The 82,464-nt window shown below is 68.6% G+C and carries 54 protein-coding genes and 1 pseudogene (1 of these 55 running past the window's edge); 41 read left to right on the top strand and 14 right to left on the bottom strand.

Going from position 1 to position 82,464, the window contains the following annotated elements:
- Positions 1 to 378 precede the first annotated feature (378 nt).
- The 6 genes from ACLJOU_RS39415 to ACLJOU_RS39390 form a co-directional block, all read right to left on the bottom strand.
- Positions 379 to 603: a CocE/NonD family hydrolase C-terminal non-catalytic domain-containing protein gene (locus tag ACLJOU_RS39415; RefSeq protein ID WP_410574370.1), complete on the bottom strand. Its 225-nt coding sequence runs from the start codon at positions 601 to 603 to the stop codon at positions 379 to 381.
- A gap of 318 nt (positions 604 to 921) precedes the next feature.
- Positions 922 to 3,786, bottom strand: coding sequence for a carbohydrate-binding protein (locus ACLJOU_RS39410; protein ID WP_410574369.1), 2,865 nt, complete (start codon positions 3,784 to 3,786; stop codon positions 922 to 924).
- Positions 3,787 to 3,845: 59 nt separating this feature from the next.
- Positions 3,846 to 4,706, bottom strand: a complete 861-nt coding sequence (locus tag ACLJOU_RS39405; protein ID WP_410574368.1) for a carbohydrate ABC transporter permease — start codon at positions 4,704 to 4,706, stop codon at positions 3,846 to 3,848.
- On the bottom strand, positions 4,703 to 5,653 hold the full coding sequence (locus tag ACLJOU_RS39400) for a carbohydrate ABC transporter permease (protein WP_410574367.1): 951 nt from the start codon (positions 5,651 to 5,653) through the stop codon (positions 4,703 to 4,705). The genes ACLJOU_RS39405 and ACLJOU_RS39400 overlap by 4 nt, the downstream gene beginning before the upstream one ends.
- The gene (locus ACLJOU_RS39395; RefSeq protein ID WP_410574366.1) at positions 5,650 to 7,005 is read right to left on the bottom strand and encodes an ABC transporter substrate-binding protein; all 1,356 of its coding nucleotides are present in this window, start codon (positions 7,003 to 7,005) and stop codon (positions 5,650 to 5,652) included. The genes ACLJOU_RS39400 and ACLJOU_RS39395 overlap by 4 nt, the downstream gene beginning before the upstream one ends.
- 19 nt (positions 7,006 to 7,024) lie before the next feature.
- Positions 7,025 to 8,680, bottom strand: coding sequence for a glycoside hydrolase family 13 protein (locus tag ACLJOU_RS39390; RefSeq protein WP_410574365.1), 1,656 nt, complete (start codon positions 8,678 to 8,680; stop codon positions 7,025 to 7,027).
- 175 nt (positions 8,681 to 8,855) lie between these two features.
- Here ACLJOU_RS39390 and ACLJOU_RS39385 point away from each other — a divergent pair, with 175 nt between their 5' ends.
- The 3 genes from ACLJOU_RS39385 (at position 8,856) to ACLJOU_RS39375 (ending at position 11,144) form a co-directional block, all read left to right on the top strand.
- Positions 8,856 to 9,884, top strand: coding sequence for a LacI family DNA-binding transcriptional regulator (locus tag ACLJOU_RS39385; protein WP_410574364.1), 1,029 nt, complete (start codon positions 8,856 to 8,858; stop codon positions 9,882 to 9,884).
- 257 nt (positions 9,885 to 10,141) lie between these two features.
- Entirely contained in the window at positions 10,142 to 10,483 is a 342-nt protein-coding gene (locus ACLJOU_RS39380) for a hypothetical protein (protein ID WP_410574363.1), read from the top strand.
- 103 nt (positions 10,484 to 10,586) lie between these two features.
- Positions 10,587 to 11,144, top strand: a complete 558-nt coding sequence (locus ACLJOU_RS39375) for a hypothetical protein (RefSeq protein WP_410574362.1) — start codon at positions 10,587 to 10,589, stop codon at positions 11,142 to 11,144.
- A gap of 123 nt (positions 11,145 to 11,267) precedes the next feature.
- Here the strand turns inward: ACLJOU_RS39375 and ACLJOU_RS39370 are convergent, their stop codons facing one another.
- Both ACLJOU_RS39370 and ACLJOU_RS39365 read right to left on the bottom strand, forming a co-directional pair.
- On the bottom strand, positions 11,268 to 11,555 hold the full coding sequence (locus tag ACLJOU_RS39370) for a hypothetical protein (RefSeq protein ID WP_410574361.1): 288 nt from the start codon (positions 11,553 to 11,555) through the stop codon (positions 11,268 to 11,270).
- A 371-nt stretch (positions 11,556 to 11,926) separates the two neighbouring features.
- Positions 11,927 to 12,706 (bottom strand): transposase family protein, encoded by a 780-nt coding sequence (locus ACLJOU_RS39365; RefSeq protein WP_410574360.1) that lies wholly within the window; start codon positions 12,704 to 12,706, stop codon positions 11,927 to 11,929.
- Between the two features lie 285 nt (positions 12,707 to 12,991).
- Here ACLJOU_RS39365 and ACLJOU_RS39360 point away from each other — a divergent pair, with 285 nt between their 5' ends.
- The gene (locus ACLJOU_RS39360; RefSeq protein WP_410574359.1) at positions 12,992 to 16,219 is read left to right on the top strand and encodes an NACHT domain-containing protein; all 3,228 of its coding nucleotides are present in this window, start codon (positions 12,992 to 12,994) and stop codon (positions 16,217 to 16,219) included.
- A 36-nt stretch (positions 16,220 to 16,255) separates the two neighbouring features.
- Here ACLJOU_RS39360 and ACLJOU_RS39355 read toward each other — a convergent pair whose 3' ends face one another.
- Positions 16,256 to 16,414, bottom strand: a complete 159-nt coding sequence (locus ACLJOU_RS39355) for a hypothetical protein (protein ID WP_410574358.1) — start codon at positions 16,412 to 16,414, stop codon at positions 16,256 to 16,258.
- Positions 16,415 to 16,789: 375 nt separating this feature from the next.
- On the bottom strand, positions 16,790 to 18,265 hold the full coding sequence (locus tag ACLJOU_RS39350; protein ID WP_410574357.1) for a recombinase family protein: 1,476 nt from the start codon (positions 18,263 to 18,265) through the stop codon (positions 16,790 to 16,792).
- A 757-nt stretch (positions 18,266 to 19,022) separates the two neighbouring features.
- On the opposite strand from ACLJOU_RS39350, the gene ACLJOU_RS39345 reads away from it, so the two are divergent.
- The 21 genes and pseudogenes from ACLJOU_RS39345 to ACLJOU_RS39245 all read left to right on the top strand — a co-directional run bounded on the left by ACLJOU_RS39345 (position 19,023) and on the right by ACLJOU_RS39245 (position 57,237).
- Positions 19,023 to 24,329 (top strand): DEAD/DEAH box helicase, encoded by a 5,307-nt coding sequence (locus ACLJOU_RS39345; RefSeq protein WP_410574356.1) that lies wholly within the window; start codon positions 19,023 to 19,025, stop codon positions 24,327 to 24,329.
- Positions 24,326 to 26,377: a hypothetical protein gene (locus tag ACLJOU_RS39340; protein ID WP_410574355.1), complete on the top strand. Its 2,052-nt coding sequence runs from the start codon at positions 24,326 to 24,328 to the stop codon at positions 26,375 to 26,377. Before ACLJOU_RS39345 ends, ACLJOU_RS39340 begins: the two co-directional genes overlap by 4 nt.
- Before the next feature lie 69 nt (positions 26,378 to 26,446).
- Complete coding sequence (locus ACLJOU_RS39335; protein ID WP_410574354.1) at positions 26,447 to 32,143, top strand: hypothetical protein; 5,697 nt, start codon at positions 26,447 to 26,449, stop codon at positions 32,141 to 32,143.
- Positions 32,144 to 32,223: 80 nt separating this feature from the next.
- Positions 32,224 to 33,483: a DUF2397 family protein gene (locus ACLJOU_RS39330; RefSeq protein WP_410574353.1), complete on the top strand. Its 1,260-nt coding sequence runs from the start codon at positions 32,224 to 32,226 to the stop codon at positions 33,481 to 33,483.
- A 41-nt stretch (positions 33,484 to 33,524) separates the two neighbouring features.
- Complete coding sequence (locus ACLJOU_RS39325) at positions 33,525 to 35,069, top strand: hypothetical protein (protein WP_410574352.1); 1,545 nt, start codon at positions 33,525 to 33,527, stop codon at positions 35,067 to 35,069.
- A complete protein-coding gene (locus ACLJOU_RS39320; RefSeq protein ID WP_410574351.1) occupies positions 35,066 to 35,806 on the top strand; it encodes a hypothetical protein in 741 nt (246 codons plus the stop codon). The genes ACLJOU_RS39325 and ACLJOU_RS39320 overlap by 4 nt, the downstream gene beginning before the upstream one ends.
- Positions 35,803 to 40,197: a hypothetical protein gene (locus ACLJOU_RS39315; RefSeq protein WP_410574350.1), complete on the top strand. Its 4,395-nt coding sequence runs from the start codon at positions 35,803 to 35,805 to the stop codon at positions 40,195 to 40,197. Before ACLJOU_RS39320 ends, ACLJOU_RS39315 begins: the two co-directional genes overlap by 4 nt.
- Positions 40,194 to 41,243 carry a Wadjet anti-phage system protein JetD domain-containing protein gene (locus tag ACLJOU_RS39310; RefSeq protein ID WP_410574349.1) on the top strand — a complete coding sequence of 350 codons (1,050 nt, stop codon included), beginning with the start codon at positions 40,194 to 40,196 and terminating at the stop codon, positions 41,241 to 41,243. Before ACLJOU_RS39315 ends, ACLJOU_RS39310 begins: the two co-directional genes overlap by 4 nt.
- 233 nt (positions 41,244 to 41,476) lie before the next feature.
- Complete coding sequence (locus ACLJOU_RS39305) at positions 41,477 to 41,953, top strand: AbrB/MazE/SpoVT family DNA-binding domain-containing protein (protein WP_410574348.1); 477 nt, start codon at positions 41,477 to 41,479, stop codon at positions 41,951 to 41,953.
- Positions 41,943 to 42,977 (top strand): tyrosine-type recombinase/integrase, encoded by a 1,035-nt coding sequence (locus ACLJOU_RS39300; protein ID WP_410574347.1) that lies wholly within the window; start codon positions 41,943 to 41,945, stop codon positions 42,975 to 42,977. The genes ACLJOU_RS39305 and ACLJOU_RS39300 overlap by 11 nt, the downstream gene beginning before the upstream one ends.
- Entirely contained in the window at positions 42,974 to 43,672 is a 699-nt protein-coding gene (locus tag ACLJOU_RS39295) for a DUF2637 domain-containing protein (RefSeq protein WP_410574346.1), read from the top strand. The genes ACLJOU_RS39300 and ACLJOU_RS39295 overlap by 4 nt, the downstream gene beginning before the upstream one ends.
- Positions 43,673 to 44,694: 1,022 nt before the next feature.
- A complete protein-coding gene (locus tag ACLJOU_RS39290) occupies positions 44,695 to 46,218 on the top strand; it encodes a pentapeptide repeat-containing protein (RefSeq protein ID WP_410574345.1) in 1,524 nt (507 codons plus the stop codon).
- Positions 46,219 to 46,344: 126 nt separating this feature from the next.
- A pseudogene (locus tag ACLJOU_RS39285) lies at positions 46,345 to 46,461 on the top strand (DUF2637 domain-containing protein); the annotation flags it as partial.
- Positions 46,462 to 46,607: 146 nt separating this feature from the next.
- Entirely contained in the window at positions 46,608 to 48,644 is a 2,037-nt protein-coding gene (locus ACLJOU_RS39280) for a hypothetical protein (RefSeq protein WP_410574372.1), read from the top strand.
- 448 nt (positions 48,645 to 49,092) lie between these two features.
- The gene (locus ACLJOU_RS39275; RefSeq protein WP_410574371.1) at positions 49,093 to 50,445 is read left to right on the top strand and encodes a hypothetical protein; all 1,353 of its coding nucleotides are present in this window, start codon (positions 49,093 to 49,095) and stop codon (positions 50,443 to 50,445) included.
- 902 nt (positions 50,446 to 51,347) lie between these two features.
- Positions 51,348 to 52,211 (top strand): hypothetical protein, encoded by an 864-nt coding sequence (locus tag ACLJOU_RS39270; protein WP_410574344.1) that lies wholly within the window; start codon positions 51,348 to 51,350, stop codon positions 52,209 to 52,211.
- Positions 52,212 to 52,308: 97 nt separating this feature from the next.
- Positions 52,309 to 53,268, top strand: a complete 960-nt coding sequence (locus ACLJOU_RS39265; protein WP_410574343.1) for a hypothetical protein — start codon at positions 52,309 to 52,311, stop codon at positions 53,266 to 53,268.
- A complete protein-coding gene (locus tag ACLJOU_RS39260; RefSeq protein ID WP_410574342.1) occupies positions 53,268 to 54,293 on the top strand; it encodes an ImmA/IrrE family metallo-endopeptidase in 1,026 nt (341 codons plus the stop codon). Before ACLJOU_RS39265 ends, ACLJOU_RS39260 begins: the two co-directional genes overlap by 1 nt.
- 130 nt (positions 54,294 to 54,423) lie before the next feature.
- Positions 54,424 to 55,686: an SAVED domain-containing protein gene (locus ACLJOU_RS39255; RefSeq protein WP_410574341.1), complete on the top strand. Its 1,263-nt coding sequence runs from the start codon at positions 54,424 to 54,426 to the stop codon at positions 55,684 to 55,686.
- Complete coding sequence (locus tag ACLJOU_RS39250) at positions 55,686 to 56,855, top strand: cyclic GMP-AMP synthase DncV-like nucleotidyltransferase (protein ID WP_410574340.1); 1,170 nt, start codon at positions 55,686 to 55,688, stop codon at positions 56,853 to 56,855. The genes ACLJOU_RS39255 and ACLJOU_RS39250 overlap by 1 nt, the downstream gene beginning before the upstream one ends.
- Complete coding sequence (locus tag ACLJOU_RS39245) at positions 56,842 to 57,237, top strand: hypothetical protein (protein ID WP_410574339.1); 396 nt, start codon at positions 56,842 to 56,844, stop codon at positions 57,235 to 57,237. The genes ACLJOU_RS39250 and ACLJOU_RS39245 overlap by 14 nt, the downstream gene beginning before the upstream one ends.
- A 147-nt stretch (positions 57,238 to 57,384) precedes the next feature.
- Here ACLJOU_RS39245 and ACLJOU_RS39240 read toward each other — a convergent pair whose 3' ends face one another.
- The 3 genes from ACLJOU_RS39240 to ACLJOU_RS39230 form a co-directional block, all read right to left on the bottom strand.
- A complete protein-coding gene (locus tag ACLJOU_RS39240; protein ID WP_410574338.1) occupies positions 57,385 to 58,917 on the bottom strand; it encodes a hypothetical protein in 1,533 nt (510 codons plus the stop codon).
- 148 nt (positions 58,918 to 59,065) lie between these two features.
- Positions 59,066 to 59,836 carry a hypothetical protein gene (locus ACLJOU_RS39235; protein WP_410574337.1) on the bottom strand — a complete coding sequence of 257 codons (771 nt, stop codon included), beginning with the start codon at positions 59,834 to 59,836 and terminating at the stop codon, positions 59,066 to 59,068.
- A 230-nt stretch (positions 59,837 to 60,066) separates the two neighbouring features.
- The gene (locus ACLJOU_RS39230) at positions 60,067 to 61,227 is read right to left on the bottom strand and encodes a hypothetical protein (RefSeq protein ID WP_410574336.1); all 1,161 of its coding nucleotides are present in this window, start codon (positions 61,225 to 61,227) and stop codon (positions 60,067 to 60,069) included.
- Between the two features lie 355 nt (positions 61,228 to 61,582).
- Here ACLJOU_RS39230 and ACLJOU_RS39225 point away from each other — a divergent pair, with 355 nt between their 5' ends.
- From ACLJOU_RS39225 to ACLJOU_RS39180, 10 genes are all read left to right on the top strand, one after another.
- Positions 61,583 to 62,446 (top strand): hypothetical protein, encoded by an 864-nt coding sequence (locus ACLJOU_RS39225; RefSeq protein ID WP_410574335.1) that lies wholly within the window; start codon positions 61,583 to 61,585, stop codon positions 62,444 to 62,446.
- 111 nt (positions 62,447 to 62,557) lie between these two features.
- Positions 62,558 to 63,451 carry a conjugal transfer protein gene (locus tag ACLJOU_RS39220; protein WP_410574334.1) on the top strand — a complete coding sequence of 298 codons (894 nt, stop codon included), beginning with the start codon at positions 62,558 to 62,560 and terminating at the stop codon, positions 63,449 to 63,451.
- A gap of 16 nt (positions 63,452 to 63,467) precedes the next feature.
- Positions 63,468 to 63,707: a hypothetical protein gene (locus ACLJOU_RS39215; RefSeq protein ID WP_013229063.1), complete on the top strand. Its 240-nt coding sequence runs from the start codon at positions 63,468 to 63,470 to the stop codon at positions 63,705 to 63,707.
- An 80-nt stretch (positions 63,708 to 63,787) separates the two neighbouring features.
- The gene (locus ACLJOU_RS39210) at positions 63,788 to 64,168 is read left to right on the top strand and encodes a hypothetical protein (RefSeq protein WP_410574333.1); all 381 of its coding nucleotides are present in this window, start codon (positions 63,788 to 63,790) and stop codon (positions 64,166 to 64,168) included.
- Positions 64,168 to 66,747, top strand: a complete 2,580-nt coding sequence (locus tag ACLJOU_RS39205; protein ID WP_410574332.1) for an ATP-binding protein — start codon at positions 64,168 to 64,170, stop codon at positions 66,745 to 66,747. Before ACLJOU_RS39210 ends, ACLJOU_RS39205 begins: the two co-directional genes overlap by 1 nt.
- A 57-nt stretch (positions 66,748 to 66,804) precedes the next feature.
- Complete coding sequence (locus ACLJOU_RS39200) at positions 66,805 to 68,865, top strand: hypothetical protein (protein ID WP_410574331.1); 2,061 nt, start codon at positions 66,805 to 66,807, stop codon at positions 68,863 to 68,865.
- Positions 68,862 to 69,854 carry a C40 family peptidase gene (locus ACLJOU_RS39195; RefSeq protein WP_410574330.1) on the top strand — a complete coding sequence of 331 codons (993 nt, stop codon included), beginning with the start codon at positions 68,862 to 68,864 and terminating at the stop codon, positions 69,852 to 69,854. The genes ACLJOU_RS39200 and ACLJOU_RS39195 overlap by 4 nt, the downstream gene beginning before the upstream one ends.
- 99 nt (positions 69,855 to 69,953) lie before the next feature.
- Positions 69,954 to 70,280, top strand: coding sequence for a trypco2 family protein (locus ACLJOU_RS39190; RefSeq protein WP_410574329.1), 327 nt, complete (start codon positions 69,954 to 69,956; stop codon positions 70,278 to 70,280).
- Positions 70,281 to 70,597: 317 nt separating this feature from the next.
- Positions 70,598 to 73,711 (top strand): tetratricopeptide repeat protein, encoded by a 3,114-nt coding sequence (locus tag ACLJOU_RS39185; protein WP_410574328.1) that lies wholly within the window; start codon positions 70,598 to 70,600, stop codon positions 73,709 to 73,711.
- 95 nt (positions 73,712 to 73,806) lie between these two features.
- Positions 73,807 to 74,436: a hypothetical protein gene (locus ACLJOU_RS39180; RefSeq protein WP_410574327.1), complete on the top strand. Its 630-nt coding sequence runs from the start codon at positions 73,807 to 73,809 to the stop codon at positions 74,434 to 74,436.
- Between the two features lie 31 nt (positions 74,437 to 74,467).
- Here the strand turns inward: ACLJOU_RS39180 and ACLJOU_RS39175 are convergent, their stop codons facing one another.
- Positions 74,468 to 74,866 (bottom strand): histone-like nucleoid-structuring protein Lsr2, encoded by a 399-nt coding sequence (locus tag ACLJOU_RS39175; RefSeq protein WP_410574326.1) that lies wholly within the window; start codon positions 74,864 to 74,866, stop codon positions 74,468 to 74,470.
- Positions 74,867 to 75,427: 561 nt separating this feature from the next.
- On the opposite strand from ACLJOU_RS39175, the gene ACLJOU_RS39170 reads away from it, so the two are divergent.
- The 6 genes in view from ACLJOU_RS39170 to ACLJOU_RS39145 are tightly spaced (at most 15 nt apart) and all read left to right on the top strand, a layout consistent with a single transcriptional unit that may run on beyond the window.
- Positions 75,428 to 77,230, top strand: coding sequence for an ATP-binding protein (locus ACLJOU_RS39170; RefSeq protein ID WP_410574325.1), 1,803 nt, complete (start codon positions 75,428 to 75,430; stop codon positions 77,228 to 77,230).
- A complete protein-coding gene (locus ACLJOU_RS39165) occupies positions 77,227 to 78,090 on the top strand; it encodes a replication-relaxation family protein (RefSeq protein WP_410574324.1) in 864 nt (287 codons plus the stop codon). The genes ACLJOU_RS39170 and ACLJOU_RS39165 overlap by 4 nt, the downstream gene beginning before the upstream one ends.
- Positions 78,087 to 79,199, top strand: a complete 1,113-nt coding sequence (locus tag ACLJOU_RS39160; RefSeq protein ID WP_410574323.1) for a ParB/RepB/Spo0J family partition protein — start codon at positions 78,087 to 78,089, stop codon at positions 79,197 to 79,199. Before ACLJOU_RS39165 ends, ACLJOU_RS39160 begins: the two co-directional genes overlap by 4 nt.
- A 14-nt stretch (positions 79,200 to 79,213) precedes the next feature.
- Complete coding sequence (locus tag ACLJOU_RS39155; RefSeq protein WP_410574322.1) at positions 79,214 to 80,287, top strand: hypothetical protein; 1,074 nt, start codon at positions 79,214 to 79,216, stop codon at positions 80,285 to 80,287.
- A complete protein-coding gene (locus ACLJOU_RS39150) occupies positions 80,287 to 80,589 on the top strand; it encodes a hypothetical protein (protein ID WP_410574321.1) in 303 nt (100 codons plus the stop codon). The genes ACLJOU_RS39155 and ACLJOU_RS39150 overlap by 1 nt, the downstream gene beginning before the upstream one ends.
- 15 nt (positions 80,590 to 80,604) lie before the next feature.
- Positions 80,605 to 82,464: the 5' portion of a hypothetical protein gene (locus ACLJOU_RS39145; RefSeq protein WP_410574320.1), read on the top strand. 540 nt of this gene lie beyond the right edge of the window; only the first 1,860 of its 2,400 coding nucleotides appear in the window; it begins with the start codon at positions 80,605 to 80,607; its stop codon lies beyond the right edge, outside the window.

Here is an 82,464-nt window from a genome sequence, read left to right as displayed (position 1 = left end):
GCCCTGCTGCGGCGGCAGCAACGGCGCGATCACCGCCCACGCCTTATCTGTCAACTCACCGCGACCAACCACCGGACACGACTACCAGAGGTCCAGCTCCACCACTTACAGGACACGCCCTAGCCGCGGCTGGACGCCAACGGCTGGAAGTACCGCTACCGCGCCACCGGGGATCACGACGACCTCGGCGTGCACTTCGATGACCCCGAGGCGAACGCGCGGGGTCTGACCTGGATCGGTGACGGGCCGTACCGCGTCATGGTGAAGAGACTTCCGCTGGCACGGAGCCTGGGTGCCGCCCGACGACTGCGCGGCGACAGGCTGCCGTTGAGGCGATGTGGCTGCATCGCCTCAACGGCATCGCGCCGAAAGCACTCCTTATCGCTTCTGTACGGGTAATTGCAGGTAGGAGGCGTGCTCACCGCCGGTGTGGATGACGTGCTGTCCGGCGTTGGCCGGGTTGTACTCGACCAGCCTCGGCATCATCGGGCCCAAGAGGTGCCGGCCGCTGATGACGAAGCGGAGCTGTTCGCCGGGGTGGAAAGCGAGGCCGATCGGGAGCAGGTCGATCTCGATCTCGGCGATCTCGCCCGGTGCGAGCACGCTCGCCGAGGCCGCAGCGGCGCACGTCGACAGCCATGCCGGTCACACGCGCGGGCGCCGGGTCATAATCGTCTGAAAGCCCGCTGCGCGTCGCCCTCAAGCAAAAAGCGCAGGCGACGCGCAGCGGCGGATCCCGTTGATCAGGCGAGCAAGTCCGTCACCGGGATGACGTCAGGCTTGGGCGACGGCGCGCAGGTGAGCGCATCCGGCGCGGGTGTTCAGGCCTGAGCCATGCATCGGCGACCGGCCGGGCCACTGGGCTGACTCGCGCTCATCGTTATTCGGGAGGCACGCCTGGTTCGTCGCGCTGACCCGCGTTCAGAACCCGGAGTCGCCGGTGCCCCGCACCAGTGTGTAGCCACCGTCGTTCAGCAGACCGCCGGCTGCCGCGCCCGTCACTGTCGTGTGTGCGATCGAGGCGCTGCCCGTGGCGTTCGTTTCGATGCCGTACGTGCCGGCTCCGGCAATCATGACGCGGTCGAAGCTCAGCTGGGTGATCGACTTCTGGAAACTCAGCAGGACACCTTGGTACGTGCTGTCCGACACAGTCAGATCCTCCACGACGATCGGCGCCGCGATGGGTGCCGAGTCGGCGTAGATCCAGAGGGCGCCGATCGCCGAGTTCCAGTTGTCCTCGAAGCTGCCGGTGCGCAGGAGCGTGTTGCGCCGGATCGACGTCGTGCCGGACAGCGGCACCGGGTTGAAGCGGGTGCCGACCGTGATGCCCGAGCCCGCGGTCACGATGTCCGCGACGATGTTGTCCTCGACGCGGTTGCCGGTACCGCCGAAGATGCCGATGCCGTTTGCCAGCGCCGGTGACTGGACCGTGTTGAACGTGTACGCGCTGCCGGTGACGGCACTGCCTTCGGAGAACATTGCCAGCCCGTCATCACCGGTGTTGCGGACCATGGACTGGTCGATCCGCACATTGGCCACGTTGGCGTGGATGTTGACGCCGTCGGCGAAGGTGTCGCGGATCCGGGTGCCGACCACGTAGAGGCCGTTGGTGCCGGAGTCGGCCCACAGCCCGACCTTGGTGTGTTCGATCCACAGGTTCTGGATCAGCGAGCCGGCCCCGAAGTTGCCGTCCAGCGCGCCGTCCGAGCCGTTGTCGTCGCGGACCCGGACGTCACCGAAGATCGCGAAGTCGGCCAGCGTGACGTTGCTGCCCGTGCCGAAGAAGCCCCCTCGGGGACCAGTGCCCTGGATCACCGAGTAGCACGGCCCGGCGCCGTAGACCTCGACGCCCGCGACGTTAATCTTCGCCGTGATCCGGAATGTCCCAGCCGGGATCCACACCGGTTTGTTCTGGGCCGCGCCCGCCGCGATCGCGGCGTTGATGGCCGCGGTCGCGTCCGAGCCGTTGTTCGGGACTGCGCCGTAAGCAGTGATCGACAGTGCCCCCGCGGGAGCCGTCGCCGCGGCCGGCGCCTGTTCGGCGTCGAGCAGGTCGATGTCGTAGTACGCGGCCGTGCTCGACGTGTCCTTCTGCAGCTTGAGCACGGTGCCCGCGGGCCAGTCGCCGATCAGCGCGCGCGTCTCGTCGTAGAACCGGTGCGGGCTGCCCTGTGACGGCACGTTCGTGTACGGGTACGCGCCGTAGACCCAGCTGTAGTTCGAGGTCAGCGTCAGGTCCCGGATCTTGGTGCCGTTCGCGTAGAGCGCCAGCGGCGCCGTCTGCCCGGCGCCGTCCGCGGTGTCCGGAATGGAGAACCGCACGGTGACGGCGTTCGCAGGCTTGGTCAGGGCGAAGCTCACGGACTGCCCGGTGGCGCTCAGCCGCACCGCGCGGCGTCCACTCGATTCGGCCTGGACCGTGTGGAACGTGCGGCCGGCCGCGAGCGCGGTCCCGGTGGTGGTCCCGGCTTCGGCCTCGTACTCGGTGTACGGCGTCGTCGCGCCGCGCGCCGCCAGAGCGGTCTCGTTCGCGAGGACGACGCTGTCGACCAGCACGTCGCTGCCGGTGCCGGCCAGCTGCAGCGTGTTGACGCCGGCGCGGACCGGCACCGCCACCGTGGCCGTCCGCCAGCCGGTGCCCGACGGCAAGGACGCGATGCCGGCGTCACGGCCGTTCGCGGCCACCGCGAGGGTGCCCGAGTTCGCGAACCGGATCGTCGCGGTCGTCGTGCCGGGCGCGGCCACCGCATAAGTCCGGATCACGCGCGCGCCCGGCGTTGCGAACCCGGTCACGTATCCCGGCCCGGTGTAGCCCGCGGTGGCGGTGCCGACGGTCGCGCCGCCGGAGAGGAACGCCGCCTCCGCCTCGCCCGGACCTGCTGGCACCGAAGGTGTCACGGTGAGGTTGTCCAGGTTCACGTTGCCGGAGTCGTTGCTGTCGAAAGCGTACGCCACCGTGTGGTCGCCCGCGGTCAGCGTCGCAAGCTCGGTCGTCGATGTCCAGGTGTCCCAGTTCGCCGACGTGGGCAGTGATACCTGCCGCTGGCGGACGTTGTCGACGTAGAGCGAGAGCGTCATGGCGCTCCCGGTGCCGTTGGCGTACCGGAGGGCGAGCGACTGCGGCCCGGCGGTCGTCACCTTGACGGCGAACGACGTCCGTGCGGCACCCTTGTTCCCGTCGGTGTAACCGCCGACGAACCCGCTTCCGCTGTAGCCCGCGTGGTCGGCGGCAACGACGGCGCCGCCGGAAAGCGTCGCGTTTTCGGCTTCGTACAGCGGGCCCGCCTGCCCGGTCGCGGACGGCGTGACGTCGAGGCGGTCCAGATTGACATTGCCGCTGTCTGCCGAGCCGAAGGTGTAGGACACGTTGTGCGAGCCTGAGCCGAGGGTGACGGTCACGCTCGCCGATCCCCAGCTGTCCCAGTTCGCCGTGGGGGGCAGTGGAACCTGCTGTGCTGCCCCGGAGTCCACAGCGAGTGTGAGGGTCCGCGCCGACCCGGTGCCGTTCGCGTAGCCGAGGGCGAACGTGTACGAACCCGCCGAGGCGGCCGTGACGGCGAACGTCGTCCGCGCGGTGCCACGGTGGCTGTCGGTGTAACCGCCGACGAACCCGGTACCGCTGTAGCCGGGGTGGTCGGTCTCAACAGCAGCACCGCCGGAGAGCGTGGCGTTCTCGGCTTCCAGGCGGGTGGTCGCGGCGTGCGCCGGGACCGTGGGCAGGAGAGCGGTGAAGGTGAGCACCGCGACGGCCAGGACGCGGCCGCGGTGAGGTGGGGACGGGGACATCTGATTTCTCCCAACCGGAACTCCGGACGCGTCATTGCGTCCGTGGGACTTCGCGGCGGTCAGCCTTTGACGGCTCCGCCGAGCGCGTTTCCGCGCAGGAACATCCGCTGGAACACGAGGAACAGCACGACGGGGATGACCGTCGAAATAGCCAAGGCGGCGAGGAAGACGTCCAGCTCGACGAACTTCTGCAACGCCGGCAGCCGGACCGAAAGGGGCTGGACCGCCGGGTCGGGCAGCACCAGCATCGGCCACAGGAAGTCCTTCCAGGCGGCCACGATTGCGAACACCGAGACGACGCCGAGGATCGGGCGCGACATCGGCAGCACGACCGACCAGAACAACCTCAGTGGCCCGGCGCCGTCGACCCGGGCGGCTTCGAACACCTCACGGGGAAGGTTGTCGAAGAACCGTTGCACCAGGAGGATGTTGAACGCGCTGGCGCCCGAGGGCAGCCAGACCGCCCAGAACGAGTTGATCAGCGAGAAGTCCACCATTGACAGGTAAAGCGGCACCAGCAGCACGATCGCCGGCACGAACAGCGTCGTCAGGACGACCCCGGTGAGCACCTGCCGGTAGCGCGGTCGCAGTACCGACAGCGCGAACCCGGCCGTCGTCGCGACGATCAGCTGCACCAGCCACGACCCGGCGGCGACCCACACCGTGTTGAGGAAGTACTTGTCGATCTGCACCCGCGTCCACGCCGTCGAGAGGTTGGCGAAGTCGATCCCGTGCGGCCACAACGCGAGCGGATCGCGAAGCGTGTCCTGGGTCGGCGTGACCGCGGCCTTCGCCAGCCACAGCATCGGGCCGAGCCCGGCCAGGAACAACGCCGCGAGCAGGGCCGCGTGCAGCGTGCGGGCCGTGCGGCGGACGACCGGCCGCCGCCAGTCCGACGGCGAGAGCAGGGCGCGGGTCATGACTTGCTCCAGGAGCGGGTGAGGCGGAAGTACACCGCGGAGAACAGGCCCAGCACCACGGCGAGCAGCACGCTCAACGCGGTCGCCGCGCCGTAGTCGCCGCCGAGGCTGTCGGCGAAGGCGTAGTTGTAGACGAGCAGCAGGATCGTGGTCGTCGAGTGCGCCGGGCCGCCGCCGGTGAACAGGAACGGCTCGAGGAACACCTGCGCCGTGCCGACGATCTGCAGGATGAACGTGATCAGCAGGACCCCGCGCAGGTGCGGCAGCGTGACGTGCCAGACCTTGCCCCAGACCGACGCGCCGTCGATCTCGGCCGCCTCGTACTGCTCGGGCGGGACGCTGGTCAGCGCGGCCAGGTAGATGATGATCGTCGCGCCCGCCGCGGCCCACGTCGCCTCCGCGACCAGCGAAAACATCGCCGTCGACGCCGACTGCAGCCACGGCGCCGGGCTAATCCCGACGGCGCCGAGCACGGTGTTGAACACGCCGTTCGGGCTCGCGTCGTAGAAGAATTTCCACAGCAGCACGGCCACCACCGGCGGGATCACCACCGGCAGGTAGGCCAGCGCGCTGTAGAGGCCCTTTGCCCGCCGGACCTCGCTCATCAGCACCGCTGCGACCAGCGGGATCGGGTAGCCGAGCAGCAGCGCGAGCACGGCGAACCAGAGTGTGTTGCCGACGGCGTTCCACAGTTGCGGGTCGCTGAGCACGGCCTGGTAGTTGTCCAGCCCGACAAACACCGGGTCGGAGACGAGGTTGGTCTGCTGGAAGCTCATCACGACGGCCTGGCCGATCGGCCGCCACGAGAACAGCCCGAACACCACGACCATCGGCAGGAGGAACAGCACCGCGCCGAGGCCGCCGCCGCGCACCCAGGTCATGGGGGTGCGGCGGCGGGTCCGGGCCGGGCGCGGGGTGACAGCCGGCCGGGCCGCGGTGAGCGTCACGGCCGGTCCAGCAACGCCTGGGCCTGTGTCTGCGCGTCGGCGAGCAGGGCCGGGATGTCGGCGTCGCGGTCGGTCAGGACCTTCTGCGCGACCGGGTCGAGCAGGCCGTAGACCTGCTGGGTGGACCGGGTCGGCTCGGGGATCAGCGGCTGGCCGAACATCTTGTCCGTGTACGGCGTCATCTGCTTCACCGGCACGTTGACGTACTGCGCGATCCAGCCCATCCGCTGGTCGTAGGTCGCCTTGTCGAACACCGGCAGCTCGGGCGAGCCGACGGCTTCACCCGAGTCGGCCGTCGTCTTCGCGTCGGCGACCGCGGCGGCCTGGTCGGCCTGCTTCTGCAGGTAGTAGAAGTCGATCCACTTCACGGCCGCGGCCTTCACCGCGTCGTTCGCCTTCGCGTTGACGCCCGCGAGCGTGCCGCCGCCGAGGACACCGGCGTTCGCGCCATCCAGGGGGAGGGCCGTCACGCCGTAGTCGTCGGCCTTGATCGCGTTCTGCGCCTTGAGGGAGCCGTAGTTGCCGCCGCCGGAGACGTACATCCCGATCCGGCCGGCGGCGAAGTCCTGGTTGATGCCGTTCCAGTCGTAGAGGAAGTTGGCGCCCATGCTGTTGTCGTCCCACCGCATGGTGTGGATGGTCTGCAGCGCGCGGGCCATCTGCGGGGTGTTCAGCGTCGCCGTCGCCTTGTCCCCGGCCAGCTGTTCGGTGCGGCCGCCGAAGGCGTAGTCGAGCGTGGTGAGGATCCAGCCGCCGGTGTTGTCGGTGGTCAGCTGGGCGTACCCGGCCTGGCCGGTCTTCTGCGCGATCTGCTTCGCGTCCGCGCGGACCTCGTCCCAGGTGGACGGCGGCTTGTCCGGGTCGAGGCCGGCCTGCTTGAACAGCGTCCGGTTGTAGTGCAGGGCCTGGCCGTGCGCGGCGATCGGGACGGCCCACATCTTCCCGTCGGCGGCCGAGCCAGCCTTCGCGACCTCGGGGTTGAACTTCTTCGCGTACGGCAGCCCGTCGACCAGGGCGCTGATGTCGGCGAGCTGACGGCGTTCGATCAGGCCGCGGCCGTCGGTGAACGGCATCGTCAGGACGTCGGGGAGCGTGCCGCCCGCCAGCTGCGCGGTGAACGTCGTCGCGTCCCACTTGAACTCCTGCGGGGCCAGGTCGATCTTCGGGTTCGCGGTCTCGAACTGCGTCACCCGGGCGTTGAACGCGGCGACCGCGCCCTGGTCGAGGCCCGGTTCGATGGACACCTTCACGACGGTCTTGCCGTCGACGGTCGTGGTGTCGTCGGTGCTGGAACAGGCGGTCAGCGCGGCGACGGCGCACAGGCAGACCGCGGCAATCTTCGAGGACTTCATCGTCACTCCTGGCGGGGTTTCAGACTCGCAGCCAGACGGCTGTGTCGGTGGGCAACTGGGAGCCGGCCAGCTCGCCGCTGGCGAGCAGGACTTCGAGGTGGGCGGGAAGGTCGATCGGGGTGTCGCCGAAGTTGACCAGGCAGAGCAGGTCGTCTCCACGGCGGAAGGCGAGGACCTCGGCGCCATCCTCGGCTGCCCAGGCGAACTCCTCACCCCGCAGCGCGGGTTCGAAGCGGCGCAGCGCGATCATGGTGCGGTAGAGCGTCAACATCGATCGCGGATCGCCGTCCTGCCGTTCGACCGAGTAGTCACCCCAGTTCGCGGGCTGGGGCAGCCATGGTGTCGCCGGACTCGCGCTGAAGCCGTACGCGCTGCTCGTGTCGGCAGTCCAGGGCAGCGGGACACGGCAGCCGTCACGGCCGGGGTCGGTGCCGCCGGAACGAAAGTGCATCGGGTCCTGCAGCACTTCCAGAGGGAGATCTTCGACCTCGGGCAGACCCAGCTCGTCGCCCTGGTAGACATACAGCGAACCGGGCAGGGCCGCCGACAGCAGCGCAGCCGCGCGGGCCCGGCGTTGCGCCTTCGCCAGGTCGGTGGTGATTCCGAAGGCGCGGGCGACGAACCCGAACGAGCTGTCTTCACGGCCGTAGCGGGTGGCCGCGCGGGTGACGTCGTGGTTGGACAGTACCCATGTCGGCGGGGCGCCGACCGGGCCATGGGCATCCAGAGTGGACACGATCGCGGTGCGCAGCTCGGCCGCGTCCCATGGTCGCATCATGAAGTCGAAGTTGAACGCCGTGTGCATCTCGTCCGGCCGCAGGTAGCGGGCGAACCGGTGCGGGTCGGCCAGCCAGACCTCGCCGACCAGGACGCGCGGCTCGTTGTAGGAGTCGGCGACGGCCCGCCAGCTGCGGTAGATGTCGTGGATTTCGTCGCGGTCGACGAACGGGTGCGCCTCCGGCGTCACCTCGTTCGGCAGCTCGGGGTCCTTGATCGGCATCGTCGCGGAGTCGATGCGGATGCCCGCGACGCCCCGGTCGAACCAGAACCGCAGCACCTGCTCGTGCTCGCGGCGGACGTCCGGGTGGTTCCAGTTGAGGTCCGGCTGCTCGGGCGCGAACAGGTGCAGGTACCACTCCCCGGGGGTGCCGTCCGGGTTCGTGGTGCGGGTCCAGGTGCCGCCTGAGAAACTGGACTCCCAGTCCGTCGGCGGTCGTTCACCGTGCTCGCCGCGGCCCTCGCGGAACCAGAACCGTTGCCGCTCGGGCGATCCGGGCCCGGCGGCGAGCGCGGCGCGGAACCACTCGTGCTGATCGGAGACGTGGTTGGGGACGATGTCCACGATGGTCCGGATGCCCAGTTCGGTGGCCGCGGCGATCAGCTGTTCGGCCTCTTCGAGCGTGCCGAAGGCCGGGTCGATCGCGCGATAGTCGGCGACGTCGTAACCACCGTCGGCCAGCGGCGAGGAGTACCACGGCGTGAACCAGATGGCGTCCACGCCGAGGCTCTTCAGGTAGGGCAGGCGAGCGCGGATGCCGGCGAGGTCACCGGTGCCGTCGCCGTTGCCATCGGCGAAGCTGCGGGGGTAGATCTGGTAGATGACCGCGCCGCGCCACCACGACGCCGCCTGGACAGGCGGTGTGGTCAGCGGGCTGGTCGAGAGGTCGGTGGTCACAGGACTCCTGTTTGACTCGACAGCTTCCGGAGTGCGGCGAAACAAGCGACTCGGCCTCATCATCATGGATAAGGTTTAGCGCTACACTTCGCTAGACGGTAAGGTCGTCTCCAGGGTCCTGTCAACGGCCGGTCCCGTAGCCTCGGCGGGCGGGATAAGCGAGAGGAGTTCGAGGGTGCGCGTCACGCTGCGGGAGGTCGCCGAGCAGGCGGGCGTGAGCATGATGACCGTGTCGAACGTGATGAACGGCAACCGCGCGCGCGTCTCGCACCGAACCATCGAGAAGGTCCAGCGCATCGCGGACGAGCTCGGATACGTCCCGAGCGCGTCGGCCCGCAGCCTCGCGACGAAGGCCTCCCGGCTGGTCGGGCTGCTGGTGCCGGCCGCGGACGAGGACAGTCTGATGATCAGCCCGCACACCATGGCGATCGCCGGTCTGATCGAACGCGAGCTGCGCAAGTACGGCTACCACCTGCTGTTGCGCGGCGTCGCGCATCCGGACGAAGTGGCCGAAGCGCTACGCTCCTGGAGCCTCGACGGCGCGATCCTGCTCGGCTTCCTCGACGAGGAGGTCGGCAAGCTGACCAAGAAGACCATCGGCGCGGTCCACGTCGTCGCGATCGACAGCTATTCGAAGAACCCCCTGACAACGGGTACGCGCTCCGACGACTTCACCGGTGCCCGGCTGGCGGCTCGGCATCTGCTGGAGCTCGGCCACCGCCGGATCGTGTTCGCCGGCCCGGCGTTCAGCGGCGTCGGCGTGGTCCACGAACGTTTCGAGGGGTTCGGCCAGGCCTTCGCGGACGTCGGCGCCGAGCGTCCCGGCCTGGTCGAGGCGGTCAACACGACGTATGCTGAAGGCCGTGAACTGGGGCTCGTCCTGCCAGCGCGCCACCCGGATGTGACAGCGGTGTTCGCCACGGCGGACATCCTCGCGGTCGGCATCGTCCACGGCCTGACAGAAGCGGGCACGCGCGTCCCGGAGGACGTTTCGGTGGTCGGCTTCGACAACCTGGATCTGTGCGACTACGTCACCCCGAAGCTGACCACGGTGTCGCAGGACATCGTGCGGAAGGCATCGACGGCGGTGTCGATCCTGCTGGGCTCGATCGAGCAGGGCGAGCGGCCGAAGCAACCAGTGACGGTTGACGTTTCCCTCGTCGAGCGCGAGTCGACTGCACCGGTTGCGCCGCCACGGAAGTGAGCAGCTGTCTTCCCTCGAGAAGATTCCCTGTTTCCTGTTGGACGGCAGCTTCCCGACTTCAATCGCTCATCACGGTAGACCGGGCCGGTGCATCGGCCCGCGTAACGGCGCGAGGCGTGCGCCAACCTGACCAGACAGCACGGACTGTGCTGCTGAAACAGCTAGGACATAGTGCAGAGTGGCGCAGCATCCGACTTGCTTTGCAAGCATCGCATCGGAAATAGGGCTCGTTCGCGGTGCACTACCCGAGGAGAAGGATGATCCACCGTAATGCGCTCGTGCCGCCCGGCGTGGCATTCTCGCCTCGCTTGATCTGCATCAGCGGAGACCGCCTGATCCATCCATCGGACAACCTCGGCGACGAAGCCCGGATCGTGGTGCGCTTGGCGCGTGGGTGGTTGCCTGAAACCTGGCGGGCGCACCGGCACTTCACCGACCGTGGTGCCGCAGGCCGAGAGAAACGTTGCTATTCCGACGATGATGTCACCGGCTGGTTGCTGCTGGATCCACGTCCGGGATCCCTTGCCTGGCAGGTCCGCATGGGAAAACTTGACATCACCACGGCGCTGACTGCCGAAGCCGAAATCTGGCCATGGTGATCCCACCCGGGCGCCGACGGCGATCAGTTCGCCATATTGCGCCGGTTGCACTTAACCCTGAACCGGTGGTGCTGGCGAACACCAACACCACCGGATGGTGGGTGTGCGGTTCGTTGACTCCCGGTCCGACGCCCGGGTGCAGGTCGCCGACTTCCTCGCCGGCGTGGCCAGGCGAATCGCCTACGACGACCTGAACGGCCGCGGCGACGTCCGGCTGACCGGGCTGCTCTGGCGGCCGCGGTCCGCGTTGTCGAACAGCGCGCTCCCCGACTGGGCTGGGCACATGGCTGAGCTCCTGAAGCACGCCGCCTCGTGGGACACGCTGCTGCTCGCCCTGCTGATCTACGGGTTCGCACCAGGGTTTGTATTGCGACTCCTGGTGAAGCTGTACCCGGAGGACGACCCCCGGCGGCGCGAGCTGGTCGCCGAACTGTACGCCGTGAAGCGGCTCTGGCGGCCGTTCTGGGTAGCTGACGCGCTCGGCGCCGTGCTGGTCGAAGGACTTCCCCGCCGACTCGCGGACCTCCGAGGGGTCCTTGTTAGGGCCACACTCCGGAAGGTCTTGGAGATGCGCCTTCACAAATTCCGCCGCGGCAACGGCGACGACCGCATCCTTGGCGATCCCGGCGACTTCGGCCCTCCCGGCGATGGTTGGCTCTAGGCGACAGCAGGCGGTCAGGCGAGTCAGGTGACGGCGAGGACGTCGACGCGCTCCTAGTCGTCCGGCACCAGGAAGTTCACCAGCCGCGCCCCTCGGCGAAGGCCAGCACGCGCATCGTGGACTTCAGCTTTGCGCGTGACTTGCAGCACGTGCGTCCATCGCAAGTCCGGACAGGTCGGTCACGTCGTCGGGACGGATCGGGCGGTCGTGTGCCAGTTCGAGCAAGGGCTGGAATATCTTCCTGACGGCGGGGGACACTCGCGGGAGCCGCGCCAGCGGGCTACCGCCCGCCTGCTGCAGCACTTCGAGTCGGGCCCGGCTGGTCGGTGCCGAAGGCAGGCTGTCGAGGAGCCAGTCGGACGCGGCGTCGGCCAGCGGCCCCAGTGTAAGTACCGGCACGGTGGCGTCCACCCGCGCCGGCCGGATCAGCCCCAGCGGCCCGGAATGCTGTCCGGCAGGGTGGCACCTTCCTCCGCGACGCGCTCCAGGGATCAGCTCCTCGTAACCCCGCGGTGCTCGCCAGGGCCGGGCCGACGGATTGCCGGGGTGAGTCAAAGCCAAGACGCACAGATGCCGAAAGGGGATGTGCAGTCATGGTGACTCTGCGCTACGATGTCTGCATGATCTCCCCAAACACGGGAGATATCCCACGCGTGGGGGTTCAAGTCCCTCGGACACAGTATTACCCCACGGATCGCGAAACGCGATCTTGAAGCTGGGGCGATCGTAGCCTAAGGGATGTCTCGTAACTCGTGTTGTGGTTGGTGGGCTGGTGTTGCCGGTCAGTCGGTGAGGAGGATGTTGTGCAGGTGCGCGATGCCGGACACGGTGTCGGCGAGTGTGCTCCCGGCTCGGCGGTAGTCGCGGAGGATTTTGAAGTTCTTCATCCGGGACAGGACATGCTCGACGCGGGCGCGGATTGTGCGGTGAGTCGCGTTGAGGTCCTCCTTCCAGGCCGGCAACTCGCTGCCGTCGCGGGGTTTGCGGTAAGGCATGACCAACCCGGGATTGCCTTGGTAACCACCATCGGCCATCACCTGTCGATCGGCGAGCTGGTCGGCGATGCCGGAGTCGCGGTAGACGGTGCAGTCGTTGCGGCTGCCCGGCTGCGGGTCGCCGGTGGCGATCACCAGTCTGGTCTCGGCATCGATCGCGACCTGCACGTTGGTCGAATATCGGTAGTTCTTCGACGGCGTCGCCAGCCGGTGATCCCGGGTCGGGACCAGGGTGCCGTCTACGATCGCCACGGAGTCGACCCGGCGTTTGCGGACCGGCGCAAGCGCCAGCAGCGGCCCGATCGTGTCGATCACCCGGTGCGCCGCGGAGTGCGACACCCCGAACAGTGGCCCGATCTGGCGCATCGTCAGGTTCGTCCGCCAGTAGGTCGCGACCAGCAGAACCCGGTCGGCCAGCGGCAACGCCCGCTGCCGGCCCGGGCGACCGTCGGCGATCTCGTCCCCGCCCCGCTTCGCCACGACTCGCACCAGCTTGCGGAACTGGCCCGGCTCCAGCCCGGTGAACGGGGCAATCCATTCCGGCCGCGACGCCGTGATCACCTGCACCACGACATGATCAACTATCACAACGTTCCACACGTCCCGACACTGGGGTTACGAGACATCCCTTAGTACTGCATTGGGTCTGAGTTGACTCCGGCCCGCGTGGGCGGATGAGGTGGGCGTCGCGGCGGGCTGTTGGATCTGGTATTTGAACCGGGCTGAATACCGGCGAAACGTCGCATTCCTCCCCGGGGGTTTACCCAGCATGAGCCACGTACGTCCGCGTCATCCGCGCCGCTCGTCCTGCCGTACCCTCGGTCCGTCAGCTCGTAGGCTGTAAGGAGGGGAATGGCCGACGACGTCGACGGCGCTGTGGAACCGGCGGCCGTCCGGAACCAGATCACCGGCTCGCCGGGGACCGCGATCCAGCTCCGCGACTTGAAGGGTGACCTGTACGTCAATTCGACGGTCTTCACGCACGGATACCCGGGTTCGCTGGTCGACGATCTTGCCGAGGCGGTCAGGAAACAGTGGGAAGGCGAAGCTGCCCGTCGTGACCTGAACGACCCGTACCCGTTGCCGATCCGGTGGTCGCCCGCGCCGCCCGAGTTGTTCTCGCCGTGGGCCGACCTCGTGCAGCTCGCCACCTGTGGGGTGGGCTGGCCTCCTTCAACCGGGGCAGCCAGCTGGGCACGAAGCGCCGAGGAGCTGGCCGGTCGCGACGGGGAGCTCGTCGATGCGTGGGCGAAGATCCCGACAGGGCGGCTGGTTGTCCTGGGCGAACCGGGCTCGGGCAAGACGATCCTGGTGGTGCGGCTGGTGCTCGACTTGCTTGCGCCGGGACGGCGGAAGGCGGGGGACCCGGTTCCTGTGCTGCTGTCGATGGCGTCGTGGCGTCCAGAGGCCGAGGGGCTGGCCTCCTGGCTCGAGGCGCGCCTGATTGTCGACTTCCCGGCCCTCGCACGCCGTGCGGCAAACACCCTCGACGCCGATCGGACCACCTTGGCCCGCACGTTGCTGGAGCGTGGGCAGATCATCCCGATCCTGGACGGCCTGGACGAGATGCCCGCCTCGGCACGGCGGGCGGCTGTCGCCGAAGTCAACCGGATGATCCAGCCGGGCCGACGCATCGTCCTGACAAGCCGTACCGACGCGTATCGCGATGTCGCGAACCCCGGCTTCGGCACCGGTGTCGCCCTGACCGCCGCGGCCGGCATCAGACTTGACCGCCTGCCGGGCGCGGACGCGGCCGCCTACCTGCGCAGGGCGGCCGGCGGTCCATCCGGCGCGCAGCGCTGGGACGATGTCGGTGCCGCACTGACCTCCGGGGCGGGGGACACGGCGGTGTCTCGCGGACTGGTGACGCCGTTGATGGTGGCGCTGGCCCGCGCGCTCTACGACCCGGGTCCGGGAATCACTGCCGACACTGCCCGGGAGCCGGGCGAGTTGCTGGGCTTCTCGCGGCCGGAGCAGATCGAGGAGCACCTGTTTCGTGGTTTCGTCGGGGCGGTGTATCGCCCTCGCCCCGGTGCCAAGCGACGGTGGACGGCGGGGCAGGCGGAAGAGTGGCTGGGCTTTCTTGCCCACCACCTCGAACGTGACCGGCGCGGTGCCCCCGGCTTCGGCTGGTGGCAGTTGCCTGGAGTGTTTCGGACCGGGTCACGAAGAGAGGCGGCACTGGTACTGCCGGTACTCCTCGTAGCTCTTTTCGCCGGCGGCACCACGGCCGTCCTGTACGGCATGGATGGTAATGGCGTGACGGCGGGAGCTCAGGTTGCGGCCACGGCCGTCGTGGTCGGGTGGGTGACGCAGCGTTTCACCGGCCGCACCGGGGCAGCCGCGGTTGCTGCGCTGCTCGGCTGGATGGCGGGCTGGTTCACCTCCGGGGAGATCAGCCCGCTCGGCGTGCCTGGTCCCGGCTCGGTGATGGTCTCACTCCTCGCGGGGCTTGCCGCGGGCTTGACTGCTTCGCCGACGGTGGTTCGTTCCGCCGGCTTCCCTGCTGTACTTGAGGTTGTCGTGGCGGCGCTGCCGGTCTACGGGCTGGCCGAAGTCGCTTCCTTTCGGTTCGACGCCCTCGGCATTAGCAGTCCGTTGACCTTCTCGACCCTCTTTGCCGCTGCGTATTTCAACGCACTGGCCTGCGCGCTTACGGCCGGGCTCCTCACCGGCATCACCCTGCGTATCGTGGCCATGCCGCACACGGCGTCTGGGTGCCTGGACCGGCACCCGGTTCTGGCCGGCGGCCTCGTGGCTGTCGTCTTCGGTGCGTCGAACGGTGCGGCGGCGGCCACGGCGCAGATGGTCAGCGACGGAATGATCACGGGGTGGCTGGGTGGCCCTAACCGATCGCCGTTGTCGATGGGGCTTGCCAATGGAGTGTCCGATGGGCTCGTGGCCGGGGTGGTTGTCATGCTGTGCCTGACGTTAACGGGGCCGCGGTCACCGGCTCGCGGCCGTCTGACGGCGCACCCGGTCGTCAACGGGCTCCTGGCAGGTGTGCTCTTCGGTGTGGTCGGACAGTGGGCAGGGCGGGCAAGCGATCTGAGTTCGGTGGCTGATTGCATCGCCCGGTTCCTGGTCATGGGGCTGCCCGTCGGTTGCGGCGTCGGCCTGGCCACCTGGCTTGCTGCAGGGATTCCGGTTGCCGGGCGGCAGTTCGGTAAGTCGGGAATTCTTGCCGGGCTGGTTGCCGGGGTTACTGTCGGTTTAGCGGAGCTGCGTGTTTCCTCGGTTGCATACGGGATGGTCGCTGGTGTGGCCGCAAGCGTGGCGGTGATGGCTTCGGTCGGACTGGCCATCCGTCTGAAAGCCGGGAGGCTGGGCGGTAGTGGGCATCGCCTGTCGGCATCGCTGTTCGGCTTGGCGGCGGGCTGGTTCTACGCCGTCAATTACGACTTCACGGCGGCGTGCGCGATCGGTGTCGTTGTCGCGTTTTCGGTCGATCTCGCCCGCAAGCTCGGCATGGCCGGGACACCGGTGTCAGTTCTGGGTTTCGACTGGCGGAAGTCGGTGCTCGGGCTCGTCGTGGGAGCACTGTCCGGAATCAGCTGGGGCAGTATCGTCGGTGTCCGGCCCGGGTTATTCGTCGGCGCGCCGATCGGAGTGGCAATGGGGCTGCTCTACGCAATGGAGGCACCGAAGCGTGTCGATGTCGTCCGATCTCCCCGGGAGTCATTGGCGCGGGATCGGGCGGTGTTCCTGGCCATCTCAGGAGTCGTCGGTATCTGCTTGGCGACGGTGGTGGGTTTCACCGAGAGCAGAGGCGATGCGTTCACGTCGGTTGCCGGATCACTTGCCGCGGCCTGTTCCGGGCTGGCGGCGGGTGTGCTGGTGGCCTCGGCGCACACCGTATGGGGTGGGTATTGCTGGCGGCTCTGCGTGCTCGCGCTTCGGAAGCGGATCCCGTGGTCGTTCGCGTCGTTCCTCGCGGACGCTCACACCCACCACGGGGTACTGCGGCAAGACGGGAGCTACTACCAGTTCCGCCATCTGGGATTGCAGCGGAGTCTGTCGCGCACCTACGCAGCGTGTACCGGTCATCCGGATGGCCCGCGTGACGACGGGCTCGCCTGAGCCTGACGTCGGATGGCCAGAGTGCTCTGGTCGTCATTAATGCGATCGCGCGGCTCCAGTCGATGCGTCGTCGGGGCGGTAGTGGCGGATCAGAACACATGCTCGGTCGATGTCGGGAAAGGCATCGCGACGGCGGGAGTGCAGGGCGCGCTGGTGCAGGTAGTCGGTGACCTGGTAGCCGGCGATGGTGCCCATACCGGCGGTCGTCGAGTGCGGCGGCGATGACCGCCTTGGCGTAGGTGGTTTCCTGGTTCCAGTGGCGGATCAGTTTGTGCCCGCGGCCGTCACCCGTGTGAAGCTGGCGTCGGGGGTGTCGAGCGCGACCCGGATCCGGGGATCGGTGCGGGAGAGGTGGCTGCGGCGGTCAGCGCGACATGTGCACGTCAGGCCGGGGCTGAGGTGGGGGCCAGTGCGCGGGGAGGTGTGCAGGCCGTGTGACTTTAAGCTACGATTGGTGGCATGATCTCCCCAAATACGGGAGATATCCCACGTGTGGGGGTTCAAGTCCCTCGGACACAGTATTACCCCACGGATCGCGGAACGCGATCTTGAAGCTGGGGCGATCGTAGCCTAGCTCGAATCAATCTTCTCCAGTCGCCATCCGGCGCCGTCGTAGACGACGAACCGTCCCGAGCCTCGTAGCGCAGTCGCGACGCGGCTGCTTCGTGTCCGAACTGACTCCAGCGTGGCGTGGCCGTCCCCGTCTTGAACGCCGAGCCGGACATGGATCTCGTCCACGAGGTGATCTTCGCGAATGTAGAGCGTCTTCGGCCGCGACTGGCCCGCGCGTTGAGTGCTGGTGTGGCCATGGCGGCAGCGGTACGTCGGTCGCCCGTGGTTCCAGTGCGAGTCCAGCCGTCGGTCGCAGACTCCGCAGTGGATCAGGCCAGCCAGCGCGAACCGACGAGTCCGGCCGTCGCTGGCTGGTCGGGCCGCCCGGATCTGCTGAGCGGCGATGAAGTCCTGCTCGGTGACGAGCGCACGATGTGCAGCCTTCGCCGACAGGGCCGGCGTTGCGGTTGGGCCGCTGGTGTCGGTAGCGCGGCGGTTCCAGGTCTGGCGGCCGGTGTAGCGCGGGTTCGCCAGGATCACGGCGACGGTACGCAGCGTCCAGGCTCCGCGGGTGCGGTGCCGGTTGCGGTCCGGGTCGGCGCTCGACGGACAGGGGACACCGCGTTCGTTGAGGTGTCGGGCGATGCTGGCGACGCTGTGCCCGGCCAGACGCTGCTGGAACATCCACGCTACGTGTGGCGCGGTTCGTGGGTCGGGCTCAAGCCGCTGGAGGCGTCGGCCCCAGCGAGCATCTGCCAGGTTGGGGTGCGGCCCGGCGTCGACGAGCTGGTAGCCGTAGGGTGGTCGGCCGCCGAGGTAGCGTCCTTGCTGGGTGACCTGGTTATGCATCGCCGCCAGCACCCGGTGGCGGGCGCGTAGCACTTCGCGCTGCGACTGGGTCGCGAGAAGCGACAACAGCGCCCGGTGATCGCGGTTCGCGAGGTCGACTGGACCTCCTGTCTCGGGCAGCCACAGCTGGATGCCGTGCCGCGTGCACCAGGCGTAGAGGGTCGCGAACTGGGTGCCGGTAAAGGCACGCTCGTACTCGCCGACCACGATCGCATCGATCACGGATTCAGGGCTCGAGGCCGCAGTCATGAGCTGGGCGGCCTGAGGGCGTTGTCGCCAGGGGATGCGGCGTGAGGTGCCGGCGTCGAAGTAGGTGGCGACGACTTGGCCGTGGCCCACGACCAACTCGTCGGCCATGTCGCGTTGCCAGCCCTGTGATGAGACGCGGTCTTGGTGGCGGGTGGTCGAGGTGCGGCCGTAGAAGGCGAACCGCAAATCACTGACATGGTCGGGGCGGTTAGAGGTGGTGGTTGCCGGCTTCTTGGCGTTCATCCACTGCGCCAGCAGGTCGGCCGTGCCAGCAGGTGGTGCGACCTGAGGCGAGGGCGGGTGCGGTGGGATCACGCTGGACGGATGTCGCGGCCGTTGGGTCATGACGGCGCGCTCCGAGCAGTTCATCCGATCAGCGCAGTCGCGAGGCGTCATTGAGGACTGTATAACGCCCTATGCGGCGACGATCTCCAGTAGTCCCACTGTCTGTTGGGTCCGCATGGCGCTCGACTGGCGAAACGTTATCGATTTCCTTCGAGAGGGTGTAACAGCGGATGGCCGGCCGCCGACCCATCAACCGTACGTAGCGGTGATCGTCGATCTTGCTGGGCGGAGCGGGATTTACTGGGCCGTCCCAGTGACTTGGTGTTGACGTTGCACCTCTCGTTCGGCAAACGTGAAAAGGGGCCACGATCCTGTGGTTGAGACGACTTCGTCGGAGGTTCCCATAGCCGCAGGAGTGAGCCAGGCCGAGGAAGTCGCTGAGATTCTTGCTCGTATCGGTCCGGTCGACGGAAGCGCGCTGTTGAGCGAAGCGCAGCGTCGTTGGCCGTCACTGACATTGCGACGTCTGCGTACGATCGTCATGTCGGCGATCCAGGCCGGCTTGGTGCTGGCTGACGGTGAAATACTCTCTGCTGTTGCAGAAGCGGCGCAACCTGACGACGGACGGCGCGATCTCTTGCGGGCTGTCATCGTGGATTTGGAATCCGTGGTTCGTCCCAGCTCGGAGAAACCGGACGGCGATCGCCAGGCGTATCAAATCTGTGCCGCTCGCCTGTCCGGTGACTCTGATTGGGTTGGCAAGGGCGAGCGGTTCACGGCCTGGGTAAGGCTGTCGGACGAAGGCTGGGAAGCGGAGATCAGATCGGAGCGCGTTCGCGCGTCATACGAAAGCCATGCAGTCAGTCCGGTGGAAGCGTTCGAAGCGCTGCGGCAATTCTGCGCCGACGCCGACACCCTGGTTGCCTACAACGGCATACAGGCCGACTTCCCTCTGCTCGACGAAGCAAGCGGCAACGCGGGCATCCAGGGTTTCGGCGGCCACCGCCGGGTCGATGCGCTCTACCTCGCCCACGCTATCTGGCCGACAGCTTCCTCCCACCGACTGGCCGAGCTGGCCACTGAGGTCGGGGTCGACCGCACGGAGCTGCGCTGGCATGACGCCGAGGCAGACGCAACACTGACGGCCCGCGTGGTCCAGCTCGCGGCGTCGACCGTGGCTGCGTGGCCTGAAGCAGAGCGTGTCCTGGCGTTGAGCGCGGGCACCGGTAGCGCGGCCTGGGACCTGCTGGCTTCCTTGCTTCCGTCTGATTTGGCCACCCACGAGCACGACGATGCGGAGGTTGAGCAGGTACTGTCCGACCTCATCCCGGCGCCGTCACCGAGCCGCCGGAACACCCCGCTGGTCGTGCCGGACGAGCTGCGCGACGACTCGGGGCGGGTCGATCCGCACCGCCTTGCCCAGGCGGCAGCCTCGGGGCGAGTGGAGCGTCGACCGGCGCAGCAGGAGATGTCCGCCCAGCTGGCCGCTCAGGTGACCGCCGGCCGGGATGCTCTGTGCGAAGCTCCCACCGGGACCGGCAAGAGCCTCGCCGTCCTCGCCACCGGTCTCGACTGGCTCGCCGGCGCGCCGGGCCGGCAGGTCGTCCTCTCGACCCACACTAAGCAGCTGCAGTCCCAGCTCGCCGGGGACATCGCCAAGCTGGCCGCGGTGGTGCCCGGTCTGGCGGACGTCGCCGCGCTGGTCAAGGGCAAGCGGAACCGGCTGTCTCTGCGGGCGCTGGTCACCGCGCTGGCCGACGCCACCGGCGCGGCCGCGAGCTCCCGGCCCGAGCAGCGCACCCGGTTCGCCACCGACCCGAGTTACCGGGAGCTGTTGATCTACCTGGTCCGGCGCTTGGGCGAGGCGAAGACACTCGATGACCGCTGGTCGTCCCGGAGCGTGGACCCCGCCGATCTTCCGGCCTTCGTTTCCGAGTACTTCGAATCGGGTGCCCGGGTCCCACTGGCGCTCTGGCTCATCGGCCTCAGCCAGGAGAACGGAGACTACCGGCGCAGCTCGTCGTCGCTCCTCGGCCGATTTTCCGAGACGGCGGCGGAAGCGTTCGCCGCGAGTCAGCTCATCGTCGCCAACCACGCGCTGCTCCTGAGCCAGCCGGACGTGGGTTCGGACTCGACGTTGCTCGTCATCGACGAGGCCCACTCGCTCGAGCAGGCCGCGACCGCCGCGGCGAGCGCCGAGGTCGACTACCGCGCCGTGGAGAACCTCGGCGGTGAGCTGCGCCGCTGGTGCACGCGCGGGCGTGACGTACCCGACCGGCTGGCGGAAGCCGTCGCCGACCTGGAGTCCCTGCTCGACACCGAGACACTGCCGCGAGCGGCCCAAGCCGTCTTCGACCGTTCCGGTGGCACGGTGGGCAGCCGCGTCGTCACCTTGGCCAGCCCGTTCGGCGGAGTCGGCGGTGAGGCGCCGTCCCGGCAGCTGCTCAGCCGGCTCGATCGGCTGGCCCGTTCGGCGAACGCCGTTTCCGGCGCTTTGGCCGCGTACCTGGGTGCTCGCGCCCGGGCCGATTCCTGGTGGGAGTACGAGCGCACAGCCTCGCTCGCCGCGCGGGCCGACGTGCTCGCGGACGCGGCGAGCCGGGTCACCGAAGACGCGCGGCAGATCCTGGACGGCACGTCGGACAATCCCCCGCCCGAGGAGGGCAACCGCGTCGTCTACGCCACCGAACTGGAGAGCGAGGGGATCAGCGTCGCGGCTCGCCGGTACGCGTTCGCGGTCGTGTCCGCCCCGATCGAGCTCAGCCGCGAGGTGACGTGGGCCGAGGTGCGTGCGCGGTTCGGCCGGGTCTTCTACGTCTCCGCCACACTCCGGGTGGCCGGCAGCTGGACGTACATCCGCTCGCGGCTCGGCCTCGGGGTGGACGTCGACGCGTTCGCTCTGTCCGGCCCGTTCGATCTGACCGGTCAGGCCCGGCTGGTCTGCCTGGCCGACTTCCCGAGCTGGGGTGAGCAAGCCGATGGCGCGGTGCGCACGACAGCACACCAGCTCGCCGGCTACGCGGAGGAGGTCATTCGCCGTGAGGGCGACGCGTTTCGCGGCGGCGGACTGGTCTTGACGACCGCGAAGAAGGCTGCGTCCGCCATCGCCGAACGCCTGATCGGTGAACTCTCCGGCCGGACGCCCGGAACGCCGGTCACGGTGGCGCCGCTGCTGGGCAACACACGCGCCGCTCGCGCGTTCGCCGAGACGGGCGGCTTCTGTGTCGCGACCCGGGGGATGTGGCAGGGCGTCGATTTCGCAGCCGACCGGGTTTCCCTCGTGTGGATCAACAAGCTGCCGTTCGCACCCTTCGCCGACCCGCTCGTCGCCGCCCGTCGCGCGGCAGCGGCGCGCCGAGCCGCCGACGCCGGCGATCCCGATCCGGAGCGTTCCGCGAACGAAAACTACTACTTGCCGCTGGCCGCGATGGATCTCCGGCAAGCCGTCGGCAGACTGGTGCGCTCGACCGACCACCGGGGCATCGTGGTGATCAGCGACCGTCGGCTGGCCGGCCGCACCGCGCAACGGCGGAGTTATCGCCGGGTGTTCCTCGAGTCGCTCGACCCGGGACTGCTGGTCCCGGATGAAGTGACTGGCGAACCCGCAGGCGGCAACGTGCTGACCATGGCCGAAGGCTGGCGGACAATCTGGCAGTTTCTCGGCGAGAACGGACTCATCGAACGGCAGCGAGCGGCCGAGCTGTGCGAGCCGGATGCCCTCCGGACCCACACCCTGCTGCCGGCTACTCGCGAGATCCTCGACGCGGTGATCAACCCGGTCGAGGAAGCGGCCGCGCGGGCCGCCGGGAAGCTGGGCGACCTTCTGGTGGAGCGGTGCAGCCGGATCGCAAGCCTGCTCCGCTTCTCGGAAGAACCGTTTCGGCTTCGCGCACAACAGGAATCGGTGATCCGTGCGGTCGCCGAGGATGCCGACGTGCTGGCTCTGCTGCCGACCGGTTTCGGCAAGTCGTACGCTTTCCAGCTGCCCGCACTGGCACTCTCCGGGGTGACTGTCGTCGTCTCGCCACTGGTCGCTTTGATGGCGGACCAGGCCCTCGAGCTGAACGCCACCGTCGGCGGGGCCGTGCGCGCGCTGGTCGGGCCGATGCCCGAGTCGAACAGCCGGCGCGGGAAGACCGAGGTCGCCGAACAGCTGACCGGGGTCGCGGACCACGGCATCCGGCTCGTTTACGTCTCGCCGGAACGGCTGGCGAACCGCCGGTTCCAGGAGCTGCTGCGCGAAGCGGCGGAGAAGGGCATCCTCCGCCGGATCGCGGTGGACGAGGCGCACACGTTCGTGCAGTGGGGCGACGACTTCCGGCCCAGCTTCCGCCGTGCCGAGCGGCTCATCACCGAGCTCAGGAACGACTACCGGTTGCGGGTGACCGCGGTGACAGCCACCGCGAACCGGTCGGTCCGCGCCGGACTGCGAGCGGGACTCTTCGGCGTGGCCGAGGAGCCCGTTGCGGGTGAGTCACTCGTCACGGTGACGGCCAGCCCGCTACGTCCCGAGCTGGCGTTGTACCGGCGGGTGATCCGCAACGCCGGACCGACCACCGTCGCCGGGCTCACCGAGGAGATCGCGACTGCGTGCGACGACCACGCCATCTTCTACTGCCTGACCGTGAAAGAGGTCGAGGCCCTGCACGCCCATCTCCGGCAGTTCCTCGGCGACACGGGCGTCCGGCAGGTCCGGCGCTTCCACGGCCGGCTGTCCGAAGCGGAGAAGGCGGCGGTGCTGACCGAATTCCGGGAAGCACCGGTCAAGGGCGATCCCGGATTCGTGCCGCTGATCATCGTGGCGACCAGCGCGTTCGGGCTCGGCGTCAACCGCGTCGACATCCGGTGCGTGTTCGTCGTGTCGCCGCCGCCGGACCTCGCCGCGCTCTACCAGCAGCTCGGCCGGGCCGGACGTGACCAGACCGGAAAGGCCGCCGCCGAGATCAGCGCGCCGTCCTACGGCCTGGCCCTCGGGACCGGCCGCGGCTTCCGAACCCTGCAGTGGATGCTCTCGCAAGGCCTGTCGCCCGCCACCGAGCGTCAAATCGGAAAGCTCCTTCTCGAAACCGCGGCCAAGAGCGGGGTGCTGGATCCCGACGAGCTTGCCGACAGCTGCCTTCGAGCCGAGGTCGCCGCGAGACGGCTGCGGCCCGCCGAAGTGCGGAATTCGTCCACAGTGGACGCCTTCCGGACCGCCGTCATCCGGTCGGTGGCCACCTTGGCGAACAGCGGCCTGCTCGACGACCGGGGCGACTTCCCGGCGACGGTCCTGCTGGCTCCCGTCGACGAACCTCTCGACCCCGGCGACGACGAGCTGACGGCAGTTGCCCAATGGCTGCAACAGATTGTTTCGGCGAGGTCAGGCCGATATGAGACGACCGAACTCCACGAGGAACTTGCCCGTGAGGTACCTCGATACGACCGGACAGCCGGTGACGCCGCCGGTACTTGGGCCGTCCTTTCGACGCTCCACGATCGAGGTTGCCTCGACGTCTCCCAGGCCGGCAACTACCGGACGCTGATCTCGGTCCGGCCGTCCGGGACGGCGCCGGGAGAGGTGGCGAGTCATACCGTCGGTCACCGCGCCCGGCGTGACCGTGAGCTTGCCGAACTTCTCGCTTGGTACAACGAAGACCGCGTCTGCGCCAACGCCGGTATGGCCGGGTACTTCGGAATGTCGGAGCACGCTCTGCCCGGCGATACGTGCACTACGTCCGCTTGCCGTTGTTCGACCTGCTGGCAACGCAACGCGGACCGGGACCCGCAGCCGGACCTGCTTCGCGCGTTCAACACGGCTCGCCCCCGGCCCTCGGTCCGGCGAGACGGCTTGCCGTACCGGACGGTGACGGATCGCAATGTCCGCAGCCTTCTGTGGGACAACTACCGCGGGCTCACCGACGTGATGATCAACCGGGTGCTCCGCGGCGACGAGACCTACCCGGATGCGGCCACGGGAAGGCAACGTCCGTTGTGGCCGAAGCTGCTGTACCACCGCCTTCGCGGATGTGATCCGGGCGCCCGGATCGATGACGTGCGCGCCGCGCTCGACCGGCTGAAAGCTGCGGACCAGGTCATCCGGACCGATCACGGACTTTGGCGGCTGCACAGGTACGCAGAAGCAGACGAACGCCGTGAGCGGACCACGGCCGGGCAAACCGCGGAGGTGGCGACATGACAGCGAGCGCGACCGAGATCTGGCGACCGTTCCACGACGATCCGCTGTTCACCGCGGAGCTTTTGGTCGAGCCGGACGCACCGCACGAACGGGTTCTCGCCTATTTGGAACGGGTGGCCCTGGCGCGACGGGCTCCGCTGCACGTCGCGACGGCGTTCAACGCCGTGCATTTCGGTTTCGGCCCGGACGGCTCGGGCTACCGCGGAGAGCTCCTCGATCCGGAGCTGTTCTTCCGCCTCGACGCCGAGACGGAGACGGTTCCCGAGGTGGGCATGTTCGTCCGCGTCGAACGAGGCGGACATACCCTATGGGCCGAAGTGGTCGGGCAGTTCGGAGCCCATCTCGGCGTCGACGTCGACGGCTGGGTCCCAGCCGAGCTCCCGGGCGCATACGGGTGGAACGATCCGGCGCCAGCCGGGGAAGCCCGCGCCATCCTCGACTTCGAGGCGTTCGGCATCGGCTTGAACCACCGCGACCGGGCGGAGCTCGAACGGCAGCGCCGCCGCGGCACGGTCCTCGACGCGCGAGGCCACGTGCTCGGTACCGCCCCGGTGGCGGCGCGGCCCCCGGACACCGGCCGGTACGCCGACTGGCTGCTGACGAGCGCGAAACCGCTACTGCTCAGCGGACCGTTGGGCGGCCTGCTGACCGAGCCCCACGACGACGGCGCGCTCGTCGCCGCATTGAAAGCGGCCCTGACAACGATCGACAGCCTCCTGACGCGGTCGGCGATCCTGTGCCGCTGGGGCCCGTACGCCGCCCCCGCTGACCGGTTCACCGAACGCCTCGCCTCGCCCGACGCCCTCGGCGGAGACGACCTGGGGGAAATCGTCAGGATCGTCACCCGGCCGGCAGGCGAACCCCGTTACACCGGCGTCTGGCCGTTGCTCGAGGCGAGGGCCCACCTCGGTGAGACGCCGGACCCGCTTTCCTACGCCGGCGCGGTCGAAGCCGTGGTGCACGCCAATCTCGCGATCGATGGCGAAGCCGCTCGGCTCGACGGGCTCGACGTGCGGATCGACGATCCGTGGCAGGCGGGCGGTGTGTGGCGCAGCGCGCCCTACCCCGCCCGGGGCGAAGAGCCCATCGAGGACGACGTCCTCCTGGAACACCTCGACAACACCCTCACCGTTTTCACGGTCGCGTTGCGCGCGACGCACATCGACAACGGCGTGCTCCCGCTGACATCGTCCGCCGTGGAGCTCTTCCCCCACCAGAACATGATCATCGACCTGTTCCACGAAGGCGAGCCGCTCGACGACGCGATGCGCGTCCAGGAGGTGGTCCTGAAGGACAACCGGCTGACCGGCATCGCCTGGCCGTTCGGCTTCTACCCCGGGATCAAAGTCACCGTCGCCGCCGCGCGTGGCGCCCGCCGGGTGGCGCTTTCGACGACACTCCTCGACGCGCCCCTGCCTTTCGGCGACGACTACCGGTGGGCGACCGACGAGAGGCTCCTTGCCGCCGCGCTCGGCCTGGCCGAGGCAGTCACCCCCGCGCCGGCGGCCGCCCGGAGTGTCAAGCCGGGGCGCGGGGTGGACCCGCTGGGCCGGTTCATCGTTAACGCACTGCGCAGACACGGCGAGGCGGGGCCGTTCGGTGCCCGGCAGCTCACCGGTCCTCAGCTGATGACGGCGCTGTTCGGGCCAGAACCGGTCAACCCGGTGCTGCTCTGGTTGGTGATCCACACCTGCGGAGATCTGGTGGAGGCGGGCAAGCTGACCTGCGAACCGGTCGCGGACCGGACGGCACCGGACGTCTTCGTCTGGTGGCCCGACGGTGCCGGAGCACCTCATATCACCGATCAGGCACGCCGACCGGGAGGGCTGGCCGGACAGGTCAAGGAGCACTGGGTGCCGCCTGGCCTGCGGCAGCTGCCGGACGGGTTCCGGGCCAGTGAGCAGGCGAAAGCCAACTACGCGAAGTACATCAGCGGCCTTCACGGACCGCACGCATCCGCGGAATTGCCGCCCGGTTTCACCTTCGTCCGAGGACATCGCCGCGGCGACGAGCCCGGGCCCGTCTGGCTCGATGCGATCTCGGACTGAACCGCACCCGAACTTCGAAAAGGAAGGTGGCCGACCATGGCCGCTCCACACCGGCGTCACCGTCATAACATGGACTTCGGCGGATCGCTCGGGACCACCGAGCTCCTGGCCGAGGCCGCCACGGCGACCGACTCGGACGAGGCCGCGCGTCGGCGTGCTCAGGCTGAGCTGGCCGGTTTGCTGGACCGGCTCGGCGACGTCGTCGAGACGGCGCTCGACCTCGTGACGGCGGAGGAGTTTTCCCGGCTGGTCTGGCGACTGCCGAATCCCAACCGCACGAATTTCCTGCGCGACCTGCGTGTCCCCCCGGCGAAGCGGCCGACGCCGATGGCAGCGCGTGACGGGCTCACCCGCCTTCGGGCCTGGCCCGAGGAGCGGCGCACGCGTGCTTTGCAGCTTCTGGTGTCGCCGGTGCGTCGAGCGCTAGCCCCGGCGTTGACCGAATGGTGCGAGAGCCACGACGACGATGGCTTGCGGCAGGCCCTGACCGACGATCCGGCTCAGGCGAGCGCGGTCCGGTTAACCGTTTTCGCCGACTGGCAGCGCGGGCCCGCGTCAGTGGCCGCGCTGAGGATCGCGCTGCGCAGCAAGCTTGCGTTGCCCAGCTGGCCGAGTGAGCTCGTCGACACTGTCGTTGCTGCTTGCCGGAAGCTCGAAGCTGTGAGCGGAGGCGCGGCGGTGACGGGTCGTCCCGTTCCGGCGCCCGAGGTGAACGAGCTGGTCAAGACGGCCGAGCAGCTCCGGCAGGCCCTCGCGGAGGCCCAGCGCGCAGCAGCGAGGGTTTCCGCTGAACTGGCGGATTCCCGGACCGCGTCAGCGGAAGACCTTGCGACGATCGCGGCCCTCGGACCGCAGGCCGAATCGGCGCAAGCCCTACTCGAAGGTGCGAGTTCGGAATCGGCGTTCGCAAATTGCCTGGTTCTGGCCGAGAAGCTTGACGAGGCGGCCGAGCGGGCAAGCCGGCCGGACGAACACCCAGAACTCGAACGCTTCGAGGGTCTCGTGGGCCCGCCGGAGTACGGGGAATTGATCGCGAGCGTCCGCAGCGCCGCGAGTGAGCTGCTCGGAAGCGACGACTGGGACGACGCTCGGCGAAGCCGGGCCGACGGCTTGACGGCATTGGCCCGCCTGGTCGACGCCGCGGCCGCGGGGAAACCCGGCGTGGCGGTCGAACTCCACCAGACGGCGCAGGCGGCACTGCCCGGCGACCTCCAGCCACTACTCGTGATCGCTCTCATGGGCCGGCTCGGCTTCCGCCCGGACGACGAGCCAAAACCGCGTGATACGCCGGTGGCGGAGCCCTCGCCGGAACCTGAACCGCGGCTCGCACCGCTCGCGGTGGCGCCTCCCGTCCAGCAGGCTGCCGCGCCCGATGTATCAGCTCCCACTGATCAGCCGGACGACGCCGATCAGGCAGCCGACACCGAGGGCCGGCAACTGACCGCGGAACTGCTCGGGGCCGGCAAGCTCGCTCTGACCCACCACGCCGCGGACATCGCCGGAGACGACCAGTTCGCCGAAGCGACCCGGCTGCTCACGCTGGCGACGGCCGTCCGGACCGAATCGGGTACCACGGCTAAGGAACTTCGGGACTCGCTCGAAAACCTCGACCTGCACGGCTTCGACGGTCATCAGGCCGCCCAGCTGGCATTGCTGACGGCGGCCGTACGCGCAGCGCTGGTGATGGCCGATCCCCATGCCGGTGAACTGGCGGACGAGCTGAGCGGGCACTTCGAGCGCCAGCCTCACCTAACCGCCTTGACGTCGGCGATCGGAAAGGCCTCCGCGCGCGGGCTGCTCTACAACCAGGCCTTGCTGGCCGAGCTGGCCCCGATCGCCGTTGCCGACAACGATATCGCCGCCGCGGCGGAGGCCGCGGCCGCCGACCGCGACCGGAGCAGGAACCTGCGGTTCCCGCGGGCCAACCAGATCGCGGAAACGTGGTGGGCACCGAACGGGCTGGTCGGGCGGGCGGTGGCCATCGCGGCGGCTGACCGGCGGGAAGACATCGAGACCGCGGTCAGAACGCTGCGCAAGCTCAGCCGGCGCCAGGATCTCGTCGCCGAGCTCAAGGCCATCGACGACAGCCTGCGCAGCTCCGGTTCACGGTCGCTCGAAGGCGCTTCCCGGCGCAAGATCATCGAGCAGGTCGCGGAGTCGCTCGACCTGGTGCGGGTGTGGGTCGACGCCGTGCGAGCGGAAGCCAGTGCCGCGCACGGCACCCACCCGGTACCCGCGCAGGTGACCGAGCTCCGCGCTCGGGTGCTCGAGGAGCAGGAGGGAGCCTCCGGCGAGCTCGATGTCCTGCGTCACGAAAGTGCGGACCCCGTGCTGGCGGCCGCGGCAGCTGCCTGCCTGGCTCTGCTCGAACAGAGCATCGATATGCTCGACGGCGAAAGCTTGAAGGGTGCCGAGCCCGACCCGCGCGCAGTGCTGAACCGTGACCTGCTGCGCTGTGCGCCGCTGCGGCTCAGCGCCGACCTCGTCCCGGCCCGGCCGATGACGCTCGATGACATACGGCTCGCCGACCGCACCGGCTGGGAGACCGCGTTCGACGAGCGGCTGGCCATTGAGGACTTCGTCGCCGCCCGGACGATCGTCGACGCGATCGCCGAGGAAGCCGGCCGGGACATGACCCCGCTGCTCGACCGACTCGAACAGGCCGTGGCCCGATCACGAGCCCAGGTGCGCGTGCTGGCCACGGAGATCGAAGGCCGGGTCCAGAAAGCCGCCCGGCTGGGGCAGCTCCTGGAATCGGCGCGCTCCGATGTGCTGGCCCAGCTCGAAGCCGCACGGCCGGACCGTGACGACTTGGACCAGGTACGCCGGCTACTCGACGAGATAGACAGCCGGCTGCCCGAGTACGCGGTGAAGGCCAAGGCAGAACTGTGGGAACGGGTGACCTCCGAGCTGAACAAGGCCGGGCAGCTCGTCCCCGAGCACGCCGCGGACCGCATCCGCGCCCGGATCGACGCCGGAGATCTCGCGACCGCGGAGGAGTACCTGCTCGTCGCGCTCGGTGGTGAAGAGCCACCGAGTGCACCGGAATCCCTTGACCTGCCTCGGTTTCTCACCGCACTCGACACCCTTCCCGCCACGGTGGTGCGCGACGCGCTGAAGGCCGCCGAGAGTGGCACTGTCCTCGCGGACTGCCTGGACTTCGGGCCGCTGTCCCCGGCGGAACGCACCGCGGCGGCCGACGGGCTGCATGCGTGGCTCGACCTCGGTGGCGACCGGCGACACCGGGCGTTCAAGCCCGCGCTGGCCCAGGCGCTGCGGCTGGCCGGGATCGAGTTCACCGCCGAGCGCCCGGCCGGCCTGTCCGACGGGCCGAACCGGCGCTGGGTTGAGCTGAGCGGCGTGAAACGGGTCGGCGACGCGTTGATCCCGGCATTCGGTTCCCTGGCCGGTGACCAGCTGCGGCTCATGCTGTGCTGGAACGCACCCGACGTCCGGACGCTCTTCGCCTGGGTCACACAGGACACGAGCGACGCGCCCGTCCTGGTCGCCGTATTCGGGACGCTTTCCGCGAGTCAGCGACGAGCGTTGAGCAAAGCCACCGCGGCCCGGCCGGAAAAGCCGGTGATCATGCTCGACGACATGGCACTGGCCTACCTCGCCGCCTACGGCGGTGGGCGGTTCGCGGCCACGGAACGCATCCTCCTGCCCTTCGCGACGACCAACCCGTACCACCCGCACGCGACGGGCAACGTGCCGAGCGAGATGTTCAAAGGCCGGCAAGCGGAGCGGTCCGCCATCCTCGAGCGGCACGGGGCCAACCTGCTCTACGGCGGACGGCAGCTCGGCAAGTCGGCGGTACTGCAGGCGGCGGCTCGCCGCTTCGAGGTCACACTGGACAACATCGCGGTGTACCTCTCGCTGCCCGGATTCGGCGTGACGCGAAAGCCGGACGCGCTCTGGGACATGATCGTCGCCGGGCTCGCCGAGCGGGAGATCACAGCGCCGGGCCAACGAGGACGGGATGCGGCCAAACACGCTGAACGGGTCGTGAAGACCTGGTTGGGTGCGGATGCCCAACGACGGTTGGTGCTACTGCTCGACGAAAGCGACGAGTTCTTCGACGCGGACGCTACGACCGGCTTCGCGACGACCACCCGCCTGCGTGACCTGATGAACTCAACGGAACGCCGGTTCAAGCCGGTCTTCGCGGGACTGCACCAGGTTCAGCGGTTCGCGCAGCTGCCGAACCAGCCGCTCGCCGCCGCCCACTTCGGGGATGCGCTGGCGATCGGCCCGCTGGCCCCGGAACCCGCTTACCAGCTGATGTTCACGCCGATGGAAACGCTGGGCATCTCATTCTCGTCGGACGAGCTCATCCACCGTGTCCTGGCGTACTGCAACTACCAGCCCAAGCTCCTGCAGCTCGTCGGGGAAGCGCTCGTGCGATCCGCGCACGAGCGACGCGAAGACAACCCGCGCTACGTGATCAACGACGACGAGCTCGAACGGGTCATCGGATCCGAAACAGTCCGGCAGAAGGTCCGGGAAGCGGTCCAGCTGACCCTGAACCTCGACTCGCGGTACAAGCTCATCGCCCTCGTGGTGGCCTTGGCCGCACTCGAGCACGGTGCCGACCGAACGTTGGCGACCGGCGAGCTGCGCGACGAATGCCACTCCTGGTGGTCCGCCGGCTTCACCGGACAAGGAGCGGACGAGTTTCGGTCGCTCTTGGAGGAGATGAGCGGACTCGGCGTGCTCGCCGCGGCGGACGGAGGCTGGCGGCTGCGCTCCAGCAACGTCCTGCGCCTGCTGGGTTCGGCGCAGGACATCGAGGACGAGCTGTTCGGCTCGGAATGGCGGGCTCCGACGAGGCTCGCCGCCGAGAATGCCCGCCGCACGGTTGCCGACGGCCTGGCCGCCCCACTGACCGAGAAGCAGTTCGCCACGCTGATCGAACGCTCCAATCGCCTCCGGTTGGTGCTGGGCAGCCGCGCCACGGGCGCCGACCACGTGGAGCAGCTGCTTCAGGAGGAGGACCGCCGGGTCGGAGCGCGGTTCACGCTGGAGAAGGCGACGTCTCCGGAGAGCTATCGGCGCGAACTTCGCGGCGGTAAGCCCGGCGACCCGCACCGGGTCGTGTTCTGCGACCTGGGCGGGATGAAGGTCGAAAGCGCCTGGACGGCGGTCAACCAGGCGCTCGAGCTGCTACCCGCCGCCGGGGTGACCCGCACGGTGGTCGCGCTGGTCAGCGCCGACGCCGGCGAGGTGTTCCCCGCGATCTGTGGTTCGGATCGGGCCGATCTCGCCGACCTCGTCGTCCCCTTGCGCCGCGTCTCGGCGGACGGGCTCCGCTCGTGGTTCGGAGCGGACAACCTGACGACGTCCTTCAGCGATTCGGGTAGTCAGGCAGACCTGCTCCAGATCACCGGGGGCTGGACGAGCTTGCTGAACCAGGCCGCGGAGCTGGCCGCGGGAGAGGCGCGAAGTGCCCGGCGGGTGTGCGACAAGATCCGCCAGCAGCTCGCCCGGCCGGAAGGCGCGGCAGAACTGGTCGACGCGGTCGGCTTAGCCACGATGCCCGCTTGCGCAGACGCGTTCGGCGAGTTCGTGAACTACGACGAGGCCCTCGCCACCGACGACCTCCTGGCCCTCTTCGACGACCACGGAGGAGCCGCGACCATGAACGTCCTGCGGAATTTGGACGTGCTCGTGGAGCGGCAGCGAGACGGCTTGTGGGAGGCCGAGCCGGTCATCGCAGCGGCTTGGCGAGTGTTCTCCGCGTCGCGCCGAGGTGGTGCCGACTGATAGCCGGTGAGCCGCTACCTGTCCGAAATTGTCGGTCGTGCTGGGTACGGTGAAAGAACACTCACTGAGGGGGAGCGGAGATGGAGAAGCCAACGAACCCCGGTGCGGATTCGCCCGCGGGCGATAGGTTCGAGGTAGGTGTAACCGACTCCAGAAGGGCAACCGCGTACCTCGTCGCTCCAGAGTCCGACGAGTACATCGCGATCATGCGAGTCCTCGAAGCGTCGATCTCGGATCTCACACCGTCCGAGGTGGCTCAGGCGTTGCGGGATGCGGGGACACCGCTGCCCGAGCGGCTGGTCGAGACGCGTCTGGACAAGCCGCGCGATTGGACGGCGGCGTCGGCGAGGACGGACGCGAGCAGGATCCGGCGGTATGCCGATCTGATGGCCCGCAACTGGCGCTGGACCGCTACTCCCGCAGGCCGCCAGGTGCAGCGGTTCTATTCGACAGTGCTAGCCGGCACACCGACGATGCGCGAGATCCCTCTCTCGAGCCTGGCACGGGTGGTCGCCGCGCTGGATTTCCTTGCTCAGGCCTTCTCGACCGGTGCTCCGGCCGGTGCAGATGTCGCTGAGCACATCGGGAGGCTGTTCACCAGCCACGACGACCTCGACGCAGCGCTCGTCGGCGCCGAAGACACTCTCGCGACACTCGCCGACCGGTTCGACCTCGACGATGACACGACCGGCGAGCTCAAGCAGCTCCTCGTCGAGTACGCGACGCGCGTCACTGCCGAGCCCGAGACTGGTTCGGCCCAAGCGCACCGTGCGCTGGTGTTACTGCGGCCGAGTTGCGAAATGCTCGCGGAGACCGCTGTTACGGAGTCCGAGGCCCAGACGCTGATCGAGCGAGGGGCATTGACGGCATCCCGAGGGAGCCGTCGAGGCGACTGGGACGGCTTGCTGGACTGGTGCGATCCGGACACCGGGCGCGCTCGAGCCCTGGTGTTGGCTCGTGCCTGTCTCGACCCCCGGTTGGGCCCGGCAGTCTTTTCGGCCGCGGTGGGCGACCACTCGTGGCGCAAGCTTTACGACGAGGCAGACGATGACGACCTTCCCCGCGTTCCGGCGTGGCGGGACGGGCCCACCGTAGTCGTGCCGGACCTGCTACGGGCGACCGGTCGGGCCGGGGGACGTGGGCGGCCTCCGGCAGCTCGCGATGACACCGCTGCGCGAGAGGAGATCAGCAGACAACGTCGAGAACGAACCCTTGAGCACGACGAGGCGTTGCGGGAGGCGTTCTCGACCGGTAGGGAACGCCGCGGGCATCGAGCTTGCGGCTTCGCGACTCGACGTCGGCTGATAGGTGCCGGCGGCGTAACGGTGACGCGCTCGTAGCCGATCTTCCGGGCATCCACGCACCGAGGGGGTGGCACAAGATGAGTGCTCCGCGGACCGTGGGCCGCGCCGTGTTCGACGAGGCCTTTGGCGGGCGGGTGCGGGCACTCCTGCGAGCCCGGCCGGTCGCGGACGCGGCTGACAATGCGAGCCGGCAGTCCTGGGGCACCCACGACTACGACGTCGTCACCCTTGCGCTCGCCGCCATCGACACGGTGATCTCCCGGCAGGGTTTCGATGAGGAAGTGACCTACGACGAGGCTGTCAGCGGCCTGGCGAGGCTGGCGGCGAGCGCATGTCCCGAGCAGCCCTCCGAGGTACACGAAGCGGTCGCACGGTACGTCATCGATGCGCTGCTGAACCGCCGGGAACGCGAGGCCCCGTTCGCCTACCAGGTCTCGGACTTCTCGCTCGAACCCGACGGATCCGTGCACCACCGGGCTATTGCTGTGGAGTTCCGGCTGTTGAGCGAGCACGAAGACCAGCAGCGGGGCGTGAACGTGCTCCGGGCCTCCGCGGACGCGATCAACGCGCTGGTCGGGGGTTTGGAATTTGACGTCGAAGACGAGCAGGCCGCAGTCGAGCTCATGCTCGATCGGCAGCTCAAGCGAGGCGCGTTCGGCCAGGCGGAGAAGGCCGCGGAGCGGTCGCGGCTGCTGTCGGTGCGCTACAGCGACGAACTGCGCGCGCTCCTGACCGACACCGTGCGCGACATCCGTACGGTCCTCGACCGCTGGGCCCAGGACGTCCCGGCGCAGTTCGAGCGCAACCGGGTGCACCTCGAGGAGCGGCTCGGCGCCGAGAGCAGGCTGCTCGACCACGTACGGAGCGCCCTCGACACAGCGGAGGCAGATCCCGCCGTCACCGCGGCGGCCGCCCGGATCGCGGGTCTGCTCGAAGAATGCCGTCGTCGGCACACCGAACTGCATGGCAGGCTGGTCGGCGCGCGGACGATCTTCCTCGACGAACAGCTTCGCCAGTCCTTCCGGCCGGTCGGAGGGCTGCGGAACCCGGACATCGCCGACGGTGTGTTCCTGCCGCTGTTGACCATGGCCGCCGAAGACGCGGCGGAACCGGCCGAGGCGTTCGCCGTGTTCGTCGCGGGGCCACAGGTGCCCCGGATCGTGCGGTTCGCCGACCTGGTCGACGACCTGCTCGCGCCGCGCCGAGAACCCCGGATCGACGAACCACCGCTCGACGAAGAACTCGGCGACCCGGACCCGCCCGCGGTCTCGCCCGAGATCCTGGCGGCCGCTACGGCCGTAGTCGACTCCGTCCCGCTGCCCGCCCGACTGTCGGCGTTGCTGCTCGCCGTCCAAGCCGCCGACCTGCCCGGCGAACTCGATCGAGGTGCTGTCGAGCGGCTCGTCGTGCTCGCGGCGCTCTGGACCTACGCCCCGGAGACCGCGGAAGACTTCTCCACCGCAGTGGACACCGCCGCCCACATTCTCGGCCCGGCCGCAGTGGTCGACGCCGACGGGAGCCTGATCGACCTACCCGGCTGGTCGGGAGACGACCTGATCGTGGCCGAAGACGAAGAAACACTCGCCCGCTGGGCCGCGACTTCCGTTCAGGAGGTGTCATGACGCTTGGCCAGCAGGATTTTTCGGACGTCGGCATACTCATCGGCTGCGCGCTCCGCCCGAAGCAGCGGCCTGGCGCCGATTCCGACTACCGGACGCTGCTCGGCCGCTACCGCGAGGACGCGGAATTCCACAACGCGGTGACCAGCGTCCTCGACGGGCTGGACCTGCAGGTGCTGTCCGACGGCGAGCTAGGACTGGTGCTGGGCGCGCGCCGTGAATCGGTGTTCGCGTACCGGCTCACGGATCTGCCCAACGTGGGCACGGTGCCCCACCGGCTGCTGGTCGGGCTGATCAGCGCGGCCATCGCGGCTTACGTGTTCCCGGCCCCGGCCGACTTCGACGACGACCGCGTCCGGTGGGTGTCGGTCGACGAGATCGAACGGTTCGTCCGCGACGCGTGCGATCGGCTTAAGCGCGCACCGGAACCCCAAATGCTGGAAGATGTGTCGTTCGAAGAAGCATGGCGGACGTATGACCGACTGTCTCCCGGCTATAAGGCTGATAGGGGGAAGGGACAGGGACGTCGCTCGGCCGCGTCCTCCACTTATTGGGTCGCGAACGTCCTGAACTGGATGGTCGACCAAGGCCTGGCGCGGCTGGCGCCGAACCGCGGCCCCGAGACTTTCCAACTCCTCGAACGCTTCCGCATCCAGGTCGGTGAGCTGGCGGGGAACGCGACCTACGAGCTGTTGGCCGCGCGGCGCCGAGGCGACCACACTCCGGTGGTGGGGACGTGACCTACCAGCTTTCGTCCTTCCGCCTCGCAAACGTCGGGGACCGTGCCGCCCGCTTCACGGATCTGACGCTGGACGTCTCGACGGCGGGCGAGCGAGCACCAGTCGACTCGATTCTCTGGCTGCGCAACGGCGGCGGGAAGTCGAGCCTGCTGTCGCTTTTCTTCGCACTGTTGCTCCCGCTGCGCAAAGACTTCATGGGCAAGACGGTCAAGCGTCACCTCGAGGACTACGTGTCCTCCGGCGACACGAGCCATACAGTGGCGGAATGGGTGGCCCAGCCCGGCGGCGACGCGAGCCGGCCGGCCCGGCTGGTCACCGGCGCCGTCTACGAATGGGACGAACGGCGAAAGCCCGCCGACCCGGATCGCGACCGCGAGAAGCTCAAGGGCTGGTACTACAGCTTCTTCGCCGTCCCGGGTGTACTGGACCTGCCCGGCCTGCCGGTGCGCGACGAATCTGGCCGGACGCGGACGATGGCCGAGTTCGTGAACGTGCTCAAGGAGATCGCGGCGGCCAATCCCCAGCAGTTCAGGTTCGTGATCACACGCCAGCGTGGCGAGTGGACGGACGTGCTGACCGCGCGGAACCTCGACCCGGCGGTGTTCGCCTACCAGAAGCAGATGAACCATTCCGAGGGTGGCGTCGCCGGGCTGTTCGAATTCGCGACCACGGACAAGTTCATCGACTTCCTGATCGATCTGACGGTCGACAGCACGCAGCCCGACCTCGTCGCGAACAACCTGCGAAAGGTCGTCGACGTGCTCGCGCGCAAGCCCGGCCTGCTCGTCGACCGGGAATTCTGCGGGGAGCTGGAAGGCAGGCTGGAGCGGCTCGCCGAACGGCACATGCTGGCGAAGACGGCGGGTGAGGCGGCTGCGGGAGCCCGCTCGTCCGCTGCCCGGCTTGCCGGAGCGTTCCGTACCGCGGCTTCGGCGCGGGAGGGCGACCGGAAGTGGCTGGCAGAAGAAGCGGACCGACTGGGGAACAGCGCTCGTACGCTAGATCGGGAGCGCAGCCGGGTTAACGACATCGCAAGCGAGCTGTACCGGGTCGCGGCGAACCACCGGAAGAAGACCGCGAAGGCCAGCTGGGAAAGGGCGACCATCACCGCGGACGAAGCCAACGACGAGGACCTGGCCTGGCAGGCGGTGGGGCACCTCGCCGATCGGGTCGAAGCTCACCTTCACGCGGAGGACGTGCGGCAGCAGATCGCCCAGGAGGACCGGGAGACCGCTCCGCTACGGGAAGCCCGAGACAACGCCGCCGCGACGCTCAAGGCCCGCTACGCGCAGCTCTCCGAGGAAGAGCGCGAAGCCGAAACGATTGCGGATACGGCAGCCGGCGAGGCGCAAGCGGACGCGAAGACGGAAGGTGCTCGAGAGCAGCAGAACCGGAAACTGGCAGTCAAGGCAAGCGTGCGTGCCGAAACCGCTCGTGGTCGGCTGATCGAAATCCGCGAAGAGGTGGCCGCCGCCGTGGTGCTGGGCGATCTCGCGGACGATCAGGCCGATCCTTCGATTATCTTGGCCGCAACGAAGCAGAACCGCCGCGAGAGGGAGGATCTGCAAGGCCAGGTGCGGAAGCGCCGTGAGGCCCGGCCCGCGGTTCGCGGCGAGCTGGAAGCGCGGAGCCGGAAGCTGGCGACTGATTGCACGGCCGCGACGGCCGAACGCGATCGCCTTGATGGCGACAGGCGCAAGCTCGTGGCCAGGGCCGACGCACTAGCTACGGACGTCCGGCTGGCCGAGCTGACCCAGCTGGCCGCCGGGACCCGGCTCGACCTCTGGGCCGAGGCCGCGGACCTGCGCGCGGCGCTGACCCGGGAGGCGTCGGCCGCCGAGTCGGCCGTCGTGGCCATCCGGGTGGACGCCGCCGAGGACAACCGCGCGCTGGACGGGCTCCAGACCGACGACTTCCTGCCCACCACGCGCGACGCCGAACGGGCCGCGGAGGTGCTTGTGGCGGCCGGGGTACCGGCAACACCGGGCTGGCAGACCCTCCGTGACCTGGTCACCGAAGCCGAGCGCGCATCGGTGCTGGAGAATCCTGGCGTCGCGGAACTCGCCGCTGGTGTGGTCGTCGCCGACGGCGACGCGGAGAACGCCCGCCGTGCTCTTGCCTCCAAGCCGTGGTACACCGTCGCGCACGTCGCGGTATCCACAGCTACGCAGTTCGAACGGGCGGTGGCCGCGGCGCCGCCGGCACACCTTGTGTTCCCCAGCGAACCCGCGCTCTATGACCGCGATGCGGCGGAACACGCGCGAGCGGACCGTGAAGAACGTAGGCGTGACCAGGACCGGCGGATCTCGGAGCTGCAGGAACAGGCGAAGGCGGACAGGGCGCTGCTGGCGACGCTGGAGTCGCTGCTCGAAGACTGCCCGGCGGGGCACCTCGATGCGCTGGAGAAGGCCGTCGAAGAGTTTGACGAGGCTATCTCGGGCCTGACCGACGACGATCAGGTCGTCCGGGCGCAGATCGATGAGCTGGACGAGCAGGAAGCCGAGGACGCGGTAACCGAAGTCGGCTTGAGCGACGAGCTGAACCGGCTGGCGCAGCGGATCGAGCGGCTGAACGCGCTGGCGAAGCGGACCGCCGAACGGCCGGGGATCCAGCTGGCGATCGCGCAGCTCGATAAGGAGGTCGAGGTCTGCACCGGCATCGCCGACGAGGCCGCAAGCCGGGTGTCGGAATTGCAGGAGACGGAGCGAGCCGCTCGTTCGCTGGCCTCGCAGCACCAGGCGAACTGGAAGCGGTACGAACGGGATTCCACCCAGGTCACCCTGCTCGACGGCGATCGGGAGGCCGTCGTGACCGGCGACGGCGATCCGTTGTCGTGGCTGAGCAGCCGGTTCGCCGAGCTGGACTCGCAATGGCAGACCGTGGCTTCCCAATCCGTGCTGGCCGAGCGTCTCACCGCACACCTCGAGCGAGGCAAACGGGCGGACCGGGCGCTGGCCGAGTACCCGGAATCCGCGCGCGAGCTCGCGCAGCAGCTGCTCGCGACCGGCGACGGTCAGGACGCGGACCGGCGAGCAGCAGCGCGGAAACGCTCCCGCGAAGTGGCCAACGAGGCACAACAGAAGCTGAGCGAGGCGAAGACCGAACTCAACCAGGCATCGGAAGAGGTCAAGCAGCGCACTCCGCGTGATCGGCTGCGGCACGCCCCGCTCGACGACGAGCCCGCGACCGAGGCGGAGGCCCGGGAACGAGCGGCGGCGGAAGCCGAGCGGGCGACCGAAATGAGCAGCGAGGTGACCCGGCTCAACCGCGAGGCCGAGGATGCTGGCAAACTCGCGTCCGAAGCTGACACGGCGGCCCAGGTGTTCGCTCAGCAAGCCAAAAGGCTCGCTGGCGCCGCCACTCCGGTCGAGGTGCCCGGAGACGTCCCGGCCTATGCCGGGGACGAGCCGGAAGCCGACCTCGAGTCGCTGCTCAGTCGGCTCCAGTCGGCGAATAAGGAGGCCGAGGAGACCGCCGACCGTGTCACCAGGTCGATCGCCGAGGTCCGCAGGATCGCTGCTGAGGCCCGGTTCGCCGAGGTGCCCGGCGCGATCCGCGACCGTCTCACGGGGGACGACGCGGACGTGCTTGCGGACCGCGCCGAAGCCCGCGCGCAAGAAATGCGGGTGCGGTACCGGACGATCGACGGCCAGCTCGCCGAAATCGGGCGTGATCAGCGGCTCGTGGTCGGGGAGATCGCGGGCCTGGTGAAGGACGTGCTCGCGACCCTCGAGTCCGCGCATCGGCACTCGAAACTACCCGGCACGCTGGGGCGGTGGGCGAACGAGCACTTTCTGCGGATCAACTTCCTGCGTCCGGCCGGGGACGAGGACCTGCATGCCCGGATCGACGCGGTTGTCGATCGGATCGTCGCGGACAAGAAGACGAAACCGGAGGGGCTCGCGGTTCTCAAGAAGTGCGTGCACGAAGCGGTCGCGCCGCGTGGGTTCACGGTCAAGGTGCTCAAGCCCAACAGCGATCTCGCGATCGAACCGGTCGACGTCACCCACCTCGGCAAGTTCTCCGGCGGTGAGAAGCTGACCGTGTGCGTGGCGCTCTACTGCACGCTCGCGCGGCTGCGGGCGGTCAACCGCGGACGCGGACGGGCGGCCATCGGCGGGACTCTCGTGCTCGATAACCCGCTCGGCACGGCCAGCCACGTTGCCCTGCTGCGCCTGCAGCGGGACGTCGCGGCGGCGCACGGTGTCCAGCTCGTGTACACGACCGGCGTGGAGGATCTCGGTGCGGTGGGCCAGTTCCCCAACGTGCTGCGCATGCGCAACGCGCCCGGCTCGCTTCGCAACCGGCGCTACGTGGTGTTAGACCAGCAAGTCACCGCGGATGACGACGGTATCACCAGCGCCCGAGTCCTGCGCGAGGACGACTCGTGAACGCGTTGGCCGAGCGGCTCGCCGAGCACGTCGCGGCGTCGCCGGTGCAGCGAGTGGGATTGGTTGACCTCTACGCGGCCGCGGTCGCCTTCGACCGAAGCCTGGCCACGACGCCGAGCGCCCGAAGCGAAATCCGCGAGGCACTGGACGAGCTGGTGGCGGCCGGTCAGGTGGTGTTCCCCGTGTCGCGTCAGCATTTCGACACGCGGGAGGAGCCTCCGCTGCCGAAATGGGTACGTCTCCCGCCCCGCCGGCGCCCTGGTCGTGCGCCGCGGGACGTTCGAGTTTGGCCGGCGGCGCTCGAGGCCGCGGGACGCATCGCCGCCCGCGACGACGAGATCGGGGTACTCGAGATCGCCGCAGTTTTCCTGCGCGACAAAGGTGCGTCGCGACCGAGCGTGCCGGTTCGCGAACGTTCGCTGGAGCTATTTGGTGACGAGAAGCGGCTGGACCGCCTGAAGTCGACGCGCTTGTTCACCTCGGGCGCGTTGACGATGGACCTCTTGCGCTGCCACGAGGTGCCTATTCCCTTCGTCTCGCAGTGGGTAGCGGGGGCTCCTGACCCGCGCGGTACCGCGCTGCTGATCGCGGAGAACCATCACACCTACACGTCGCTGCTCGAAGCCACGCGGCTCAGCGCTGCCGCCGGCGGCCCGGCTCGGTACGTCGGTTACGGGACGGGTAGCCAGTTTCCGTCGGCGGTCTTGTCCGTCCCGCTCCTGTCTCCGCCGCCGGATCGGATCGTCTATTTCGGCGACGTCGATCTCAACGGTTTGCAGATCCCGGCCACCGCGAGTCTTAACTCCCAGCGTGCGGGGCTTCCGGTGGTTGAGCCCGCGTACTCGCTCTACGACCTCCTGTTCGCGACGTCCTACCGACGTCCTGCTGAGCCGGTGGCCGAGCACGTCGCCGCGCAGGTAGCGGGCTGGATGGGACCCTTGGCCGGGCAAGCCCAGGACGTGCTGACGGCCGGTACGCGGATCCCGCAGGAGGCCGTGGGGTACGAGCTGCTGATGGCACGTCTTCCCACGCTGGATGCCGCCTGAGCGAAATTGGGCCTTGGCCAGGACCGCTGTCGTGAGCGATCGGGACCGGTGACTCTGCGCTACACTGAGCGCATGATCTCCCCAAACACGGGAGATATCCCACGTATGGGGGTTCAAGTCCCCCCTCGGACACCAACAGTGGTGAACTTTCACCGATCCTCTCACAGCACGCCGATCACCGATTTTGGTGGTCGGCATCTTGCGTTCCAGCCTCGTGTCACCCGGTCGGGGCGGTGGTCGGCGTGAGCGGTCTTGTGGCTCCGGTGATCCCCGGGGCGAGCATCGACGGTCTGCTGGCGCCGTTGGCTCCGATCGCGGTCCCACTTCCGTTGCCGACACCACCGCCAGGTCGTGCTCGGTGCGGTCTGGCGTACGCGATCGCCCGCATCGACGCCTCCGGCCGCGTGTGCGTGCGGCCTCTGCTGAGGTTGTTGGGCTGGCCGGCGTCGGTCCGGCTGGCTGCGACCGGTGTGGTGACCTCGGTGGTGATGAAGCCCGACCCCGGCGGGGTGTTCCGGCTGGGCACGCGCCGGACGGTGGTGCTGCCGGTCGCACTCCGCCGCCTGTGCGGCGTGACTCCCGGCGATGACGTCCTGCTGGTTGCTGACCCGGAGCACGGCGTTCTGGTCGTGCACCCGCTGTCAGCTCTGGACCAGATGATTCTCGGCTACCACGCCTCCCTGACCGGAGGGGACTCCGATGACCAGTAGCCAGATGGAACTGGACGCGGCACGGCTGCTGCTGTCGAAGATGGGCATCGCTCCCGCCGACTTGCTTACCGAACCGGTGGAGCGTCCCCAGGTCCCGACATTCACCGAGTACATCCCGGTGGTTGCCCGGGCGGTATCGGCGGCGACGGCACGCTCGTATTCGTCGTACTGGCGTCGGCTGGAGACGGCGTGGGGGAGTCGGCGGCTGGATGAGCCGTCGCCGTCGGAGATCAAGCACCTGGCGGAGGAGTCCCGGGCGCAGGCGGTGGTTCGGCGGAACTCGCGCGGTGGGCGGAACGCGGCGGAAAACTTCATTGCCGCGGTCCGCTGTATCTACCGGCATGCGGTCGCCGACCGGATCCTGACCGAATCCGAGAACCCGGCACTGAAGGTCGCCAAACCGCGCCGGTTGCCCTCGCCGCGGCGGGCGCTGGCCGATCACGAGCTCATCGAGATCAACGCTGCGGCTGCCGAGACGGGAGACGACCCGTATCTCGACACGCTCCTGTTGAGACTGCACACCGAGACTGCGTGTCGGCGTGGGGGAGCGTTGGGGTTGCGGCGGCGAGACCTGGACGAGACCCAGTGTCTCGTTTACCTGCGGGAGAAGGACGGCACGAGCCGGTTTCAGCCGGTGTCGCCGACGTTGATGAGACTGCTGGTCTCGCACGCCGACGAACGCGGAGCCACCCACCCCGACGGGCCGTTGCTGCGGTATCGCACGGGTGAGCCGATCAGCAAACGCCGCTACGACTACCTGTGGGAACGGATCGGCCGGCATGTCCCGTCGGTGCACACCCAGAACATCTCTACCCACTGGCTTCGCCACACCACCTTGACCTGGGTCGAGCGTCGCTTCGGCTATGGCGTCGCGCACGCCTACGCGGGCCATTCCGACTCCGCGGACAGCGCGACGGTCACCTATGTCAAAGCCTCGCTCCACGACGTGGCCACCGCCCTGGCCGCGCTTACCGGCGAACCCCACCCTCTTGCTCACAAGCCTGCCCTCGGAGGTGTGTCATGACCCGGCCACGACGATGGCAACTGTCCCTGGTCGTCCAATGTGCCTGCACCGCGTTGGTGGCCCTCGGCGCGGCGTATGCGTCCTATCGGCACGGTCGCACGTTCGCGCTGAAGTTCGGTGCTGACGCGACGACTGCGGCGATCTGGCCACTGATCGTCGACGGCCTCCTCACCATCGCCACGGTGGAGCTCTGGACGGCAGCGCGAGACTCAGGTCGCCGTGTCGCGTGGACGGCGTTCGGGTTCGGGATCTCGCTCTCGCTGTGCGCGAACATCGGCTCGACCGACAACCAGACCGTTCTCGGCGTCATCGTCGCCGCCAGCCCGCCGCTGGCGCTTCTCCTGGCGGTGGAACTGCTCAACCGCGCCCTCCTCCATCGCCGAGAGGTCCACAGCGAGACCGAGCAGCTCGCCGAGACTCCGCCGAGACTGCGACTCGCAGACATCTCGGACGAGCCGGCCCCGACCGCCGAGCAACGCATGTGGGAGTACTACGTCGGCGAGCGGGCCCGCGGCCGCACACCGACGGGCGCCGAGCTGGATCGAGTGGTCGGAACGCACAACTACGGCCGTCGGATTCTCCGGAAGTGGAGGACCGAGCAAGATCGGCAGATCAACGGCCCCGGACGTTCCGAGACGGTAAGCGCAGTAACGACGTCCGCGAGGGCGGTCATTTACTCGGGTCCGCCTTCGTGATGTTGATGTGTCGCTGGAGAGATTAGAACTCTCACTGGACGGGTTTTGAACGGATCTTGAAGTTGCCGTCTGACCTGCGTAACGGACCAGCGATGTCCAGTCTTGGGGGTGCATTGGGAGTGGGCTACGTGAGCAGCTGGCCGATCTGGGGATCCAAGTCGGGGTCTTGCGTGGCGGTGAGGACATCACGGCCTGGTCATCGTGTTCCCCGGCCAAGTGTAGGCAGGCCGCCCCGGATCGTTCGCGCCCGCGGCAACACGGGCCGGCGAAGTAGTCCCTGGCGGTACTGCCACTCCAAGATGATCTTCTCGCGCGGGGCGGAACGCATTTTCGGATACAGGGTGCACAGCCTTTCTCGCAACTCTTCGACAGACCTGGCTGATTTCATGGCCTGCTCGACACGCTTTGGTTGCTTTTGCTGCACGTCGTTACCCCGTTCCTGACCAGTCGCAGAGTGCCTGACGGTATCGAGCTCGCATCCCACGATGGTGACATACGCGACCCGGAACGACGTCACTCTGGGTCGACAACTGCGGCCACGTCCGGCTGCTACTGAGCTACCGCCCTCTGCGGGGCAGCCGGAGGTTGTCGGAGGACAGGCGAACTAGTTCGAACGCAAGCTCGCTGATGGGAGTGGCTACGCCTGCTCTCTCAGGAGTGCCCTTGGCAGGATTCGAACCGGCGATACCGGCCTCCGGATGGTTAGACACACTGCCGTGCCCGTACATGCTTTGACCTGCTTAAACGCACAGCTCGTACCGTGCCGATCGCTGCGTTTGGTCACGCACTGGGCGCAACCCGGACAGAAACGCGCTCTGTCGCCGGAGTTCCGCGGCGATCAGGTGCCCGTCACCACGCTGCTACTGGATCGTGAGTACGCCGATCTGCGAGCCAGGCTCGGCGTGGGGTGGTGCCGTCGCTGAGGCCCTGAAGTCGAGGCGTCGACTCCGGAGGCTCCGGCAGGGGCCGGGCTCAGCCGGTTATCAGCAACATTTTGGCGGGGTGTGACGACGTTAATGGGCATGACTGACGACGCCACGCCATCGTCTCCTGCCACCGCCGTACCGGCCCCGCCGCCTCTCGCGGCGCCGGTGCGGGTGGTGCGGTTGCGGGAGCTGTCGCCGAAGACGATGTGGTGGACCGCGGCCGTGATCGCGGCGCTGACGGCGGGCGCGGTGGTGGTGTTGTGGTGGCCGGCGACCGCCGGGCTGAACGGGGCCGCGCTGGTGACCGTGCGGCTGGACGCGTTGAAGATCGGGCTGAGCATCGGTGTGGGCAGCGGCGGCGTGGTCGCGCTGTATCTGGCCTGGCGACGTCAGCACTCGACCGAAGCCGACCTCGATAACCGCGAACGCGCCCTCGCCCACCAGCAGGAAGTCGCTGCAGCCACCATCGCCCACCAGGACCGAGTTGCCCGTGCCACCGAGCACGATGCGGCCGAGCGGCGGCTGACCGAGCTGTATCTCAAGGCGGTCGAGCAGCTCGGCTCCGCGCAGGCTGCGGTCCGTCACGGCGGCCTCTATGCCTTGGAGCGCGTCGCGCAGGACAACCCCTCCCAACGTCAAACGGTGGTCGACGTGATCTGCGCTTATTTGCGTAACCCCTACGCCCTGCTCCCGGACACCGGTGGGCCCCGCCCGCTGGGTATGAGACGCCCACTCGTGCGATCGGCCACTGTCTGCCGCACACTCACACCGCCCCTGGGTGCAGCCCGCGCCCGGGAAGATCAGCACCAGGAACGTGAAGTACGTCTTACTGCCCAACGTGTCCTGCACCGGCATCTACAGCCTGGCGACGACCCCGATCAGCCGCGTCACACATTCTGGGCCGATATCGACCTTGACCTCACCGGTGCCACTCTCATCAACTTCGCCTTCACCGGCTGCCGTGTCGGCACAGGCGCCTTCCGGGAAGCGACCTTTTCCGACATCGCCTCATTCGACCGAACGACCTTCACCGGCGACGCCCTGTTCGTCGGGGCGACCTTCACCAGCGCCGCTTGGTTCGACAAGACGACTTTCATCCGCGCCGCTGCGTTCGTTGAAGCGACCTTTGGCGGCGACGCCTTGTTCGGCAGGGCGACCTTCAATGGCCCCGCCCTGTTCGCCGCGGCAACATTCACCCGCGAGGTCCGATTCGTCGAGGCAACCTTCACCGAGGTTGCCTCGTTCGAGGAGGCGACCTTCACCGGCGCCGCCTCGTTCGTCGAAGCGACCTTCGCCGGCGACGCTCGGTTCGAGAGGGCAACTTTCACGCGTGCCTGGTTCAGCGGAGCGACCTTCGCCCGCGATGCGCAGTTCAGCGGAACGACCTCCACGCGCGACGTCCGGTTCGGCCAGGCGACCATTGCCTGTGCAGTGTTCGTCAGGGCGACCTTCGCGGGCGCTGCCTTGTTCAACGAGACCATCTTCGCCGGCGGCGCCCGGTTTGACGGGACGGCCTTTACCCACGTCTCATTCGACAGGGCAGCCTTCAAACGCGACGCCTTCTTCACTGGAACGACCCGACTGGGCCGTGCCTTTAACCCGGTCAAGGACGAAGTGTAGAAATCTGATGAGAAGGGTTCCGGTCTCGCATGTTGAGCGGCGTCGACGAGGTGGTCCATCGTAACGTCGTTGAAGCCGGAGAGTGAGGAGCTGTCACGCTGGGTTCAGCGCGCGTGTACGACTCTGGTGGCGTTGGGCGCGTCGTATCGGCACGGTCGCGACGTCGCTCTGCGCTTCCGTGCTGATGCGGCGACAGCAGCGATCTGGCCGTCGATCATGGACGGCTTGCTGACGACGGCGACGGTCGACCTTTGGAAGCAGAGTGACGGCCGCAGTGGGCTGCGTGGACGGCGTTCGGCTTCGGTATCCCGCTCTCATTGTGCGAACGTCAGTTCGGCTCCGCGGCTGAGCGCGTTCTTGATCGTGCTGGTGAGGCGCATAGTTGGGACATGCCACGTCTGCCCCTCGATGCGACCGTTCTGTGCGGCGCCGGTGTGTCGTTCGATTCACACCTTCCTGACGGTCGAAAGCTGGCGTCGCTGGCCTTCGGCGAGGTCGCCCGAGGATGCGGCGTGTATCCCGCGAAAGCGATCAACGCCGTGAAACGACAGCTCGACCGCGAAAGGCTTCGCCTGGAAGTGGTTCTGGACCTGATGGCCAAGGAGGTGCCGTCGCGGACCTTGGCGGGCGTGTACTCGGCTGTTGAAGGAGCGCGGCCCGCCCGGCCACACCACATTCTCGTGCGGCTCGGTGTACCGGTCGTGACCACCAATCAAGACGAACTGCTCGAAATGGCCGCTCGCGCGCACCGCCTTCTCGACGTCTTGCACCTCCACGGACGCGCGACCGACCTCCGCTCCGTGGTGACCATGCTCAGCCAGTACGTCGAAGGGCTACCACGCTCCACTGCGGCGGCTTTCACCTCGCGTGTGACGGGGCGGCACGTGATCGTGATCGGTTACAGCGGCCGTGATCGGGATATCATGCCGTACCTCTACCACGCCGCGCGGATAACATGGTTGCGATTCGAAGGCGCCCAAGGCGCACAGGATCTGTCGCCCGAGGCGCAACTCCTGAAAGACGAGCTGGGCTCGCGAATGCGGGTCGTCGACCGTCATGACCCCGCCCAATGGCTCTACGAGCGGCTGTCGGTCGGGCAGCGATCCGACGTCGACCGCTTGTCAAAGGCCGCGCCGCCGGGCTCGTTCACCTCTTCCCTTTCCGTGGACGCGAAGGCCGCATTCGACGCGATCACTCTGCGCGATCGACGCTTGGCCGTCGCTCGGGTCCTGGTGCATTGCAACGAGGCCGAATACGCCTACCACGGGCTCCGTTTTTGCCTTCGATCGTGGCCGAAGGACCCGAGGGTGGCCGTCCGGCTCGCGGCAACCGCCGAGGTGGTGCAGCGCAGGCCGGAAGCATTGAGCCTCTATGCGCGTGCGGCCTCATTGGCCGCAGACCCTGCCTTGCGCGCGTCGGCGCTGCTGGGCCGGGCGCACGTCAACGCCAACAGCGGCGATCATGCCACCGCACTGGACGAGCTACGGCAGGCGACCAGCGCGGCGAAAGCGGTACGCGATCTGCGTACCCGGCGCAGGCTGCTCACCAGGATCCTGAATCTGCGTGCCCGTATCAAGGTCATGACCAACCAAGAAGCCGAGGCAGCAGAGGACTATCGGCGCGCGGCCGAGACCGCGGACCGCAACCACGATCTCGACGGGATGGTGACGGCCCGGATCTTCGGCAGCGACGCGCAGCACAGCCGCGGTCGGTATCGGGCAGCATTGACTCAGCTGGCCGAGGTGATGGAGGACAACGTCCTCTACGGTCGTCCGCAAACTCGGGTGTGGGGCCACTTCTATCGCGGGCTCACACTATGTTCGAGTGGTCTGCTGCAGGAGGGGCTCCGCGACCTGCGCACCTGCCGGGACGGCGCCGCACAGACCGGTAACCACCAAGCAGTTGCCTGGTCCGAAGTCGCCCTCGCCAGCTATGTTCGAGCCTCCGACGCCCGTCGGGCCGAGAGCCATCTGGCCGCCTGCGAAAATGCGATCGCAGCGCACGGTGCGCCCTTGACCGTCTGTCAAATCCGGTTGGAGTGGGAACGCGCCGAGCTCGCTCGCGCTCGTGGCAGGGACAGCGACGCCCTTGACTTGGCCACCGAACTGGAATCGCGTATCGCCGATCCCGGTCTCGGGATGACGCTGCCGTACATGCCGCCGCACCTGCTGGCCATTCGTGCCGAAATCGCGCGCCACCGACACGACGCCGATGCCGCCGACCTGCTGCTGCGCGCACGGGACCAGTTCCGGGCCGGCGGATGGCGACACAGCGCCGTACGCATGGACGTGGCGCTGTGGCTGCTCAGAGGACGTTCCCGTCCCCCGGCGAGACTCCTCGACCGCTGCCGACGCTACGAGTATCGCAGTGAAGTGCAACGGCTTCTGAAACGCATGAACACCTATTACCCGCTGCACAGCTGGTGAGGCGCTCCTGCAGCGGCGAAGCTGGCCAGCTCCAGAATCCGGAGCGGTGTCGAGTGTCGAGCCCGGCGGGGTCAGGTTCAGCCCGGCGCAGTTCGTCTCGGAGGTGTTCCGCACAAAACCCGGCGTAAGTCGACGTACGGGCTGCCCGCCTCGCCGTGGCCATCTCCGGGGTCGATCGCGCCGAACATGCCCGCGCCGGGGCGTTCCGGTGGGCCTCGCCGCAGGCCGCCGCGTTCGCCGCCGCAGCGGTCGAGATGGCCTGCAGGCCGTGCATCTGCCAAACGGTCAGGATCGCCAGGTGCCGCGAGACGCCGGCGTTGGAGCCGGTGCGGCCGCGGACGGTGACCATCGGCGCGTATGGGTCGGCGTAGTAGTCGGCGGCGTCGGTGAAGCTGGCCAGGTCCTCCGGCTCCCAGGCCGCGCGCCGCCTGACGTGAGAAGCTGTCGTGTGCCCAAGTTGCTCAACGCCATGCCGCTCGAACGTACCAACCGAATCTTCCTCCACCCCGTACACCAGGAGGCGGTCGGCACGGTCGCGCAGCTGATCGGGGACCTGAGGCAGTGCCGAAACCCCGAAGACTACTTCACCTTCCAACAAGGTCTGCTCATGAAGGTACTCGCGGTTCAGAAGTACCGAACGGGGTGCCGGTGGGTCGCGAAGCTGCTCCGGCAAGGTAAGACCGTGCCTGCCGATGCCCCCGAGTTGCGGTCGGCCGAGCCTGCGGACAGTCCCGAGACTTGGGAGCTTGAAGTCGACGTGTGTGAGCGTGTCGATCGCCAGCTTCGCTCGGTCGCCGATGCGCTGGCCTGGCGCATGTTCAATTACGACCGGCGGGTCATCATCGCGCTTTCACGCAACCAACACCCCGGCCAAATGGCCGGCAAGGAGGGCCTTGCCGCCGAGCTCGCCTTCCTGGCCGTGTGGTGGCGGGAAGAGCGCCGGTTCGTCCTGCTCCACGACTTGACCACATGCCTGAGCATCGGTGACGCCACCTCCTTCAAGGAAGTCGGCGCCGAGTACGAGGCCTACCTACACGAGATCAAGTCTGACACCAGCCGCAAGCCCGACCGCAGAACAGCGAAGCAACTTCGCCGCCAGCTCATGGCCGAGGAAGCCATTCGTTCCGGTGGTCCCCTGCCGGGCGAGCTTCCCGGACGGCTGGTGCAGCTCGACCTCCCTTATAAGACGCACCTTGATCTGCTCGGCCGGTCCTTTGAGCTCGCCCACCAGCGCGGAATTCAGGGCATGAAAGTCCCCGGAGGCAGATCCCTCGTCACCACCGACACCGTCCGCGGCTACGAACTGTGGTCTGAACAGGAACTCATCGACCGGACGGCGACGGAACATCTGCAGGCCACCAAGCGTGCACACATCCTGGGCAAGGGGCAACTCGTGTACGCACGAACCGACGACATGGTGGCACGGTCGCCGACCATGCCGCCGTGGGCGATCTACCCCTTGTCGCCCGAGCTGTGCACCAGGCTGATTGCCGACTACGCGTTGTTCATCGTGACGATGTCCAGCGATTCGGTACTGGCCGCACTCGACGATGTCGGTCTGGCGGCCGAATGGGTACTTCCAGTCGATCAAGGCGCCATCGAGCCGGATCAGGTGGTCCTTCGCGTAGGTAACCGCCGCCGCATCATCGAATTGCGGTGGGTTGAGATGCAACGTCGGCTGCTGTTCGAGATGGCAGACCTCCCGACGTGGGCGGAAAGCATCAAACAGCTGCTCGCTGCTGAGAACACCGGCCGTCATCCCTGGGCGCTGTTCGCCGACGAATGGCGGGTGTGGGCATAGTCGCGTTCGCTCCGTCTGCGTCAGAGAACGCCGCGAAGGGGGACTCGCCGAGCCTCGGCGCGAACTCGGGCTTTCGATGGTGTGTCGAAGACGAACCGAGACTTCGATGGTGTTGGCCGCGCTGACGCCCTGGCTCGTCCGGGGCCGTCGAACCGGTACACCCAGGTCGTCTCCGTGCCGGTCTAGCGAGCCTCGGCCAGCCTGATGGGTCCGGAATGCCGAACGACCGGTCCGAGATGATCTGGGTCAGCGTGCGACCGGGGGCTTGCGGCGAATCGTGGCACCGACAGCTTCTACGCCGTCGGGCGAGCCCTGTAGGTCGCCACCATGGGGACCAAACTTCGGTTCCCCCGACGACGTCCAGCCAGCCTATGTCGAGGGTGAACGATCGTGCCTCCTGGACGTCGGTTCCGACCAGCATCCTTCACCGGCTCCAACACCCCGTCCGTGGCCAGCGCGCCGATCGGGTGTTGCGGCGGCTTGAACCGGCAGTCGGCGCATCGATTCGGCAACCGCGGAGGCGAGCAGATGCGAGCTTGCTTGGATTGCATACTGCCTTCACCCGTTTCCGTGGCGGTGGGCGTCCTCAGGCGGATGGTTTCTTGAACGATCACCACGTGCTCGTTGATCAGGTTTCTTCGGACGAATGGCTCAGGGCGATCGACTGATTCACGATCGGGTGAACTTCGCGGTGCTGCGTCCCGAATGGCCGCCGTATCCGTCATGGCTGTACATGTGGGTCGGTTCGACCACGGCAAGCCAGGCCCGTACGCCGGAAGAAGGGCTGATCCGCTGCAGGTGTGAGGTCGCCCGATCCGAGCGGCCCAGGAAGAGGAGGCACGATTTCTGCCTTCGAGGAGCTACGTGATCAAGGCTGCTTCGGCCGTGCCGGGGTGACGTTGGTGAGCACGCTGATCAAGGAAGAGCGTCACAAATTCCCCGCGCTTGCCGACCGGGAGCCGGACGATCTCGTTCAAGACTTCTTCGTCCAGAAGATCGAACAGGTAACCGTCATGCTGGTGACGCAAGCCACCAGCGACGCCAGCGTGGGGAAACTGCTGCGGCGGTCGATTCGTCACTGGTTGATCGATGAGGCCAGGAAGACGGGAACCGGGCCGTTGCGCCGCTCTCTGGAAAAGATCCTGGGCGGCGAGGCTGTCTTCGAGCAAGTACCCGCCGGCCAGGCAGGCGCCGGACGATGGAGGCTCGCTGGAACCGACGCGGCGCCGTTCGGGGATGACCTCGATGGCCTCGTTCAGGCGGCTCGGAAGGTACGAGATGTTCGGCCGCCGAGGTGGACAAGTGACACTCGCCGTCCTCCAGTAGCCGACCGTCGGTCGATCACCGCTGTGCTCACGGCTGTGCTGGAAGCGGCCGGAGGCAGCCTGGAGACGGCTCAGCTGGTGTTCGTGTTTTCGCGGCGCTTCGCCGCGGCACTGGATCCGATCGAGGTCGCCTTGAACGACGTCACCCAGCTCGGCGATGTTCCGTCAGAAGAGGCTACCGGCGAAGACCTGGTCATCGCGGCCGACTCGGAGCTCGACGCTGCCTGCGCGGCCGCCGAGATCGTCGGGCGACTGTCCGACAACGAAAAGTCGACGGTCCCGATATGGGACGATGCGAACGCGGTGCGTGAGCGATTGGGCGCAGGGCGAACGCAGGCGTACGCCGCGATGGATCGCGCGAAAAAGAAGGTACTCGACCTGGCGGGCACCGGCCCGGATGCCGAGCAGATCGTGCGGGAGGTGATCAAGCTGTGCCGCTGACCACATCACGCACCGCCTGCCCTCACCGGACGATTCGGCAGCTGCGACGTCAGACTCCTTCGGCGGCTCATGAGGGCTACTGCATCGGGAGGACGGCATGACCGAGCCGAGCGCACCTGATTTCCTTCTCGAACTCGCCGGACGGGCACGCGTACCCGGCGAAATCACGGCAGCTGGCAGCCAGGCCCGGTTCGGAGCGCCCGGAGAAGCGGACCCGGCCCGAGGCCAGCTTTGGCGCGCTGCCTGGGACGACACCAGCCTGCTGGTCCTGCTGCTCGAAGTGGGAAACTCCGAAGTCAGCGTAGTGCCGTTGACGATCGACCCTTCAGCCGAGGACGAACGTTCTTTCGTCCTGGCTCCTGACGCGAGCTCCTTGGGCGTCGCTGCGACGGCGTGGATCGGACTTCGTGGAACACTGCCCACGAGGGTGCTCGACGCGATCGTCGACCAGCTGGCTTTCGACGTCGTCGCCGCCCTGGACCGTGCGGAAACAGGGCCGGGCGAGCGTGGACCCCTGATCCGTCGTGGCGAGCCCGTCGGCTCCGAGTTCGACGCTGCTGTTGAGGTGAGGGCAGAGGTTGCGGACGATCTCGAGTTCCTGCGATCGGCTCCAGCGCTTCCGGTCCGGAAGGACGGACAGCGCACCCGGCCACTGGCAGAAATGCTCAAAGGTCGCGTGGATCTTCCTGCCTTGAAGACGGCGCTGCGACCCTTCGGGCTTACCCAGGCCGATGTGATGGGGATCCTCCGCGGCACCAGACCCGTCACCATCGAGCAGGTGCCGGTCATCGCCGAGACGACCGGCCTGCCGGCGGAGGTGGTGTCGGAGGCCGTGCAGCCGCTCCCGCCGGATCTGGCGGCCGAGGCGGAGCGACCTCGGTACCGGCAGGCGTGGCGGGAACTGGCTGAACAGGACTCGGTGGACGAAACCATGGCCCGGCTGAACGGTGCGTACGGGGCCTTCGCGCTGGCCGCCCGGCAAACCGGGGCCGGTTCACCGCGCTGGGCCGAACGGCTTGACCAGTACATCCTCGGACGACGAGCCGGGAGAGCATGATGCGCGGCAAGTACGTGGCCGAAGCCCAGGAACAGGCCCGCGCGATGTGCGAAGTCCTCGAGCGCAGCCACCCCGGCGCGGCGGAGCGGTTGCGGCACGATCCGCTCGCCGAGCTGGACCGCTGGGACGACCTCGCGGTAGCCGCGGTCCGGGAGTCTGCCGGAGCCGACCGATGCTCGGTCGCGGGCAGCTACCACCCCGATCCGCCGACGCTCTTCGTGGCGCAATCGGTGTCGCAGCGCCGAAACGGCTTCACTGCACTGCACGAGCTCGGGCACCATCTGCAGCAGACTGACGAGCACCTCGGCGGCCGGACGTTCGACGTCGGCGATTCGGTCTCCTTCGAGGAGGAAGCCTGCGACGCGTTCGCGGCCCAGATCCTGTTGCCGGACGCCGAGCTGTCAGCTGCCATCGGCCCTCGTGGCCCCGTCCCGCAAGATGTGGCCGACCTGTTCGCGAAGTCGTCTGCCTCGCGTGAGGCGTGCTGCGTGTGGGCGGCCCGGCACCTGCGCGGCGCCGGTGCGGTGGTCCTGCTCGACTCGAATGGCATCGTGCTGTTCGCGTCACCGACGAGCTTCATCCCGCCAGCTCGCAGGTCGGACCAGTCTGGCACTCCGCTGATCGCGGCCGCGCTGGCGAACCGCGGGAGGCAGGTAAGCCGCGACAACACCCACGTCGTCTACCGGACGGGACACACCAGCGACCCGCTGTACGGGCAGGCGGTGTGGTCAGGTGAGTACCTCTTCGCGATCGTGGTGACCGACAACGCTCCGTGGCGGGAGCTCGCCCTACCGCGACCGTCGGGCGGTACGAACGGCACGGCCGGCTGGACCTGCGAGACCTGCGGCGACGAGTTCAAGGTCGTGGACAGCTGCGGACAGTGCGGCCAGCCTCGATGCCCGGACCGGCACTGCGGCTGCGACGTCGCCAAAACGGCCAAGGAACGGCTGTGCACGGTCTGTTACCTGAAACTGCCCCCAGCGATGTTCGTCGGCAGCGGAACCGTCTGCCGCGACTGTGGCTGACGTGCCCGGACGAATCACGAGGTGTGACGTCAGACCTGGGTGAAGCCGGTCCAGCCGAGGAGCGGCCCGCCGAGGGAGCACACCATGCCCTGCCACCGTGCCGTTGCCGGCCCCGCGGCCAAGGTCAACAGTGGCTGAGCCGAGCGAGCCTCAGACCGAGACCGAGAGCGTGGACAAGGTCCACGTGAAGCCGACCGTCGCGGTCGGCCCGGACGGCCGGACCCGGACTGTCCCCGAGCGGATCGCGCGTCGCGTGTGGGTCGCCGCCGGCGCGCGGTGCACCATGTGCAACCGCTACCTGGCCGACGAGGAGGTCACCGGCCGGGACGTCATGGTCGGACAGCTGGCGCACATTGTCGGCTGGTCGACCGCCCCCGGTTCCCCACGCGGATCCGACCCGCTTCCACTGGATGAGCGGAACCTGGCCGAGAACCTGATGCTCTTGTGCTACGACCAGCACAAGGTGATCGACCACCGCTCGATGTGGGAAGTCTTCGACGCCGACACGCTGCGCGCGATGAAGCGCAAGCACGAGGTGCGCATCCGGAAGCTGACCGGCATGGGTGAAGAGCGTGCAACCACTGTCGTGCGCGTTGTCGGCAACCTGCACGGCCGGCCGGTGGACCTGACCGACAACCGGGTGACGAACGCCTTGCTCGAGCGGGACCGTTTCCCGGACTGGACGCTGCGCGGCGCCGACGAACTCGAGATTGACCTCCGTGCGGTCCCCGGAGAGGAGACCAGCACCCCGGGCTACTGGGCATCGGCCCGGGAGCACCTCGAGGACCGGCTCGGCTACCTCCGCACCCAGGTACGCAAGGGGCAGGTCGCCCACCTCTCGATTTTCGCGCTCGCGCGGATCCCCGTTCTCATCATGCTGGGCACCCTGCTCGACGAGACGCTGCCAACGGATTTTTACCCGAAGCGCCGGGACGGTTCCGAAGGCTGGGGCGGGACGCCCGGGAGCCCGCAGATCGACTTCACCCACACCCGCAGGCAACCCGGGAGCGATCCTCACCGGGTGGCCGTCCTGCTGTCGGTCTCGGGCTCCGTAGACCCAGGGCGATTACCGCCCGAGGTCGACGATCGCTACACGCTTTACGAGCTCAGGCCCATCGAAGTCATTCCGACACCCACGTTGATCGGCAACGCCGCCACCCTCGACGCGTTCAGCCAGGCGTGGCGCAGGGTCCTCGCGGAGATCGAGATCGACCATCGAGGCGCGCCCTGCATCGACGTGTTCCCGGCCGTCCCCGCGGCTGCCGCCGTGAGCATGGGCCGGCACCTGATGCGAGTCGCCCAGCCCCCGCTGCGCGTATTCGACCGAGTAGACGGTCACGACACCTACCAGTACGCGATCACCACGTCCCCGAACGATCAGGACTTCCGCTGATGAACGACACCACCATGGACGCCTTCTCCGCCATCCTCGCCGGCGCCGCGGACATCCTCGACATCCCCGCCGACGTCCGCGACGCCGCCGTCGCCCGCTACACCGACGTCGGCACCTTCCTCGCCGAAACCGGCGGCGAGACCTGGAGCGTCTACCCCCAGGGCTCGTTCTCCACCGGCACCGCCATCAGGCCCCCGACGAACGCCGGCGAGTACGACATCGACCTCGTCTTCCGCAACGGGATCCGGAAGGAAAGCACCTCCCAGGCCGAACTGAAGGAACGCGTCGGCACCATGCTGGAGCAGTACCACGAGTATAAGACCAGCACCGACGCCGACGACGCCCCCGACAAGTACTTCGAGAAGCGGCGCTGCTGGACCCTCGCCTACGACTCGCTTGGCTTCCACCTCGACGTCCTGCCGTCCATCCCCGACGACGACTTCGTCCGCTCCGACAACGCGATCCTGCTCACCGACACCAAGCTCCGCCCCTGGCAGCACGGCAACCCCAAGGACTACGCCGTCTGGTTCCGCGACCGCTCCGAGGAAATGCTCCGCAAGCTCCGCTTCGAGGCGAAGAGCAGGAAGGTCGACGTCACCGCGGTGCCCGACTGGATGGTCCGCTCCACCCTGCAGCGCCTCGTGCAGGTCCTGAAGTGGCACTGCTACCTCGCCTTCGCCGACGACCTCGACGACCGCCCGCCGTCCATCCTGATCACGACACTGGCCGCCCACGCCTACGGAGGTCAGGAAGACCTCGGCACCGCCCTCATCGAAGCTGTCCACAGCATGGAAACCCACATCCACCACATCGACGGCAGGTGGGAAGTCCTGAATCCGGCGCACCCGGGGGAGAACTTCACCGACAAGTGGAACGATCCCGACACCGCACACCGGCGGACCAAGTTCCGAGCCTGGCTCGGCACCGTCCAGACCGACCTCGAGCGCGCGCACAAGACCCGGGACGCCGGCATCGACATCCTGGTCGACAACCTCAGCGGCCCGTTCGACCGGGACATCCTCACGAAGTCCGCGGCCGGCTGGGCGGGCCGAACGGTCGAGCTCCGGGAACGGGGCAAGCTGTCCGTCGCGGCTGGAACCGCGGTCCTCAGTGCAGGCGCCGGTCGCCGTAGCCGGAGCCACGTCTTCCACGGCCGTGAAACCCGCTGACCGCTGGCTGGGCGTCGGCCAGCAGGCCTTCGCCCTGCGAGCCCTCCTCCCCGACGCGGAGATCCGACTCAGCCGCGGCAGTCTGACCGTGACCACCCAGATCCAGCCGACGTCGGCAAGCCGCAAGTACACCGTCCGGATCAGCTACGCCTATGGCGGTGTACCCGCGGTCTGTGTTCTTTCACCTGACCTTCGCCTGCATGCCGAGGCGGATGTCCTGCCCCACACTTACTCCGACGACACCCTGTGTCTCCACTTGAATGGTCAGTGGCGACCAACGATGCTCATCGCGCAGACCACAGTGCCCTGGATCAGCGAATGGCTCTTCTACTACGAAATCTGGCTCGTAACGAAGCAATGGCACGGTGGCGGCGTGTTGTGACAGGTCGGGGGCATGCGGCGAATCGGCGATGGCTGTTGGATTCGTGGCCGTTCTTTGGATCTACTGGGTACTCGACGCCGGGGGCGACGCCCCGGATCGTCCGGTTCGCCGACCCGGCCGACCGAGTCCTGGACGGAACCAGCAGCCTCAACCTGGCGGACGCGAGGATTCACCTTGCTGGGAAGTTGGGTCAACGCCTGAGTCCCCGGAAGCCGGAGTCGTCGCGGTCGGCTGCAGCGCATGGATCATCCAGCTCGCAAGGTGCCAGGCACCGCCACCGCTGATCTCGGGGGTATCCACTGTGAGGTAGTACGGAGGTTCGACGTTGAAACCATCGCTGCCCCCGACCCATGTCTCATCGTCGTATCCGCAGGTGACCTCCGCTTCCGCATCATCGATCATGAGACTGAACCCGCCGTTTTCCCCGTAGTTCCAGGACAACTCGGCGGTGTGGTCGGTTCCCTCGACAGGAATCTGCACCTCGCCCGCAGTCTGCCAGCCACCCCACTTGTCGGGGAGTACCAAGCCGGGCACGCCGGTCAAAGCATCGTCGATGACTTCGAAGGCGTCCCATGAATCTTCGAAGGTTCCCCCAGTGAATACTATGGTGTCGGAGTCCGGCCGGACTTCGATTAGCTTGTCGCTCTGGAGCTTCACCACCAGCGTGGTCCGAGCCACCAGACCAGTGCGTGAGAACGTTTCTTCGACCACGGGCTCATCGTCGTCTAGGCGGTACGCATGCGTGATCTCGGCGTCGGCGAGGAAGAACGCGGTAGCGCGGAGGGTGCGCGTGTCCGGCTGCTTTCCCGGTTCGTGGAGCTCCGGGGGTTCGCAGACCACGTCCTGGAGACCAGCCAACCCGGTGAGTCGGGTCAGGTCGCCGCCGGTCCAGCCGTGTTCTTCCCAGTCGAGATCCAGGGCGTCGAGTAGTCCGTCGATCTTGCCGACCAGTTGCCCCGGCACCTGCGTGGCTTCGCCGAGAGCAACGGGAACCAGCGAGGAAAGAAGCCGCGCCACCAGCCACTGGTCGTCGATGCCAGCCGGGACGTAGTCGAAGAGCGCGCCCCGAACCTCGCCGGGAGCGCGCATCAGCGGCTTGCCGCGTTTCCAGGCTTCGTAGGCCTGGATGATGTCTTTGTCCCTGCTCAGGAACAGCAGGGAGTCCGGACCGTCGGCGCGCTGCAGGACATCACGAAGCCACGCCGAGTCGCTGCCGCCGGTCTTGACCTTGTCCTGGCTCTTCGTCTTCGCGGGCGCTTGTTGGAGAATCTGATCCTTCAAGCCCGCGACGGCGCTCTCACCGGTAAGGGCGATCACCTCGATATGGGGAACGGCGGCGAGCGCGGCCAGAAAGGCTTGGATGACGGCATCGCGGTCGGCATAGCCCGGGGTGATCATCAGGGGCGGCAGGCCCGCCGCGGTGAGATGCCCGAGCGGCCCCTTGACGAAATTGCGGGCTAAGACCCACTGGGCAGCGAGGTGCTCCGCCCACTCCCAGGCCACTGGCTCCGGAACCCAGGTCTGGATCCGGATCTTGGCCAGGTCCCGGGCGAGGGCGGCGAGCCTGGCCAGGTTCGGCCCGACCTCGCCGTACGCGTTGGCGTCCACCACCACGGCGATGAGCTTGTCGCGGATCGCCCGGTCGAGGAGCGTGGATTCGGTCGTCGTCTTGGAGCTCACTCAGGAAGTATCTCCCATGAGTTGCTGGGAGATACTTCCGGCAGGTGGAGGTGGATCCGACCAGTAGTTCCCGTTTGCCGGCCAGAGTCGCCAACTTCGAGCGTCCGCCGGACTGCCGTCTGATGTGGCCGGGGCCGTGTGGTCGTCTTTAGTCCTGGTGCAGGTTTAGGTCAGGGTAGCCCGCATGGCGTGACCAGCACTCGGTAGTGCCGCCATGCGGGAGCAAGTCGCGATGGAGCTGGACAGGAGCCAAGGGAAGGTAGGTTTCGAGGATGCGCCGCTCGATCGCCAGGGCGGCAGCGCGATTGGCGACTTGGATGGTCTTCATGACGCGACCGCCGGCCTTTTCGTGGTTGTGCAGGCGATTGTCGTTGGCGCAGTGGGTGATGCCGACCTTGTACACTCCGCATTCGCCGAGGTGGGGGAATTCGATCAGGTAGACGCGGTGCGGTGCGTCGGGATCCAGCCTGGACCCGTCGCAGCGCAGGCACGGTGGGGTGCCGCCGCAGATTGCGCTCCATGAGACCGATCGCTCGGTCGAACAGCGGGTGCAGGTCGCGTTCAGGGGTCGCCCAGGGTCTCCGGTGAACTCGCCGACGAGGCTGAGTCCCAGTGCTGCGAAGCGTGCTCGGATGGTCTCCTGCGTCGGTTTGAAGCGCCTTGCGTTGCATTCGGTGCAGGGGAGCCAGGACAAGCGGATTCCCTCGGAGATGCCGAAGAGCGTGTTCGCCTGAGCGGCCCCGCATTCGAGGCATTCCACGTTGAGTGGGTCGTTGCCGTCCTGGTCGCCGAGTGGATGCAGGGAGCGCATCCCGGCGGCGGTGAGGACTTGTTCTTGCCGTTCGACCGGCCAGTCGCCGACGAGGTTGGGGTACCCGAGCCGCCGATTCTCGATCCCATGCTGGATCCACTTGCACATCTGGCACACCCAGCCGCCTCGGCGGATCATCGGCAAGGAGACGTCGACGATCGCTCCGCACGGGTTGTGCCGGGTGCGGAATCGCGCACGAGCCCCGTCCCCGAAGGCAACGGGCGTTGCGTCGCACTTGGCGATCAGTGCGGTCAGACAGTGATCACAGAAGCCGATGGCTCGCCTGACTCTGGGCCAGCACGATTCATTCTTGCACGACGGCGCGGAACACGTTCCGTTCACGTGGCGGTGCCGCTGGGTAGGGGGCGAACCTCACGCGTCCTGCCGACCCGATTGAGGCCATGCGGCGCAGCCCGGAGCACGGTCGCTCCGGCGTGGTCGTCATGCCAGGCCACGCCGGAGCGGTCGACCTCAACATCGAACAGGTGCTCGTCGGCATTGCCGGGGCCTCGGCGGATGCCGGTGACCTTGAGGTGGGTCAGCGAGGGACCTGTGGCCCAGGCTTCCCGGACGGTGGCGAGGAGGTGTGCGCCCAGCAGGTCGGCGTAGAGGTCGTTGAGCTCGGTCTTGGTCCAGGCCTTACTCGACAGTCGTCCGGTGGGGGTGACGTGCGCTTTCTTCATGGGTAGGACGTCAAGTCCAGGAAGCAGAACGATCAGGTCAGCGTGATGCCGTTCGGCGCGGGTGACCATGACTGGCGCGGGATTGTCTGCGAAGGCGGCGTCCAGCGCGGCGCGAAGTACCTGAGCGGCTCCTCGCTGTAGCGCTGCCCACCAGGCGTCGGCCTGTGCTTGTTGAATCCGGTGGTGCTCGCGATCGCGGGCGTTAAGTTCCGTGGCGTGCTGCATGGCGCGATTCGCAGCCGACTGGCGTAGTTCTCTGCGGCGGGCACGTTGCCAAGGGCGGGCTTCGTGCTTGATCTTCGCCCACTCTTGCTGCTCGATGACAGCCGGATCGATTGAAGGGGGTACCGGGATCATCGGCCGCTGGGCCGGCGTGAAACGTTCACGCTGCACGGCCATCAGCTCGGCGAGATGGTTGTGGGCCGCCGCGCCTTCGGCTGCCCTCACATCCGTCGGGCTGACGGCGGGCGACGCGGGGGTCGCTCGAGACGTTGCAGGGCGGGTGCTGCGGCCCCGGCTGCCGCTGGTCGTCCGGCGGCCACGGCTTCGTGAGCTGGTGACGCTGTTGAGGAGCAGATTCTCTGCCGCGCCGAGCGGATTGGTGACGGTGTATATCGCGCGGCTCACCCGGCGCACGGGGCGAGGTGTTACGGCGCGTTTGACCGTTCTGACCGGGTGAGCGGCGCGGCGGACGCTGCGGGGGACTGCGCGACGCACTGCCTTCCGCGCAAGCCGCTTGCCAATGCCCACGAGCATCGCCCCCTTCAAAGTGTGATGACGAACGACGCCATCCATCGCGGCGGCGCGGTCGTCCACGAGATGTCGCAGGTAGTCGCGGCTTTGTTAACAGGTTGCGAACATCGAAACCTCGAACATTCCGCGATCCTGTCGTCGGGGCCGCCTTGGAGGAGTGTTGCATCCGGTCCTCGGCGGCATTTTGGACTGTTCGCGGCGCCTTTGGGGTTCGCTCCGTAGGCCGTCGGACCTTCGAACGTCGTTTCGCAGCTCACGAGCGCCGTTACGCGGCCGAGTCCGCGGGGAGCCGCCGTTACCCATCCGGGTGATCTCAGCTTGCCCCGAGGCCAGGGGCAAGGTCGCGGGCCAGGAACAGAGCGAACACCTATTTAGACGCTGGCTCGGATCTTGTCATCGAAGCGAAGGAGCTGGCGCGATGAGCAGCCGATCCGTCGAGAACAGCCCGTTGACCATGTTGCAGAAGGAGTTCGGCCGGGCCTGTGCGGTCAAGCGGTTCGACTATGCCCTTCACGACTGGTCCGCCGAGGAGACCGCGCTTTCCGGCGTCGCATCCCATGACGATCTCGTCGCAGTCCTGGCCACGCGCGACTACGAGCGGCACGACGAGGTGCTTCACGCGCTTCTCGTCCGGGCTGCGGCGCCGGTAAGCAGTGGTGTCGTGGCGACCGAGATCGTGGTCGACGCGATGCTGCCTGCTGTGCCGGGCATCGTCGGTCGAGTCGTTCGGGCAGTGCGGTCTGCGGGCGGTGCCGTCGGTCTTCGGCGCGGCGTGGCCGGAGGCGGAGTCTCAGCGGCGGAAGACAGCCGGGACATCCAGGTGTCGGTGATCGGGCACCTGTGGGAGCAGAGCCGGTGCTATCCGCTCCGGCGCCGGCACCACGTCGCGGCGAACCTCATGCGGGAGACCCAACGCGCGGCTCAGCGGGACTTCGGCGTCGACCACAGTCAGGCCGCCGCCGACGTGATCAGCATGGACGACGACCAGGTGCATCGGCCGCTCGCAGCCGTGCCGGTCGAGCTGGATGCATCGGAGGAGCTGCTCGAGCTGCTGGCCTGGGCGGTGGAGCAGGAGCGGCTTGACGAGCACTCCGCCACCATTCTGACCACCCGCTACTTCGGTGATCTGGTCGGCCGGGACGGTGTGGCTACCGACCGCCAGATCGGTGCGCTGATCGGGCTGAGCCAGCCGACGATCACCCGCCACCGCCGACGTGCGTTCGAGCGACTGGCCGAGGCCGCAGCGGAGTTCCCGAGCCGCGACCTGCCCTGGGCCGGCTGAATCACACCACGTGGCGACCTGCGTGCCTTCGAGCAACAGTCAGTCGGCCACGCATAGGGAGGTCGAGTCATGATCCGTCGTCGCGACCGCAGTGGCGCGGGCAGGAGCCTAATGGCGAACCTGCTGCCCGACGCGGACCTCGAGCCTGCGCTGCGGGGTACGACCCGTCGCGTCGGCCGGTGGGTGGCGTGGTTGGCCGTGCTGGCCAGCCCGTTGCTGACGATCATCGGGTTGGTCGTTCTCCAGCCAGCGGGTGCGCCGTTGATGCGGGACGGTGGCGCACCCGCGCCCTCCAGCTCTCCGGAGGGCTGGGCGGAGATGTACGTGCGCGCCTGGCTTTCTGCGACCCGAGACGATCCGGCCGGACTGGAGACCTTCTACCCGCCGGGGATGAAGTCGCAGCGAGCGGCCGGCACCCAGGTCCCGGTCGACACCGCCGTCGTCTCGGCGACTTCGCCGGTGCCCGGGGTGTGGTCGGTCGTCGTGGTCGCAGACGTGCTGGTGCTGCAGCCGGACGGTAAGCGTAAGGTGTCGCTGCTGTGTGCCCAGGTCGCGATGGCCGGGACCGGCGACACCTACGTCGCCACCTCGCTGCCCTCACCGGTTGCGTGCCCCGGCACACTCGGCGCAGCCGCGCTCGCCTACGACGAGGTCGCGGACCCTGATGGTCCGATCGGGCAGTCGGTCGCGGGGTTTTTGGCCGCCTATCTGGCGGGGCAAGGCCAGCTCGATCGGTTCGTTAGCCCGGGAGCAAGCCTCGGCCTGCCGAAGCCGGTGCCGTTCGCCGCGGTGCAGGTGGCCGAGGTGCGGACGCACGAAAAGTTCGAGCCGGGGCAAGCCGCCCGGCCGCCCGACGGGACCGCTGTCCACAGCCTTGTGCGTGCCTCGGCCTGGGACGCCACCGGGCAGAGCACCTCAATCGACTATGCGCTGACCCTCATCGCGCGGGCCGGCCGGTGGGAGATCAACCGCATCGATCCGGCGCCGCTGATCGCGGGCCGCTAGGCCGAGGAGAATTCCGATGATCGTGCTGGCCGCGGACGTGAAGTCCTGGATCGACACCAACCTGGCCTGGGGTGACCAGTCCGTCCGGCGGCTGATCCTGCTGGCGGCGATCGTCGGCGGGATCGGGCTGCTGATCGGCACCCGCGGGAACTTCACGCGAGCAATCAAGTACGGGGTGATCGCGGCGATCTTCCTCGGCATCCTGCTCAACCTCGACGCGGTCGCCGGCATGTTCGGCGCCTGGTTCACGCATTGACCGCGCCGAAGGGCCGCGGCGACGTCTTGGTCGGCCGGTCCTATACCCGGTCGCGGCGGTTTCCGCGGATGTTCGGGCGGATGCCCGGCCGCGACGGCGGCTACCTGCCTGGCGGCCCGTACACCGTGACCCAGGGCGCGTTGTTCCTGGTCCTGCTGGTCGTGGTGTGGAAGCTGCCGCTGCTGGACTGGCTCGGCCCGGCTCGTTGGGGGTTGCCGCTGTCGGCGGTGTTCGTCCGGCGAGCCCGGATCGAGTCGCGCACCCCGCTCGGCTGGCTCGTGGGCCTCGGCACGCACCTCCTCGCCCCGAAGTCCGGCACTCTCGGCCGCCGCGCGTACCGGCCCGCGCGACCGGAGCGGACCCGCGCCGCGCTTTACGTACACCTTCGCGATGAGGTCGATGTGCCGTCGGCGCCGGTGTCGTCGCTGCAGCTGGTTTTGGCCCAGGCTCGGGAGCGGTGATGGACAGCCCGGTGACCGACGTGGCGGGGAATCTGCTGTTCTGCGTCGACGGCTCGACCTGGGCCGTATGGCGGGTACTACCGCACGAGAGCGCCCGCTCCGCGGGACGGCAGCTGCGGGAACTTTACGACCGCACCGTGACGCTGATGAAGTCGCTGCGGGGCGAGGTGATGATCGCGTCGCTGTGCGAGCAGGTCCAAGCCCACGCGATCGTGCAGCGCTGCCTCGAGGGCATCAACCTAGACGCCAACCCGCACTGGGCGGAGACCGTCCACAACGCCTGGGACCAGCTCGACACTCTCGATGTCCTCGGCCGCAGCTACTGGCTCGCCAAGCCCCTGGCCGGGCACGGCTGGAGAGCGGGTGCCCAGGCCATGCTCAAGGCGACGAGCGCAGCGCTGGCCGAACAGCTCGGTCTTCCGGCCCGTCCAGCGTCGGTTGCCGCGCTCACGGTCGGCCGGGAGCGGGCTCGGGTCGCGGCGCAAGAGCTCGGCGGTTCCGTCCCGCTGCGGCCGGCGACGGAAGCCGAGCTGCTGTGGTGGCTGTGTCGCGCCCCGGTCCGTGGCGTCGACGAGCCCCAGCTCGACCGCACGACCGCGGTGCACAACACCGGCGCCACAGTGCGGCGAGGGAGCGGGCGCGCGCGGCTGACGGTGCTGCGCTCGTGCGTGTTCGACGAAGGCGGTCGCACCGACCCGCCCGAGGACCGGGCGGGCTGGGGGCCGCTGGGGCTGTTGAACCGCCGGTTCGTCAAGTGCGTGACCCCGCATGACGACGGCGCCGTCGCCAGCTACCAGGCCTACCTCGTCCTGGCCGAGATGCCCCGGGCGTTCACCTTCCCCGGGCACGAGATCCTCGCCCGGCTCGCCGACATCGGCTTCGGCGTCGACTACGCGCTGCGGATCACCGCCCGCTCCAACGAGGAGGCCCGCGCGGCCAACCGGCGCCGCACCCGCGACCTGATGAGCCAGGACGAGGAGCACGCCGGCGACACCGCAGGCGTCCCGGCGGACGTGGTCTCGGCGCAGGAGGAGATCCAGCACAAGAACGCCCGCCTCGGTGCCAGCTCCACCGAGATCGACCTCGAAGTCGGCGTCGTCGCCGGTGTCTGGGGCGCCACCGGCCAGGAAGCCGACGCGCGTGCCAAGGCGCTGCGGCAGGCGTTCCTGGGCGGGGAGTACCGGTGGGAACGGCCGCTGGGCGGTCAGCGGCAGCTCTACCAGGCGCTGCTGCCGGGGAGCCGGACGCCGATGGTGGTGCGCGAGTGCAGCCAGAACCTCCTCGCCACCGACGCCGCGATGCTGCTGCCGGTCTCGGCGACCGACTTCGGCGACCCCGCCGGCGCGCTGTTCGGGCTGACCGTCGATGGCGGCGCCATCACCCCGTTCCTGCTCGACCCCACCTACGGCCCCACCCACGACTCCTCCGGCGGCATCGCCGTGATCGGCGAGCTCGGCGCCGGGAAATCGGTGATCCTGAAGAACGTCGCCGCGGTTGTCCGGCTGATGCTCGACGGGCGGGTGATCGTCATCGACCGGACCCGCAGCCGCGAATGGGCACCCGTCGCCGCCGCGCTGCCCGGCAACGCACCGATCGTCGACATCATCGACCCCAATCTCGACGACCGGCCCGCCGCGGCCGAACTGCAGCACTCGTGCGACCCGCTGCGCGTCTTCCGCAGCGCCAGCAAGTCCAGCACCGGGATCGCCGAGACGTTCTTCGCGTCTTGGCTCGACCTGGAGTCCAACTCCGCCGAACGGGACGCACTCGGCCGCGGACTTGATGACGTCAGTGGTCACCCGGAGGCATCCAGCAATCGGCTTGTCGACACGCTCCGGCGACACGGTGAACGGGACCCCGCTGCTCGGGCGCTCGCGGATCGGCTCGAGCGGCTGCGGCGCGACCCGATCACCCGGCCGATCTTCGATCCGGAGCTGACGCCGGTCGACCTGTTCGGCGCCGACATGGTGGTGTTCTGCACCAACGAGATCCCGCTCCCCAGCGCGCTCGAGATGAGCAACGAACGGATGGCCGCCCGGATCCCGCCGCGCAAGCTCTTCGGCCGCGCCTTCCACCTGCTCATCGCCGCGATCGCCAAGGAAATCTGCTTCACCCCGGGCCGGTGGGGCGAGTTCATCTGCGACGAGGCCTACAACGTCACCGGCACCCCCGAGGGCCAGCAGATCGCGCTCGAGTTCGTCCGCGACGGCCGCAAACACGGCGCCGACGCCGCCTTCGGCTCCCACGCACCGAAAGACCTCGGCGACGACGTCCTGCGCGGCCTGATCGCGGTGCGGTTCCTCGGTCGCCATCGCGACAACAGTCTTGCCCGCAGCGGCCTTGCCTGGCTCGGCGTCGACCCCGCTGACACCCGCTACCACGAGATCGTCACCAAGGACCTCTCCCCGTTGAACCCGGCCGGCGGCGAAGACGAGCGCCGAGCCCGAGCAGGGGAGTTCCTGGTGCGCGACCACGCTGGCCGCGTTGGCAAGGTCAAGGTCGTCACCCAGCCGTACCGCACGCTGCCGGACGCCGTCCTGACCACGCCGTCCGTCACCCGGGGCCACCAGGCGCATTGAACATCGCTCCGCCAGCCGTGTCTTAACAGGACACGACGAGGCTGGAGGCGACTGGCGATGAAGTGCACGGCCGGCGGAACCCGCGTTCTTGCGCTCGCCGCGGTGATCGTCCTCATCGGACTGTTCACGCCCCAAGCCGCGACGGCGCAAACGCTTCCTCTGGCGCCGAACCCGCCGGAGCCGACCACCTCGCGCCCACAGAACCCGTGCGAGCCTTATCCGACGTGCCTGTGGCTGCCGGGAGATGAACCAGCGCCGCAGCCGGATCCGGACGCGCCACCGCTGCCCTTACAGGACGGCCCCGGGCATCACGTCCACCTTGGCGGGATCTTCAGCATCGACGACGGCTACGGCCGCGCCCTGCACCACTACGACCTCTTCGCCAACCTGCCCAGCCTGCTGGACAACCCGATGCCGGCGATCTGGCTGTGGCTGGGCAACATCGGCTTCGCACTCGGCAAGTACGCCGTCGGGTTCTCCGTCTGGTTCACCGAGTGGGCGGCCTCCACCCAGGTCTTCGACTGGATCAAAGCACCGGCCCGCGACCTCGAAGGCATTTGGCAGACCTCGGTCATCGGCGACCTGCAGCTGCGCCAGATTGCGATGCTCATCGCCACCTGCTACCTCGGCTTGCTGTTCGCCCGCGGCCTCACCACCCGGGCCTGGCGGGAAACCGCGTCCACCATCGCGGTCAACGTTCTCGCCGTCGCGATCCTCACCCACCCTGTCGACGTCCTCGTCGGTGACGACGGTGTGTTGTCCCTGTCCCGCGATCTCGCCGCCGATGTCTCCAGCGTCATCATGGGCCAGGAACCCGGCAGCACCGGGAACCCGGCCGCGCCGATCGGTCAGGCGTTCATCGACAACCTGCTGGTCACGCCGTGGGAGACGCTCAACTACGGCACCCCGATCAGCCGCGTCAAAGGCATCGCCGGAGCCTGCCAGTACTCCGTCAAGCGCGTCCTCGACGACGGGCCGTGGTCCGGCAAGGACGACAGCACCAAAGCCCGCGAACTCGACGGCTGCCCCGGCGACTACGGCAAGTACAACGAGGTCGCCGACGGCGACCGCACCCTCGGAGCTTGGCTGTACGCGGTCGCGATGGTCCTGTTCGCGATCCTGGTGATCTGCCTGAACACCGTCCAGGTCCTGGCCCCGTACCTGCTGCTGTTCGAGGGCCTGTTGCTCGCGCTCGCGTTGGTCGCCGCGCTGGTGCCCTCGATGCAGCACCAGCTCGCCTACCGTGTCAGCTCGATCGCCGCCACCATCGCCCGGCTGCTGGCCGGCATGGTCTTCCTCGCCGTCATGACCGTGCTGCTGCGCACGCTCATGCTGGCCGACCTCGGCCCGCAGCTGGTCCGGTTCGCCGTCATCGACCTCGTCGTCTTCTCCGGCTTCCTCTTCCGCAAACGCCTCGCCGCGAACCTCCAGCGGGTCCGCGGCCAGCTCAACTCTCGGCTCCAGCGGCTGGGGCGACCTCGAAGCGCTCCGAAAGCGTTGCCGACGCCGGTCGCCCCCGCAGGTCCGGATCGGTTCGCCCGCACGGCCAAGGCCGGGACGTCGGCATTCGCGGAGACCTTCGCGCCGGTCGGACGGCTTAAGGAGCGCTTGGTCGCTGCGGGCCGCACCGGTGGGCAGGCCGGGGGACAGGTGCTCAAGTACACCGTGGGCGCGCCGGTCTCGTGGCCGCAGGCCGCGCAGCGCGCGCAAACTGCACTCACCGCGAAAGCCGGTATGGCTAAAGCGGCACTGGCTCGCCGAGCCGACGCCGCGAAGACCTACGCCACCGCCTACGCCGGGAATCTCGGAACGGCGACGGGAGCGCGACCCGCGTGGCACGCGGCCGCCACCGTGCTCACCGCACTCGGCAACCGTTCAGGCGGGCAGAAGCCGGCAGCGTCGACGTACCTCGGCGAGGAGTCCGCCGGAGTGACGCCGCCGGCGACCGGGCGTAAACCGGCGTTCACCGGCACTGACCTCGGGGCTGCTGCCCGCGGGCGCGGCTTCATCACGAAGACACCGGCGGAGACCACACTCCCACCCGCGATGCTTCCGCCGCCCGTCCCATGGGCGCAGCGGCTGCGCGAACGGCTCGGCAACGCCGCCGGCCGCCAGTGAACCCGCTGCTCGCCCTGCGAGCCGCCGAGACCGCACGAGACCAGCTTCGGGAACACCCGGCCCGCTGGGGTTGCGTGGCCGTGGTCTTGCTGCTCGGCCCGCCTGCCGTCTGCGTCCTGATCGTCGTCGTCCTGCTCACGACGCTCGCCGGAGCCGGCGACTCGAACTCAGCAGCCGTGCCAAACGGCGGCCAGGTAGGCGACATCCCGGCCGACTACCTCGCCCTCTACCGCGAAGCCGCCCAAACCTGTCCCGGCCTCGACTGGACGATCCTCGCCGCCATCGGCAAGATCGAAACCAACCACGGCCGCTCCCAGCTCCCCGGCGTCCACAGCGGGGAAAACAGCGCCAAAGCCGGCGGCCCGATGCAGTTCCTTCAGTCGACGTTCGACGGTGTCGTCGCTCGCCACCCGATCCCGCCTGGCGGTGCGCACCCGCCGTCTCGGTACAACCCGCACGATGCGATCTACGCCGCAGCGGCCTATCTCTGCGACTCCGGAGCCCGCGACGGCCGCGACCTGCACGCCGCGATCTTCGCCTACAACCACGCCGAGTGGTACGTCCGAAAGGTCCTCGATCAGGCGGAGAAGTACAGCTGCGGCGCGGTGCAGGCGCCGAATGACGCTGTCCATGCCGCGATCCAGTTCGCCTGCAGCCAGTTGGGCCTGCCATATGTCTGGGGTGGTAACGGCCCAGCCAATGGCGATCGAGGGTTCGACTGCTCGGGCCTCACGAAAGCGGCCTATGCTGCAGCCGGGATCGATCTGCCGCGCACGGCCCAAACCCAGTACATTGCAGGTCCCCGCGTGGCTCCCGACCATAGCCAGCCGGGGGACCTCGTGTTTTTCGGAACAAGCACGGGCCACATCACCCACGTCGGGCTGGTCATCTCGGACCATTCAATGATCAACGCGCCGGACTTCGGCAAGCCGGTTCGGATCGACCGCATGGGAAAACCTCTTGGCGCCACACGACCAAGTGGCTTCTGATCGCTCGTTGTGGCCAAATGACGTGGCTTGCCAAACGGCCGACGTGCCCGATCCGTCGGCAGCTGTAGCGGCGGACTGGGTTACGGCGACTGAGTTGGCATGGAAATCGAGTTGGCGCATGCAGTTGCCGCGTTGCGGGACGAGTTGATCGAGGCAGCCGCGTGGGGCGCCGGGCACGACGTGGAACTGGCTGTCGGGCCGATCGAGCTGGAGTTTTCGGTCGAGCTGCGCAAGGACGCGAAGGTCAAGAGCGGGTTCAAAGCGTGGGTCGTCACCGCCGACGGCGAAGCCGGGCTCGCGCGAGGACGCACACAGCGGGTTCGCCTGACATTGACCCCACGGCGTGCCGACGGCAGTGATCTTCTGGTGTCGGGCGACCCGGATCGTCCGGCAGGCCCGGGGGATCTGTCCGGCGTCGGGCGCTGACATCGATGCTGCGCGATAGTGTGGTCGCGGTGACCGGCTCGGGTGGACCGGGCTCCGGTTACCTGCTCGGGCCCGGTCTGGTGCTGACATCGGCACACGTGGTCGGTGCGCCGGCTGCCCCGGTGTCGCTCTTTCAGCCCGGTAGTTCTGAAACAAGCACCGGCCGGGTTGTGTGGTGTGGTACTGAGGAGGATCGCGACGCGGCACTGGTTCTGGTCGACGATCTCGGCTGGCCGGCGGACCAGCCCTCCGACGGCTTGGTCCGCTGGGGCCGTCCGGTCACCCACCGCCCCGGGATCCGCTGTCGCTGCTGGGGTGTGCCGGACATCGTGCAGCGCAAGGACCGGCCGATCGAGCTGGCGCAGCCCGAGGGGACGCTGAATCCCGGCGACCGCATGGTCGGAGACCGCTACCTGATCCGCCTCGACGGTCCGCCGCCGGAGTCTTCCGCACGCGGCCGCTCGCCTTGGGGCGGGATGTCCGGCGCCGCGGTGTTCGCGGCGGACCGGCTGGTCGGCGTGGTCGCGAGCGATCCCGCCGGCTGGCGGCACGGCGTCCTCGAAGCAGTGCCGGCGCACCGGCTCTACCGCGACCCGGCGTTCCGCATGACGCTGGAAGAGCACGGACCCGCTCCGGTCGCGTTCGACGGGATCGAGCTGGCTGGGCTCGCCGATGACGACGTGGCCGGCAGCCGGGCCGACGTGATCACGCCCGCCGGCCTGCTGCACGCGCATCACGCGGTCGTGCCATTCCACGGCCGGGATGACCTCCTCGCCCGGCTCGCCACCTGGGCGGACGAGGCCGGGACAGGCGTCTGGCTCGCGCACGGCCAGGGCGGCCAGGGCAAGACACGGCTGGCGCACGAGTTCGCCGTCCGGCTGCGGGACCGCGACCGGGTGGTGCTCTGGCTCGGTGAGCGCGCGCCAGGCGCGGCGCTCGAGGTGATTGCGGACGTCGTCGAGCCGGTCCTGGTCGTCGTCGACCAAGCGGAGTCGCGGGTGCAGCAGGTGGCCGACCTTCTGCGTGCGCTGAGCCGGCGACACGCTGCCCCCGCGGTCCGGATCTTGCTGCTGGCCCGGACCGCCGGCTCGTGGTGGGAGCAGCTCGGTGACGCCGGCGAGTCCGCCCGTGCCCTGATCGCGCGCGCGTCCATCACCGAGCTGCCGCCCCTGGACACCACGCTCGCCGGCCGACGTGAGACCTACCGGTCCGCGGTGGTGTCGTTCGCGACGGCGCTGGCCGGGATGAACACCGGCCGGGCGATCGACTGGGCCGGCGTCGGTGCGGAACTCGCGCGGACGGGGCACTACGACAGCGAGGCGATGGACTCGGTGCTCGCCCTGCACATGACCGCGCTGACCGACCTGCTGGACGCTCCGCGTTCCCTGGAGGACACCGGTGACCTGGGGCAGGCGCCCGAGGACCGGCTCCTGGGCCACGAGAGCTTCTATTGGCGTACGACGGCCGTCGCACGTGGCCTGCTCCCGGCGATGAGCCAGACCACCCTGGACAACGTGATCGCGGCCGCGGTGCTCCTGGGGCCACCGTCCGTGCCGGACGTCGATGCGCTGCTGGACCGGGTGCCCGGCCTGGCCGATCAGTCCCAGGATCGGCGGCAGCAGGTAGTCGAGTGGCTCGCCGGGCTGTACCCGTCCTCGGACGGCAGGCGGGCGTTCGACAGCGTGCGTCCGGACCGGTTGGCCGAATGGCTGGTCGGGCGGATCCTGCGCGATCCGAACCGGGCCGCGGTCGTGGCGTCCTTCGCCGGTGAGGCGTCGGATGACGAGGGTGCCCGTCTCGTGGCCGTCTGCGCACGTGCGGCCGCGCATCCGGCGCACGGTGCCGGGGTCGGCGAGTTCCTGACGCGGCTGTGCGTGGAGCACGCCGGCGCACTCGCCGTGCCCGCACTCCGGGCCGCGACGCAGGTCGCTGCACCGCAACCACTGTTGACGGCGCTGGACGACATCGTCACGGATCCCGCGACGAGCATCGGTGTGCTGGAACAGCTCGTCCGGGAATTGCCGGATCAGAGCCGCATCCTGGCCCGCTACGCCGCCCTGCTCATCGAACGGCTGCTGGAACGCTACGACGAGATGCCCGTGGACGACCCGCTGGCACGCGACGCGAGCCTCGCCGACCTGCTGAACAACCTGTCGATCCGGCTCGGCCCGCTCGGCCGGGAAACCGACGCCTTCATCACGATCACCGCCGCGACCAGCGCGTACATCGAACTGGCCAAAGTGCGCCCGGAAGCGTACCTGCCTGGCCTGGCCGCGTGCCTGAACAACTTCGCGAACCGGCTGTCCGAACTGGACCGGCAGGAAGAGGCACTGGAGGCGATCGGCAACGCGGTCCACATGTACCACGGGCTGGTGCAGGGCCGGCCGAACACGCACCTGCCGCACCTGGCCACCAGCCTGGGCAACCTGGCGACCATTCTCGGCGAGCTGCACCGCCGAGAAGCCGCCTTGGGCAGCGCGAACAAAGCGATCAGCATCCGGCGCGGCCTGGTCGACAGGCTGTCCGGCGCTTACTTGCCGGAGCTCGCCCGCGGACTGCGCAACCTCGCCATCCTGCTGCGTGACGCCGACCGTCACCCCGAGGCCCTCGACGCGATCGACGAGGCGGTCGCCATCCTCCGCGAGCTGGCCGACGCGCGCCCGGACGCCCACCTTTCCGACCTGGCGCGGAGCCTGGCCGTCCGAACCCACGCATTGACCGCACTCGGCCGAGCGGCCGAAGCGCTGGCGTGCGCGGAAGAAGTCGTCATGACCTGTGAAAGACTCGCGCAGTCGCGGCCGGACGAGCACCAGCCACTCCTGGCGAACCAATTGCTGATCGCCGCCGGCCTGTTCGCGGAAGCCGGACAGCAGGACAAGGCGATGGCGGCAGCGACCCGGGCAGTGCGAGTCCGGCGTGAAATCCCCGGCAGTGAAAAGGATCTTGCCGACGCACTGCACTGCCTCGCGGTCCTCCAAGCCGACCTGGGCAGCGGGGCGGCGGCGATCGAATCGGCTACCGAAGCCGCGGCCATTCACCGAGCGGAGGCCGAGCCACGGACGACCGCATTGGCGAACGTCCTGAACAACCTCTCTTTGTGGCTTGGTGTCGAAGAACGGTGGCCGGAAGCGATCGCAGCGGCAAGGGATGCCGTCGACCTGCACCGGGCCGGCGACCCGGCCACGACCTCGGAGGCCCTGGCGACAAGCCTGACCAACCTCGCGGTCGCGTACGGTATCCAGAGAGATTGGACGCTGGCGCTGTCGGCGATCGACGAGGCGATCCGATTGCGCCACGCCCTGACCGAGGACGACCCGGAACGCCATCGTGCCTCGCTGGACCAGTCCCTCACGGTCCTCTCGTGGGTCACTGACAGCGCTGGCTACGACGAGCCCATTCCGCTGCCCCGCGAAGCGAGACCCAACGGCTAGACAAATGCCGGCCACCGGAGCGTGACGCGCGCATCGAGGCAGCCGGCTGATGGACGTGTCTCGCCTCATCAGGGCAAGTGAGGAGGCGGCCTGACATGAGTGTGGCTGATATGGCTGGAGCGATCCTTGGCTACTACGTTGGCCAAGCGTTCGCTTCTCCGAGCCAGACGTGGACTTTCGCAGCTCACGAGCCGATTTCCGGGTTCGCTCCGAATGCCGACATGTTCCCCGGTACGCATGGCCGTCAGGTCATGCTGGGGAACAGCGCGCCGAAGGCGCTCCGTCCGGGCGACGTGGTCGCGAGCGGCGCGTTCTGGTGGGTGACCACCGTCGCGGCCGCGATCCTGATCGCGGTTTTCGTCCTCCACCGACACCTTCGTTCCCACCACCTCCGCTCCCGTGTCCGGTTCGATCTGCTGCCGACGGCGACGTTCGATCCGTCGCCGCAAGCTGTGCTCGCGTTCGCGCACCAGCTGGGGCGGGTGCGGCCGGTGCGTGGGTGGGTGCCGAAGTCGGTGGTGGGGGTGCGGGTCCGGTTCAGTACGGATCCGGAGTTCGGGAAGATGGTGATGAGCGTGGAGGGGCGCGAGTCGGTAACCGGTGTGCTCAACAAGCTCGTTTACCCCGACGTCGAGATCCGGCGGGCGGCGATGGCAGAGGGTGAAATGTCCTGCGTCGGCGGCGAGGGTGATGTCTCCTCGCCGCCGACGGGACGACAGCGGTGATCTCTCCCTAGTGATCTGCTGGCCACGACGGTCAGGCGGCGGCCTTCTTGCGTGAAGTGCGCTTCCGCGGGGCGGGTGTTTCCGCTTCGGCGACCTGGGCCTGCTCGTAGGCGGAGACCACCTCGGAGGAGAGACGTCCCCGCTCGGAGACCTCGTAGCCGTTCGCGTTGGCCCAGGCACGGATCTGCTGGTTGCGCTCGCGGTCGGAGGCGCTGCTCGTGGTCGACTGACCGGTGGCGACACGGACCTTGCGGCCGCCGATACGGCGTCCGGCGCCGATGAAGCGGGCCAGTTCGTCGCGCAGGGCGGTAGCGTTGTCGTCAGAGAGGTCGATTTCGTAGGTCACGCCGTCAAGGCCGAACTGCACGGTCTGGGCGGCGGCGCCGCCATCGATGTCGTCGAGGATCTCGACGAGGACTTTCTGTGCCATTGAATGCTCCTCGGGGTGGATGTGCGTCCAGGAACACCTGCAAGTTGCAGATTCTGCGATGTTCTGTCAGCGAGTGTATCCACAACACCGCTGGAAAGGAAAAGTCACCCCCGCCGTTGACTGCATCAAAACCGTGCGGAGCCTCCCGTGACTGATGGTGCAAACCGTTTCGTGGGAGGAGAACCCGCCGTGCATCGTCAGCCGTCTTCGCCGGAAGTTCATGTGGCGCGAGCCGAGCTCATGCTGGCGCGGTCTGCGCACCTTCCCTTGTGTGCCTTGCCGATCCGGCCGGACGATCCACTTCAGACTCTGGCGAACGCATTCGGTGACGTTCGCGTCGATCTCGGTGAGTCGGTGCAGGTCTGCCTTGATCTGATCCCGTTGACGCCGGCGCGTATCCGCCACGTCGCTCGTCGGGTCATGCAGCATTCCGGGGGAAACAGTGTGAGGCCGTTCGGCGTAGTCGCCGACGTCGCCGCGGAACTGCTTGGTGAGTTCTTACCCATCGCTCGCGCGCAGGCCAGCGGGCGTTCCCGGAATGTGACACCCTCGCCTCAACGAGTGAAGAACAAGTTCGAGACCGACGAGCCGGTATTCGCCGTCCAGGTCCTGATCCGCTGTGTCTCGGAAATCCCAGGCCGGGCTCAGGCGCACCTGCGCAGCGTCATCGGCGCGTTCGACATCTTCCGAGGTGAGAACTACTGGCGGGTCCGCGGCCCGCGGGTCCTCGGCTGGCACTTCGGCGCGGACACCGCGGGAGTGCGTTGGCTGTTCGACCGTCGCTTCCGGACCGGGCTGGCGAAGCCGCGGCCGGGATCGCTGGTGACGACCAGCGAAATCGCGGGCCTGCTGAAGCCGCCGTCCGGGCGTTGCCAATCACCGGCGATCGCTCGCAGCCGCGGCTGGGTACTCCCCGCGCCGCGCGAGATCCCGACGTACCGGCCGGGGACGGGACTGGTGCGGCTCGGCTACGTCACCGACGTCAACGGCGACGAGCGACTGGTCGGCGTGCCCCTGCGCGAGCTGCTGTTCTCCGCCCGCTTCGGCAAGGCCGGGTTCGGGAAGACTGAAGAAGCCCTGGCCCAGGCGATCGAGATCGCCCGGCTCGGCGGCGGCGTGTGGTTCCTCGACCCGCACGCCGACGGTTGGAAGCGCGCCAAGCCGTATCTCTCCGATCCGGGGCTTCGGGCGCGGTTGTGGGAGGTCAACCTCGACGTCCGCGGCCGGGGCAAGCGCTTGCCCGGATGGAACCCGCTGAGCATGCAGGGCTTCACCGAGTCCGACATCGAAGACCGCGTCGACGCGGTCGTGACCTCGTTCGCCGCAGCGCTGGGGTGGGGCGACGCCGCACCGCGGGCAAAGTCGATCCTCACCAAGGCCTGCGAGGCGCTGTGCTACCTCGCGATGCGGCTCCCGGCGGACTGCGCGCCGACGATCTTCCAGATCCCGGCCCTGCTGGACGACGAGACCTGGCGCGATTCGGTCCTGCCGGTGCTGAAGCCGAGCGTGCGCCGGTACTGGACGGACTCGTTCCCGAAGCTGGCCCCGGACGCGACCACGGTCGTCACCAACATCATCAACCGGCTCCGGACCAGCCCGACACTCTCGGCGTTCCTCGGCTCTTCCGTGACGACCTACGACGTGCGGCGCGCGATGGATACCGGGCGGATCGTGTTCGTCTGCACCACCGGGACCGGCGAGACGAACAAGCTGATCACGTCGTTCATGATCTACGACCTGTTCCGCGCCGGCCGCTCCCGCGCCGACACCCCGGTCGAGCAGCGGCGCAGGTGCGACGCGTTCGTCGACGAGCTCGCCGCGGTCGACGGCGCCTCCCGCGGCTACCTTGCCGCGATCCTCGAGCAGCTGCGCAAGTACCGGGTCGCGCTGCACGCGATGAACCAGATGCCCGACCGGCTCGCCGCGGAGACGCGGCGGGCCCTGTTGCAGAACCAGTCGCTGCTGATGACCTCGGCCGCCGCGATCGACGGCGCCCGCACCGTGGCCCGCGAGTTCGGCGGACTGGTCCAGCCGGCGACCGTGACCGAGCTGGAGCAGTTCCACCACGTCGTGACCGTCACCCTCGGGGGCCAGCGCACGACGCCGTTCAAGATCCGCGGCCTGCACGTCGACGACGAGTTCGCCGAGCACTTCCACCCGGAGTGGAACGACGAGGTCGACCAGGCCCTCGACGCCAACCTCGCGCGCCGCCCGATCGGTGAGGTCCTCGACGAGCTCGAGGACCTGGATGACCGGATCCTCGATGCCTTACAGGCCGTGCGGCCGGCCCTGTCGCCGCGGCGTGGACGTCCGCCGACCCGGGGCAGCGGTGCCGGCATCGACCTGACTTCGAGCGTGGAGTGATCATCGTGGACGTCTTCCAGCGTGAGGCCCTGACTGTTCTCTACTGGCATCGGCTGGTGTCCACGGAGCAAGTCCGGCGGCTGGTGGCCCCGACGCTGTCCCCGGTCACCGTGCGCGCGAGGCTTGCCGGCCTGCGGCAAGCCGGGCTGGCCGACCGGATCACGCGGGAGCACCGGCCCCGCACCTGGCACGTCACCCCGGCGGGAGCGGAGGTCGTCGAGGCGGCCGGGGCGGTCGACGCGCGTGCGTATCGGCTGCCGGGCACCGCGGTCGCGCACCTGCTGCAGGAGCACACTCTCGACGTCGTCGAGACCGGTCTCGTCTTCGTCGAGACAGCCAGGGAGCACGGCCACGAGTGCGGTCCGTTGTCCTGGACACCGGAGGTCGCGCACCCGTTCCGTGACCGGGCGGGAGACCGGCGCGGGGTCGTGATCGCCGACGCCGTCCTGCACTACGTGCTCGAGGAGGCTGGCAGGCGGTCGCAGCGGACGCTGTTCGTCGAGCTGGACCGCGCGACGATGCCGGTCGCTCGGCTGGCCCGCAAGCTCGTCGGCTACATCCGCTACCACGACCCCGCCCCAGCCGGATCAGGCCGGAAGCCGGCATGGCGGGAGCGGTACTCCCGGTTCCCGCGAGTTCTGATCGTCCTGTCCGGCGCTTACCAGGCCGTGCTCGAGCGCCGGCTTGCCGACCTGCGCGCTCAGGCCCAGGCCATGCCCGTGGTGAGCACGGCGGCGGGGCGGGTCGACATGGTTGCGACGACCTTGCCCCGGCTCCTGGAGCACGGCCCGTTGAAGCCGGTGGCGATGCCGTTGCTCGGCGATCCGCGGTGGGTGACTGTGTTCGGCAGGCTGTCATGACCGAGGCGCCGACCGAGGTCGTGGCGCAGTTCGGGTTGTCGCCGCGGCTGCGGCAACGCCGGTTCGCGTTGCTGCCGCTGCGTGGCGAGGGCACGCCGTTCACTGACCTGCAGGGCCGGCTCCCTGGCGATGCCACCACGCCGGCCGATCTCGCGGATCTGATCTCCTCGATCGCGAGCGTCGGCGTGCTGCAGCCGGTGCTGGTCGAGGAGGTCGATGCGGGTGACGGGTCGCATCCGGCGATGAAGCTGGCCGCGGGGGAGCGGCGGCTGCGCGCGTGCCGGTGGGGTGCAGTGCACCGGCCGGATAACCCGCATTTCGCCGCGCTGCCCGCCGTGGTCTGCCCGGGCCCGCTGTCAGACGAGGAACGGCGGATCTGGCAGCTGGTCGAGAACCTCGCCCGGGAAAGCCTGCGGCCGGGCGAGCTCGCCGCCGCGTTGGTGCTCGACCGCTGCGCTGTCCTGCTGGGCAAGCTGCTGGCAGGCGGCCACGCCGTCCCGGCCGAGGTCTATGCGATCGACGACCCGATCGCGCGCTTCGCCGCGATAGAGCGCATTCGCGGGAGCGACAAGCGCTGTGCCGCGCCGTGGGCGGAGGTCTTGAGCCGGCTCGGTCTGCAGCTGAGCCCGCGCAAGGCCCGCGAGCTGGTCCGGGCGTTCGCGGAGATGCCTCGCGAGGTCGCTGAGGAGATGGATGAGGCGAAGGTGTCGCTGCACACCCGGATCCGGTTCGTCGAGCTGCGCCGTGGCCGGGAGCAAGCCGCTGCGGACATCTGGGCCGCGGTGAAACACACCGGCCGGACCCGGCTGCTGCCGTCGGCGCTCGCCGCGGCCAGCGCCGACGAAGAGCTGAGCGCGGACCAAGCCCTGGTCCAGGCCGAGCGCGTTCAGGAGCAAGCCGACGCCGCTCGCGCCGACAAGCTCCGCGCCAAGCCTGAGGGACAGGTCTCCGGGGTTGACTCCCGGCTCGTCGAGCGTGCTCTCGCTGCCCTGCGCCAGCTGCTTCTCGCGCTGATACAGGGAGCTGAGCTGGGCGAGCATGACCGCGGCTCGGTCGCGCTGTTGCTGGATCAGCTCAGCGACTTCCTCCATAAGGGAGGGGTCGCGTGAGCACCTTCCTTGGCATGCCCAATGCGCCAGCGGCGCGGTGCGACTGCCGGCGTTGCCCGTGGTATTCGGAGGCCGAGCCTGCAGTCGCCATCGCGCCGTTGTGCTCCGGCTGCAACTCCGACTGCGCCTACTGCGGCTGCGCCCGCACGGTCTGCCGGGCGTGCCCGATTCGCTGCGGTTCCCGCACCGACATCGACGTCTGGATGCGCGACGTCGGCGGCACACTCGAGTTCGACGATCTCACCGTCACCACCCCGCTGCCGGCCTCGTTCCCGTCCTTTGTCCCGCAGGTTGACGGTTCCAGCGTCGCCGAGCTCGATGCGGTCGTGCGGTGGCCGGCGTACGCGGTGGGGCTGCGGCGGGTGTTTTCTCCTCGCACCCACACGCTCTACCCGCGCTGGAGCGACGGCCGGACCGCGACCGAGATCCTGGAGGTTCCGGACACCGCGCTGACTGTCCTGAGTGGATACGGGGAAGACCCGCTCGTCGAGGCCTTCTGGACCGCCCGCCGCCGCGACGACCTCATCGGCCGGATCGCCGGTCTGCGGTTCGGGCTGGTGCTGGCGCCGAACTACTCGATCTACGGCAACTGGCCCCGCGCCGAGCACCTGATCAACATGCGCCGCTCGCTGATCATCGCCGCCGAGTTCGCTGCCGCCGAGATCCCGACCGTGCCGAACCTGTACTGGTACCGGCTCGAAGACCTGCGCCGCCTGACCGACTGGGTCGTCGAGACCGGGCCGGCGGCGGTCGCGGTCAACGTCCAGACCGTGCGGGAGAACACGAACTGGCAGACCTGGGCGCTGCCAGGCTTGTCCTGGCTGGCCGAGAACCTCCCGCCGACGCTGGTGGTGTTCTTGACCGGGTTGTCGAGGCGGGACCGGATCGAGACCGCGCTCGAGCTGTTCGGCGATCGGCTGGTCGTGATCAGCCAGAACCCCGCCCAGTACGCCATGCACGGCGCCGTGATGACCGCCGACGGCCGCCAGGACGTCCATGCGCGCATCCCGGACGCCTTCGCCCACTCGGTCCGCTACATGGCGTCGCTGTTTCCGCACGAGTCCGTCACCACCGGGGGAGGCAGCTGATGCGCCTGTGGGTCCTGCTGGGCTGGTCACCCGAGTACGGCGCCGCGGTCACCGCGGTCGGAGTCCTCGGCATCGAGAAGACCGAGAGTTTCGTCGAGTGGATCCCGCGCGAGTATGAAGCCGGCCGGATCTGGCGGGAACGCCTCGCCGGCGCCGGCCCGCAGGAGGTCCTCGAGCGGATGCCGTTCTGGGCCGAGACGCTCGTCGCGTCCGCCGCGGAGGTCGAGCCGATCGTGCCGGACGCGACGCTCGAAGCGGCGGTGCGGGCGCAGGTCGACGACATCCTCGGATCGGCACGCTAGCCGCCGGGCGCTGCGATGGGGACCAACGCGAAGACCGACCACGCCGCTTATGCCGTCGCTCCGGCGGGCCCGAAGGCCTACGCGCCAAGCGCTGGCGATGACGCGTTGCTGCAGCACTTCGCGGCCGTCTGCGCGCACACCGAGGAGCCGGCGGACACTGCGGAGGAGAACCTCAAGTTCGTCGCCGGCATCGTGCAGGGCGGTGTTGATCCGGACGACCCGTACGGACCGCCAGGGATCGACGTCCCCGACAACCCGGTCGGAGGCTTCGGGCTGTTCTCTGCCGCGGTCGGTGCCGCGCTTGCCGCCGAGAGTCAGGTTTCCGACACCGCGGCGGGGCCCTACCACCAGCAGTTGCAGGTTCTCACGGCCGAGTACCTGGCTGGCTTGACCCCTGAGGAGCTCGCCGAGATCGCCGCGGCAGCGGGGTTCGATCATCCAGAACTTGTGGGGATCGCCGGGCAGGCGCCGCATCCGCTGGCGGTGTGGCTGGACCCGTCCACGCCCGCCGGCAGCGAAGCCAAGAAGAAGATTCAAGCGCTCGCCCACGCCCGGCACGCCGCGCTGTGTGCCGGGGAGACCGTCAACGGCAAGACGCTGAGCGAATGGAACATCGCGGCCGCCGCCGCGGCGCTACCGCCCGGGTTCGAGGGCTGGCCGGCAACCGAGGCTGACCTCGCCGCGGTGCAGGCGGACTTCGACACATTCGTCGCGGTCGTCGCCCAGCAAGGCCCGTCAGCGACGCCGGACAAGATCGCGACGCTGCTGCACTGGGAAAACCAGATCGCCACCGCGCAGAATCCCGCCCTGGCCGGCGACTTCAGCGCCGCGACCGCGGCGGCTCGCCACCAGGTCGACCACCTGCTGGGGTCGGTCACCGCAGCTCAGCTCAGCACGGCCGTAGCGACCGCGAAACTCGGCGGACAGCTCGACGACAACCAGCTCCAGACGCTGGGCGCTCACCAGGTGCTGCAGCTGCTGCGGGCATCGACGCCGGCCGGCGAGCGGGACGAGATCAGCGGTGTTGTCGCCGAGCGGACGGCAATGCTGGCCAACTCGAAGACCTGCGCGGGAGAAGTCTCCGCGGTCCTCGCCGGGAACTCCGGCCCCCTCAATCACGGGACGGCCGGTGCTCTGGTCCAGCAGGTGCGCGCGATCGCCGAAGTCCACGCGGCCGCTACGACCTGGGACACCGTCGAACCCGCGCCGGTCCACCAGGCTGTGCTGCAAGCTGGTCAATCGAAGGTGCTCGCCTGGGCGGACGAGCAGAAGGTCGCCGATCTCCGGAAGTTCGTCGTCGGCAGCGGCGTCGCGACCGCCGCGGAAGCCAGCGTCGCGACCAAGGCAACGCTCGGGAAGCTCCTACAAGGGCACTTGAGCGCCTCGGCGGCCGACGTCACCACGATCAAGAGCACGCTGAAAGCGAAGCCGGAGCTGAAACCCGTGGTCGCCTCGCCCGTGGCGGGCACGTCGCGCAGCCGGTTCGGGATGCAGCACGCGCAGCTCGTCGCTGCCCTGCAGCACGCCCAGGCCGCGCACACCGCTGTACCCAAGCCACTCGATCCCGCGGCGGTCGCGGCCTGGGACTTCGGTACGGGGCAGCCCGCGAACCTCGGCGGCACGCACCCGAAGACACTCCACACCGGACCTGACGGCACGACCTGGATCGCCAAACGCGAGAGCAAGCCCCACGCCGGCGCCATAACCCAAGCCGAGGCCGCGGCCTCGCGGCTGGCGGCGCGGGCTGGACTCCCGGCGGTGCCGGTGTATGCGACCAAGGTCGGCGGCGAGCCGGTCAGCGTGCAGCCGTTGCTGCCGGGGGCGAAGCCGATGTCGGGGACGCCGGCGAGCTGGTCGCAGGCCGACGTCGACGAG

This window comes from Amycolatopsis sp. cmx-4-61 (assembly GCF_046548775.1).
In the GTDB taxonomy this organism is placed as follows: domain Bacteria; phylum Actinomycetota; class Actinomycetes; order Mycobacteriales; family Pseudonocardiaceae; genus Amycolatopsis.
This window is presented reverse-complemented; position numbering and strand designations above follow the sequence as displayed.

What these genes read in the sequence shown, in the direction of transcription:
- ACLJOU_RS39410 (WP_410574369.1), bottom strand. Translation starts at nt 3,786, where the DNA reads ATGTCCCCGTCCCCACCTCACCGCGGCCGCGTCCTGGCCGTCGCGGTG.
- ACLJOU_RS39405 (WP_410574368.1), bottom strand. Translation starts at nt 4,706, where the DNA reads ATGACCCGCGCCCTGCTCTCGCCGTCGGACTGGCGGCGGCCGGTCGTC.
- ACLJOU_RS39395 (WP_410574366.1), bottom strand. Translation starts at nt 7,005, where the DNA reads ATGAAGTCCTCGAAGATTGCCGCGGTCTGCCTGTGCGCCGTCGCCGCG.
- ACLJOU_RS39380 (WP_410574363.1), top strand. Translation starts at nt 10,142, where the DNA reads ATGATCCACCGTAATGCGCTCGTGCCGCCCGGCGTGGCATTCTCGCCT.
- ACLJOU_RS39360 (WP_410574359.1), top strand. Translation starts at nt 12,992, where the DNA reads ATGGCCGACGACGTCGACGGCGCTGTGGAACCGGCGGCCGTCCGGAAC.
- ACLJOU_RS39355 (WP_410574358.1), bottom strand. Translation starts at nt 16,414, where the DNA reads ATGGGCACCATCGCCGGCTACCAGGTCACCGACTACCTGCACCAGCGC.
- ACLJOU_RS39350 (WP_410574357.1), bottom strand. Translation starts at nt 18,265, where the DNA reads ATGACGCCTCGCGACTGCGCTGATCGGATGAACTGCTCGGAGCGCGCC.
- ACLJOU_RS39340 (WP_410574355.1), top strand. Translation starts at nt 24,326, where the DNA reads ATGACAGCGAGCGCGACCGAGATCTGGCGACCGTTCCACGACGATCCG.
- ACLJOU_RS39335 (WP_410574354.1), top strand. Translation starts at nt 26,447, where the DNA reads ATGGACTTCGGCGGATCGCTCGGGACCACCGAGCTCCTGGCCGAGGCC.
- ACLJOU_RS39330 (WP_410574353.1), top strand. Translation starts at nt 32,224, where the DNA reads ATGGAGAAGCCAACGAACCCCGGTGCGGATTCGCCCGCGGGCGATAGG.
- ACLJOU_RS39325 (WP_410574352.1), top strand. Translation starts at nt 33,525, where the DNA reads ATGAGTGCTCCGCGGACCGTGGGCCGCGCCGTGTTCGACGAGGCCTTT.
- ACLJOU_RS39320 (WP_410574351.1), top strand. Translation starts at nt 35,066, where the DNA reads ATGACGCTTGGCCAGCAGGATTTTTCGGACGTCGGCATACTCATCGGC.
- ACLJOU_RS39300 (WP_410574347.1), top strand. Translation starts at nt 41,943, where the DNA reads ATGACCAGTAGCCAGATGGAACTGGACGCGGCACGGCTGCTGCTGTCG.
- ACLJOU_RS39295 (WP_410574346.1), top strand. Translation starts at nt 42,974, where the DNA reads ATGACCCGGCCACGACGATGGCAACTGTCCCTGGTCGTCCAATGTGCC.
- ACLJOU_RS39290 (WP_410574345.1), top strand. Translation starts at nt 44,695, where the DNA reads ATGACTGACGACGCCACGCCATCGTCTCCTGCCACCGCCGTACCGGCC.
- ACLJOU_RS39280 (WP_410574372.1), top strand. Translation starts at nt 46,608, where the DNA reads ATGCCACGTCTGCCCCTCGATGCGACCGTTCTGTGCGGCGCCGGTGTG.
- ACLJOU_RS39265 (WP_410574343.1), top strand. Translation starts at nt 52,309, where the DNA reads ATGACCGAGCCGAGCGCACCTGATTTCCTTCTCGAACTCGCCGGACGG.
- ACLJOU_RS39260 (WP_410574342.1), top strand. Translation starts at nt 53,268, where the DNA reads ATGCGCGGCAAGTACGTGGCCGAAGCCCAGGAACAGGCCCGCGCGATG.
- ACLJOU_RS39250 (WP_410574340.1), top strand. Translation starts at nt 55,686, where the DNA reads ATGAACGACACCACCATGGACGCCTTCTCCGCCATCCTCGCCGGCGCC.
- ACLJOU_RS39235 (WP_410574337.1), bottom strand. Translation starts at nt 59,836, where the DNA reads ATGTGCAAGTGGATCCAGCATGGGATCGAGAATCGGCGGCTCGGGTAC.
- ACLJOU_RS39225 (WP_410574335.1), top strand. Translation starts at nt 61,583, where the DNA reads ATGAGCAGCCGATCCGTCGAGAACAGCCCGTTGACCATGTTGCAGAAG.
- ACLJOU_RS39220 (WP_410574334.1), top strand. Translation starts at nt 62,558, where the DNA reads ATGGCGAACCTGCTGCCCGACGCGGACCTCGAGCCTGCGCTGCGGGGT.
- ACLJOU_RS39215 (WP_013229063.1), top strand. Translation starts at nt 63,468, where the DNA reads ATGATCGTGCTGGCCGCGGACGTGAAGTCCTGGATCGACACCAACCTG.
- ACLJOU_RS39210 (WP_410574333.1), top strand. Translation starts at nt 63,788, where the DNA reads ATGCCCGGCCGCGACGGCGGCTACCTGCCTGGCGGCCCGTACACCGTG.
- ACLJOU_RS39205 (WP_410574332.1), top strand. Translation starts at nt 64,168, where the DNA reads ATGGACAGCCCGGTGACCGACGTGGCGGGGAATCTGCTGTTCTGCGTC.
- ACLJOU_RS39200 (WP_410574331.1), top strand. Translation starts at nt 66,805, where the DNA reads ATGAAGTGCACGGCCGGCGGAACCCGCGTTCTTGCGCTCGCCGCGGTG.
- ACLJOU_RS39190 (WP_410574329.1), top strand. Translation starts at nt 69,954, where the DNA reads ATGGAAATCGAGTTGGCGCATGCAGTTGCCGCGTTGCGGGACGAGTTG.
- ACLJOU_RS39180 (WP_410574327.1), top strand. Translation starts at nt 73,807, where the DNA reads ATGAGTGTGGCTGATATGGCTGGAGCGATCCTTGGCTACTACGTTGGC.
- ACLJOU_RS39175 (WP_410574326.1), bottom strand. Translation starts at nt 74,866, where the DNA reads ATGGCACAGAAAGTCCTCGTCGAGATCCTCGACGACATCGATGGCGGC.
- ACLJOU_RS39160 (WP_410574323.1), top strand. Translation starts at nt 78,087, where the DNA reads ATGACCGAGGCGCCGACCGAGGTCGTGGCGCAGTTCGGGTTGTCGCCG.
- ACLJOU_RS39155 (WP_410574322.1), top strand. Translation starts at nt 79,214, where the DNA reads ATGCCCAATGCGCCAGCGGCGCGGTGCGACTGCCGGCGTTGCCCGTGG.
- ACLJOU_RS39150 (WP_410574321.1), top strand. Translation starts at nt 80,287, where the DNA reads ATGCGCCTGTGGGTCCTGCTGGGCTGGTCACCCGAGTACGGCGCCGCG.